This window comes from Roseobacter cerasinus (assembly GCF_009811755.1).
In the GTDB taxonomy this organism is placed as follows: domain Bacteria; phylum Pseudomonadota; class Alphaproteobacteria; order Rhodobacterales; family Rhodobacteraceae; genus Roseobacter; species Roseobacter cerasinus.
The window spans coordinates 1-115,343 of the sequence record NZ_BLIV01000008.1; the positions used below are offsets into that span (position 1 = coordinate 1).

The following is a 115,343-nucleotide window of genomic DNA, read 5'->3' on the forward strand; positions in this document are numbered from 1 at the left end:
GATCACGGCGCGTGCGTAACCCCAACAAGGCCACGGCCCGCGTGCCGATCAACAGGCCGGATACATATGAGCGACTTCCGAGAACATGCGAAGAAATCAATTGCGAACAGTAGCCGGTACATACATTGGGCCGCGTGCTCCTGCCTGTAGACGGGGAGTTGCACCGTGTCGGGGGCGCGTCGAGTGACGTTAGACGGCTCATTGAACCATGCCGTGTTGCAGGCCGGCAATGACGCCGCGGAGCTCGGCCAGCCCCTTGAGCCGCCCAATCGACGGATAGCCCGGCTGCGCCTTGCGCCCCAGATCATCCAGAATGTCTTGCCCGTGATCAGGGCGGAAGGGAATCGACCAGTCTGCACGGCCCTCTGCCTTGCGGCGGTTCTGTTCCCGCAGGGCAGCGGCGATGAGGGCGACCATGTCGGTGTCGCCGGCCAGGTGCTCGTCCTCGAAGAACGATCCACGAATATTGGCGGTTTCGCGTTTCACGTTCCGCAAGTGCAGGAAATGCACGCGCGACCCCCAACGCTCCATCATGCCTGGCAGGTCATTATCGGGCCGTGCGCCGAGCGAGCCAGAGCACAGGGTAATCCCGTTGGCGGACAGGTCGACGGTATTCAATACGGCGGCATATTGCGCCTCAGTGGACATGATGCGCGGCAGGCCCAGAAGTGGCACAGGCGGATCGTCGGGGTGACAGCACAGACGCAGACCCAAGTCCTCAGCCAGAGGAGTCACTTCGGACAGGAAGTCGATAAGGTGCGCGCGCAGCCGATCTTCGCTGATGCTGTTATATTCTGCGACATGCTGGCGCACCTCATTGAGGCTGAAGTTTTCAGCGGCACCGGGCAGACCGAAGACAACGGTCTTGGCCAGTTCAGTACGGCGGCCCTCGGCCATCTTGGCGAACCGCTCCTGTGCCGCTTCGCGCAGGGCGTCATCAAAGTCGTTTTCGGCCCCAGGACGGTGCAGGATGTGCAGATCGAAGGCAGCGAAATCGGTCAGGTCGAAACGCATGCAGGTCGCGCCATTGGGTCTCCGCCACGCCAGATCGGTGCGCGTCCAATCGAGCACCGGCATGAAGTTGTAGCAGATCACCTCGATCCCGGCCTCGGCCAGATGGCGCAGGCTGATCTTGTAATTCTCGATATGCGTGCGCCAGTCACCCTGCTGCTTCTTGATATCTTCGGACACGGGCAGGCTTTCGACCACGTCCCAAGCGATGCCGGAGGGCGTGCCGTCCGTCATCGTGGCAATTTCACGCTGGCGTTGCGCGATCTCTTCGCGCGTCCAGACGGCGCCGGTCGGCACGTGATGCAGGGCGGAAACGATGCCTTCAACCCCGGCTTGCAAGGTATCATCAATGGACACGAGGTCCATGGGACCGAACCAACGCCATGTCTGTTTCATGCTATTCCTCCCAGGTCGTCGGGGTCTTTCTATCACCTGACATCATTGCCGACTAGTATGGAAGTATGGCATCCTGCATCGGGGAGGACAGCGAATCATGACGGCCTATGGGATCATTTCCAGCGATCTGGATCCGGCGACCGCCATTGCGCCGCAGCTTTACGCGCGTCTGCGTGATGCCATCATCCGCAACCGATTTGCCCCCGGCGACCGCATTTCCGAAAGCGAAATCGCCCGCTCCTGCGACGTCAGCCGTCAACCCGTGCGCGAGGCTTTCATCAAGCTGGCCGGCGAAGGCTTGCTTGCCATTCTACCGCAGCGGGGTACGATCATCACCAAGATCAGCTACACCGCCGTGCTGGACGCGCGGTTTCTGCGCGAAGCGATCGAAGCCGATATCGTCGCGATTCTCGCCGCGACCCCGAACATACCCTTGATCGCGGAACTGCGCCGCCAATTGCAAGTGCAGGCCAACGTGGCGGACAGCCAGAGTTTCATCGAGCTCGACGAACGGTTTCACCGGACGCTGGCGGATGCGGCTGGCAAGCGCGGAACTTGGAGGCAGATCGAGGGGCTGAAATCCCAGATGGACCGCGTGCGGTTCCTGTCTCTGGGCCACTTCCCCGTGGCCAAGCTGATCGCTCAGCACACGGCCATCGTCGACCGGATCGAAGCCGGCGATACGAGCGGGGCCAATGCCGCCATTCGCGGACATCTGCGTGAAGTTCTATCGGATCTGCCGCAGATCCGCGCCGCCAACCCTGACTTTTTTGATCTACCGGACGGGGACATTCCTGAACCGGTCAACGCCCCAATCCAAGCATCCATCAAGGAGGAGAACTGAGATGTCGTTCAAATGGAAAGTTGCAGCCGCTGCGGTCACCGCCGTTTCGCTGCTGGCCGGATCGGCCTTCGCACAAGACATGACCCTGAAATTGGGCCACCTCGCCAACGAAGAAAACCCGTGGCACCTGGCATCGGTGAAGTTCGGCGAGGAACTGTCGGCGCTGACCGATGGCCGCATCGCCGTCGAAGTCTTCCCGAACGAAAGCCTCGGCAAGGAAATCGACCTGATCAACGGCATGCAGCTTGGGACGGTCGACATGACCATCACCGGTGAATCTCTGCAGAACTGGGCGCCCAAGGCCGCGCTGCTGGCTGTGCCTTACGCGTTCAAGACGATCGAGGACATGGACGCCTTTGCCTCCGGCCCGGTCGGTGACGAGATCAAGAGCCAGGTCATCGAAAAGGTTCAGATCCGCCCGATCGCCTACTTCGCGCGTGGCGCGCGCAACCTGACCTCGAACCGCCCGATCACATCGCCCGCCGATCTGAACGGCCTCAAGATGCGCGTTCCGAACGTGCCGCTGTTCGTGGACGTGTGGAAATCGCTTGGTGCGAACCCGGGCCCAATGGCGTTCTCCGAGGTCTTCACCTCACTTCAGAACGGTACGATCGAGGCGCAGGAAAACCCGCTGGCGCTGATCAAGTCCGCCTCATTCAACGAGGTCCAGAGCCACGTCAACCTGACCAGCCATGTGCGGTCGTGGATCTATCTGACGATTGCGGAATCCACCTGGAACAAGCTGTCCGAGGACGATCAGGCCGCCGTCACGGAAGCTGCCGCCCGCGCGCAGGCCTATGAGCGTGAACTGTTCGAGGCGTCGCTGGCCGCTGATCGCGCCGATCTCGAAGGCAAAGGCATGACCTTCGTCGACGTGGACTCCGCTGCCTTCCAGGCGGCTGCAAAGGACGCCGTTCTGGCCAACGTCAACGACGAGATAAAGCCGATCGTCGAAGATCTGTTCTCGAACTGATCTTTCTGCTCTCCGGCACCATCTATCCCCGGTGCCGGAGGTTTTCCATCCAAGGATCCGAGAATGCGTCTCGCCGAAACGATCATGCAGGTTCTGACCCGAACCGCCCAATGGGGCACCGGTCTGTCTTTCGCCGTGTTGATCGCGTCGGTTCTCATTCAGGTGACGGGGCGAACCACCGGTTTTGCCCCAGTCTGGACAGAGGAACTGACCCGCTATGCTTTGCTATTCAGCGTCGCGTTTGGCGCAGGGCTGGCGTTTCGGTCCGGTGATCTGGTGAACGTCGATGTCGTTTGTGAATCTCTTCCGGGCCGGTTGCCCTGGGTCCTGAGGTTGGTTTCGGCCATCGCGACCTGCGGTCTGGCGGTGTATCTGCTGCCGCACGCGTGGCGCTATGTGTCGATTGGCAAGATGCAGACTTCGCCCGCACTTGGCGTGCGGATGGATGTCATCCACCTGACCGTCTGGCTGCTGTTGCTGTTGCTCGCGGTTTTCGCGGGCCTACGCGTGCTGGGCATGCTGAGCGGTGCCGAAGATGGCAAACCGGTCAAGCCCGAGGAGGACTGACCCGTGGAAGTCGCTGTTCTGTTTTCCGTCTTTGTCGGCGGGCTGATCGTTGGCGTGCCGGTGGCCGTGACCTTGGGGCTGGCGTCGCTGGCCTATTTGCTCCTGGCAGGCATTCCGCCTGTCGTCATGCCGCAAAAGATGTATGCGGGCATGGACGTCTTTGTGTTGCTGTCGATCCCTGGATTCATTTTGGCTGGGAACCTGATGAACCAAGGGGGAATAACAGGCCGCATCATCCGCTTTGCCAACGCGCTGGTCGGGTGGATCAAGGGAGGGCTGGGCCTGACCAACATCGCCGCCTCCATGCTGTTCGGGGGCATCACTGGCACCGCGGTGGCCGATGCGGCCAGCATCGGCGGCGTGATGATCCCCGGCATGAAGAAGGCGGGCTATCCGGCGGATTTCAGCGCCGCCGTGACAGCGGCGAGTTCGACCGTCGGGCCGATCATCCCGCCTTCGGTGCCGATGATCATCGTCGGCGCGCTGTCAGGCATCTCCGTTGGGCAGATGTTTCTTGCTGGTGCCATTCCCGGCATCCTGATGGGCGTCGCGATGATGGTCACCGCCTACGTGATTTCAGCCCGCCGCAATTTTCCACGTCAGGAATGGCAGGGTTCGGGAGAGGTCGCGCGCAGCTTCTTGGGCGCGTTCTGGGCTTTGGCTATGACGTTTCTGATCATTTACGGGCTGCTGTCCGGCCTCGCCACCCCGACCGAGACTGCCGTAGTTGCCAGCGTTTACGCGTTCGTCGTCGGTGCCTTCATCTATCGCGAGCTGCCGATCCGCAAACTGCCGGCCATTGTGGTCCAGAGCGCGACTTCGGCGGCAGGTATCCTCGCGCTGGTGGGCTTGGCAAATGTGTTCGGCTGGATCTTGGTGTCCGAGCGCATCCCGCAGGCCATCGCGGATGGGGTGCTTCAGATCACCCACAACAAGTTCGTCGTGATCCTGCTGATCAATCTGCTGCTGCTCGTCGTTGGCATGTTTATGGAAACCATCGCCGCGCTGATCATTCTGTTCGTGCCCTTGTTGTCTCTGGCGCAAGCCGTGGGGATCGAGCCATTGCACTTCGCCACCTTTGCCGTGCTGAACCTGATGATCGGCCTAACCACACCGCCCGTCGGCGTTTGTCTGTTCGTCTGTGCGGGCATAGCGCGGTTGCCGCTGACACCCGTCGTTGTCGCGATCCTGCCGTTCCTGCTGACCAATATCGCCGTTTTGCTGGCCGTGTGCTACATTCCGGCGCTGGCCACGTGGCTACCTTCCCTCCTGATGAAGTGAGGTCCCTTACGTGAACGCGTGTCTGAAGCCTGCATGGTCAGAATGACCTGCGCCGTGCTGCGAGATGCGTTTCAAAGCATTGGTTGAACCTCGGAAACATGACCGTCGAGAAACGAGCAGAACGAAGGTTGAGAGCTGGAAATTTATTGACAGAAAATCCGCTGAACGTGAGTTCTTCAGTACCCCGATTTCGCGCTCGCAGTGAACGGCCGGTTTTACGGGCTGCAGGGCAGAGACGGACGAGCACGATGAATGTCTCTTATGGGCCTATTGTTTTGAAAAACTCGAAAATTCAGCCCCCTGACTTTTTCGCCAAATGCCGATGTATCAGAGAAGTGGGCCCTGTTTCTGCAGAGAAGGTCACTAACCCTCTTCACATCGCCAAAGTAGTGTTTTGGCCGACCCCTTGGCCAAATTTTCCGACAGGCTCTCTATGGGCAGCTTTTTCTCCCATTTTAGGCAAAATCAGAGTTTTTCAACACAATCGGCCGTTTGTAGGATTTGCATGTCTTCGCGCGTCCTTGCAGCATGTGAACATACTGCGGAGGTGATCAAATGATCTATGCAATCACGATCTATGGGGAGCCAGGTGTCTTTGAAGCGTTGCCGAAGGAGCGCCAGGACGAAGTGATGACGGGCCATGGCGCTCTACAAGAGGCCCTTAAGGCCAGGGGGGAGTTTGTGTCGATGAAACTGATGCCGCCGACGTCTGCCGTGATGGTTGAACCGGCCAAGATCGAAGGCGCCGCGCCGTTAATCACCGACGGCCCTTTCGCTGACACCAAAGAGAACTTTCTGGGCTTTTACGCCGCCGACTTCAAAAATCTTGATGAGGCACTGAAATATGCCAAGATGATCTCCTCCCCAATTGCACGGCTTGAGGTGCGGCCTGTTGCCTGGGCCGGGGGGGCTATTTCGTCGGAATAAGACATGTCGGACTGGCTAGAAGCGACATTCGCCCAACAACGCCCGCGCGCTATCGCTGCGCTCACGCGGGTGTTTCGCGACATCGACACCGCGGAGGAGGCATTTGCCGATGCTTGCCTGAAGGCGCTGACGGTCTGGTCGCAAGACGGGGCCCCGCGCGATCCTTTGGCGTGGCTGCTGACCACCGCACGAAACGCGGGTCTTGACCAGTTGCGCAAATCGCAACGCCGCGCGGCAATTCTGTCGCGCCATACCGAGGCGTTTCAGCCGATGCCTGCCGAAACGCCTGACCCGGACGAGATGCGTGACGATGTTCTGCGGCTTCTGTTCATTTGCTGCCATCCGGAACTTGATCGCCGCGATCAAATCGCCATTGCCCTACGTATAGTGGTGGGATTGAGCGTCGAGGAGATTGCCAGCGGCTTTCTTGTGAAGCCCAAGACAATGGAACAACGCATCACCCGTGCCAAGAAAAAGATCACAAGCAATCCAGTTGCCTTTGAAACGCCCAACCCTGCAGAGCGGGGTGCGCGTTTGGGCGAAGTGTCCTTGATGATCTACCTGATGTTCAACGAAGGTTGGTCGACCTCCGCCGGGCCCGCGCAGATGAGACTGACGTTGTGTGAAGAGGCGATCCGCCTGTCCCGCCTTCTTGTGGTCCTCTTCCCCGCGATGGGAGAACAGGCAGCCTTGCTTGCGTTTTTATTGCTTCAGCACGCGAGACGGCGTGCGCGGATGGATGCGGATGGCAAGCTCGTTGCGCTCGATGATCAGGACCGAAGTCTGTGGGATCGCGCCAACACTTCGGAAGCGACAGTTCTTCTGCAAAAGGCAGAGCGGATCGGGCATCGCGGTCCCTATGTTATCCAAGCGGCGATTGCAGCGGCCCATGCACGTGCGGGCTCTCCCACCGAAACCGATTGGGCATTTATTGAAAGCCACTACGCGGCGCTTTACGCGTTACAGCCGACCGCAGTCGTGCGGCTCAACCAGATTGCAGCGCAAGCGAAACTATACGGGCCGCACCATGCTCTGAAGGCGATGGAGGGCCTTGCGGACGATCTGGCGACCTATCGCTGGTATCACGCGATGCGGGCTGGGCTTTTGCAAGACATAGGCGATCACAAGGCGGCCATAGCGGCATTTGAAACTGTATTGAGCCTGTCCCCAACAACACCTGAACGGGCGGCAGTCGCCGAGAAAATCGACCTGAGTAAAAAAGAATTGGGCGACATGTAGGGATACCTGCATCTCATGCGTCCTTGGATCAGACCCGCACGGGGCGGGCGCAACCAAGGGAGAGACCCATGAGTATTCTTGAAATGACCACTGTCGGCAATTCCGGTTGGATCGGACATTCCGGCCCGGATCAAGTCAAAGCCAAAGCCTTTTATCAGGATGTGCTGGGCTGGACGATCAATGACATGCCGATGCAGGACGGATCCAGTTATTCAGCGGCCGTGATCGGCGAAACTGCGATTGGTGGCTTTTCCCCGATGCCCGAAGACACTGGCAGTTGGACGGTCTATTTCACCGTGGCTGATGTAGATGCAAGTGTGGCAACTGCGACAGCGAAAGGAGCCAGCGTGATCCAGCCGGCGATGGACATTCCGGGGGTTGGACGTATGGCCACGCTGACGGACCCACAAGGCGCGCGGTTTGCTCTGATCACGTATGAAAGCATGGCGTCCTAGGCGCCGCGCGAAGGGAGGGATCAGATGGAACAGCTTCCCCAAATCACGCTGGCTGTGATGGCAGTGCTTGTTCTGATGAGCATTCCAATGGCTATTTCCGTTGGTGTGCGTCGGGCCAAAACAGGGATCTTACTGCTGCATGGCGAGGATGAAGACCTGCTGCGCTTGATGCGGGCGCATGGGAACTTCATCGAATATGTCCCGCTTGCCATTCTGGCCCTCGCCGGGGCCGAGATTGGCGGGGCGCCCACATGGCTCGTAGCGGTTTGCGGCGGTGTATTGCTTCTTGCCCGCGTTATTCACTTTTTCGGATTGCGCGCGGCTGCTGACAGCAAAGGCCGACCAATCGGCGCAGGGCTGACAAACGCGACGATGCTGGTCCTTGCGCTTGCGATCCTCTGGCAATTGGGAACCGTCGTCTGATGCCTGTGGACGAGGTCCTTGCGGCCCGCATGCGCGACGCTTTGGCCGCGCATGCGGGTATATCTGAAAAACGGATGATGGGCGGGACGTGCTTCTTTTTGAGTGGCAACATGCTGAGTGGCGCGCGGCGTCACAAAGACGGGGTCGGGCGGTTCATGTTCCGGGTTGGCAAAGCGCAAGAAACCGCGGCGCTCCTCGATCCGACCGCCGAGGCAGTGATCCATGGTACGCGCAAACTGGGTGGGTTTGTCCGCGTGGATGAGGACGCGTGCGACGATGGTGCCTTGCAGCGATGGTTGCAGCTTTGCCTTGCACACGCTGCGGCTTTGCCTGCCAAGGATTGAAGGGAGGATAAGATGGCATCATTTGACAGCTTCCCACCGGAAGCCTTGAGCTTTCTGAGCGATCTGAAGGCCAACAACACGAAGAACTGGTTTGCGGCAAACAAGGCAACCTACGAAGATCACGTGAAAGAGCCAGGCAAGCAATTCGCTGATGCCATGGCGTTGGCTTTAGGTGAACTCACCGGCTGTGACCATAGCAGCAAGATATTTCGGATTCACCGCGACGTGCGTTTCTCAAAAGACAAAACGCCTTACAACGCACACTTGCATATAGCGTTTACGCCGCAGGGACAGCTGGGCCAACCCCCGATGTGGTTCTTTGGTCTGTCTCCCGATAAGCTATCCCTTGGTTGCGGCGTGTTTCAATATGACAAGGACGCACTGGTCGAATTCCGGTCTGCGATGGCTGGGCCGAAAGGGGCAGAATTAATCCAACTCACAACCGAACTGCGCGCGGCTGGCATTCGAATTGGAGGGCCAGACCTAAAACGCGTGCCGACCGGTTATGACAAAGACCATCCACATGCGGCAGCGCTGCGCCGAAAAGGCTTTGCCGCCTGGATTGATATGCCGGACCCTTCCTTTGCAATCGAACGAGACCTGGTGAAGCGAACCACCAAACTGCTCGAACAACTCATGCCGGTGTTTCGATTGCTATCTTAGGTTGCCTCGCGTCTATTTTCAGGCGCCGCGAAAGTCCGCCATGCTGGACAAGTATGTTTGATGTTTGATCGAAACCAGAAGGCGATCCAAATGGTCGAGATTGTTCTTTATGCATCAAGGGCATCACGCTCGCTGGCTGGGTACTGGATGCTGGAAGAGCTGTGCACTCCCTACACGGTCGTCGATGTCGATCTCCGACAACGCAAGCAATTGGAACCAGGGTTCCTCAAGATCAATCTTTCAGGCCGGGTGCCTGTGGTCTCCGTTGATGGTATGATCGTAAGCGAACGCCCGGCGATTTGTGCCTTGATTGTAGATCGATTTGGCTATGGCTCCCTAGCGCCCGCAATCGATCCAAGGATCGTGGCCCGTATCTCAAATGGCTGGTCTATGCGACGGCCGTCATTGATCCAGCAATCGCGTTGTGGGCGTCGAACCTTGATGCGACCCTTAAGCATACAACCTGGGATACTGCGCAACAGGCAGTCGACATACTTGGCAAAGCTCTGGAGGGGCAAACGTGGTTGCTGGGAGACCAGTTCACAGCGGCGCATGTCGCCATTGGGTCGGTCATTGTAATGGCTCGATTCAATGATTTTCTCCCGAAAAGCCAAATCGTGGACGACTACGTTGAAAGATTGAGGGAGCGCCCGGCTTTTCAGCAGGCTGAGAAACTTACCTGGCCACCAGAGCTTTTCCCGAACTGAGCGATCTGGCCTGCTGCCGGTTTGGCGTGCTGCCGGTTGCGTGGACGGCAACTTAAGCTTTCATAGCTCGCTCCTCGAATGTGATAGGGCTTAGATATCCGATGGTCGAGTGGCGACGCTTCGGGTTGTAGAAGCGTTCGATGTAGTCGAAGACATCTGCACGCGCCTGCTTTGTGGTTCTGTAGGTTTTGCGTTTGATCCGTTCTGTCTTCAGCGAAGAGAAGAAGCTTTCCATCGCTGCCTTGTCCCAGACATTTCCGGACCGGCTCATCGAACAGGTTATGCCATGATCTGCCATCAATCGCTGGAAAGGTTCGCTGGTGTATTGGCTACCCTGGTCGGAGTGATGCAGTAACTCTTTCGGTCGGCCCCTGCGCCAGATCGCCATGATCAAGGTATCCGTGACCATCTGGGAGGTCATCTGATCGCTCATGGATCAACCGACTACACGGCCCAAAACCTCCGCAAATTAGCCAGGATCTTTCCTGCACCGCAGCAAATGCGCAAAGCCTGATAAGAAAGGCGCTTTCGCGCCGATTTGGGCTCCACTTTCTGCGCCCGCAACACGTTGTTTTTCAAAAGAATCGGCGATAAAGCGGAAGTTCGCCGCAGATGCGAACCGCCATTAACGAAGATGAGAAGCCGAGGTTCAAAGGAAGAACCGCATTTTGATATTTGTCAATGGTCCGACAGCAACTTGCCACAAACAGGTTTCGGTAAATGCTGGGAGCTGGATCATGGGTCAAGCAAGCAAAATAGCTGTCGTCTATTTCTCAATGTCTGGACACTCGGAAAAGGCGGCTAAGGATTTGGCCAAAAATCTTGCCGCGGAACTCATAGCGATACATGCGCCGAAGTACAGACCCGGATTAACTGGCTACATTCGGGCAGGCCTCGATAGCCTGCGGCAGAAATGCGACCTGGCCCCTCAGACATTCACGACTTTAGCAGGCTATCGCTGCCTCGTCCTCTGCGGACCGGTCTGGACATCCTACCCCGCTACTCCCCTGCGCGCCTTATTGCGTTCAAAGATTGCTCTGCCCCAGTCGGTCAGTCTCTTTCTGACGTCGGGAGGGCATTCCCCCGCACAAAAGGCCTTTGACACCGCAGAAGCGGATTTGGGTCGCCCCCTGACAGCCACTGCAGTGCTGGCAAATACCGATGAAGACACAGAACGCGGCAGCGACATAACAAGTCAGTTTGCAAGCCAACTCAAGTGCCGTCAGGTTGCCGAATTGGAACCTGCCCAGTGAGCGCATCCACAGGCCTGAGCGGGAAAGCGGAACCGGCCTTGGCGAAAATCAGATCAAAACGAAGCGCAACGAGACCGTTTCGTTTTGGCCCATGCCCGGTTTAGCTCCAGCGGACTGAAGCTATGCGAACCCTATGCAGGAGCGGGAGAGCATCGTCGTGCCAGAACCGTATAGCAAAGATCGACCACTTGACCCGACTTGGCATTCAATGATCGGAAAGCTGAGCGGCGGCCTGTCTCCGGCGGCGCTGGCCACCGCGTACCTTGATTGGTCCCTGCATCTGATCGCCTCCCCCGACAAGCAGACCGAACTCATATGGGCACTGCTTTCGGATCCTGCGGGCGAAGACGCGGCGCTGGACCCGCGCTTCAAAGATGCCACATGGCAGGCCCAGCCTTACGCTACATTTGCTCAGCAGTTTCTCGCAGCGCAGCAATGGTGGGATCAGGCCACGCGAGGTCTGCCGGGTGTAGATCCAAAACACGAACGCATGGTGAATTTCATGGCGCGCCAGTGGCTTGATATGATGTCCCCGGCCAATTTCGCCGCGACCAACCCGCTGGTCGTCGCGCGATCAATCGCTGAGGGTGGAGAGAACCTGAGACGCGGCCTGCGCTACTGGCTCGAAGACTTCCACCGGTTGATATCGGGTCGCCCGCGCCGCGCCAGCACATTCGCCGTTGGTACAGATCTGGCGACGACGCCCGGGGATGTGGTCTTAAAAAATGACCTGATTGAGCTCATCCGCTATCACCCGACAACGGACAAACTGCACCCGGAACCCATCCTGATCGTCCCGGCTTGGATCATGAAGTACTATATTCTTGACCTGACGGCAGAGCGTTCCCTGGTGGCCTATCTCCGCGATCAGGGATTTGAAGTCTTCATAATATCTTGGAAAAACCCGGGTGCCTCCGATGCCCATCTGTCGATGCAGACCTATCTCGATCTTGGCCCCCGCGCGGCCCTGACGCATCTCAAACATGGCGGTGCGGAGCGTGTGCATGCGGTCGGCTACTGTCTTGGCGGCACGCTTTTGTCGATTGCGGCAGCGGCAGCGGCCCGGGATCAGGACAGCACCCTTCTCGACGGCTAGAAACCGCTGTGGCGCTGCCAAAGGCGGCATCAGCGGGCTGAGTTCATCTCTGGTGGGTTCAATGTCAACCTTCCAGAAGGTGCGGTTTGCATGCCAGAATGACCTGCGTATCCACCAAAAATCCGTTTTCGTGTCTGAGTTTATCTTGTGTGGCACTTCCAGCGAACTACCGCTTCCCGCCCGTGCCCGCCGAAGCTGCGCAATTCACTCGGCCCCTCAGTTCCCCCAAGACATTTGGCCTGAACTGAGCATGATGGTGACCCTTCTGCTTTGAGCACACCCCACTTGCTTTGAGCAGAGCCGGACGCGCTTCTCGCGGCCTCCCCATTGGTCGAGCGCAAAGACGATACGGACTGTCTCAAGTCAAACACGAAACGCGACAAGGGTGCACGGATGATCGCTGCTGCCAGAGCATCAGGCATGACCTCATGCATATTTTGTTAAGTTCCGTGCTCTATTCGTTGGCCGATTTAGCAACTGAACTGGGAAAGCTTCATGAAACACTCAACCAAATTCGTCGCTGCCGTGGCTATCGCCAGCTCTCAGGTGGCCTTTGCGGGCATGCCGAACTGGACAGTGACACAATGGGAACAGCCGTTCGATTTCGGCAGCGCGGCATCGCCAATGAACTATGAGGCGCTCGATCAAGCTTCAAAGAAGTGGAAGCTTTGCGTCGTTTTCCCCCACCTCAAGGATCCTTACTGGGTTGCGACAAACTATGGCGTCGTTAGCCACGCCGAGTCCATCGGCGTTTCGGTCGATCTGTTCGAAGCTGGTGGCTACGGTGAGTTGGAAGAACAGAAACGGTTGGTGAAAGACTGTGCGGCCAAGGGGTATGACGCCATTCTGCTGGGTACAGTGTCATATGACGCAATGACGTCCACCGTGGTTGAGGTGTCACAATCCGTTCCGGTGTTTGCGACCGTAAACGCCATCGAAGGCGATGGGATCAGCGGTATGGTGTCTGTCGACTGGACAGATATGGGGCGCGCAGCAGCAGATTACTTTGTGGAGAACTATCCCGCCGGTGGCGATGCACCAAGCGTTGCGTGGCTGCCCGGACCGGAAACCGCAGGGTGGGTTATCTTCACCGACAACGGGTTCCAGGAAGTCATGCAGAATTCTGCCGCCCAGATCGCCGACGTCTACTATGGCGACACAGGCGCGGATGTGCAGCGCGCCCTTGTGGAAGAGGCGCTCGACGCGAACCCCGACCTTGAATATATCGCGGGCAATGCTGTGGCGATTGAGGCCGCGATGGGCGTGCTGCGCCAGCGTGGTCTGACCGATCAGGTGAACCTGGTTGCCGATTACTTCACACCTGCCATGTATCGGGGCGTGCGCCGCGGCATCGTATCCAGCGCGCCCACAGACAGCGCAGCGCTACAGGGGGTCCTGTCCGTCGACCAGGCCGTGCGGCATCTGGAGGGGATGGAGTACCCGCGCCACTTTGGCCCGGTCATCTTCAGCGTGACAAAGCAAAACGCAGGCGACTTCCCGGTGAACGAATCGCTGGCACCCGCGGACTTCAGCCCAACGTTCAAGGTCGAATAGTCGATCGGTTCATTGGAACAGATCAGGCGCCGGCTCGCGGCGCCTGTTTAAAAAAGGTGAGAAAATGAAAAAGCTACGTTTGAGTATCCGAGCCGGTCTGCTTATCGCCTTTGCTGGTGTCACGGCCATGGTCGTTGTCTCCGCGGTGATGGGTTTCTTTGTGCTCAGGTCCATCATGGGGCATCAGTCCGTGATCAGTGAAGAGGCACTGCCAGCTTCGTTGACGGCCAATGCATTTTCGAACAGCGCCAGAGTTCTTGCGGAATTCGACGATCGGTTCGATAGGGCAAATACGCAAGCAGACATTTCAGCACTCACCGAAGAGTTCAGCGTGTCACAGGACGCCACACGCCAGCTTATCACCGAACTGAGGCTTTTTGTTCCCGATACGATGCTTGTGGATACCGCCGAAGCATTGGTCAACGAAATGGGCAGTGTGGTCACGTCGTTCATAGACGTGTCTTCCCAAAGGGTAGCGCTGACCGCCACTGTTCGTGAAACCGACGCGACGATCACTGAGAATGCGAACGAGCTGAACCGTCTGTCTGAGGCGCTGGTCTCCAATGCGCGGTCCACTGTGACGAACAGAATTTCGAGGCTCTATGACACGATTGAAGATCCTGATCTGATCGATGCAACCTACGACTCCATTGATCAGGTCCTGGATGTTGATCAGCCCTATGTTGCGCGGATGACCGATCTGCGCACATTCTCGCTCTTGCTGCGGCAGCATGCGCTGGGATTGATCAATGCGCCGGACCTGGCCGGTCTGGATGCCATTCAAACTATGGCAGAGGAAACCATCTCATCGGTCGAGCGCAGTATCGCAAATATTGACGATCCTGACCGCCGCTCGGCAGCAGAGACATATTTGTCAGCCATCATGCCACTCTTTGATAAAACTCAGGCGGAAAGCCTGCATGCAGCACGGGTGAGCCAGCTCGAACTGGCCTCCGGCCTCGCTGCGAAAAGAACGGAGCTTGCCGACGTTCAGGATCGCCTCGAGAAGACCGTGTCCGATATCGTGCAAGGCAGCAAGACCGAGATTACACAGGCGATTGCAACGGCGCGGCAAGGCGCTGTAACCGGCCGCCAAACGCTTGTTTCCATTGCGGTGGTCGCGGTCGTGCTTTCGTTGGGCATCGGCTATTTCTACATCAGTCAAAACATACTGCGCCGCCTGAACAGACTGCGCATGAGCACATCGGAGCTGGCGAATGGTGACTTGGATGTTGATATCCCGCCCGCCTCTCACGACGAGCTGGGCCAAATGGCGTCCGCTCTCAATGTGTTCCGTGACGGAATGAAGACGCAAAAACGTCTCGAACAGGAAGAGCGTCAGCGCCAGGAAGAGATGCGCAAACAGGAAGAAGAGGCGCGCCAACGGGAAGCTGCCGAACAGCAGCGCCGGCGGGATGAAGAAGAGCGCCAGCGTCAGCTTGAGGAAAAACAGCGGTTGGAGAAGGAGCAGCTGCAGGCCGAGCAGGAAGCGGAGCGCCAACGCTTCCAAGAACAGCAAAACATTGTGGTCAATGAATTGGCAACTGGCATGCAATGTCTGGCCGACGGCAATCTGACCTTCAGAATTGATCAGGAATTCCCGGAGTCATATGAGAAATTGCGCTTGGACTTTAACTCCGCAATGAGTTCGCTCGGAAGCCTTCTGCACGGCGTATCCGAAGTTGCCAGCGTTCTCGATGTGGGCGCGGACGAAATATCCAACGCTGCCCTGAACTTATCAAGCCGCACGGAACGTTCGGCAGCCAGCTTGGAAGAAACCGCAGCGGCGGTCTCGGAATTGAGCGCTTCCGTGCAGTCCGCCTCCGAAGGGGCAAATCAATGCTCTGAGTTTTCTTCAGGCGTCAAATCAAAGGCTGAAGAGAGCAGAAAGGTCGTTGAAGCAACGGTCTCCAATATGTCCGAGATCGAAAGGGCCGGACAGGAGATTGAGAATATCCTGAAGATGATCGACGATATCGCATTCCAAACAAATCTGCTTGCACTGAATGCGGGCGTTGAAGCGGCGCGCGCCGGAGATGCCGGTCGTGGGTTTTCCGTTGTAGCCTCGGAAGTCAGAGAGTTGGCTTTGCGCGCGGCAAATGCCGCTCAGGAGATCAACAGCATCATACAAGTCTCAAATTCAAAAATATCCGATGGGGTGGGGCTGGTGAATGCTGCGGGCGACGCTTTGCAGGAGATCATTGGCGACGTGGCAGAGATAACGACCAACATCCAAAGTATCGCGTCCTCGACCCAAGAGCAGGCCGCCGGTATCTTGGAGATAGATTCCGCCGTGTCGGATCAGGAAAACACTGTCCAGCAAAATGCGGCGATGACGGAAGAAACAACCGCCGCAAGCCGCAACATGGCCGACAAGGCAAAAGAGTTGCAGAGCTTGATCGCCCAGTTTGAGGTTCCGGAGCAAATCGTTGAAGAGACGGAGGCAACACGGGTTGCGTCTTGACGGAGACTGATGCCGGCGCGCGGCGTCAGATATCCGTACTTTCGGGACATCTAGGGTCGATTTTGCAAGGCAGATTTTCATCCCATCGTAACGACCATGGGGTGCAGATAAGACGGAACTGGAGAGAACAGGAAAGCCCGGTGGGGCTTTCTCCCCGAACAACGGGTGTCACCTGGCACATCAATGTAAAAATGCGGGGGGTTCGACGACTGTCAGGATGCGTATCTTGCGGCCCGTCGCCAGTTGGTCGTGCACGAAGTCCATCGCCCAAACATCATTTGGGTTCACGGCCTCTTTGCGGTCGTCGCGAAGCTTCGCCTTTACACGTCGTTTGGGTGTCTTGTTCCTGAGCTGCATACCCAACTCCTTGTAAACTCGGTAAGTCTTCTTGGCATTGATCTCCCAACCCTCCCGGCGCAGAAGCACATGGACGCGCCGATAACCAAACCGCACGCGCGGCTCACAAATCTCCTTGATCCGCTGCTCCAACGCGGCCTGGTCGCGCCGACGAAACTTGTACCGGTATGTCCGCGGATCGAACCGGATAAGCCCACAGGCCCTCCGGATAAACGAGGACGTTTTCAGGAGACACAGCACCTTTCGAAGGAGCAAACGAATGCGAAAGAGCCGTTTTGCCGAGGCACAGATGATCGGTATGATCAAAGAATAAGGTTCAAGCGTTTAGCGATTGAAATCGTAGCGCCAGACGACATCAGTCGAGCGTCCTCTAAGCTGGGCGTGTGGTCGCAGCCTTGCGCCTGAGGCGCGAAGTCGAGCGTGTTTGTCACATCTTTAGCCCTCATCGTCGTGCAGAACGTCCAGGCGATGAATCTGAGGTAGTAAAGTCGGATCTGCTACAGCTCGTTGGGGCACGCGGTTTTGTCTCTGAACTCATCGGCTGCCTACAGAACCACATTGGCCGGGCTGGTGATCGGCTCGCAGGACTTGAGGGTGCAGCAGGCCGAAGCCTCTGATACGAAATACTATTCAGTCTCAGGGCGCGGGCCGCTTGTCAGCCAAAGCTTTGGGGGCGGCCCCCTAAAGCCACGGGCGTCAGGGAGCGGCACACACAAATATCACCAACAGCGCTAAGTGCGTGTGACGTTTCATCAGGTGGCAATGTCGGGCACGTAGGTCCCACGATCCAGGAAAGATTTGAACACGATAACTGTCTCTGATGTGTCGATGCCGGGGATCTCATAGAGGCGCTCATATAGCTCTTCCATCTGGGCCGGTCCTTCTGTTCTGACCTTCAACAGAATGGAAAACTGGCCAGCGGTCGAATGGATTTCTTCGATCTCCGGCACTTTGACGAGCTGAGCAACCTGTTGCTGTTTCTGAGACCCATTGGTCTTCAACAGAACGAATGAAAGCAAGCTCCGACCGACTTTCTCAGGATCGATCATCAAACGATTCCCAAGAATGATCCCGGCGGCTTTTAACCTCTTAATTCGTTCGTGAACACCGGGCCCTGAGAGGCCAACCTGCTCCCCAAGTGCTGCGTTCGTTATATCCGCGTCTTTTTGTAAGATATTGATAATCTTACGATCTTTTTCGTCCATTGCCGACATGGCGAGAATCCCCGTAGCTGAGTTGACAATTTGTAAATCATTGCCATAATTTTATTACATTTAGTCAGCATAGTTTTGCTAGCACTTACAAAGTATCAGTGCAATGCTCGCATTGCTTACTTTTTACTTACGCCCCTCGTTTGGCTGTGCCGCGAAGTGATGCGTCATCGCTAAGAGACCACAAATGGAGGACACAATGAACGATCAAGTCGCCGGTGAGCTTGCAGCACAAGGCTATTCGTACATCGCTGCGCCAGATTTTGGTGTCCCGAATGCCACGGACAGCGACTTTGCAAGGCTGGCCGATGAGTGGAACAGGCTTGAGACAGACAACTACCTGCAGGAAAATGCGACGTTTCGGGAACGGCGATTTGGCAGGTTCGCTTATCAGCCCTCGACCCAGACCGTGGTGCAACTGAAGCATACGCCTTATTTTCAAGCAGCAGGGACCAACACCTATGCCGGGGGCATCCACAGAGTGGTTGCACCCCTGACGGAGCAGTTCGCCAAGGACCCCCTGCTGTCTGATTTGATCAAACAGGACTTCGACTGTTTTCCGACGCGATCCTTTGACAAGTCAGAGTGGTGGTATGTGGCCTGTCACCTGTTCCGCATCATTGGCCGCGATGGAGAAGAAGGTGAGCCCACACCTGAAGGCGTTCACCGAGACGACATCAACTATGGCGCCATGCACTTGATGGACCGGGTGAACGCGACCGGTGGTCTGTCACGTATCCACGCGGAAGATCATTCAATCGCTGCTGAGCTGTGCCTGAAAAACCGTCTCGATACGTTGTTTTGGGCGGATGAACAGGTCCTTCATTCCGTCACACCCATCAGACCAAGCGACACGCAACGATCTGCGGTCCGTGACATCCTGATCCTTGGCTACACGCATTCCCCCAACATCCTAGAAGAAGAAGGAACATCATAAAGTGTCCTCATCCGCTGAACCGACAGCCACATTCAAGAACTTCTCCGCGCTGGTCATAGCATGTCTCGTGATTGTCTATCTCGTCTGGGGATCGACATATCTGGCCATCGCACTTGTTCTGGAAACCATGCCCCCACTCCTGCAAACCAGTGCACGTTTTCTGGCAGCAGGGGTTGTCCTAATTGCGTTCCTCGCCATTCGGGGAACTCTTGTAATCCCGAGCTTGCGCCAATTGTTCAACTGCACTCTGGTTGGTGGCTCCATGCTGGGCCTGGGTGTCGGCGGAATTGCGATCGCAGAACAGACGATTTCCAGCGGCCTTGCATCTGTTGGGATCGCAACTGTTCCCATCTGGGCCGTTATCTTCTCGGGATTATTCGCGCGCCAATGGCCAAATAATTGGGAATGGCTTGGACTGTGCCTGGGTTTCGCAGGGGTCATCCTTCTGAACATGCAAAGTGGCTTCGGGGCGACGGGCTGGGGCGCGCTCATTATCGTAATGGCAGCCCTTTTCTGGTCCTTGGGTTCCGTCGCAAGCAAGTTGTTGTCATTGCCCGCAGGCCCATCCGCTTACGCCTTTGAAATGCTCATGGGAGGCCTTGCGATCGGTATCATTGGTTTAGCTGTCAACGAGAGCTTCACCGTCTTTCCGTCCATGCGGTCCCTTGGTGCCTGGCTCTTTCTGGTAGTAGGCGGGTCTCTGTTTGCATACTCCGCATACATGTACCTGCTGCAGACGGTCCGGACCTCGGTGGCGACAAGTTATGCGTTCATCACGCCTGTCGTGGCCATCCTGCTTGGCGTCTACTTCCTGGAAGAAACGCTGGACGCTTACTCCTTTGGAGCGATGGTCTGCGTCATCGCTGGCGTCTTGTGCATCTTCAGAGGCCGGGAAGAAGGCTGATCTGAGCACAAACAACAACAAAATATCTGGAATTGGGGACTTAACTCACACTAACGATCAAGGAAGTCTGATATGTTTCACGACGAGCGAGTTCTTTTCATTGGCGATGGATCAGGTTGGAGTTTTCTAGCAGCGACCCAGCTTAGACGGCTTTGCGGTCAGGTTGATGCCATCTTCTGGGACCATGGAACCCCCCGCCCAAAGGATCACCTGAATTGGAAAGGCGACTGGATCTTCACCTTTAAGGCTGACCTTGTTCTTCCAGAAACAGTGCTTTCAAAGGCAAGAAAGGGCGCAATAAACTTCCATCCTGCGCCCCCATCATATCGCGGCATCGGCGGGTATTACTTCGCCCTCGCGGACGGGTGCAAAACCTTCGGGGCAACCTGTCACCACATGGACGACAAGATCGACCACGGTGACATCATTGCCGTTGATCACTTTGCCGTCTTCGAAGACGAGACGCCGGCCAGTTTGACGGACCGCACCGCGCACGTCTGCCTGGGTCTCTTCTATCGAATGATCAACCAGATAGATCGAACGGGCCAAATTGTTCCGGAAGACAGAGAGACGTGGGGGGACCACCTCTACACGCGCAAGCAGCTCTCAAAACTCCACAAAGAACAACGTGCTGCCAAACAGCTCTCACTCGCTTAGGGAAAGGCTTTACCATATGAAAATCGTACTCGCGTATTCTGGCGGTCTGGACACTTCAATTGCGCTGTCATGGTTGCAAGATGCCTACGATGCTGAGGTTGTCGCATTCTGTGCCGACTTGGGCCAGAACGAAGATCTTTCCTTGGTCAGGCGGCGTGCTGAGAAGAATGGCGCGTCCGCGGTCTACATTGACGATCTTCGCGATGAATTTGTGTCTGACTTTGCCTTCCCAACACTGCGTGCGGCTGCTCTGTATGAACAGCGTTATCATATGGCGGCGTCTCTCGGGCGCCCTCTTATCGCCAAGCGTCTTGTTGAGATTGCTCACAGGGAAGGCGCTGATGCGGTCGCACATGGGGCAACGGGAAAGGGCAATGATCAGGTGCGCTTCTTCTCAAGCGTGACCGCCCTTGATCCGTCGCTGAAGGTCATCACCCCCTTGATGGAATGGGACCTCAAAACCAGGAGCCAGCAAATCGCATATGCAAAGGAGCGTGGTATTGAGCTGCCTCCCTTCAAAACAAGTCCCTACAGTCGGGACTCCAATCTTTGGGGGACCAGTGTGGAATGTGGCATCCTCGATGAAATCTCCGAGGCTCCGCCAAGCGATGCATATACCTTGACGGACGCACCAGGGAACCGGCCAGCTGAAGTCATTGAGATCGGCTTTGAGCAGTCCATTCCCACGCACATCAATGGCGAACGGATGACCTCTGCTGTTCTGGTTGAAAAGCTCAATGAGATTGGCGGCCGTCACGGAATTGGCCGCCTCGACATCATCGAGAACCGACTGGTCGGCTTCAAGGTACGCGGTGTCTACGAGTCACCAGCGGCTGAAATCCTGTTCCAGGCAAAGCGGGAGCTGGACGCGCTGGTTCACGAGCGGGACCTTCTGCATATGATCCCTTATCTGTCGCAGCAGTACAGCCAACTCGTTTATGACGGGAAGTGGTTTAGCCAAGCGCGAGACGCATTGGATAGCTTCTTCATATCCATCGGTGACCGCGTCACGGGTGTCGTGAAGCTCGAGCTGACATCCGGGCGCATTGCCGTTCTCTCCAGAGAGGCCAACCGATCTTTGTACAACTTGGATATCGCGTCATATGAATCTGAGTATGGCTTTGATCAGACAGCCGGTGTTGGGTTCGCCTATATCTGGTCAATGCAGGGACGTGTTGCAGCTCTGAACGATAAAGAGCGCAGATCGAACATGTCTCTTGCTTCTTAGGTGCATCCAATGTTGCAAAGCACAGAAAACGTGGATGGGATTTACCCATCCACGGGTGGATATGCACATTCGATGCTTATCGACGCCCCGTCTCGTTGGCTTGTCACAAGCGGAACCATGGGTCTTGATTGTGACTGGAACGCTCTGCCAACAATTGACGCGCAACTGGACGCAATCTGGACCAACATAGATGCGATACTGTCAGCGAATGCCTTCTCTCTGAGCGACATTGTTCATCTGAACTGTATGCTTGCAGATCCTTCCTATTCCAAAGCGAACGCAGCGGCGATCCGAAGCGCCTTGAACGGTCGTGCCGTGCCCCGCACCGTCTTCTGCGTCCAACTGCTCGACCAATCATGGTTGGCGGAAATCCAAGTCACAGCGGCACAGTGAGGGCTGTCTATGATCATTCAAAACCTGCACGACCTCCGAGGATCGCAAAGGTACACAAGCCGCCCGAATTGGGACTCGACGCGACTTATCGTTGCCGATGATCAAATGGGGTTTTCACTTCATGTCACGCGCATCTTTCCCGGCGAAACCGGCCTAACCGAGTACCCTGAACATGTTGAGGCTGCCTATTGCCTCTCGGGCCGTGCAACGCTGATCTATGACGATGGAGCAACACGCACCGAGATCGCTCCTGGCGTCGTCTATGCGCTGAACCAACACGATCCCCACAGAATGGTTGTGCATGAAGAGCTTAACCTCGTCTGTGTGTTTAATCCCCCTCTCGCTGGTTCTGAAAACGTCTCGGCCAGCGCCGCAAAGGAGGCTCGCTAATGATACACCCGCCAGAAATCCAGCCAGAGGACCGCCACAGAAATCCTCGACTCGGCTGCAATGCCTGCGGCTCACCGTGCCAGAAGACTGTTTCACAAAGGCGGCCAGTCGTCGTCAAAATCGGCGGCGACATTGCGTCTAACGACCAGGCACTCAGCTTCTTCACCCAACAAGTCTTGGAGCTAAAGGGACGCGGCAAAGCGGTTATCGTCGTTCATGGAGGCGGGCCATCGATCAACTTGGCGCTGCAGCGTGAAGGGATCGCGTACCAGTTTTCTCAGGGCAGTCGGATAACGACGGCCGATGTGATGAACGTCGTGCAGAGAACATTGCTTGGTGAGGTGAACCCACGTGTTGTTTCTGAGCTCAATCGCGCAAGGGTCCGCTCTGCCGGCATTTCGGGGCTGGACGGCCACTTCATCCCATGTGAGCAATCTGACCCTGTGTTGGGGTTTGTGGGCAGGCCGTCGCAGCTAGACCCAAGCATGTTGTCGGCACTGTTAGACAACAACATCACGCCCGTCGTCGCTCCAATTGGGGTCGACAAACAGGGGCGTGTCCACAATGTGAACGCAGACACTTTTGCTGGGTTCATCGCTGAAAAGCTGCAAGCATCAGCGCTTCTGATCTTGACCAACGTGAACGGTGTGATGACAAAATGTGGGACAACGCTGGAAAAGGTGTCCACCGAAGTCTTCGACAACCTCGTCAAAACAGGTTCCGTCAAAGGAGGAATGACGCCAAAGATACAAGCAGCCCTAAAAGCGTTCAGCCAAGGTGTGCCACGAGCTGTAATTGTTGACGGCCGCAAGGCCCGTTCTGCGGTTCGCGCGCTCGAAGGGTTTTCTGGCGTGGGAACGCATATCGCTGCTCCTTGAAACGACCCAATGCATCTGTCTCCCTGAGAGGCCGCCAGGGCCTCACAAACTGCCCGGCCGCGTGCCGGGCTTTTTTCACTGCGGATGCCCTGCATCCCTGTCGCCAGCCAAGCGATGATCCGTTGGCCGTAAATTGCCAGGGTACCTCCGCCGCCGCAGAGCGCGCATGTTGTCGATCTCAAGCGGTCCGTTTGCCTTTAAGGCGCAATACTTTGGATCAAAGTCTTGATCGGAGGGTTTTGGACCTCAATTCTGGAAGAGCGGGACGGTCGAGATCGACATCTTGGCGGACCCATTCTGTACGTCCCGCGCGTGCGCAATGTAGATCAGCGTCTGGTTGTCCTCATCCAGGATGCGTTTGACATTCAAAGACTTCCAGACAATCGACCTGCGCTCGGAGAAGACACTTTCGCCTTCATCCGACCGGTCGATATCGCCAACCAAGATGGGCCCGGTCTGGCGGCACGCAATAGAGGAGTTGAAGGGATCCGGGAGCTGACTTTGTCGTGGAAGGCGACAATCGAAAAATCCCCTCCCCTCCGATCGAAGGATGGTTATCCAGCCCCCTACGTCTTGGCCACTGATCGAGGTTTCTCCAATCTGGTTTCTGAGACCGGCGGACGCATGTTGAGCGCCAGATGCGGGTTGGTGTGATCTATACTGAGACCTGGCATGGCACGCTTCCGGACCTGAGCGTCCACAAGCCGCCAACTATCGCACGCTAGCTGCCTCGCGCCCTTCGCTGTGCAACGGCGAACGCCAGCGCTGACACCAGAATGATCCCTTGCAACGCGTCCTTGGTGTTGAAGTTCAGCCCCATCAGGTTCAGGCCGTTGGCGACCATTCCAAGAAACAAAACCCCGGCCACAGTCCCCAAAACATTCGGACGACCGCGCGGATGTAAGGCTGCGCCGATAAACACAGCTGCGATGGCGTCCAGCAGGTAGGAAAAACCAGACAGCGGTGTGAACATCCGGATGTTTGCCGCTGCGATCAAGCCGCCAACAGCGCACGTCATCGCCGCGAAGACAAAGCACCCGAACAGGATGCGATTGACGCGAATACCCGCCACAATGGCAGCGGGACGTTGCATGCCCATGGCATGGATACGTCGCCCCCAGATCGACCGCTCAAGCAGCAGGTAATAGATGACGACCAAAACAGCGGCGATCACAGCCTCGGTTGGGACGCCAAGGATATCGCCTTGCGCGATATTGCGGAACTCGGTTGGCATCCGGCGATAGGAAATCGGCCCCCCGCCATTGGTGAAAATGCGTTGTACGGATGACCCGATAAAGAAGGTGCTAAGCGTCGCCAGAAACGGGCTGATCCGTAAACCGACGACGAGGATTGCATTGAAAATCCCCACCAGTGATCCGCCGATCACGCCGGCACAGGCCGCGCTGAACCAGTCCAGGCCATAGGTGCTCATCGCGACGACGGCGAAAGCCGCGCCAAAATCCAGCGCGATGCCTATCGACAGATCAATGCCACCCGTCGCAACAATTAGGGTCAAACCAAGCGCCATGATCATGAGGATGGCCGAGCCTTCAACGATGTTCAAAAGGTTGCCACCTTGCAGGAACACGGGGTTCCAAAACGCGAAGAGCACAAAGAACGCGGCAAAGACGATCAGAAAGCCAAAGCGCAACAGAACATCGCGGAGGGTGTTCGCACGGGTCGTCATCTTATCGACCCCGCTGTGCCAAGGCAGAGAACGCGACAACCACAACAATCAAAGACCCTTTGATCAGCCCGGTCCAAAACACATTCACGCCAATTGATTTGAACCCGATGGAAATCGCGGCGACCAAGAGCGCACCCAGCACAGCCCCCCAAAGTGTCACAACCCGACGTGGTGAAAACGCGGCCCCGAGGAATGTGGCAAGGACCATTTCCAGCATCAGGTTGTCCTGCACCCCGGGGGAACTTCCAGAGCCCCGCGCCAGCAGGAAGAAACCGCACAAAAAGCCTGTGAACGCTGCGACGACAAAACTCTGTGCAACAAGGCGATTTGCGTCGATGCCCGAGATCTCGGCCGCATCCCGGCTGCCGCCTGCAGCCTGAAGGTTCAGACCCCAGCCCGTGCGATGGGCCGCAAAGAACAAGATCGCAACGATCAGCGCGACCAACAGAATACCGGCCGGAATGCCCGCAATCTCTTGTGCCCGCAGCGCGACGATCCAACTGTGATCCACATTGATGCGGCGGCTCACTGTGATCACGTTGTTCACGCCGACCACCGCAACAAACATGGCCAGGGTTGTCAAAAGCGGGGTCATCCCGATTTTTGTGATCAACACCGCGTTCGACAGGCCGACGACGATACACGCCGCCAGAGCCACCACAGCGCACAACGCCAGTGGCATGCCGGATGTCAGCATTTGTGCGGTGATCCCGGCAGACAAAACGGCGGTTGCCGGTATGGACAGGTCAATCCCGCCCGACACAACGTCATCCCCGCCCGCCATCACCACAACAGCCAGCCCCGCGCAAACCAATACGACGGGCAGGCTTTGCATCACGATCAACTCCAGACTCTGCAAGGTCAGGAAATTCGGCGCGTGCAGGCTGATGTAGGTGAGTACGAGACCAAAGATGACAAGCGGCAGATATCCCACAAGATCAGTGATCTTCAAAACAGAGGGCACCTCACCCCGCATGTGCCGCCCCCTGAACCGATGCCGCACCGGTGGTCGCGGCCACCAGATCATCAACCGAAGCGTCACTGGCACGAAGCTCATCAACGATCTTCCCGCGCATCATGACGATGATCCGGTCGCATATGCCTTGCAATTCAACGGGGTCCGAGGACGAAACGATCACCGACGCCCCTTTGCCTGCGAGATCCGCGATCAATTGATAAATCTCGGCTTTGGCCCCCACATCGACGCCAACCGTTGGCTCATCAAAAATGAAGACCTTTGCATCGGTGGCAAGCCACCGGGCCAGAACAACCTTTTGCTGGTTGCCGCCGCTCAGAAGCCGGGTGATCGCATCAGGATTGGGCGGGCGAATATCCAGCGCCGTGATATGGGACTCGGTTGCGGCCGCCGCGGCTTTGGCATCCACGAGCCCAGCCCTTGACGTGCGATCCAGCGTTGCGAGTGTCGCGTTTTCAGAGACCGACATTGGCAAAACCAGCCCGTCGTTCCTGCGGTCACGGGGGACAAGCACTACACCCTGCGCAACAGCCTTTGCCGCGGTGTTCAGATCAAGTGATCGACCCTCAAAGGAAACAGTGCCCGCCGTTCTCTTTCGTAGACCGTAGAGACAATCGGTCAGCTCCTCGCGGCCGGACCCGATCAAACCGGCGATCCCTAGGATTTCACCCCTGCCGGCTTCAAATGACACATCTGAAAACGCCCGGGCTGCCGCCAAACCACGAACTGATAAACCTGTATCCACGGACCGTTCTGTTCGTGCCGGGAACATGTCAGAGATCGCGCGACCGACCATCGCATAGATCAGCTCAGCGCTGCTGGCCGCAGTAATGTTGTCAAACACACCAACAGTCTCGCCTTGTCGGAACACGGTGACACGGTCACAGATATCGGTGATCTCAGACAGGTAGTGCGAGACATAGAGGATCGCGATACCTTGAGCCTTCAACTTGGCGATGGCCCCCATGACCAGATCGACCTCTTCAATCGCCAAAGGGGCTGTCGGCTCATCAAAGACGACGACCTGCGCTGCGCCGTCGATCAGCGCGCGCGCGACTTGCACCAGCTTGCGTTCAGCTGGACCAAGGTCACGGATCAGGCGGTTGCCGGATAGGGGAAGGCCAAGATTGTCCCGCAAAAACGCTTCTGCCCGGCGCCGCATCTCGCGTTTCGCAATCCCAAACCGTCCGCGCAGTTCCTGCCCCATAAAGACGGACTCTGTCACGGTAAAATGCGGCACAAGGTGCAGTTCCTGGTGAATGAAACGAATGCCGGCATCATGGACCGCGGCGGGAGTTGCGGGGTTCAGGCTTTGGCCGTTGATCATGATTGACCCCGCCTCCGGCTGATACACACCAGCGAGCACTTTGATCACGGTTGACTTGCCTGCACCGTTTTCACCGACCAGCCCATGGACCTCACCGGATTTCACCTCAAGCGAGGCTGAGTCCAAGGCGCGCACGCCCGGAAATTCTTTCACAATGTCTTTCAGCGAAACCGCGAAATCCGCCATTGGCCTGACCTCATGAAAAAAGGCGACGGAGGGTACCGCCGCCTTTCTGAAATTAAGTTCCCTTATTCAAGCGAACCATAGCCAAGCGCCTCATAAGCGGCGATGGCCTCGTCGCGACCATTGACCGGCACAACGTCCACATAGGTTTGTGGCAGAAGGGTTTCACCTGCAAAGTGGCGCGCCACGTTCATCGCCGAGGTCGCACCAATCAGGTTTGGCTGCTGTGCGACATTGGCCACAAAGGGAGATCCTTCTTCGGCCATAATCTCCAGCGTGTCCGGTCCACCATCCAGAGCGGTGACCAGCACGTCCGTACGCCCTGCCTCTTCAAGCGCCTGCACCACACCGATGGCGGGCTGGTCCCAGCAGCCGACATGGATCGCGTCGATTGCCCCTTCAGGATACTGGCTCAGCAGATCGAGTGTTTTCTTGCGCGCATCTTCAGGTGCATTTGCAAACTCTTCAGCCAGTTCAGGCTGAATGATCTCAATCCCTGGATAGTCCTCAAGCACGTATTTCCAAAGTCCCGCGCGAATGTCGCAGATGCGCAGGGCTTCTTGGAACGCATTGAAGACGGCAACCTTGCCTTCGCCACCAATCGCGTCCGCCATGTAGCGTCCGATTGTGGTACCCATGTAATAGTTGTCAGAGGTGGTATTGTTGATGGCATGCGGGCTGGGATGGTCCACGGTGAAAACTGGAATGCCTGCCGCCTTTAGCGCTTCGAACTTTGGCTCAACCGCGCCGTCGCCCAGAATCGAAATCACAGCATCCACGCCGTTGTTCAACAAAATGTCGTGGTTGTCGGCATGCACCTGATTGTCGCGTCCGCCGTCAACAGGAACCACCGTTCCGCCAAGGCTTTCGACGGTGCTCGTTGCGCCGTTAAACGCTTCTCGGTCCCAGAAGTGCTGCGTGCCCACCACAGCCACGCCGATGGTCTTGCCTTCAAGGCTCAGATGCCCGTCTGCAAAGACCGGCGAGGCCAATACAAGGCTGGTGCAAGCCAATACGGCTTTCACTGAAAAGTTCATTATGTTCCTCCCCTATGAACTGCGGCCTCCACCGCAACCGATAGGAAAAAGAAAACAAGTAATTTTACAATTGTCAATTTTTAAACCACATGTTTAATCACGCAGGAGGAACGCCGTGACTATGATCCGGCTTGCATTGGATAGTTTTTGACGATGTAGCTTAAGCCACGGTCCAGCATGTCGTGACTTGCCGGGTGCCCAATTGCCTGTGCAAGCGCATAGGAATGCACAAGCCGAGTGGCGGTGTGCAATTCCTGTGGGCCAGAGGCGACCGGGAGACCGTCAAAATCGAGCTGGCGTACTGCTTCGGCCAGCAGCCACGCACCATGTTCCGTTTGGTTCAGCCAAGAGCCAGCGGCATTTTTCGGGGCCTGGGCTCATCATCAACAGGCCAGCGGTTGCAGATACCGACCGTCGCCGCCAAAGCACAGGGCTCGGGCAGCATGCATGATCGCATTCCGATCCAAACCATGGTGGTGATAGAGATCTTCCACTTTCCCCGCCTGCCCGAAGTGTTCCACGCCGAGCGACTTTGTCCGGTGACCATAGACGCCACCAAGCCAGGACAGCGCAACTGGATGACCATCCGTGACAGTGACCAGACCTGCATCCCTCGGCAGCGCGGAGAGGAGCGTTTCCACCCGAGAACATGCGCCCACATCCCCGCGCTGCCGCGCACGCTCAGCCGCTTGCCAACCGGCGTTCAACCTATCGGCAGAGGTAACAGCAAGCACGCCAATGCCGCGCATCGTTTCAGAAAGGAGCCCGGCAGCTGCAATGGCTTCAGGCGCCACAACGCCCGTGTAGGCAATCGCGGCCCTTGATCCTGGCTCGGGGGGGCGCAGCCAATATCCACCATCAATGACCCCTGCCTCAAACTCCGCATCGATTGGGCGATCAATCTGCTCAAGCGGGACCGTAGACAACCGCAGGTAAACCGCACCACCACGCTCATCGCGGAGCCAGTTCTTCTCCTCCTGCGTGCCCGAGCCATCACGCTGCATGTAGTCAAAACCCCAATGCATGATCGTGGCGAGTTCGTCGGCAAAGGCTGGCTCGAATGTCGCCAGCCCGTCCTGAGCCATCCCGATCAGGGGTGTCGAAATCGATTGATGTGCCCCACCCTCATGGCTCAGCGACACACCGGACGGTGTGGCCGCCAACATGAAGCGCGCATCCTGATAGCAGGCATAGTTCAACGCATCGAGACCACGGCAGATGAAAGGATCGTATAAGGTGCCAACAGGCAGCAGGCGCGCGCCAAACAGCGAATGCGAGAGCCCGAGCGCACCCAGAAACGTGAAGAGGTTGTTTTCGGCGATTCCAAGCTCGACATGCCGCCCGGCCATATGCCGTTGCCACTTTTGGACAGAGGCAATCTGTTCTTCGCGGAACACATCGGTCCTCTCCGCCTTCGCAAAGAGACCCGTTTTGTTGATCCACGGCCCCAGATTGGTCGACACAGACACGTCTGGCGAGGTCGTCACAATCCGTTCAGCCAGGGCGGGCGCATCCTGCGCAATAGCGGCCAGGATCTGCCCGAACGCCTCTTGTGTCGAGAGCACAGGCTTGGCCCGCGGCGCGATCCGCTGATCCGCTTCGATGGCAGGAGCTGTGTAACGCCGCAGCCCACTTTGATTGAACGGAACCGCGCGCAGGAAATCTGACAGTTTCTTTTCCGGGAGATCCATTCCTGAGAAACGGTCCCACTCTGCCCCTTCGGCGATCCCATGCGCTTGGCGGAGCGTCTCGATCTGAGCGGCGGTCATGATGCCCGCGTGATTGTCTTTGTGCCCCGCAAGCGGCAGGCCATGCCCCTTCACGGTGTAACAGATAAAGCAGATCGGGCGGTCGTGTTCGACCGCATGCATTGTTGCGGCCAAAAGCGCCGCATCATGACCCGCAAGGTTGCCCATCAACTCACCAAGCGCCGCATCCTCATAGCTCGCAATCAATGCTAAAACGTCGTTGTTGCCAGCAAAATCGATCTCCAGCCGCGCCCGCCATGCGGCCCCGCCCTTGAAACAGAGCGCGGAGTAGAGCGCATTCTCGCACCCGTCGATCCAATCGCGCAGCTTTGCCCCGCCGGGTTGTTCGAACGCTGCCTGTAGCTTTGAGCCATACTTGAGCTCGATCACCTCCCAACCACATGCGGTGAAGATGTCGCGAAACCGGGCGTTCAGACCATCGCTGACGACACCATCAAGGGACTGACGGTTGTAATCGATAATCCACCAGCAGTTCCTGAGATCGTGTTTGGCGCCTTCCAGAAGCGCTTCATAGATATTGCCTTCGTCCAGTTCGGCATCCCCAACCAGCGCGATCATCCGCCCCTTTGCCCGGTCGAGCCAACCATGCGCCGCGAGGTAGTCCTGGGTCAGGCTCGCAAAAGCCGTCATCGCCACGCCCATGCCGACAGACCCGGTCGAAAAATCGACATCGTCCTGATCCTTGGTGCGTGACGGATAGGGTTGCGCGCCACCAAACGCCCGAAAGCCTTCCAACTGCTGGCGGGATTGGTTGCCAAGAAGATATTGGATCGCATGAAAAACCGGGCTCGCATGGGGCTTGACCGCCACCCGGTCCTCCGGACGCAAAACATCAAAATAGAGCGCATTCAGAATGGCATTCATCGAAGCAGACGAGGCCTGATGTCCGCCCACTTTGATCTGCCCTTTTGGGCGAATTGCATTGGCATGGTGAATCATCCATGTGGCCAACCAAAGGGTCTTCTTCTCCAAGGCGGCACGAATATCGGCGTTGGTTGCCATCTTAAGACCTCCTTAGAATTGCCGTGCCATCCGAGGAGAACACATGGGCCTGCTCGGGCGGTATTCGCAGACCAAATCTCTCGCCGGATCGTACAAGCGTATTGCCGTGGTTGCGGACGACGATTTCGCCAACACCTTCGACCTGTGCATAGATATTCGTATCCGACCCGAGGCGTTCCACGACGTCCGCGGATGCGACCAGATCCCCCTGCCCGTCCGCGACCAACTCCAAATGCTCAGGTCGGACCCCGAGGCTCGCGGCCTCCTTTGCATCCGGCACATTGGGCAGTGACACGACCGCGCCGTTTCGCAACTGCACACCGTTGTCTCGCCCTTCGACCGGCACGACGTTCATGGTGGGTGAGCCGATAAACTGGGCGACAAACCTGTTCGCCGGTCGCTCATAGAGGTCCATCGGGCTGCCAATCTGCTGGATATCGCCGTCATTCAGAACCACGATCCGGTCGGCCAGCGTCAGCGCCTCAACCTGATCGTGGGTCACGTAGATCATTGTGGCGCTCAAGCGGTGATGCATGCGCGCAATCTCAAGCCGCATCTCCACGCGCAGGGCCGCATCCAGATTTGAAAGCGGCTCGTCAAACAGAAACGCCTTGGGGTCGCGGATGATGGCCCGCCCCATGGCAACGCGCTGCCGTTGTCCACCGGAAAGCGCCTTGGGCAATCGGTCTGTCAGTGCGGAGAGACCAAGCGTTTCGGCCGCCTGCGCCACCCGGCTTTGCTTTTCCTCTACCGGATCTCGCCGGATTTCCATGGAGAAGCCCATGTTTCGGGCAACATCCATATGCGGGTAAAGCGCATAGGACTGAAACACCATCGCGATGTCCCGATCCCGTGGGCGCATGTCATTCATGCGCGCCCCGTCGATCAGGAAATCGCCTTCGGTGATCGGCTCAAGCCCCGCGATCATCCGCAAAAGCGTCGACTTTCCACAGCCCGACGGCCCCACCAGAACGATGAATTCCCCGTCGGCGATGTCCAGGTTTATGTCGCGAAGGACCTCCACCGTACCGTAGCGTTTGACAACACCTCTAAGTTCCATGCGCGCCATGATGCGGCCCCTATCCCTTGACCGCGCCGGACGTGAGGCCCTGCACGAGATACCGTTGAATGAAGATGAAGAAGAGACAACTGGGGATCAGGGCGAGCGATCCCGCCGCCATCATCTGTCCCCAATCGACCGAGAAACGGGACACGAAGGTCAGAAGACCCACGGGAAACGTCATGGACGCGTTGTCCGAGATCAGCATGAGCGCGAAGAGCAGCTCGGACCATGCGGCGGTGAAAACGAAGCCCAGTGTCGCTCCGAGGCCCGGAAGTGTCAGCGGCACGATCACCTTACGCAATGCCTGAAAACGGGTGCAGCCATCCATCATCGCGGCCTCTTCCAGATCCTTGGGGATCGCGTCGAAGAAGCTCTGCATCAGGAAGGTCGCGAAAGGAATGTTGAAGGCTGTGTATACCACGATGAGCGACGTCAGCGAGTTCAGCATGCCAAGCGAGGACACGATCTTGTAGATCGGCGCGATGATCATCAGAAGCGGGAACATCTGGGTGATCAGCATGATGGCCACGATGACCTTCTTGCCGCCAAAATCGAAGCGCGAAAACGCGTATCCCGCGCCTGCGGCAATCAGCGTTGTGACCGCCGCCGTTCCGAGTGAGACGTAGAGCGAATTGCCGAAGAACGCCATGAAGTCCGTTTGGAAGATCACGGTTCGAAAATTGTCGAGCGTGGTCGAGGATGGCCAGAGATCGGTGCCTTCGGTGAAGATCAGGCGGTCCGGCGTGATGGCGATTTTCACCAGCCAGTAGAGCGGGAAAAGCGCAAAGACCAGATAGCCTGACAGCGCCAGGTATTTCCCGACAGTCAGTATCGGATTTGAACGGGTGACGGACATGGGCGTCAGATCTTCACAAGTCTTTTGCGCAGCCAAAGCACAAAGACAGCATAGATGAGCAGGATGGCTAGAAGGGCCACGGCGATCGTCGATGCGAACCCGAAATCAAGGCGGCGGAAGGCGGTTGTGAAGATGTAGGTCGAGAGGATCTGGGTGGAGTTGGCAGGTCCACCGCCGGTCATCACAAAGATCAGATCCGCGAAATTGGCGATCCAGATCGTGCGCAGCATCACGGTGATGGCAATCATCGGCGCGAGAAAGGGCAAGGTGATCTTGGTGAAGGTTTGCCACGGCGAGGCGCCGTCAATCTCGGCCGCTTCATAAAGCTCACCGGGGATGGATTGCAGGGCGGCCAGTAGCGTGATCGCAAAAAACGGCACGCCGAACCAGATATTGGCCACAATCGGCCCCCAAAGGGCCGGGTCTGGGTCCCCCATGATGTTGTAGGGTTCATCGAGGATGCCAAGTGCCGCCATCCAGTGCGGCAGCGGTCCAATGGTCGGGTTGAAGAGCCAGGCCCAGGTCAGGGCGGACAGGAAGGTCGGCACGGCCCAGGGCAGGAACACCAGAGCCTGAAACAGCTTCTTGCCGAAGAAGTGGGTGTTCAAAAGCAGCGCAAGACCCAGGCCCAGAAAGAACTGGAACGAGACGGACCAGAACGTCCACCAGAAGGTGTTTTCCAAGGCGATCCAGAAGCGGCGGTCAGACCAGAGATCGACGTAATTCTCGAACCCCACCCAGCCGGTGGCAAAGGGGTTCAGGATCTCGATGGACTGAAAGGAATAGGAGATCCCGATGATCAGCGGGATCAGGATGATCGTGCCGATCAGCACAATCGCAGGCGACAGGTAGAGGAACGGCTCCACCATGTAGCGCCAGTAGAGCGAGCGGCCTGCCCGGGATGTCCCGGGCAGAGCATTGGTATCAGTGCGTGCGGTCACTGGGCGGACTGCCAGTTTGCGTAAGCATCGTTGAGGTACGCGGCCCATTGATCGGCCAGTTCCTGAGCGGTCAACTGACCCAGAAGCGCTTCCTGGCTGGTCTCAACCACCATGGTGCTTGCGAAGTAACCCCATTCTTCAAGATAGGTCGGCATGATCGTCGGCACGTATTCCTCGCCATTCAGGGTCTCGAACCAGCCCGCGAATTGATCGGTCTGGAAATAGGGATCTTGATCCGCGCCCTGGTGGATTGGGATCACACCAACTCGCTGTGCCCAGGTGGCGTTGGCCTCCGGGCTGGAGAGGGCTGCGACCAGGGCAAACGCCTCGTCCTCATGCTCGGTCGTGTTGAAGATCGACCAGCCCGCAAAGCCGATGGTCGGGAAGGCCTGACCTGAGGGGCCAACCGGCATCGGGATGACCGCAAAGTCCTCCGCATCCATCCTCTCCGCAATCGCGATCAGGGCGTCGGGGTCCTGATCGAGAAACGCGCATTGGCCGGAATAGAACCCCGCCACGATTTCGTTAAAGCCCCAATTCACGCTGTCACGCGGCGCGTGGCCGTTCTGATAAAGATCCAGGAGGAACTGGATGCCTTCCACCGAGCCCGGCTCGTTGATGCGGGATTGGCCATCTTCCGTGAAGAATTCATTGGTGCCGTTCATCGCCGCGGCCATCATGATCCAGCCATTGGTGCCACCGGGACCGCCGCGCAGGCAATAGCCGGAACGACCGTCCAGTTCGGACACCTTGGCAGCAGCGGCAGCAAACTCTTCCATCGTGCGTGGCGGCTCAGCCACGCCAGCCTCTTCCAGCAGGCTGCGATTGTAGAACATTGCGCGCAGATAGAAGCCGTAGGGGATCATGTTGAAGGCGCCCGACTGGCTGCCCATGTCGACGCTGCGTTGCGTCAGCGTTGCACCATGCTCCCACTCCGCAACATGGTTTGACAGATCGACGAGACGATCAGACCCCGCGTAGAGCGCGGCCCAGGTGTCGGGCATTTCCACCACATCAGGGATGTCACCGCCCGCCACCATCGTGGCCAGCGTCTCGAAGGCCTGACCCCAAGGCAGGCTGGTGATCTCAACTGTGACACCCTCATTGGCCGCTTCGAACTCTGTAACCAGCTGTTCCAGCGTCGCCGTGCGCTCCGGGCTTGTGATGACCTCGACCAGCCGCAGCGTCGTCTCAGCCTGCGCCGCACCCGCCATAAGCATTGCGGCGGCACTCGCGCTTGTAAGAATGCGTTTCATTAGCAACTCCCTTCTCTTCTTACGTGGTTCATGTTTGGACCCTCTTCTTCAGGTCAGGCTTGCGCTCAGAGCGGCTTGAAAGTCCGCCCAGAGATCTTCGGCGTTTTCCAATCCAAGGTTCAGGCGCACCAGGTTTGGAGACACACCAAAGGTCTGCATAGAGTTGTGCGCCCCGGCCTGGGCCAGCCCCACGCGGGCCGGCAGCAGCAGGCTTTCGAACCCCCCCCAGCTGACGCCAAGGCGGAAAAGTCTCAGGGCATCGGAGAACGCCGGAATATCAACGCTGTCGTCAAATTCGATGGACATCAGTCCGGATCGACCGCTCAGACCGGGCACCGTGTTGGCACCTGGACTGTTCACTTTGCGCACCTGCGGGACTTGGCCTAGTCGGTCCACGAAAAGGTCAGCCGTCGCTTTGTGCAGCATCATCCGCGCGTTCAGCGTCCGCAATCCTCTGGTCAAGAGAAACGCTTCGAACGGCGCGAGCTTCGCACCTAGCAAAGGAAGGGTCAGATCACGGATGCGGGCGATATGAGCACGGGAGGACACCACCACGCCCGCAACCGTGTCCGAATGGCCCGAAATATACTTCGAGGCCGAATGCAGCACGATGTCGATCCCCAGTGTGATGGGACGTTGAAACACCGGGCTGGCCCAGGAATTGTCGATCATCGTCAAAGTGCCGTGGCGCCTGGCGTGCTCCGCAACGCGCGGCAGGTTCAGCGGTGCAAAAACAACCGAACTGGGGCTTTCCAGGTAAGCAACGGCAACGCCGTCCAAGAGGTCGGGATCGCTCTCAAAAGCACTGGCCGAATGGTACTGGATCTCCACTCCCATCGGACGCAGAATCTGCTCGAAGAAGCGGTAGGTGTCGGGATAGACATGTTCGACACATGCGATGCGGTCGAACGGTTTGATGAACGCCAAAACAGTCGAGCTGATCGCCGCCATGCCGGAGGCGAAGCCAACAGCCGCATCCCCCTCTTCCGCCCCTGCCATCAGGCTTTCAAAGGCCGCAACGGTCGGGTTCTGGACGCGCGTGTAAAGGGCGGTGTCGCTCTCACCCGCCATCCGCGCCTCAAAGGCCGCGTAGCTGTCGAACGAAAAAAGGGAGGTTTGTACTATGGGCGGCGTAACGGCACCCCCCTCATCCGCCAGAACCGATGCCAGAAGCGTTGCAATGTCAGGTTTATCAATCATCGCCCTGCCCCATAACTTGCATCACCTCGCGGATCTCACCCTCCACTAGGGCGAGTATCTGCTCCATGAGCGCCGCGGCCTGTTCGACATCGCCGGCCACGACGGCATCGGCCATCGGCCCATGCAATGGGATCGACGCTTGGCCGAGATGCGCTCGGCCGAAGGGCGCCTCATAAATCTCATTGAAGCCTTGTTGAATCTGCTGGATGAGCTGACCAAACAAGGGGTTCCCACATGCGTCTTGGAGGGCCGCGTGGAACCGATAGTCCGCTGGCCTCCAGTCTTCCCCGGCCTCATAGACCGCCAAAAGCTCAGCGCAGCGCGCGATGATGATGCGCCGGTGTGTCTCATCGCAATTCTTTGCGGCAAGGCGGACCGTTTCAATCTCAAGCGGCCGGCGGACGGCGTGCGTCCGCAACAGGCTTTCTGCCTCCAGTTTCACCGTCACCGGAAGCTGGATTGCGTTCGAAGACACCTCCGCAGCCAGGCGTGTTCCGGCTTTCTTGTTCCGCGTGACGATCCCCATGTTTTGCCAGGATGTCAGCGCCTCACGCACCTTTGCACGGCTTATGCCAAGACCTTGGGCAATTTCGATCTCCGGTGGCAGACGGTCACCAACCTTGAGCTGATTGAGCTCGATCGCACGGGTCAGAGCATCAAGCACGTCTCGACTTGAGCATCCGCTCGACAAAGCTTCAAAAGCAAAGACCGGGGATCGTTCGGGCACACGCATTCCTTTTTGACAACAAGCAAGAATCAACGTGAACCAGCTTCCACATAATGTCCGACATAATCAAGTATAATGTCCGACATTATTACATGATAGATTTGCGGTTTGTTTCTCCCTCTGGGCTACCTGATGCCAAACCCTTGTTGTCACATAGGTTTACGAGCAGGTGTGCGGCTGCCCAATTGACCACCGCGTCGCCATACACCGCCACGTTGAGAGGAGAGTTAGATTGAGAGCTGACAGTCATCCACGGTTTAGCTTTAAAAGCATTGGGCTCATGCCAGATGTCGCTGTAAAGTATGAGAATGATGGGTACAGCTCGGCCTTGAAAATAAACAAAAATTTCAAGCCAGATATATCCGTCCGTTTTTGCGGCTCTGACGGGGCAAAGGGTGCGCTGATAATGTCGACCATTGATAGTGGACATCTTGAGGCAATCTGTGGCGGACAAGAAGGGTCAGAAGAAGCGGTTCTGGTCGGACGAGGAGAAGCAGTCGATTTCAGATCAGGCGCGGGTTCCCGGCATTTCTGTCGCGCAGGTTGGGCGTCGGTATTCGATGAACGCTAACTTGATCCACAAATGGCTGCGTGATCCACGTTTTGCGCCATCCTAGACCGAGCCGGGACATGATATTGAGGTCCCCGACTTTATCGAAGTTGCTGTCACTACACCTGATTTCCCGGTCATTGCCGACACCGGCACAGCAATTGCCGCTGGCGGTCTTTCAGCTAAGCGGGTGGACATAACGCTGTCGGATGGGCGACGCATTCTGATTGAAGGCTCAACATCGCTGATGGCGATTGTTGGCCTGGTTCAGGGTTTAACTGATTGATCCCGGTTCCAAGCAATACCCGTGTTTGGTTGGCCGCCGGGGTCACGGACATGCGACGTGGGTTCAATACGCTGGCTGCGCAAGCTGAGAAGCTCAAGGCGGAGTTGGCGGGCCACCGCAAGGCGCGTTTTGGGGCAAAGTCAGAGAGCATGGATCAGCTCGCTCTAAATCTGGTGGATGATATTGAGATTGGGACTGCGGCAGAAGAACAGAAGGCACAGTCGTCTACCGAGGCCAAACCCAAACGCCAGTATTCTCGCAAACCACTGCCCGATCATTTGGAGCGGCGCGAACAAGTTTTGTCACCGGGCGTACGTGCGGCGGAGTGTTGCGCCAGGTCGGCGAGGACATCACTGAAGAGCTGGAATACATCCCCGGTCGTTTTGTCGCAAACAGGATCGTCCGCCCCCGCATGGCCTGCAAGGACTGCGAGAGCTTCACCCAAGCTGATCTGCCTTCGCGACCGATTGAACGTGGTCGTCTTGGCCCTGGCCTGTTGGCGCACGTACTGGTCGGCAAATATTGCGATCACCTGCTGCGTGATCGGCAGTCCAAAATCTGCGCCCGAGATCAGGTAGACCTACATCGCTCGACACTCACCGATTGGGTAGACGCTGTACGGCATTGCTAGAACCCTTGGCGGATCACATCGGTACGTTGGTCAGGGATGGGCCCGCGCTGTTCTCAGATGACACGCCAGTCAAACTGCAAACCAAAACTAAATCAAAGAAGACCCAGACCCCGCGCCTCTGGAGCTACCTCCGCGATGAAAGGCCCTGGAGCGGCCAAGCCCCGCCTTGTGTGTGGTATCAGTTCAGCGTGGATCGCAAGGGCGAACACCCAGCGACGCATCTGAAAGGCTACACTGGCACCGTGCATGCCGACGGATTCACTGGCTTCAATGGCTTGTTCGGCGAGGGCAAGGCGCATGAACAGGCGTGCCTCGTGCATGTTTGCCGGAAATTTATCGATGAGTTCGAGCGTACCGGCTCAGAGATCGCCAAGGGGGCCATTTTACGGATCGCGCAACTCTATGCCGTCGAGAAGATGGCAAAGGGCAAACCCGCTGACGCGCGCGCTAAACTGCACATGGAACATGCCGAGGCGATCCGCTACGCCTTGGGCCGGTTGCCCGAAGCCCGCGCCTATTTGAGCGATGGCCACTTTTAGCCCGATAACGACATCTGTGAACGTTCCATTCGTCCCGTCGCCTTGGGCCGCAAAACTACCTCTTCATGGGATCGGTCGGCGGAGGCAAGGCCGCTGCCCCCGCATACACCCTGATCGAAACGGCTAAGATGAACGGTGTAGACCCCGAAGCTTGGCTGACCTGGGTCCTGGAGCGGTTGCCGCATCATAAGGTCAACCGCATTCATGAACTCATGCCATGGGTTTGGACGGAGTGAGCAGGTTGTCAAAGCGCGGGAACATGAACCTTTTGCTCTCCCTGGTCGCCTGCTTTGCAGCTGTCCAAGTCGGTGCTTTGGTCGTCTGCATCGGGATCATGACCCTCGATGACGGTCTGTTATCTGTACTGGAAGGGATCGCCGTCTGGGCAATCGCGCAACCTGTGATACTTCCAGTAGCGCTGCTGTCGTCCCCGATTGGCGCGTTAGTGCGAATGGTACTCGGCTTTGTGTTTGAGCAGCCCGCAAAGGTCGCAATGACTGTCCGGGTAGCCGTCGGCGTCATAGGCGCAGCCGCCTGGGGGCTAATCCTATTGATTGGTTCTCTCGCAGGGTTTTGCGGCGGCCTCACATGGTGGCGGATCGAAAAACCCTACTTGGATCGTCTCAATACAGGGGACCCGATGCCGCATAGTGACGCTTAAGCACTTACCGCCGCCATCGTAGCGCTACCCTTCATCATCTGGTTCATGCGCATGGGCACGAGCGCACCGATACGAACGCGAACCGGCAAGATGCGCGCCGAGCGATCACGCAACGCAACCTATCGCGATACAGACTGGATGACTGAGAGCGAAGCCGCAGATCTTTCCCGGGCGGCCATGCGCTTCGACATGATCTGCGAAGCAAATGAGATTGAACACCGACGGACCAAACCGAGCCATCCATGGACCAACGAGCAGGTCGAACGCATGAACCGAATGATCAAGGATGCGACGGTGAAAAGGTATCACTGCGACACCCACGAGCGTCTTCGCAGCCACCTCGCCGGCTTCCTGGATGCGTATAACTTTGCACGCCGCTTGAAGGCGCTGAGAGGTCTCACGCCCTACGAATACATCTGCAAAAACTGGACCGCAGAGCCAGATTGATTCATCCTAAACCCGATCCACCGGATGCCGGGACTGAACAACTAGTTATTCACGGATCGCCTGAACATCAGTAGGCTGGCAGTAAGTAACACAATCCCCAATGCCGCCATCCACAGAAATTCGGACCAAACGACGTTGATATTCGCGCCCTTAAACGCAATTGCCTGGCTCGCTGACATGTAGTGTCGGGACGGCAGTATCAGAGTTCCGGCTTGCAGCCACTCAGGTTGCCCTTCGACCGGCGTTTCACCGCCAGATAGCATCAGCATCGGTAGAATTGTGAGCATCACCAAGAGGGCGAATTGCGCCATGGAGCGTGCGACAGTAGCCAGAAAGACGCCCATCGCCGTGGCGGTGAAGAGAAACAATGCGGTGCCCAACAAGAAGAGCGAGGTCGATCCGGCGATGGTGATCCCAAGGGTTCCGCGCATCACAAAGACGAGCGACAGGGCGGTTGCAGCCAGAACGACCGCTGCATTGGCCCAGATCTTGGCAATCGCGATGTCGAAGGGTGTAAGCGGCATGGCGAGCAGATGTTCGATGGTGCCGTGTTCGCGTTCGCGGATCATAGCGGCCCCCGTCAGGATGGTGGTCAGCCACATGATCTGGCCGATCAAGGCGACGATGCCTGCAAACCGAACGGTATCACGGTTGGGGTTGAAGCCGCTGCGCATCGTGAGCGTGATGGGCGAGGGTTCGACCAGCTCGCGCCCCAAGGCGAAGCGCTGGATTTCCGCAGCTAGGATACTGGTGATATAACGAGCACCGATTCCAGCCTGTTCCATGGCGGTGGCATCGATCAGGACCTGAATCTCGGGTGTGCGCCCGGCACGGATGTCGCGTTCGAACCCAGGGGGGATCGCGACCACAAAGAGAAATCTCCCCGCGTCCATATGCGCAGGCCCCGACCCCGGTTCGATCTGCACCACGGGCTGGAACTCCGGCGGGAAGAACGAGGCGGCCATCGCGCGTGACAGGGGGGAATTGTCTTCATCTGCAAAGGCAATCGAGGCGTTGTTGACGGAGTTCGCGACCCCCGTCGCCTCCATGACCGGGGCGAGCGTGAAGGACCAGACCAGCAAGGCCATCATCACCCAGTCGCGGCGCAGGCTGACCATTTCCTTCAGACCCAGCCAGAAGATGCCTGAGATCCGCCGCATTCACTTCTCCTGTGCGCGCAGGGATAGCGCGGCGACGGCGGTCAGCACCGGTCCGAAACAGGCAAGCGCCAGCAGGTCGGGGCCAAGCGCCTCCCAGCTCAACCCCTTGGTGAAGGCACCGACATTGAGGTGCAGGAAGTAGGACGAGGGCCAGAGCGAACCGATTATCTGCGCCCCCCCTTCCAGCGTCGAGACCGGCTGCAAAAGGCCAGAGAACTGGATTGTCGGCACCACGGAGGCGATGGCGGTGGCAAAGGTGGCCGCGACCTGATTGGACGTCATTGTCGCAATAACCAACCCATAGGACGTGGTGGCCCAAACGTAGAGCAGCGCGCCGATGGCCAGTGGTGCGGGATTGCCCTTGAGCGGTACGTCGAAGACCACGACGGTCATGGCGGCCAGCAATAGAAAATTGGCAAAGGCAATCGCGATGTATGGCAGTTGTTTGCCGACGAGAAACTCGAGCCGCGTGGTAGGCGTGACGTAGAAATTTGTCACCGACCCCAGTTCCTTCTCGCGCGCAACGCTGACCGCCGTCAACACAGCCGGTAGCATGATGAGCAGGATCGCGGGCATCGCGGGGGCCATCGCGGCGATGCTCTCGAAACTCTGGTTGTACCGGTAGCGCGGTTCGATCCGGGCTACCTCCCGCTGCGCCTTTCCAGCCTCTCTTGCGAGCGTGTCGAGAAACGTCTGGTGCAACCCGTAGACGTAGCCCTCAACAGTTTCGCCCTTGAAGGGAATAGCGCCGTCGACCGTTGCGAGTACCTCTGTCGGCTCCCCGGCGCGCAGTTTGCGCCCGAAGTCGGGCGGCAGTTCCACCACTAGCGAGATCTCTCCCGCCGCCAGCTGTGTTTGGCCATCGGCAGCGCTGCGCAGGGGCGTGGTTGGGCTGAAATAGCGCGAGCCCGCGATTTCGGCGGTGTAGCTGCGGCTTTCGGGGCTTTGCGACAAGTCGAGCACGGCAAAGTCCAGGTCCTCGATGTCGAGTGTGATCCCGAAGCAGAAGACCAGCATCAGAATGGCCGAGCCGAGAAACGCGAAGGCGAGGCGTACCGGGTCCCGCAATATCTCGACCGTCTCGCGGCGGCCATAGGCGAGGGCCCGGGTGGCGCCGCCGCCGAAGCCGGCCTTTGTGGGCAGATCCTCCACCTGTGGTGCTGTCGCTGGTTCTGGGGGTTCTGCACGTTCCAGGATCGCGACGAAGGCGTCTTCGAGGGTGTTTGCCGCTTCGGCTGCCATCAACGCCTCCGGCGTGCCCTCTGCCAGAACCCGACCGGCGTGCATGAAGGACACCCGGTCGCAGCGCTCGGCCTCGCCCATGAAGTGGGTCGAGACGAAGATCGTCACGCTTTCGTCCAGCGAGAGTTCTTCCAGCAGAACCCAGAAGGTGTCGCGCGCTGCGGGATCGACCCCTGATGTCGGTTCATCGAGGATGAGAACGCGTGGCCGGTGAATGACCGCAACCGCAAGCGACAGGCGCTGCTTGAGACCAAGCGGCAGCGTCGCGGCCAGCGTGTCGCGATGCGCGGCCAGCCCGAAACGCTGGGTCAATTCGTCAATGCGCGCGGCCTGTTCGGGGATATCAAAGATGCGGGCGTGCAGCAGCAGGTTCTGATAAACCGTCAGCTCGCCATAGAGCGAAAACGCCTGGCTCATGTAGCCGATCTCACGATGCATATCGCGATCGCGCCCGTCGACCGGTTGGCCAAAGAGCAGCGCGTCTCCCGCGCTTGCGGGCAGCAGCCCGGTGAGCATTTTCATGGTCGTCGATTTGCCGCAGCCATTCGATCCGAGAAATCCGAAGATCTCGCCCCGGTTGATTGAGAAATCAACGCTGTCGACGGCGATAAAATCACCAAAGCGCCGGGTCAGCCTGCGGGCGATGATCACCGGGTCCGGCGCGATGCGCCGCCGCGCCTGACGCGCTGTCTGGATCGTCGGTCCGGTGCCGGCCCGAAGCTGGCGATAGGCGGTCTCGAGGTCTCTCTCGGTGCCCCTCAACTCCGCCGGGGCGCCCTGAAAGAGGATGCGGCCTGCATCCATGGCGACGATGCTGTCAAACCTCTCGGCCTCGTCCATATAGGCGGTGGAGACGATCACCGAGAGCGACCTGTTATCCCGCCGGATCGCGTCGATGAGCGACCAGAATTGCCGGCGGGACAGCGGGTCGACGCCGGTTGTCGGCTCGTCGAGCACCAGCAGCTTGGGGTCGTGGATCAGTGCGCAGCACAGTCCCAGCTTTTGCTTCATGCCGCCGGAGAGTTTGCCCATCAGCCGGTCGGCAAAGGGCGACAGCCCGGTTGCGGAAAGCAGGGCCGCAATGCGGATCTCGCGCTCCTGCTGGCCCTGACCGAAGAGGCGCGCGAAGAACTCCAGATTCTCGCGCACCGACAATTCCGCATAGAGGTTGCGCCCCAGACCCTGCGGCATGAAGGCGATGTCGGAGCAGACGCGGCGGCGATGCGCCGCATCGTCAATGGAGCCGCCCAGCACCTCGATGGAGCCCGACTGCAGCGCCTTGGCTCCGGTGATCAGCCCCAGAAGGGTCGATTTACCCACGCCGTCGGGCCCGATGAGCCCGATCAGGCGACCCGCGGGCAGGTCCAGCGACAGCGCATCGAGGGCGATGTGCTTGCGGTACTGATGCGTCACGCCTGAGACGCGGATCGCACCGGGGGGCTCTTCCCTGCTCATTCGAACAGCTCGGGCGGGATGCGCCGTTCAAGCGGTTCGGGCCAGGGCGCACCCCGGTCCATCTGGATGATCGCAACGCCGCGGACGCCGGTCTTCACATGTTCGATTCGCCCGGCGATCAGGTCTTCGGGGATGCGGACGCGCACACGAAAGACAAGCTGCTCGCGCTCGCTCATGGTTTCCACTTGCTTCGGCGTGAACTGCGCCTCTGGCGAGACGAATGTGACAGTGGAGGGGATCGCGAAGTCGGGCAGGGCGTCCAGCACGATGCGGGCCTCGGCGCCAATAGGCAGTAGCCCGGCCTCGCGCGCGGGCAGGAAGACCTCCATATAGACGTTTTCGAGGCTGAGCAGCGTCATGATCGGCCCGCCCGAGCCAACCACTTCGCCCGGTTCCGCAAGCCGGTAGAGCACGCGCCCCGCCATCGGCGCAAAGAGCGTGCTGTCCTCGATCTGTGATGCGATCCTGCGCACCTCGGCCTGGGCCGCCGCGATCTGGCTGTCCGCGGTTGCCACGCGGGCCTTGGCCGCTCCGAGAACCGCCTCGGCGACCTGATGGTCCGTCTCCCGATCCTCGAAAACGCTGGTTGAGATGTTGTCGCCCGCGAGCAGGGATCTGGCGCGCACGAACTCTTGCGCGGCGCGGCGCTCCTCGCTCTGGCGCTGCACCACGATGGCCTCGGCTTCGGCCTTGCTCTGGCGGGCCAGCGCAACCTCGGCCTTCGCACGGTCGAGCGCTGCGGAGAGTTCGTCGGTGTCCATCTTGACGAGAACATCGCCGGAGGCCACGAGACTGCCTTCGGAGGCCATAACCTGCGCCACGCGCCCCGCCAAGGTGGGTGCGATTTCCACCTCTTCGGCTTCGATCCTGCCATTTCCCTGAACGAAGCCCGGCGGCAACTCCTGCGGGTCGTCGGACAGGAAAAAGAAGGACGCGGCCCCGGCTACCAGCAAGGCTCCCGCGGCAAGCGTCGTGCGTGTGGATGGTTTCATGATCTGGCGCTCTGTCGTTGATCCCGTCTTGCACATAAACCCGACTCACTTGCGCCGCCTTGCGCTTGATCAAGTCGCGATCAATGTGAGCGCGGAGACAGATCTCGACGGTTTTTGACATTGGTCAATGCGCCGCGTCGCACCAGCGCCAATCTGCACCTGTGCTGCGGTGCCCGGTCACGGGACCGTTTCCCAATCAAAGTGGAGAAAACCATGGCGCAGTATCCTGTGACGCTGGACGTTCCTCCCGAGGTCGCCTCGTTTTTCGATCCCCAGACCAACACGGTCAGCCACGTGGTGATGGATCCGACCTCGCATGCCTGCGCTGTCATCGATCCGGTGATGGATATCGACTACGCGGCAGGCCGGATCAGTTATGACCACGCCGACGAGATCATCGCCTATATCAGGAAGTTCAAGCTGCAGCTGGAGTGGCTAATCGAGACGCATGTGCATGCCGATCACCTGTCAGCCGCGCCCTACATTCAGTCAGAACTCGGCGGCAAGATCGGGATTGGGGATCAGATCACCGTTGTGCAGGAGACTTTTGGCAAGGTGTTCAACGAAGGCACGGCGTTTCAGCGCGACGGCTCGCAGTTCGATCGCCTGTTCAAGGATGGCGACACGTATGAGGTTGGTGAAATGACCGCCTTCGCGATGCATACCCCGGGCCATACGCCGGCCTGCATGGTGCATGTCTTTGGCGACGCGGCCTTCGTGGGTGACACCCTGTTCATGCCGGACGCCGGGTCTGCGCGGGCCGATTTTCCGGGCGGAGATGCGGGCCAGCTCTACGATTCCATTCAGAAGGTTCTGGCGCTGCCCGACAAGATGCGGCTTTTCATGTGCCATGACTACGGCCCCGGCGGGCGCGACATCATGTGGGAGACGACCGTGGCGGAGGAAAAGGCCGAAAACATCCACGTCGGGCAGGGAAAGACCCGTGAGGAGTTCATAAAGTTCCGGCAGGCGCGCGATGCGCTCTTGGATATGCCAAAGCTGATCCTTCCGTCGCTTCAGGTGAACATGCGCGCGGGCGAAGTGCCGAAGACGGACGACGGAAAGCCGATGCTGAAGGTGCCGATCAACGCGATTTGAGTGGCGGTCTGGGCCCATGTCGCCCGGCCAGGGGCGCTGGCGCGGTGCCGCCTTTGCGGTCAGCGCGATGCGAAGGCGACAAGCCCGCCGACAAGCAAGGCGTTGACGAGTGCCACGGTCCACCAGATGCGTTTTTCCTGGGGTCTTTGCCAGAACCACTTAGTCATATTGAAACCTTTCGGACAGGATGCGGTCTGCAGAGACGGCGCAAGCCATGAGCACCTCTTCCACGCTGGTCATCATCCGCGGCGGGCCGCAGAGCACGAAAACCCAGGATGAGAGTCGATCGTCGCTGAAGACCCGGTCAAGAAGCGCTGAATCAACAACGCCGGTCAGCCCAGTCCAGCCCTCGGGTGGCTCCTGCAGGATGTGAAAGACCTGTGTTCCTTCGACGCCAGAAAGATCCGCGATCTCGTCTTCAAAGACGATCTGGTCGCGGGTGCGATTGGCGTAGATCAGAACCGCTTGGCGTGGATCGCCCGTCTGGACGAGGTCCCGCAAGATGCCCAGAAGCGGTGCGATGCCGACTCCTCCGGCGATCAGGGCGATGCCGGGTTCCGGGCGCCCGTCGACCGTCAGGGTGCCGTGCGGGCCATCGATATAGGAGCGGTCGCCCACTTTGACCTGATCGAAGTGAGAAGTGCAATCACCCAGCTCCTTGATGATGAAGCTCATGTCCGCACCTGAACTGGGTCCCGAACTGATCGAGAAGGGGTTCTCGTACAGCGAAAATGGTGAATGGCCTATGTTGAGCCAGACGAACTGGCCCGCCTTGTAGGCCAAACCGGCGTGCCCGTCGGGCGTGATCGTCAGGCCCCACTGGTGTGGTGCCAGGCGCGCAATCGCAGAGACCCGCCAGGGATGGCTGCGCTGATAGGCGGGCTTGAGTCCGTAGACAGCAATAAGTGAGAAGACGGCGAGGGCCGCCATGATACTCCACATCCAGACCATCCGTGGATCGGCGCTGTAGCGGCCCGCGCTCAGCGCGTGGTGCAGCAGCAGCGCCACAATCAGCAAGGCTCCAAGCCCGTGCAGCAGCCGCCATCGTTCGTATTTGTAGCCAAGCGCGTCGTGATTGATGGCGGCCAGCAGGAATGCGGGCAGAAGAACGAAGGCGAGAATGCCGGTGATCAGCGACGGGAAATCGCTCGTCAGTGTCAACTGCCGCGTTGGATCCCAGGGTCTGTCTGGACCCGGTAGCCAGTGATAGGCGAAGGGATGCAGCAGGGCAAAAGCCAGTGCCGTTCGCGCCATGAGCTGATGGAACCGGATCGTCCGGTCCAGCCCCAACCCGGACGAGACGGTCCGGAAGCGTTCCGAGAGGACGAACTGGACGAGGATCATGGCAAAGGCGACCAAACCCAGCCCGGAGGCGATTTCGTTGCTAAAGGAGCGCGGCGGCGTGTTCGACGCCCAGGAGAGCAGCAGAGGCAGCCCGGCGACCGCGAGATAGAGCAGGATCAGACCCATCCGCAAGCATTTGTGTTTCGAAGCAAGACGGAACCGACCACGCTGTTGCCATGCCACGGCTCACCGGTACGGTCCCCAGATCTTGGAGCACAGCTTCTTACGCAGCTTGAGGCACTGCAGTAAGCAATTGCCACAGGCGGGTACGACGGGCATGAGGACAGCATGGCACTGTCCAAGACCTATCCGATAAAGCGTCAAACCGCCGTCGACTACCACAGACGTGTCGAGCGGGTGATCGACCTCATCCGCGCAGACCCGGCGCGCCCGGTCTCGGTGCGCGAACTGGCCGCCCATGCCCCGTTTTCGAAGTTTCACTTTCACCGGGTCTTCAAAGCGATGACCGGCGAAACCATTGCGCAGTGCATTATCCGTTTGCGCCTCGAAGCTGCTACGCAGGCTCTGGCCTACCAGCCGAAGACGTCGCTCACCCAGATTGCCTTGGAGTGCGGATTCTCAGGCAGCGCACATTTCTCCAAGGCTTTTCGGAAGGTCTATGGCTGCACGCCCACGCAATTTCGCAAGGACCACCCAACCGGGTTCAGAATGCGCAGGATTGGCAAAGACAGGGACGAGACGGCCCCCTATGTCGAGGACATGAACGTGACCGTCGACATCAGACCGGTGCCTGAAAGGACCCTGGCCAGCCTGCGCCTCGTTGGCCCCTATACCCATACCGGAATCAGTTCCACCTATGCTGAGCTTGGCCAGTGGTACAGCTCTGCCGTGGGTGAGACCCTTCCCAACGAAGCGATCAGCATCACCTGGTCCGATCCGACCCTGGCTGAGCAGGAGACGCTGCGGCTGGATGCCTGCTATGAGGTGCCCGAGGGCACAGCGGTCTCAGGCAGAGTGGCTCTGCGTAAGCTGGGAGGTGGGCGGACCGCCTGCGTTGATGCATCTCTGGCCGTGTCAGACATGCATCTGATCGCTGGCCTGTGGGATTGGCTCTTTGCGCGGTGGTTACCACAGTCTGGCGCCGCACTGGCGGATGAACCGTCTTACGAGATCTACCGTAGGACCGAGGACCAGACAGGTTTCGATGTCACGCTCTGCCTTCCTTTGATTGACCCCAACGCGGACCTTGACCATGACTGACCCTCTCACTCTCTCCCCAATTGGCCATACCGACACGCAGGACGGTGGCTTTATAATCCAGCTGTGGCCGAACACGCGCCCCGGGCTGACCGGCCTGTCCGGGTTCAGCCATGCCATCGTCCTTTGGTGGGCGCATAACGCAGACAGCGCCGAGGCGCGCACGCGTTTGAGCATTCAATCCCCCTACACGGCCACCTCTGCCAACATCGGTGTCTTTGCGACGCGATCCGAAGCGCGGCCCAATCCAATCGGGATGTCCGTGATCTCAATCGCCGCCATCGATCCCGATGCAGGACGGGTAGACGCGCATTATTTCGACATGTTGCCCGGTACCCCGATTCTCGATCTGAAGCCTTACTTCCCGGCCTCAGATCGCGTGAGCGACGCGCGGGTGCCTGCACATTTCGACCACTGGCCGACGTCCCTAGAGGCCTCCGCCACGTTCGACTGGGACCGCGAATTCCGGCACTAAAAGGCGCGTGCCTAGAACTTCCCGGCCGAAGCGCCGCCGTCGATTGGGAAGACCGCGCCGGTGACATAGGCCGCCTGGCTGGAGAGCAGCCAGGCGACGATTTGCGACACGTCCTCGGGCCGACCGAGGCGGCGCATGGCGGTCACGCGGAGCTTCTGTTTCGTGCGCTCCGGGTCCTTCGCCAGCGCCTCTTCGGTGTTCATCCCACCTGAGATCGGGCCGGGGGCCACCACGTTGATGCGTATCTCCGGGTCGCGCGCGTTCTCAATGGCCGCCGCCTGGCTGAGACCAATTACGCCGAACTTGGAGGCAACGTAAGCGGGCTGCCCCGGCACCGCCGTGACTCCGGCGAGAGAGCTGTTGTTGACGATGGCACCGCCGCCGGTCTCGCGCATGGCGCGGATCTGCGCGCGCAGGCAATAGTAAACCCCGGTCAGATTGACATCTATCGCCTGACGCCAGACCGCTGGATCGCTCTGCGCCAGCGGGGCCACGGGCACGGTGATCCCGGCGTTGTTGAAGGCGGCATCAAGCCGGCCATGATCGGCCACGATCTGTGCAACCAGCGCCTCGGCGGCGCCGTCCTCGGCCACGTCACATTGCAGAAAGCGGACATCCAGCCCCTCGCCGGTCAGTGCCGTCTCCGCCTCGACGCCCGCGTCGGCCCGGCGGCCACAGATGATGACCTGATGGCCGTCCTGGGCCAGATGACGCGCGGTTGTCAGGCCCATGCCCTGGGTGCCGCCGGTGACAAGTGTAACAGGTGTGTGCGTGTTCATGATTTTCCAAACCTTATGAGAGAGCGGCCATGTCACCCTGTGGGGGGCGCAGATATTTGGGGTTCACACAGCAATAGACGCGGTCGAAGCCGGGATTGTACTTGTCCTTGAAGCACAGCCCGTCCCACCGGCATCGGTGCACATCGGCCTCGCGACCGGAGAGCTCTTTGCGAATGAGGTCATTGTCGGCCAGCAGTGCCCGCGCCATGGGGATGTAGTCGATGACGCCCTCCTCGATCAGGCGGCAGCCCTCGGTGAGGCTGCCGATGAACCCGGCATAGCCAACGGGCAGATCCGTCCGCGTGCGGAACGCCTTGACCTGCTCTGCTACCATGGCGCGCACCTCGGGCGTGTTGCTCGACATGGCGCCAAATGTGTCGGCGACGCAGAAGGACACCTCGAAGATATCTACCCCCGCTGCCTCAAGGGCCGGCAAAGCCGGGTAGATATCTTCGGGCAGCATGCCATCTGCGCCCAGCAGGTCATTGATCTGCAGTCGCAGCCCCAGCACCACGTCATCCCCAATGGCTGCGCGCACGGCGTCGACAACCTCGATAACACAGCGCGCCCGCTTCAGCGGGGTGCCGCCATAGCCGTCTGTGCGGTGGTTCGTTGCTTTGGACAAAAAGCTCGACAGCAGATAGCCGTTGGCCCCCTGCAACTGCACAAACCGCGCTCCGGCCTGACGTGCCCGGCGCGCCGCGGCGCTGAACTGGCCAATCACGGTCTGAATGTCCGAGCGGGTCATCTCGCGGAACTGGAAATCCGGGTCGAGTGTTTTCAGCGATGTGTTCGCGATGCCGCTTGGCGTCAAAAGCACATCGGTCGGCGTGCACATGGTCATGCCCTGCCCACCGTAATGCTGCAGCTGAACGCCGATGACCACATCGCGCGCGGCCCCCTCGCGCAACAGCGGCGCCAAAGCCTGCTCCTGCGCGTCGCTAAAGAGCTTCAGCGCACGGGGCAGCAGCGCGGTGTCCGGCGACACGGCGGCATTGGACAGGATGATCCCGCCTGCACCGCCGTCCATGATCCCACGATAAAAGGCCGTGAGATCCGGCGACATACAGCCGTCCTCTTCGGCCATATCAAGCCCCATGGAGGCCAGCACCACGCGGTTCTTGAAGGTGACACCGCGCACCGTCATCGGCTGCATGGCCCGGGTATAGCGCGCGTCATAAGGGGCTTGCGGAGCACTCATGCCGGAACCTCCAGGGTCGCATCCAGATGCGAGTAGTTCTTGATGGCCTCACACCATTTCCGCTTACCGTCGAGTGACATATCGAACATGTCGAGCTGCCCCCCTACACCCTCAGCCTCCACCGTCAGTGCACGGGGCTGTGCCTTGCCGTCGACATAACCGATGCCGTCGATGCAGATCACAAAGGTTAGCGGCGCATCGGCCTGCGGCTGCTTTGAAAAGACAATATCCATACCCGTTTCGGAGACTTTGCGCAGCTTGCCTTCGATGCGTTTGCCCGATGGGTCGTGGAACAGCACCGAGGGCGCAAACCCCTTGATCGGAACAAACCAGTCATCCGGCTCGGGCTTGGTGCTGCGCAGGCGTCGGAAGAGCTTCATAGTGATCGACAGCCCAACGATGTTGATGCAGGCCACGCGCTTGCCGCGCTGGTAAAACTCGGCCCGGCGCCCCTCAAAAGGCCCGGTGCGTGCCTCTTCCGGCACATCGACCGGATCGACCGACAGCATGACCGGATAATTGGCGTCGACGTAATCGTCGAATTCGCATGTCATCGACTTGATGGTGATGGTCACATCGCCGCGCTTGAATTGAGCCGAACGGTAGATCTGCGCGTACATCGCCTGCCGCGCCACCTCGATCAACATGATCCCGGGTACGTGTTCGTGATGTTTGCGGTAGAAGAAATAGTTCTTCAGATCGTTGATCATACAGAAGCTTTGCCGATCTGTGCGCAGGTTGCAGGGCAGACGGTCGGTGATCTTTGCCAACCGGCTGCGCGTGGCTGGACTGATCCGCGGCGTTTGGCCGGGCCGGAGGGCGGCCAGCTTTTCTTCCAGATGTTCGGGGATGAATTTGGCGTGCAGACGTAAGCCCCGGGACGCGACGGTGTAATAGTCCGCCACCCAGTCAAACCCCGGCTGCCCCGCAGCATCACGCGGAAGCACGGGTGGCACCGAAGTTCGCAGAAACACCCTTTGGCCATCGTGCAGCGCACCCGCCTCGTAATGCGCGTGTAACAGACTATGCTCCTCTGCGCTGAGGTCGAGCCGGGCCAGCGCATCGGGGTGCACCCAGGTCGGGATATCGCTGCGCATGTTGGAGACGAGGATATCGTCGTCATGGTCTTTGTGGATCAGCCGGGGCGGAACCGGGATATGTTCAAAAACGGACATAGTGGAACTCCTGACAGTCTGATTTGCGGATCAGGTCCCGATGCCAGTGGTCAACTGCGGGCAGCCCTTTTGGATCGACGACGGCAGACGTCGTCAGAGGGCGTGATCCAGGGGTGGAGATGATAGCCCGCGCCGGGGGCCCGGCGTAGGCCTTAGGATTTATGGCATGGGCTGCATCGCATCTTCGCTGGTGTCATCTGCCTCTTGCGACGATGCGGTTTTGCGGGCCATCAACTGCTCCTGATAGGTTTCCGCCCAAGCGATCGCATCTGCAATGATATCGACCGCTTTGATCAACGTGGCGTGGTCATGCTCCGGGCTCATGGACAGGCGGAACCGGGCCTTGCCGCGCGACACAACCGGATACTCCAGAATGGTGGTCACCAGACCCTCATGGAACGCCTTGGCGCAGGCCAGCCGGGCGACGTTTTCTGGCCCCACATGCAAGGACACGATGGGAGAAGGTGCGCCATAGACGGCGATGCCGTGATGGGCCGCGCGGTCCCGCGTAACCTCGATGTTCGACGCCAGCTTTGCCCGTCGTTCGTCGCCTTCCGGCCCGGCGGCAAGCTCCAGCCCGGTGCGTGCGACGGCGATCTGCATCGGAGACAGCGAGGTGGAGTAGGTGTAGGGTCCGGAAAAGCAGATGGCGGAGAACAAAACGCCCAGGTTTGATGTGGTCAAAAACCCGCCGTTGGTGGCAAAGGCCTTGGAAAAGGCCCCGACCACGATCAGATCAGGATCGCCAAGGATCCCTTGTGTGCCCAAGGTGCCGGTGCCGCGCGGCCCGGTGCAGCCAAGATCGTGGCAGATGTCGACCAGCAGCGCCGCCTTGCCGGCCTTGCAGATCGCAAGCAGCTCCTTGATGTCTGGCGCATCGCCATCCATCGAATAAAGCCCCTCGGTCACCACAAGCACGCCGGCCTTGGGCGCCTCCTTGCGGATGCGGGCAAGCCGTTCCGCCACCTCCGCATTGTCGAGGTGCTTGAATTTGATGACATTCTTGCAGGAGGCATTGGCGCCCTGTTTCAGGCTTTGGTGTGCATATTCGTCGATCAGGATGTAGTCATCGGGGCGCGCGATGGCAGCCACACCGCCGAAAGATGCGCCCCAACCGGTGGGAAACAACATGCCGTGGTCGTGCTGCATGTGCCGCGCCATCCAGGTCTCAAACGCACCGGAGTCCGGTGAATTCCCCAGGAGAGGGCCGGTGTTCACACTATGCAGCCGCTTGGTATCCAAAGCGGTCTGTGCGGCCGCCTTGAGCTTTGGGTGGTCAGACAAGCCCATATAGTCCACCGTCGAGAGGTTGATGCCGCTGAAATGCCGCCCCGCGAGGTCCCGCACGGTGGCTTGTGTCCCCGGATCGCCGACAACCTGTAGCCGGTGGCTGAAAACACCAGCCTGAAGCCGCCGCCGCAACCAGCCTTCAAGCCCCTGGAACCGGTCGAGGATATGGTCTGCGTTCGGGTTGAAATACCGCATCTGCCCTTTGTTCAACACACCATCAGCAGTCAGCAGGTCTGTGTTGGGGAATTTGTCTTCGAATTCATAAATGGATGGGTTCATTTGACTTCACTCCAGTTTTCGTCATCAAACATGACCGGTTTTCCGAGATCGATACGCTCCAGCAGATCGTGCAGGTCTATTCCGGCAAAGGCGCGCCTGTGAGATCGCGTTCCGACAATCAATTGCCCAGCATCCATTCGCTTTCGAATGATATCGGCAATCACCTGTTTCTTTTCCGCTGCCAATTCGAACGTCCTTTCCCAGCCTTTCAGAAAGCGCTGGATTTCCGCGCTGCTGCGGTCTTCGTTTTTCAAGAAACACCGGCGCGCGCGGCGCACTGCCCCGGAGGACAGGACCCGGCTGCGGGTGAAAAGCGGGGTTTGGATACCCAGGGCGTCGATTGCCTTGGGGTCATTCACATTCATCTCGTCCCGTGACAGCGTAAGTATGCGGTCAAACAGGCAATGCTCCAGATCGATGCAGGTCAGTGTGCCACTGTCCTTGCGCAGGAAGGTGTTCCTCGGGCGCCAATCGGCGTTGCTGATGATGTAGGCCGCCGCCGCATGGGCCCCGACCTCTTCGGCGATGGACGCATCGCAATCCCCGTCCCGCCACAGCTCGCCCTCGGCGGGAGATGTAAAGAGAATGGGCTCGCTGGTGTCGGTCAGGAAAGCGCGCGGAACGGTCACACCCAAAAGCGCCATCAGCTCATGCGCGGTCAGCTCCACATGCACGCTGCTCGGGTCGAGAAAGCGCTTGGCGTACCAGACCTGAGGCGCGCCGGTGTCGGAATGGCCGTACACACGGGCGACAACATTATACATGCCGAGGTCTTTGTCGTTGAGCTGATCGATCTTATCGACCGTGAACGTCCCGCGATCCGTCTCGACAGTCTGACCAGACCGCAGCAATGGCTCAGCGGACATCGATGTCCAAAGCAATTCACTGATATGGTTGACGGATTCCGCACGCGGCGCGGTCCCTATATGAATGGGCCGCATATGAAGGTTCAGCGGCCCGTCATAGTCATTTTTCGCGTCATCCCCGAAAAACATGCACTCCTGTGGTGTGACATCCAGCGCCTGACAGACGCCCATATAGGCCTCGGGCATGGGCTTGCGGTGGCCCGTGTCGCTGGACCAATGAATGACATCAAAGTATCGATCCAGCCCGAGATCGTAGAAGGGTTTCTTGAAGATCTGCGCCACATTCGACAGCACCGCCAGCTTCAATCCGCGCCGGTGCAGGAAGGCCAGCAAAGGCTCCACACCCCGGATGACTTCGGCCTGCGCCAAATGCGCGCTCAGCAAACCTTCTGTATGTGCAATCTCTTCCGGCGTGGCGTCGCGGCCCAGGATGGTTTCCAGAAAACCGGCTAGCGCGGCCCGATCATTGGCAAACTCAAGTGTCATGGACTGGCGCAGCGCCTCGGGCGAGATGCGGATGCCAAAATACCGCGCCAGCTTCCGCAACAACGGTCGGGTTTCGAGATTGATAAGCGTGCCGTAGACATCAAAAATAGCGACGCGCTTTTCCACCTGTGTATTCCGGGGTTGAACCCAGGGGGTTTTTACAAGCGTTTGTGTGTGCACCATCCTTCTATCCTCTCAGATTGGGTCTGATAAATTGATTTGGCTGATGGGAAATTGACCAGTGTATCTCATCAGAAATACCACTCCAGGCTGACAAATAGCTGATCGATATCGCGAGAATTGAAGAGGCCATCGCTCTGATCAGATGCATCGGCGTAGATGTATTCGAAAGACGCGCGCAAATTGTCGGAGATCCGCGAACTCACATTGAAGGAGCCGATGAAATCGCCATCGTCGGTATCAATGATGACCCCGAGTTCAATTTCGGTATCGAAGGTGTTGGACAGCCGAAATTGTGTTCCGAGGAATATGTCGTTTTCGAAAGCGACTGATGGATCGTCGCGGCGTGAATCATGATAGTATTCCGCAAAGAGCGAGGTTTCCGAAGGAATTCCAATGATATCGCCGATGATGTATTCGACGCCCAGAATGGCTGACCAATAGGTGCTGTCGCTGTCTGGCCAGACCTTCACGCCCTCGAATTTGTAGAGCAAAGGGCCAGTGGTGTACTGCGCCTCCGCCCCAATCTGCTCGCCCTGCACGTAATTGGGGATCAGGGTGTTCGTCGCCGTATCCACTTGGAATTCGGGTTGGCGCAGGGTCCCGTCAAAGGCAAAGATGCCATATTCCAGATTGCCCACACCCCCCGACAGGCGCAGGGCAAAATCGGTGTGATCCGCGCCATCGCTCGCTTCAAACGTGCTTCTGCTGTCGTCGACGGGCAAGCCGAGGCCCCAGGTTCGGCCTGTGGCGCCGAAATCCAGTTCTTCGAACCCCGGCAGAACAAAGGCCTCAACCGTCACCGACGGCGCAAAGTAGCGCACCGCGATCATGCGCTGACCCAGCCCCTGATCAAAGAACTGGTCGCGGATCTGGTCGCGCTGGTTGATCACATTTACGACGTTGCGCCCCTCGGCCACGCCCCAGAACACCAGGTCGTAGCCTGCGTCGATCTGCCAGTTTCCCCGCTGCCAGGTCAGCTTGGCGATTGTCGGGTCGATATAGCTGCCATCCAGACCATCCAGGTTGGTGCGACCATAAAGCCGCAGGTCATAAGACAGGCTGTCGGTCAACGCGCCGCCGGAGCGGATTTCACCGGTGAGACTGTAAATCTGACGCGGCTCTCCATCAAAGGTGAGGAAATTCCGCGCTTCGATCCCGACGAACCCATCAAGCGAAAAGGTGTCCGCACCTGCGGGCAGAGCCAGCGCAAGCGACAGGGCAGCCGCCGGGCGTATGATGCGGACAGAGGCCATCACGACACCCGCTGGAACCGGTTGGCGCTGAAGTTCGATTCAGCCGTGCCGGTGGCCGTGAAGGTAGAAAAGGAGATCTGGGTGGTGCTGCCCTTGGCGTGATCTGTCATCACCAGGAGATGCGGCCGCCAAATGGCCCCGCCGCCGTAGGATTTGTACCGGCTGAGCTGCAGCGTTTTCACATGCTCGCCCCGACGGTTGAAGTAATGGTTTTGCACCGGCTGATAGTGCGACGGGTCAAGATAGGAGCGCAGCGCGGCATAGCCTGTGCCCGAATATGTCGGGGCATAATCGACCTGGATCAGCGTCTTGCCTCCTACAGAGGCATTCGCCGCAGCGCTGAACTTGAATTTCTCCAGCTCGAAGGAGGATAGATCTTCATAGGCGAAATCGCTGCCCACGAACGCACCGCTGCGGTTGGAGGAGGAGATCCGCTTGACCCGGCCTACCGACGGCAGCAGCAGCCATTGCTGATCGTTCCCGTCAAGCGCCGAATGCGTCAGGACCGACACACCCCGCACGTCCGCCGGGCTGGAAAAGACGTTGATCACGCGGTTGCCCGAGTTGGACGTCTCCAGCACATATTGGCGCATTTTGCGTTCGGTGCTGCGGCCCCGAGCGGTGATGGTCATGGTCACATCGGCCATCGAATTTGTCAGGCCGCGCCGCATTTCGCGGCTCTTGCGCATGATGTCCTCGGGGTTGCTGGCCAGGGCGAACCGGGGAAGCGTGATTGCTGCGACACCAGTGGCCAGCAGGGTCCGGCGGGAAATCTTGGTAGACATGGTTTTTCCTTTCAACTTGGAGCTTTGGAAGCGTTGGGTCGGATCGTCATGATGAAGGTTTGGGGGTGGCGGACGGTGCCACCGTCGTCTCGGCCCAAGCGGCAGACTTGGGTTTGGCATCCTCTCGGCCCTCGTCCTTTGGAAGCAAGAGCGCCGGCAGGAAGGTCAGATCCACCACGAGGGCCACGAAGAGCACGGCGGCGGCGAGGATGCCAAAGACCTGATAGGGCGCGAAGGAGGCGAAGACCGACACGCCGAAGGCCACCATCAGCACCAGCGTGGTGGCACAGAGCGCCACACCAGTCTCGGCAAACACGCCTTCAAAGGCTTGCCGCGCGCTGAGACCCAGGCGCTTGAGGCGCTGGAATTCCGACAGGATATGCACGGTGTCATCGATGGCGATACCGAGCGTGATGCTCACCACAAGCACGGTGCCGACGTTCAGGTTTTCCTGCAGCAGCCACAGGCCCAGCCCCCCGATCAGCAGCGGGGTCATATTCGGCAAGAGGGCAATCGCAGCCAGCTTGAAGGATCTGAAGGCCATCCAAAGCAGGCCACTGATCAGCAGCAGGGCGATGCCGACGGAGGAGAGGAAGGAACCCACTACATAGCTTTCCTGCCGCTGGTAGAGCGCATATTTGCCCGTCACCGTCGCATCGAGGCCAAGCCGCGCGGCCTCTTCTTCGATCAGAGCGATCTCCTGCAGAGCTTGGGAGGAGCTGCTCACCCGCCACATCACGGTCAGCCGCAGAGCGTCGCTTTGCGTCGAGATGCGGTTGTCCACAGACAGACCAAGCGGCAGACCCATGGTGTAGAACAGAAGCTCTTGCGCGATGACGCTCTGGGTATCGGCCAGGCGGTATTCATTTTCGTCGCCATCGTTCAGCGCACGACGAGACGCTTTCAGAAAGTCGACGATGGAGAGCACCTGGACCACGTCCGAGCGCGCCTCGATCCACTGTTCAAGCGTGTCGACCCGCCGCAGAAAGTCAGGATCTTTGGCACAATCGGCACATCCAGCTTCGATCATGATCTCGATGTTGCGGGCTGAGCCGACGCCTGCGTCGATGGCTTCGACCCCATTGCGCAGCGGGTGGCCTTCGGTAAAGTAAGCCACCGGGTCCGCATCGATCTTCACTTGCGATCCGGCGAAGCTGCCTACTAGGATCAAGGCGGCAAACCCGGCAAGGATCGGCTTGCGATAGGCCGCCAGCCAGCGGACAAGGGTTTTGGTCCGCTCCGGCGCAAGGCGCATCGGCTCGCCTGCACGCGCCCCGCCGAACGGCAAGAGCAGCAGCAGCGGGCCGAGCAGCAGATAGGATAGCAGCCAGGCCAAGACGACCCCGGCAGATGCAGCCAGCCCCAGCTCGGCAATTGTCTTGATGTCGGAGACAGAGAAGCTGATGAACCCGATGGCTGTGGTCACCGTTGTGATCAGCGTAGGCTTTACGTTCTTGGTCAGCGCGTAGAGTGCTGCTTGCTTGCGGTCGGGTTGGTCTTTCTGAGCCAGGCGGTAGGTTACCAGAATGTGCAGGCAATCGGCGACGGCCACACCGATCATGATCTGCGGCAGCACCGTTGTGATCGACGTCATCTGCACGCCCAGCCAGCCCGCCAGCCCCAGCACCCCAAGCGCCGAGGTCACAATGACCACCATCGCATAGACCACACACCACACACTTCGCAGCACGGCAAAGATGATCAGCACGCAGGCCAGCAGCAGCAGCGGAATGATCTTGGCGTTGTCCGCCTCTGCGATCTCGGCGAAAGAGGCCACCAGCATGGGTGCTCCAACAAGGTGGAACGTGTGCCCAGTGCCTCTCTCTTCCGCTCGCGCGACCAGATCGCGCGCCGCAGCAACGACCTTGGCCGCATCGGGCGCGGTCTCACCACTGGGCCGCAACGTGCCGAACAGCAGCGCCATGGTGCCGTCAGGCGAAACCAGGTAGCCCGGCAGTGTTTCGTGCGACAGCGCGATCTCCTCGCGGTCGGTCAGAAAATCCGCGCTCAACTCTGCTGACGGCGCGATCAGCGGCTCGACAAGAATGTCATCACCCTCAGCGAAGGCCCGTTGATAGTTGGTGAGGGAATCCACGCGGATGACCTCGGGCAGCTGCCACATCTCGTCGGTCAGCGCATGCAGCAGCGCGATGGACGCGGGGTTGAACAGGCCCTCGGTGTTCTGCACGGCGATGATGATGGAATCGTCATTGCCGAAGGTGTCCTCGAAGCGGTCGAAATCCTGCAGCCAGGTGTCGCTTTCATGGAAGTATCCGGCATAGCTGAAATCGGCCTGAAGCCGCGCGAGGCCGGAGAACGCAAAGGCCATCACGAGCACCCCACAGAGCAGGGCAAGCCGCGGATAGGTCGCCAGCACCCTGGTCAGGGACCGGGCAAATCGCGGGTGCGCGTGCTGTTTCGGATCAAGCGGTGATGCAGACATCTTCTTCAATCTCCTTGGGTTTCACCCGGGTCAGCCAGTTGTCACGCAGGGCCCGTTTCAGGATTTTGCCGGAGGGGCCGAGGGGGAACTCCGCGACAAACCAGATTTCATTGGGATGTTTGTACTTCGCCAAAAGGCTGCGCACCGTGGTCTCGATCTGGGCGTGCGCCTGCGTGAGCGTGGCTCCATCATGCAGGATAACGGCAGCCAGAATACGCTCGCCCCGGACCGGGTCAGGCAGGCCCACAACCGCCACATCACGCACCCAAGCCGTCGTGCGGATCGCATCCTCCACCTCCAGCGGTACGATGTTGTAGCCGCTCTTGATGATCAGGTCTTTCTTGCGCCCGACGATAAAGCAGAACCCGTCCGCATCGATGTAGCCAAGATCGCCGGTGTGCAGCCAACCGTCCCGGAGGACCTGCGCGGTTTCATCCGGGCAGTTGAGGTAGCCAAGCATCATGTTGCCGCCGCGAAAGACCAGCTCTCCGACCACACCCGCCGGGCAAGGGCGGCCGGCGTTGTCGATCACGCGGCCTTGCATGCCCACATAGGGTTGCCCGACCGATCCGATCTTGCGCCGATTGGGGGGCGGGCCGTTGCTGGCCACGCTGACGGTTGTCTCGGTCAGCCCGTATCCTTCAAAGATCGTCGTGTTAAAGCGCCGCTCAAATTCCGACAACAGATCGCTGTTCATGGCGGCGCCACCTGTCAGGCAGACGTCGAGGACGGGAAAGGTCAGATCGGGCCGGGCCGCGCCTTGCTTCAGCAGAAAGTCATACATGGTCGGCACACCGGCGAACCAGTGGATGTCATCCCGCGCGAGGCTTGTCGCACAGGCCTCAGGGTCGAAGCGTGCATGCAGCACAACTGTCATCCGCCGTCTGATCGCCGTGCTGACCAGCGCATTGAGCGCGTAGGCGTGAAACAGCGGCAAGACGCAGAGGATACGGGTGCCCGGCGCGGGGTCGAAGGCTGTGCAGATCATATCGACCTGCGTCTGCAGGCCCCGATCCGAGATCATGACCCCTTTGGAGGGGCCGGTTGTCCCCGATGTGTAGAGCGTGAGCATATGTTGGTCGGGGTGGATGGGATTGCACACAGCGTCGCCGCCCGTGTCGCAGAAGCGGTCGAACGTCATATGCGGCCCGGCATAATCACCGACGACGATGATGTCCGGAGCCTCCGCCAGACCTGCGATCGCCTCCTCAACCACGTCAAGGAACTGCCCAGAGACAAAAAGCAGCTTCAGGGCACTGTCACGAATGATGTGGCGCGCCTCGCGCGGGGTCAGCAGAACGCTCATCGGCGTCACCACCCGGCCGTCAAAGAAAGCGCCATAGGTGACGTATAGAAACTCCGGTAGGTTCGGCAGCATGACCCCGACGGCCGCTTTGCGCGGCAAGGGCGCCGATTGCAGCGCGGCGGCGACCCGGCAGGCCCGGTCGTGAAAGTTGCGATAGCTGATGCCCTGCCCCTCGAATTCCAGGGCGATGGCATCAGGGCACTCCCGCGCCGCGCTCACCAGATCCCGGTAGATCGCCATCTCAAGCCACCGTCTCAAGCTGGGGGCGCTGGCGCTCTGCGGTCAATTGCGCGGCCTGATGCAGTGATGCGGCCTCGGGGATGTACTCGCGGATCGCTTTGTCTTGGGCTGCGGCAGAGACGCAGTTTTCCATCAGGAAGACCACGAAGGCGAAGAACTCTGCCGCGAAATCGCGATCCGCCGCCGGGTTGACCGATGTGCCGCTGTAAAAGAACCGCCCGTTCACGGAGCGCAGCCAGAAATAGAGCATCGCCCCCCCTTTCTGCGAGGCACTCATCCCGTGCAGACTCCTGATCCGAACCGGCCCGACCTGCGGGTCGAAGGGGAATTTTCCGACATTGCTCATGGTCAGCGGCCCGCCAACCCCGCCGCCGTCGACGCAGTGCAGATTGTACTTGTCGTAAGCCCGTTCGAGGTTGAAAAACCGATCAAAGACCTGGTGGAAGATCAAAGGCGATTTGGTATCGATCTCCGCTCGGGAAGCCTCCATGAAAGATCGGGCCAGCTCCCAGAAACTCGCCGACGGATCGCCGTTGAAAATGACCGGCGAGACGCCGGAAAACAGGCCCACGGACTCCTGCGCCCTGTCTCCACCCGGGATGAACCGGCGCAGGCTGAAATCCATAGGTACATAGTATTTCTCCTTCGGCCCGAAGGACGATTTGGAGAAATGCAGCATCGCGCATTGGATCGCGGCGGCATAGGCGCCGCCCACGGTCACACCCTGCGCGCGGCACGCAGCTGTGATCTTGTCAAAATTTGCCGGATCGCCATCGTGGAAGTGGCAGTCGGTTACCATCTGCGCGCCCTTTTTCAGACGCCCTGCAATGGGCAGCGTGCTCCACTCGGCAAAACGGGTGCGGGCGCGGATAAAGCTCTCGCGGTGGATCAACCCCACGATCTTTTCCAGCAGGTTGACTTTGGGTGCGCTGACCAGTGCCGCTTCGGTTGGGGGCAGATCAGGGCCAAGATCTTCGCCCGCGCAGTGCCGGGCAAAGTCGTGCAACAGCCGCATCAGCGATACGCCGTCAATCACCGCATGCTGCGCGTTCAGAATGACGTGGCCGCTTTCCGGCAACCAGGTCAAACGGAACATGTAACCCTCGGACAGATCAAAAAGGTGATTGACCTCGCGTTCCGCCACCTCTTCCCAGAAAGGCCGAGCCTCCGCGTCACGACCCTGCGCGGGGCGTTCCTCGCGGACGTGCAGCCGGGTCTGATCGGCGGGCTGGTATTCAAAGACCGGGCGCTTGTCGCGACCTTCAGGCCAGACGACGCGCGCCCGCAGCCCCGGATGGCGCTGTTGCAGCGCACTGGCGGCGTCAAACACCTGCGCAAAATCGAAAATGCCATCGATCTGCGCCACGATGATGTCAGAAATGCGGGTTTGCGCCATGACCAGTTCGAACCCCCGCAACGGGCGTGTGGGTGGCGTGGCTGTTGTGGTGTCGGTCTGCTGTAGCTTGGTCATGAGTGCCAATCCTCTCTCCCGGCGCCGCAAGGCACGCACGCCGGATATGCTCTGAGTTCCGTCAAATGTGGTTTGAAGAAGGGACAGCGCCGATGCAGTCTCGCCCTGGCCCGCGAGGGCCTTGGCATAGCCGTGCACAAACCGCGCCTTGGGGTAGCCGTAGGTCTCGGCGGTCTCATACGCCGTTTCGAAGTACCGTACCGCTGCCAGCGGATCGCCACCGCCCAAAAGCCGGGGCAGTCTGAGCTGCAAAAGCCCCGCGCAGTAATTCAGATACGCATGGGTCCCGTCCTGCGCGAGGGCGGCCTCCAGAAGGGTCTTATAATAGCCCAACTCGAACACCGCGCGATAAAGCGGCAAGTCCCCCACCCGGAAGCCCACCGCGCGCAGCTCCTGCAAATCGAGGTCAAAGTTAGTTTGCCGCAGAATGTTCTTGGCCGAGGTAATCTGCAGCACACGCGCGGCATCCTGGCGGGTGATCAGCTCCGCTCCTTGATCCAGCAGGTCTTCGAGGTCGTCATCGGCCCGTCGGGCCACTGCTGAGACTTCGGCAGAGACCTGCTGTGCGACCTCCTGGTCCGAGACTGTGCGAAAGGCGGTGCTATGGATCCACCCCCGGACCTCGTCACAGATCCGGCGCGCGACCTCCTGTGGGTCCGCGCCTGCAAATCGCTGGCTGCGTGGGTCGATGGGGGCGCCAAAAACGATGCTGCCGGTTTCACCCGCTTTGAACCGCAGGCTTCCCTTGGGCAAAACATTGGCAAAGTTGCGCACGGTGACCGGCAGGATTGGAACCCCGAGATCAACCGCGAGGTTGAACGCCCCGTACCGGAAGGGGTGCAGCATCGTTCCGTCAGACCGTGTGCCCTCAGGGTAGATCACCACCGCCTCGCCCCGCTGCAACAGGGCCGTCATACGCGCATAGGTGTCAGCCTTGGCGGCCGGATCAATCGGAACCGCGCCGCCCGCAACCTGCAGGAAGGCGACAAGCGGATTTGTCAGCGCCTTTATGTTGGTGGGGATCCGCACCTTGCGCCCGGTGAGCTTCCAGACCAGCGCGGTGATCGCAAAGCCATCGAAATAGCTTTGGTGGTTGGGCACAATGATCACCGGGCCGGTCCTTGGGATGTGCTCCGACCCCGCGAAATACTTCAGATGCGTTTCAAGCTTTCGGTCGAGGTAGGACAGGAGCATGCGAAAGACGGCTGCATGCGCCTGCCGTATGATGCGGCTCTCATTGCCAACATCCGGGATCGAAGAGGGGGCCAACATCACGTCGGCTCAGACCGGTTCGAGGTCGAACTGACCGACGTATTTGCAAAGATCGTCGATGGTCACATAGGTGATCCCGAATTTCTTCGCCATCTCAAGCAGCTCTGGGCGCCGCGCCATTTCGCCATCCTCTCGGATCACTTCGACGATGACCGCGGCATGATGCTGCAATCCGGCCAGACGGCAGAGCTCCACGCCCGCCTCCGTGTGACCCCGCCGCGCCTTGAGATACCCCGGCCGCGCAACCAGCGGGAACATGTGACCCGGCGCCTGCAAATCGGTGGCCTTATAGGTGTCGCTGACCACGACCTCGATGGTCTTGGCCCGGTCCCAGGCCGAAATGCCGGTGGTCACCCCATGAGCGGGCGTTGCATCCACGCTGGCGGTAAAGGCCGTGCCAAGGTGATCACCGTTACGCTCCACCATTGGGGTCAGCCCCTTCTGCCGCGCGATCTCGTCCGAGACCGACAGGCAGACCAGCCCCTTACCTTCGGTGATCATGAAATTGATCGCCTCAGGCGTGGCGTGTTCTGCGGCGATGACAAGATCGCCCTCGTTTTCGCGATCCTCGTCATCGGAAACGAGTAGGAATTTGCCTTCTTTGAACTCTCTGACAGCCTTTTCGATCAGCTGCGTTCGATCTAGCGATAAAACATCAAGCACCGACGTATTCCTTTGAGGTTGTTGCTACGAATAGCTGCAGCATGAAGAGCGACATGCTGCGAAAACATCCCCATTCCGGCGGTGTCGGTTACGGTTCATACAATTGTGGGATTGAATCGCTCTAAAGCACCCAAGGACGGTTGGCATTCGAGAAGATCAACAGGTATAAAAATACTAATTTCTACTTATGATAGAAGAATCATGCCATTGTGTCAGACACATTAAACAAGACGCTCGACCGGATCGTTGAGGCAAACGCGACAGCGGATGCCATCCGGATCGTTCAGGACAACTACGCGCATGACTTCACCACCTTTCATCTGCTGGCGAATCCGGCAGAGAAGCTGGACAACCCTTTCGTGCGCACGACCTATCCAGACGCCTGGGTCACGCATTACCTACTGAACAACTATGCTGTGGTCGATCCGGTGGTTGAACGCGCGCTTTCTGAGGGCGAATCCTTCGGCTGGCACGAGTTGCCCCCCTCCCCCAAGGCGCAGGGCATGCTGAAAGCGGCGGAGCAATACGGCGTTGGTCAATCCGGCTACAGCTTTGTCTATCAGGACAGTCGCGGCAGGCGGGGCCTGTTCAGCCTGAATTCCCGCATGCCAAGGCGGGAGTGGATCGGATATATCGAACCGCTGGTCGATGATTTCGAGACGATGTTGCCGATCCTGCAGGCCAAGGCTGTTTCGGAAGCAGCAGCAGAAAGCCACGACGCACCGCAGCTTACCCGCCGGGAATGTGAGTGCCTGCGGCTGTCGTCCGAGGGCAAATCCTACTCGGAAATCGCCATTATCCTGTCTTTGTCAGAACATACGGTGCGCAGCTATCTCAAGCTCGCACGGATCAAGCTGGATTGTGTGACGCTGGCGCAGGCGGTGGCAAAGGCGGTTCGGATGCGGATCATCTGATACCAGGCCTCAGCGGCGCCGCGCCCGCCGTCTGAGGGTAAGGAGGGCGGCCAACCGCGCTTCGGCCTGCGGCCCGTCGATGCGGCAGGCCTGCTCAAAACAAGTGGCCCCAAGCTCTGGCGCGCCCGCATCTTCGTGGATCAAACAGAGCGCCACTTGCGCCTCTAAGGCTAACAATGGTGGAAAGTCAGTAGAGGAAGCTGATATTTCAAACGCCCGAAGAAATTCATGGGCTTGCGCATGATCAGAGTCGCCAGGACCCAGCCGCGCCCAGGCCAGCCCATTGATCAGCTGGATTTTCAGAGCAGTGGACTGATCCGCCCGGTGCAACGCGTCTCGCGCGATCTGCAAAGCATTTCGGCGATAAAGTAGGTCATTCACAGCCAATCCGGCGTCGGTTTGCACAATGATCAGAAGAGCGGCTTTGCAGCCCAAAAGCAAACCGTCCGGGCCTATATCGCTAAGCTGTTTCTCGACAATACCAAGACACCGCTCGGCCTCGCGCACGCCATTGAGGTGGGCCTGCAAAAAGAGGTCGAGCGGATCGGGTTCGGATAAGGACATAATTATAACCCGCCCTTTTCGAGGGGCGGGCCTTTCAGGTTAGCCGCTCAATGCCATGTTGGGCACCGCAGCAGGGGTATAGGTCGGAAGTCGTTGGAAGGTTTTGGGCAGGGTGACGACGGGCAGATCGATGCCGATGCTTCGCCGCATCTTTGCCAGCACCTGCATCGACACTTCGAAGGAGGCACAGCAGACCGGGCGCGCGCCATAACCGTCGGCCTTGCCATGCATGACATAATCAAGCCCGGCCCGGCGGTAGACCCGGCTCATCGCAGGCTCGAAATTCGAAACCATCCGACGCGCCCCAAGCGCCAGACAAACCTCGCAGAGCGCCAGAAACAAAAAATTGAACCCCGCCCCAGGTGCCAGCGTCGGAAAGTCACGCGCGATCAGATCGTCATCGATGCACATCCGTGTCCCTTCAAGAATGTCATCGCCAATCAGTTCCGGCGCGTGGTTGTGGGTGGCGCCAAAGACGTCATATAGCAATGTCGGAGCAGTGGTCGGCAAAAGCCGGATCAGACCGTAAAGCGTGCGGCGATCCGGGCTGCACCACATGAGATACTGCACTTTGTCATTGTCATATTCGTCGAATTCCATGTTGCCGGTGATCGGCACGTCCCAGCCGAGCTGGTCGTGGAACACCTTCTTGCGAAGGCGAAAGGCAGCCTTGAGAAGCGGAAGGTTGTGAGCAAAGTCTTGAGATTGTATCAAAGTAAACATTGGGTGGCTCCTTGTTGTCACCCAATCTGAAACAGCAAATAATTCAGTCGATTAGTCCCTCATTGCGACTGGCACTTAAGCCGTGCACGATTGAGGGTATGGCCAAATTCACCGATTTGAAGTAGCGCTTTCTGCATCGCAGCAAGCAGCGCGTATTTTCGCCGCCGGGCGTTTGGTGCCAACGACTTCCGGGACAGATGCGCCTGCCAACGCAGACCAGCTTAGGCTGTATCGGCGCAGACGAATCGACCCACGGCGCTCTCCCACTCCAACGTGACCCGCAGCCGCGCAGAAATCCGCTCATGACCACGCGATGACCTGAAGTGCCATCGACCCGCGCGCCCTGCTGTCTTCTGACCCGGGTTGCCGAGACACCCTGTTGGAAACGCACCCAAGGCTCGTTACAGTCCTTATCAGATGTGAACCCAGGGAGGGGGCAAACATGACCAAACACGTCATTCTGGCCGCGGTGCTCGGTCTTTTGAGTGGCCCCATCTGGGCTGAGACCAAGGCCGAGGATACCGGCGCAGGGGTCGAAGTGGACATGGCAGCGGCCGAAAAGATCTTCCGCAAGTCGTGTCGTGCCTGTCACGGCAACAAGGCGCAAGGTGCGGCAAGCTATCCGAAACTCTCGGACAAGGATCCCGCCTATATTGCGGAAAAGCTTGAGATCTATCGCTCGGGGGAGCGGATCGGGCCAAACTCGATCCTGATGATCCAGCATGCGAAGAAGCTGTCCGACGAGGATATTTCAAACCTCTCGGTCTATGTCGCCACGGCGTTTGACTAGGACCTGTATCCGTCAGTCATTTTGAGCCTCTCACGTCTGACGCGATTTACGGAGCGCATTGGCAGTTGCGGCAAGCTGGTGTGATTTTCCAGCTGCCTGTCGCGCCCTTTTCAGAGATCCAACCTCTCCCGGCACCGTCAAACCGCCTGCGCGTCCCATAAATTAGAAACAGGCACCGCGGCCAGTCGCTCTCCGAACGGAACAACATCGGCGCCATCATAGAGCACCGCCCCAAACGCAAACCGGTCGCCACATGCGTCTGCCAAAGTCTTCAAGCCTTTGAAATCCGACGCGCGAACGGTGGCGGATGCCTTGACCTCGATGCCCGCAATCGCGCCATCGTCTCGTTCCAGAACAATGTCCACCTCGCGCATCTCCTGGTCCCGGTAGTGATAGGGCGCGAGACGCAAATCCGTCCCGGTCATCAGCTTGCGCACCTCCGAGAACACAAAGCTCTCCAGCAGCACCCCTGCCAAGTCTCTGTTTTTCCGGACCTTCTCGAATGTCAGCCCACGCGTCGCCGCGAGAAGCGCTGTGTCCAGAAAATGCAGCTTGGCGGTTTTCGTGATCCGCTTGATGGCGTTGGTGTACCACGGCTGAAGCGTCGAGATCAAAAAGACCTGTTCCAGCAGCCCGACATAGCGTTGGCCTGTCTTGTGGCTCACGTTGATGCTCGAGCCAAACTGCGAATAATTCACCAATTGACCTGAATGTTCCGCAAGAAACCGGACGAATTTTGGCAGCTCGGTCAACTTCTCGACCTCCGCAATGTCCCTCAGATCACGGGTCAGCACCGACGTCAGATAAGAGCGCGCCCAATCCCGCCGACGCCGCTCGCCCCCGCGCGACAGCGCCTCCGGAAACCCGCCCTGCAGAATAATGTCGAGAAGCTCATCGCCCAAAACCGGGGCCTGGGGCGCGCGCAGGTGCCCCTCAAAGAGCTGGTTCAAAAATGTCGGCTGCACGCCCGCAAGCTCGGCACGGGCAAGCGGCAACATGGGCAGCGTCTCGATACGCCCGGCCAGGCTGTCTGCGACTTTCGGCAATGTCAGCACATTGGCTGATCCGGTCAGCAGGAACCGCCCGGGGCGATAGTCCTCGTCGATGGATTTCTTGATCGCCAAAAGCAGATCCGGCGCCCGTTGAACCTCGTCGATGGTGGCAATGTCCAGACCGCGGATGAACCCGGCGGGATCGGCGCGTGCAGCGTCCAGGACTGTCTGGTCGTCCAGGGTGATATAGCGACGCGCCTCGCCGCCCACGGTCTGCACCAGGGTTGTTTTGCCCGCGCGCCGTGGCCCCACAACCAAAACCACCGGTGTGTCGCTAAGTGCCTCGCGCAGACGGGGGTCAAGAAGGCGTGGGTACATGGTCCGATACGGCCCGGAATTTGAACATCTAGCTTCCGGTAATTGGAAATCAGGTACCTGTCAATTGGAAGTGAGATCTCAGGCGCCACTGTACCCTGATTAATCGCATTATATGGATTGGATGCTTTTTTGGGCGGTTTTTGTACCCTCAATTACGACATATCCATAGGGTGCCACATCAGCGCATGACATAGCTTTCATGCTTCCAGATCGCATCGGCTCGGGCCAGAAGCGCTTGACGATTTGCCGGGAGCCCAAGTTCCGAGATGGCCTGTCGCGCTGCGGTTAGTGCGTTCTCTGATGCTTTTGGTCGTCTGGGGTGACCTGATATGGTTGGTATCCGCAGCCTGTTTTAGAGCCATGGCACCGCGAGCGACGCGGATACGCAGCCTGTCCGAGATACTATCGTCCGAATGTTTCGCAACAAGGACCTGACCGCAAGTTTCGCATGTCAGTGACCAAGCAAAGCGCCAGTGCCGTAAGATCACGCTGGGCGTTTGGGCCATACACTTCGTACAGACCTGGAAGTCATCGTCCGATATGAAGATGCATCGTATCTGGAAGGATCATGGTGAAACGGGCTTGGCAAGCGCCGCAACCAGAACCGACCAGCGCCGTGCGCGAAACACTTGCCATAGCGCAAGGCGTTCCCTTTGGTGTCGTGGGCGCCAACTTCAGTGCTGCTTTCAAATAAGAACTCTCAAGCGCGCGCGATGTTCAGACGATTGCCATCGCTATCAAATAGGTGGACGCCGTCGCGTGGGAGATCGACGCTGATCTGTCGATGCCCGTTCTGATCCAAACGGACGGACGAGGCGATGAGCATCCTGGTTCCGGCGACAGAAACGTCGAGAATCGTCCGGTCACCGGTACATTCCGATCGCACAACATTTGCCGGATATGCACCGTCGCCGACGTTTTTGTGTACGATGATGTCTTCGGGGCGGATGCCAAGCGTTACCGGGCCGTCATGCGAGATATCCATGGGCAGCGCGACGCTAAGCTCACCTGCAACAAAAGAGGCGATCGATCCTCCGACAATGTGACCTTCGACAAGATTGATTGGCGGCGAGCCGACAAAACTCCCCACAAATGTGTTCGAAGGCCTGTCGTAAAGCTCAAGAGGTGTGGCGAACTGCTCGATGCGACCGTCGTTCATCAGCATGATGCGGTCTGCCATCGTCATTGCTTCGACCTGATCATGTGTGACGTAGATCGCCGTTGTGCCGAGTTCTTGTTGCAAGGTGCGAATATCAGAGCGCATCTGGACCCGGAGCTTGGCGTCAAGATTTGACAATGGCTCAGCGCCACAAAGCCCGCCCCGTCGATATAGGCCGCCTCCTCCAGCTCTCGTGGGATTTCGCGGAAGAAGGATGCAAGCAGCCACAGCGCCATCGGCAGATGCAAGGTTGTGTAGGCAAAGATCACCGCGAGGTAGTCATTGGCGAGGCCGACCGAACGCGCCATCTCGTACCACGCGCCCGCCAGCGACACCGCAGGGATCAGGTTGAAGGCCATTGACCAGACCAGAAAGGCGTTCACGACCGACATGGGCCAGCGCATCCGAAAGAGGGAATAGCCCGCAAAAAAGCCGATCACCATCACAAGCGCCGTGCTTGTGGTCGTGACGATCAGGCTGTTGGCAAAATTTCGGAAGTAGTCCGACGTGCGATCAAACAGCACTTCTTCGTAGTTTAGCATCGTAGGCGTGAAGGCAACCTCCCCCATCAGAGGGGAAATCTGTGTCTTGAGGGACGACAGCGCGATATAGACGAAGGGGCCCAGGGTCATCAGGACCGCAAAGAGCAGCAGGCCGTGCGAAACGGCGGTCCCCCAGCGAAAGCGTGACGGTTGGCGTACCCGGGGCCTCATTGCTCTTTGACCTTCCCGCTTCCTGCCGTCATTGCGATGACAATGATGAGTGAAACGACAGCAATGACCGTCACCGACAGCGCAGAGCCATAGCCTGTCTGATCCTGAAGGAAAAACCGCTGGTAGATGGTGAAGCTGACCACTTCGGTCGCGGTGCCGGGGCCGCCGGAGGTGAGCAGGAAGACCTCATCGAAGACCTTGAAGGCGATCACCGCCCGGAAAAGGAATGTCATCATCAGCGCAGGGATCAGCAGCGGAAAGGTCACATAGCGGAACCTTTGCCATTCCGTGGCGCCATCCACCTTCGCCGCCTCCGTGACGTCCCGAGGCAGGGACTCGACCGCCGCCAGCAGCAGCAGGAAGGAAAACGGTGTCCAATGCCAGATATCCACGACGATGACAGCCGCCAAGGCGGTGCTCGTCGAGCCGAGCCAATCGTGGCCCGGAAACCCCACAGCCTGCAGCAGCAAGTTGATGATACCAAATTCGGCATTGTACATCAGCCGCCAGATGGCGCCGATGACGATGCCGGGGATCAGGATCGGAAGGATCAAGAGGGCGCGGTAAAACCGGCTTTTGTACCCTATGCGCGCGCAGGCCAACGCGAGAACCAGGCCCAGCACGACCTGCGCTGTCGTGGCGACGATCACCAGGATTGTCGTGTTCACGATGCCAGCCCGGAACAGCGGATCGCCCGGGATCCTCGCATAGTTCTCCAGCCCCACAAAAGCCATCTGTTTGCGGCCCTCCAGCCAGGAGACCTCAAAGAAACTGGTGAAGACGAGGTTCGCCACCGGCAGCACCGCAAGCGCTGCAAAGATCAAAACAGAGGGCGCGAGAGAGAGATATCGCGCGACGGGGCTCAGCGTGAGCATTTCAGACGTCCTTTCCCAACCGCAGTTGCGGCAGGCTCCGTTATCAATCTGACAGAGCGGCTTGGCTACACTTCAGAGGTCTGCATCCTGATGCTTGGGGCAAACTGGACAGGGCGCGCCGTGATGATCGCGCCCTGTCCGTGGTTCTGACGCGTTCATTCCAAATCCGGCAGGCGACCCGTTTCGTAACCGGCGCCGGCGAGAATCTCTTCAAGATCGGCCGCCATGGAGTTCAGCGCCTCCGTTACAGACATCTCTCCCGCAACGGCGGCATTCAGACCCAGTTCCATGACAGCGGCAAGTTCGGCCCCCTCCAGGATGGCCCACATCGCCCCCGCCAGGGGAAGCCCCTCGCGCATGGCCCGCATATAGCGGTTCTCCGGTTTTTCGGCGAAATCCGACTCGTAGGCGGCCGCACTCACAGGCGCGCCGCCCAATTCCGCATAGGCGATCTGCGTTTCAGGCTTTTGGAACCATGACAAGAACGCAAGGGCCGCCGCCTTGTGATCATCCGGCAGGTTCTTTGGAATGCCGCCAAGCCAGTGCCCCAGTGAGGGGGTGGAGGTGAAGCCTTCAGCCGCAGGCAGGATGGCATAGCCCACCTTGCCGATGACCGCTGATTTGTTGGGATCATCCATTTGCGCCCAGGCCGCCGCAGGCAGAACAGTATGCGCCACCTTTCCTGTCACCAGAAGCTGGATCAGATCACCCTGGGCGAGGTTCGCCGTGTTCTCCGGGCCAAGCTCATTGGCCATCCGAACATAGGTCTCCAGCGCGGTGCGGCCCTCTTCACTATTGATCGTGACGAAATAGTCACCGCCCGCCACGTCTCTGAAATAGGACCCGCCATAGCCCTCGATGAAAGGGAAAAAATCCCAGGTGATGGACACTGTGCCGCGACCTGCACGCTGCGCGACATCCAGGACGCCTTCTTTCTCCTGGAGCATCGCCGCATTGGCTTCCCAATCGGCAAAGGTTTGGGGGACATCCAGCCCGTGCTTGTCGTAGAGATCCTTACGGTAAAACATCAAGGTGATGTTGGGGTTTATGGGAACGGTCAGCAGCTCTCCGGTTTCTTTTCCGATGGCGCCACTCGCGCTGTCAAACCAAGGCGTACCGCCGAACTCATAGACCTGGTCGTTCAGCTCAAAGCCGGGATCGATGTTCTTCAAGGGCTCCAGAAACCCTCCAACATACATCTCGGGGTAGAAAATCCCGTTGATAGTCAGAAGATCATACTCACTTTCGTCAGACCGCACGGCATTGCGCTGTTTTTCGAGACTGCCGGCATAGGGGTTGACGTCGAGATTGATCTCATTCCCGGTCTATTCTTCATAAAGATCAGCAACGGCGGCAAACCCTGCCAGCCAGGGCGATTGGTTGATGACGACATTGATGGGCACCTGATCCGCAGCAAGGACTGTCGTCCCAAACGCTGCGAGAAAGGTCGCACCGATCATAGATGTCTTGAGTTTTGTCAAAGTCATTTCGTGGCCCTCTCCTCCAACGGGTCTCGCCAATCTCACATGTGGTGAAAACTTCAGAAAAGCTTCTTTTCTTTTGATTTACACACCCTTTGGGAATACCTTTCCGGCGCGGGAGGATGGGCACATGTCGTCTGCAAAACGATACGGGCATTTCGTTGCCGTCTTCGAGCACGGGTCACTTCTCAAGGCGTCAGAGGCGATCAACCTAAGCCAACCCGCGCTGTCAAAGAGCATTCGCGCTTTGGAGGATGAATACGGTGTCACCCTGTTCGACCGTCAGCCGCGCGGCGTGACGCCCACGGCGTTCGGGCGCGCTCTGGAACGTCATGCCAGACGGATTCTCCTGGACATCGAGCAATCACGACAGGATCTCTCCGCGATCGCGTCGGGCGCGGCAGGTCGCCTGAGGATTGGCGTGGGGCAGGCCCTGGTGGAGGTTGTCGAACAGGCACTGAGCGAGCTGGAGAACGACTATCCGCAGATTGAGACGCTCTTGATGACCGACTATGCCGAAGGTCTGACCGCCGCGCTTTTGGAGAACCGGATCGACCTGATGTTTGGGATGACAAACCGTCTTGAAACGGATGACAACTTTCAGACCGTCGTCCTCGCAACCGACCGGATCGTCGGACTGTGTAATGCCGATCATGAATTTGCCGGGCGCAAAGTCACGCTGCCCGAGCTTGTGGGCACGGCTTGGGTGGTGCCAGAACGTGGCGAAATCGTCCGCAGTGCGCTTGAGGCGTTTTTGCTGGTCAATCGGCAGGCGCTGCCACGCTACAGGATGATCACCAACATCCCGTCCGTGGTGGGGCGCTATGTCCGTGACTATGGCGTTCTCAGCCTGCTGCCTGAAAGAAGTCTCAGCAGCTACCGCCACTACGATCTTGCAACGTTTGACATCAAAGGCTTCGAGTATATCCGCAAGATCGGCACAGTACAGCGCGCGGGCGTCTACCATAGTGAAGCCCTACGCGCGTTCGCGGCGGCGTTGACGCGCGTGCTGGATGGCTTGGAGACCAATCCGTAGATCTTAGAGCAAAGGTCAAAGGCGGGTGCCGGGCCTGAGGGAGCAACCCGAAAGCTCGTCGATGGGCGGACGCCTTGTCCACCGCCCGGACATTGTCCGTGACGGAGACAAAACGCGCACCGGGCCATGATTCTAAGAGGGTCCGAATGTGGCTCTCAACAGTCGAGATGCCGACGGCGGAGGGTTGCCGCATGCATGGCCTGTGAGCCAGGGCACATTCTACAAGTTCAAATCGAAGTATGGCGGTATGGAAGTGTCGGACGGTCTCCATTGATTGCACCATTGGTTCGAGCAACAATGGCGACAAGTTACGGGCGTTGGAGGACGAGAACGCGCAGCTCAAACGCCTTCTGGCGGATCAGATGTTGGACAACGTCGTTCTGAAGGGTTTGCTGGGAAAGAGCTGACGCCATCAACAGACCAACGGAATTCGGTGCTCCGCACGATACGGGGTCATAATATCTCACGATGTGCCCTCAAGCAAATTGCATCCATTGCCCGGCAGTCGAAACACAGTTTCGATGAGTGGGGTGCAGTACACCAAGGTAACCCACTGAAATTGATGAAGACTATACCTGGCAATACCCACCTGTCATCGACGCGAGGTTTGCCCTGGGACTCCGGAAAGCAGCGCGCGAGATGCGCCATTTACGCATCAGATAGCTAGAAGGGATCAGACATGTTTCCCCCTCGTTCTTGAGCCTTGCAGCGCGTCATCTGTCCGAAATTAATGAACCCTGAGCCTAAAAAGGGCTGTCCGATGCCAGGATTTTTGGTGCCACTTGAGACATGAACGAATTGAGAGTTTGGTTTGTCTGGTTTGATTGATTGTGCGGCGGATTTGCGGTGAAACAAACGCCGGGTTTCGATGGTGTTCTGTTTGATCCTTTCCATTGACCGGGTATTGATTGCGAAGCAACCAATGAGAGGGACGCTGTCTCAGAATGGTTCAGCCGCGCCCGAATTGGACATCAGCCGGGGTCAGGTTTGGAGGCTCTCATGATAGCGCTTGTGGTTGTCGTGGTCGGCGAAAGCGTCGAGCTGTCGCCTTGGATCGCCAGGCAAGTGGTGGTTTTCCGGCACGGCGCGGTTTTTGAGCGTGTGGTGCCGACGTTGGATGGCCCCCCGGATTTGTGGGTGATACGGGGCACCGTGGACATGATCCACCTGCCGATCTTCCAGCCAATCCGCTAGAGTCGCCGAGATGTAACTGGCGCCGTTGTCCGGGTAGCAGGCGCGGCTTGTGCAGAACCGCACCTGATCACAACCCGAAACCCACGGCGCCAGGTCGAGCGCATCGGGCACATCTTCCGCCTTCACCGTTTTCACACCGGCCTGTGCAAAAAGCCTCACAATATTCTTATTCTGTTAACCCACTGGTAAGCTTTTCCGCGCATTCCAGAAGGTGGGTGAATGGCTCTTATGTGAGCCGAGAGTGGTATGGGTCATGAGTAGCAAGTCGGATCAGTCCGCGGCGCTGGGTACAGCGCGTGCAAAAGCCAATCAGGCAGAGCAGAAAAGCCGGGAGGCAAATGCCTCTCAGCCGATTGATGGTGCCGGAGAGCACGCGGAGGCGACATCCGGCTCCGCAGGCTTTCTTGGCGGGCTGGCGATTTTCCAGGTAGGTGGTGAACCGTCCCTGTACTCGCCCGAAGCGGTTGCAGCGTTCGCCCCGCCGGGTGCACCAGATGTTAGGCTGAGCGCCGCCTCGATCTCGGCCAAAGGCCCTCATGGCGCATTTGTCGACGTCGGCCCGCCGATGGATCAGGCCTTCATCTCGGTGCCGCCGCCGAGCGATGCGATTTCGCAGTCCGAACTGGATCCTGCGCAGATCCGCGATGTTGTTTCCGGGCCGCGGGATGCAGATCCGAGCTTTGTGCCCGGTCCGGCGGCGCCGTTTGCCATGCCCGAGGCTGGTGCGGATACGCCTGCGACAGACGGTGCGGCCAGCGGTGGCGTGGGATCGGGCTCTCCCGGCGACCTGGGGCTCAACTCGAACAATGGAGGGTCTGGCGCTGCCCCGGCACCTTCAGGAGCGCTCACAGTGACCTACACAGGCGATGGTGAAGGAACCGTCGACAATGGGGTCTCACTTGTCGCCTTCGACAACACAACTACCTGGACGCTCACCGAGTTTGATGATGCTGTCTTTGGGCGTCTGGACAGCTTGGGTCTCACCGTCGACGCGGAAGGTGGCGATGATACGCTGGAAGGCGGTAGCGGGGCCGATGACTTGCGCGGCGGTGCCGGCGCGGACACCTTCAGGGTTTTCGACAATTTCAGTGACGACACGCTGACGGGCGGCGAGGGCGGCACGGATGACGACGTGGTGGATCTTGCCCAGCTGTCCGGCCCGGTGACGGCGACCTACACCGGCGATGAGGCGGGCACGATCACTGATGGCGCCGACACGATCACCTTCGCAGAGATCGAGCGGCTGGAACTGACATCAGGCGCCGACAGCGTCGATGGCACGGCGGACAGCGCGGGGCTCAACATTTTGTCCGGCGATGGCAATGACACGATCAGAGGCGGATCTGGCGGTGACACGGTCTCCGGCGGCGCGGGCGACGACAGCCTCTTGGGCGGCGCCGGAGCCGACAGCCTCTCGGGGGGGGATGATGGTGACACGTTCATTGTCGCGGACGGATTTGGCAATGACACGATTGTCGGCGGTGAAGGCGCGGGCGTTGGCACCGATGACGACGTGGTCGACCTCTCCGGGCTGACCGGTCCTGTGACCGTCACCTACACCGGCGATGAGGCGGGTACGATCACCGATGGCAGCGATACGATCACCTTCTCTGAGGTCGAACGGCTCGTTCTGTCCGATCAATCGGATCGCGTGGATGCGACAGCGGATGGCGTCGGCATCGATGTCGATGTGGGGGATGGGGACAACACGGTCCTTGGCGGCAGCGGAGATGACAGCGTTCTGGGCGGGCTGGGCAACGATTCCGTCGATAGCGGCAGCGGCAACGATACGATTGATGCAGGTCAGGGTGCCAATACGATTGACGGCGGCCTTGGCAGCGACTCGATTTCAACGGGCGACGGAGATGACTCAATTCTCGGCGGCGGTGGGGCTGATACGATCTCGGCCGCAGATGGCAATGACACCATCGACGGCGGGTCTGGTGCGGACAGCGTCATCGGCGGCGATGGGAACGATCTCATCGACGGCGGCGACGGGAATGACACGCTGCTGGGCGGCGACGGTCAGGACACCTTGTCTGGCGGCAGCGACAATGACTCGATCAGCGGCGGGCTTGGCGCGGACAGCCTGTCAGGCGGCGCAGGCACCGATACGATCTCTGGCAACGACGGCGATGACACGCTTCGGGGCGGTGCGGGCGACGACCGCCTGAGCGGTGACGCGGGCAGCGACACCTTCATCGCTGAAGACGGTTTTGGCAATGACACCGTGGTTGGCGGCGAAGGTGGCACCGACAGGGACGAGATTGATCTGTCAAGCGTGACCGGCCCCGTGACAGTCACCTATACCGGTGACGAAGCGGGCACGATCACCGATGGTTCGGACGTGATCACCTTCTCCGAAGTCGAAGAACTGACGCTGACGGATCAGGCGGATGTGGTCAACGCGGGCACAGGTGCGGCGGCGATCAACGTGGATGGGGGCGCGGGTGACGATACGCTCGCGGCAGGCAGCGGCAACGACACGCTGTCGGGCGGCGCGGGCAGTGACACCTTCATCATCGACGGCAATGAGACGGATGGCCCGGGCACGATCACAGTCAGTGGTGGTACAGGCAGCGGTGTGGACACGCTCGACGGGGTCGCGCTGACGAATTTTACCTGGGTCAGCGGGCCAACAGATGACGGCTCCGGCAATTTGAGCGGGTCGTTCACGTTTGAGAATGCCGCTGGTGACACCGTCACGGTGAATTTCTCAGGCATCGAAACCCTGGGCAGTTCCTTTCCTGACGGCGTGGTGGACGGCACGGCGGGCAATGACGCGATGTCGCTGGGGTTCATTGATGCGGACAATGACCGGATCACCACCGGAGATGACACCATTGATGGTGGCGCGGGTGCTGACACGATTTCTGGCGGAGCTGGGGATGACAGCATCCGTGGCGGTGACGATGCGGATACCTTCCTCGTTCAGGACGGCGGGGGGGACGACACGATCGTGGGCGGCGAAGGCGGCACGGACGCCGATGAGATCGACCTCACCTCGGTCACCGGCCCGGTCACGGTTACCTACACTGGCGATGAGGCCGGCACGATAACCGGTGGCGCGGACACGATCACCTTCTCAGAGATCGAGCGGCTCAGCCTCACGGATCAGGCGGACAGAGTTGACGCCTCTGCGGATACGGCGGGTGTCGATGTTGATGCGGGTGCGGGCAGCGACACTCTCATTGGCGGCTCTGGCAACGACACGCTGAGCGGTGGGTCGTCCAACGACGGGGATACCATTTCTGGCGGAGCAGGCGATGACCTGATCACCGATACCGGCGGCGCCGGGAGCGACGACAGTCTGGATGGTGGCACCGGCAATGACACGATCAATGCGGGTGACGGTGCGGACACGCTGACCGGCGGGGCAGGCAATGACAGCATCGACGGTGGCGCGGGAAATGCGGACATCGCCATCTATGATGGCGATCTGTCGGATTTCACCATCACCTATGACAGCGGCACGGATACCTTTACCATCACCGACACCGATCTTGCGGACGGCCTGGACGAAGGGGCCGATACTGTCACCGGGGTGGAGAACTTCATCTTCGACGGCACCGCCTACACAAAGGACCAGATCGAGGCCTATGCCGACGGTTCGGCGCCGACAGCGGTCAGCTTTGCCAGTGGCGGCTCGGTCAATGAGACGGTTGCCGATGGCGGCACAATTGCGACGGCCTACGACCCCTCGGGCAGCACCGTGGGCGTGCTTCAGACCACGGATGCGAGCGGCGCGGGGGATGCTCACAGCTATTCGTTGGTCGCCGATCCTTCCGGGAATTTTGAGATTGTCGGCAATGAGATCCGCGTGCGCTCCGGCCAGACCATCGACTTCGAGACCGACACGAGCTTCACCGTCACGGTTCGCACCACGGATATCAGCGGCAACACCCATGACCAGGTTCTGACGATCAACGTCAATGACTTCGAGGGCAGCTATACCGTGGCAGGCGCCGCCGAGAATGTCGTGGGCACCTCGGAAGAGGACGTGATCACCGGCGGTGCAGGAAACGACACGATCTCCGGCGGTCTTGGTGCGGATACACTTGATGCCGGGGCCGGTGATGACCGCATCACGGTTGCCAACGACGGCGCGGGCAATGTTATTTCGGGTGGCACCGGCGACGACACACTCGATTTCAACAGCTCCACCCATGGGGCGACGGTGACCTTCAGCGGCGACAACGCTGGCAGCTTCTCGTCGGCAGACGGCTCGGCCGGGACGTTCTCGGACATTGGCAACATCGAAGGCACCGACCTCGCTGACTCGATCAATGCATCGACGGACACAGATGGCGGAACGTTCCTTTTGGGGGACGGAAACGATACGATCATAGGCGGTACCGGCGCGGACTCCATTGAGGGGAATGGCGGGAACGATTCCATCGCGGGCGGCGGCGGCAATGACACGCTCCGCGGCAATGACGGCGACGACACAGTGTTCGGAGGCAACGGGGCCGATCTTCTTTATGGCGGCGCAGACAACGACAGCCTGTTCGGCGGTGCCGACAATGACACAATCTATGGAGATGGCGGCAACGATTCCATCGACGCGGGCACCGGCGCTGACGTTGTCGTCGGCGGTACGGGCAATGATACGCTCGACGGCGGTGCGGGCGACGATTCGCTGGATGGGGGCGCCGACGCGGACACACTGACGGGCGGCACCGGCAACGACACGCTGCTCAGCGGGGCCGGGTCTGATCTGCTCGATGGCGGTGACGACGCGGACAGGTTTGTTGTCTCTGATGGCTTCGGGGCAGATACCATCATCGGTGGCGAAGGCGGCACGGACGATGATGTGATTGACCAATCGGGCCTCACCGGACCGGGGACTGTGACCTATACCGGCGATGAGGCGGGCACGATCACGGACGGCACTGACACGATCACCTTCTCACAGGTGGAACGTCTGGTCTTGACCGATCAGGCAGATAGCGTCGATGCGACAGCCGACACTGCGGGCGTCACCATTGATGCGGGCGCAGGGGATGACACTCTGACCGGGGGTGCCGGTGCAGACAACCTGACAGGTGGCGACGGCGCGGACCGCATCGCCCTCCAAGACGGCTTCGGCAATGATACCATCACCGGCGGCGAAGGTGGCACGGATGACGATGTCATTGATCTCTCGGCGCTGACGGGTGCGGCCACAGTGACCTATACCGGTGCTGAGGCGGGCACGATCACCGATGGGGTCGATACGATCACCTTCTCGGAGATCGAGCGGCTGGTCCTGACGGATCAGGCCGATGTTGTGGATGCGACAGCTGACACCGCCGGGGTCAGCATCGACGGGGGCGCTGGCGATGACACCATTGAAGGCGGCGATGGGGCCGACAGCATCTCGTCGGGCGCTGGCGATGACAGGGTGTTTGTGCACGGTGCAAACGATACCATCGATCTGGGTGCCGGCGATGATCGGGTCGAGGTGGACAGCGATGATGGTGCGGGCCTGGTTCTGACCGGCGGCACCGGCAATGATACCCTCGATATCGATACGGGCATCAATGGGGTGGACGTGACCTTTACGGGCGCGAACACGGGGAATTTCATCTCCGCAGATGGCGCGTCGGGCACGTTCAGCGAGTTCAGCGATATCTGGGGGTCGCAGGGCGACGACAGTATCGACGCCCAGCTTGATACAGACGGTCTTACCGCGCGCCTCGGCGGCGGGGCGGATACGGTGATCGGCAGCGGTGCAGCCGATGAATTTGACGGCGATGCAGGCAATGACTCGCTGATTGGCGGGGCGGGTGCCGATACGCTCATCGGGTCTTTCGGCGACGACACCCTGGACGGCGGCACCGGTGACGACAGCCTCACCGGGGAAGAGGATGACGACGTTCTGCGCGGCGGCGCGGGGTCTGACACCCTGAGAGGGGGGGCCGGAAATGACAGCCTGGACGGCGGAGACGATGACGACAGCTTCGTGGTCGAAGACGGCTTTGGCAGTGACATCATTGTCGGCGGCGAAGGCGGAACCGACAATGATGTCATTGACCTTTCTGCGCTGACCGGTCCGGTGACCGTGACCTACAGCGGCATCGAAGCGGGTACGATCACCACCGGCAGCGATACTATCACCTTCTCGCAGATTGAGCGCCTCATCCTCAGTGACAGCGCCGATTTCATCGACACCAACCGGTTCAAATCGGCAAGCGTCTTCGAGCTGGGGGGCGGCAACGACACCATGGAAGATGTCGAGGGCAATGCCACGATTTTCGGCGGTGCCGGAGATGACCTCATTGATGTGGACCAGGACAACAACTTTGTCGATGCTGGCACCGGGAACGACACCATAAGAGCAGGCAACGGAACGGATACGCTTGATGGCGGTCTGGGCGACGATCTTCTCATTCTCGATACCAACGATGGGGTGAACAATCAGCTGTCGGGCGGCGGTGGGACCGACACGCTGGTTCTTTCGAACAACGGCGCCGATGCAATTAACGTCACTTTCAGCGGCGACAATGCGGGCAGCTTCACATCGACCGGCGGCGTCTCGGGGACCTTTGATGCGTTTGAGGCCGTGGCTGGCACGGACAACGATGACGTGATCGATGCGAGCCTCGATAGTTCGGGCCTGGTCCTGTTCGGCGAGGGAGGACATGACACAATCACCGGGGGCGCCGGGGACGACTTGGTGTATGGAGGCGGCGGCGTCAACAACGACGACGCGGACGACCGCATCTTTACCGGAGCGGGGAACGACACAATCATCATCGGCGACAACACCACTTTGTCAGATGACTATATTGATGCTGGCGCCGGGGACGACCTCATTCAGTCCGAAAGCTCGCGTGACACGATCTTCGGCGGCGCGGGCAACGATACGATCTACAGTGGCCGGGGCGAAGACAGCGTAGATGGCGGCGATGGGAACGACTTCATCGTTGACGAGGGCGGTTTTGGCGGAACTGACACGTTGCTCGGTGGCGCCGGCGATGACACCATTGACGGTGGTATAGACCGTGACCAAATTTTTGGTGGGGACGGGTCTGATACCTTCATTGTTGGTGCGGGTGACGGCAATGATACCATTGATGGCGGCTCCGGCGGTGGTTGGACGGATGTGATTGCTCTTGAGGGTATGGGCGCGGGCTCGCAGATCGCAGCGGATACCTACGATGGCGACGGATGGACGCTGGTTCTCGATGGAGGGCACAGCATCAACTCGGTCAACGCGGGGGATCTTGAGCTGTCGAGTGACGCATCTGGTGTCATTACCTTTGACGCGGGCGGGTCGATCACCTTTGCCGATATCGAACGCGTGAGCTGGTAGTTGTCTAAACTTATGGGAATTTTAAGACAAAGCCTCTAGGCAGTGAGACCTTGGAGAGGCATGATGGGCGACGCTTCGGTACTCAAGACTGCGCGATGGAACCCTGCAATTGTGCTGGGGTCTTTCCTTGCGAATCTGCTGGCGCTTGCCCTTCCGCTCGCGCTGCTTCAGATCTACGACCGCGTCATTCCAAACGCAGCTTATGAAACTCTGTTTGTCCTGGCGGCAATGGTGATGGTCGCTCTTTTGGTGGATGCGGCACTGCGCCTCGCGCGGGCCCGGCTCTTGGCGTTCTTTGCGGCTGATTTCGAAGTCTACTCATATCAGCGCGCGCTGTGGGCGCTGGTCATGGAAGATCCCACGCAACGCAAACGTGCGGATCACGGAACGCTGATGACCCGGATGGCCGCGATCGACCGCCTTCGCGGCTTCAGCGGCAACAGTGCCACCGCGGCCTTGCTCGATTTGCCCTTCGCGCTTCTGTTTCTTGTGGTGATTGCAGTGCTCGCTCCTGCGGTTGCCGTTGTCGTGGCGGCCATGCTGGCTTTGACTTTCATTGGCCTCACATTCCTGAGGCGGCGCATCGACAGGGCCCGGCAGCGCCGCATCGACCTTGAAGCGCGGCGCTACAGTTTCTTCAGTGAAGTTCTTGCGAACATCATGCCGGTGCGCGCGCTCGGGATCACCGATCTGATGAGCCGACGACAGGAACGATTGCTGGAAAGATCCGCGAGCCAAACGCGTGTTTTGACCGCAGATGTTCATCTGGCGCAGGGTCTCGCCGCTGCAGTTGGAAATCTGACCCCCTTGGTGACCGCGGCCATCGCGGGTTTTCTCGTTCTCGACGGCCAGGCAAGCATGGGTGTGCTGGCGGCCGCTGTGGTGTTGAGCGGGCGCATTGTGCAACCGGTCCTGCGGCTGGAAGGCTTCATGGCAGAGCTCGACAATGTGCGGCAGGCCGAGGAAGACCTCAAGAGCCTGACGCAGGCGCCGCTGAAGCAAAACGGATCACGCCCGCTGGACCGGGTTGAAAGTCTTGAGCTGCGGGATGTCAGCACCTCACCTGATCCGGACCTGGGCCTCGGGCTGAACGGGGTCACCCTATCTTTGAAGCCCGGCGATTGCCTCTTGTTGCGCAGCGACAGCCCGGTCCAGCTGATTGCCGCAGAGCGGTTGTTTTTGGGAGAGGCCTCTCTTCTTGAAGGGCAGATCATGGTGAACGGAACGGATCTTGCGGAGTACGACCTCCGGGATCGTCAGCGCCGCATTCGCATCCTGCCCGAAGAGGCGCAGCTGCTGGCCGGGACACTGTTTGACAACATCTGCGCGTTCGAAGCCGAGCGCTATGGCTCAAGAGCGTTGGAGCTGGCGCAGGAGCTCGGTCTGCAAAAGATCATGCGCCAGAACCCGAAGGGCGTTCTGGCAAAGGTGCAACCGGAAAGCACCGATATTCCTCAATCGGCCAAACGCATCGCCAGCAACATTTCGGGGCTCGTCACCCGACCGGATGTGATCGTCTTTCGCGCAGCCTATACCGGGCTCGATCACGATGCGGACAAGCGCATGCTGAACTGGTTCAGTCAGAACGCCGCCAAGCACATCCTGATCATGACGACGAACCGGCCCTCCTACGCGAAGCTCGCGACCAAAACCCTTGACCTTGCGGAGGTCACATCCGCCCCTGCCCCGGTATAGGCCTTTGGACAGTCGCAAAGACACAACCTCCACCATAGAACGGCCACTGGTCTTGACGGTGGCACAGCGGGTCTATCCGGGCGAGGCCGCAGGCGCGGGAACCCCGGGTGTTCTGGTGCTTACGCATGCGGATCGCATCGACGTGGGCCGAATGCGCACCACGCCTGCGCGCACGCGGCCGGGTCGGCTGGTCCTGGACGCAGCCAGTCGGGTCTTCCCGATGTGGGATTACGATCTGATCCTAGATGGTCTCATCGCAGGCAAGATTTCGGGACGTCCGATGAGCGGCCAGGACGCGCATCTGCTGGTGGATGTGTTGCGATCCATCGGCTGGACGCCGAGCGCGCGCCAGCTTGCCGGGGCAATGCCTTACTTGATTGATCGGTTGGTCATGCGGGACATGCGCAGCCTGATCGGCAATCTGGGGTTTAGATGCCTGAAACGTCGGTTGCAGGGCCGCCAGCTCAAGGAATACGAAAACGCCGTAACGCTGGTCGAGCTTGACGGTCACCTCTGGCGGATCGATCAATCCGACGGTGTCGCGCACGGCCTTGTCCGTCCCGCAGCTCATGGGCAGGAGGACCAGCGCCGGCAGATTTGGCCCTTCAGATCCTACGACATCCTGTTCTGCGCGCAGTCCGATCCTGTGGTCGAGCGAGACGTTCTCTCAAAGCATCAAGGTTTCAGTGCTGATTTGTTCGCCAGTTTTTCCGCGGAGGGGCGCCTGCTTGTTGTGTTGACGCTTCTGACCGGCGCGTTGACCGTGCTGTTTTCACTGGCGGTCATGTTCCTGTTCAATCTTGTTGTCAGCGGCCAGCAACCATCGGTGATTCTTGCTGTTCTTGTCGGCGTCAGCGCCATGTTTCTCGTCGATTATGGCTTCCGCTTCATCCGATCCCGCACACTCGGTCAAATCGCGAGCAAAACCGAGCATAAACTCGGCACCGCCCTGTTCGACAAGCTGATGCGATTGCCACGCAAGATGATCGATCAGGCGCCCATCAGCGAGCAGACGATGCGCTTGCGCGAATTGGAGGGGGTGCGCGATCTCTTTGCCAGCCCATTTGCATCCGTTCTGCTTGAAACGCCGGTCACTCTGATTTTGATCGGAGTGATTGCGGCGTTTTCGGTTGAGCTTGCCCTTTTGCTCATCGGGGCGCTTCTCTTCTTCCTGGCGCTTGGACTGTGCGTGTTGCCGGCCGTTGTTCGACGCACCGCGGATCTCTCGGCGGCACGCCGGGTGCTCCTGCAGGTTCAAGTGGAAGCCATCGAGAAGGGTGACCTGCTGTCCCGCAACGGGCTTGCCTGGCCCTGGAAGGAAAAGGCGCACCGCGTGGCTTCGGTGGCGGTGCGATCTCGCTTTCGCCTGGCCCGCGCGACCGCGGTTTTGGAAACCATCTCCTACCTATGCGTGCCCGTTTCAGTGGCAAGCATCATGTTCATCGGCGCGCTTCAGGTGACGTCTGGCAGCTTATCCGGCGGGGCGCTGATTGCGGTCACGATGCTGACGTGGCGCGCGTTGGCGCCCGTTCAGCAGGGCCTTCTTCTGATGCCAAAAGTGAAGGATCTCTTGCGGCTCTTCCGTCAAATCGACACCATGATGCGCTTTCCAAGCCAGGAAGTCATTCCGGACATCGGAAAACCGAATACGGAACCACAGCTGCTGCGCGCGTCGAACATCGTCTTGCGCAGCGCGTCGAGCAAGCTGCCCGCCTTTGCAGGTGTGTCTTTGAACGTGCCGCCGGGGATGCTGGTCAGCGTCAGCGGCGCATCAGGGTCCGGAAAATCTGCGCTCCTGGGTGTGCTTGCGGGTCAAATTCCGCCGCAAGCAGGAAGTGTCTGGTTGGGTTCCAGCTGCCTGACCGAATTGCCAAGCTCTCTTTTGGGCCGCCGGATTGTGTTCGTACCACCGCGCACGCCGCTGATCTACGGAACGCTGGCGCAAAATCTGCGGTTTGCCGATCCGCTTGCGAACGACTCCGCAATCACAAATGTGCTTCGGGAAGTGGGTTTGGGTGATTTGATCGAAAACCTGCCAGAGGGGATCCACGACCGCATTGATCCGGTCAGCAACAAGGCCTTGCTGAGCGGCGGCGTCCGAATGGCGGTTGCCGTGGCCCAGGGCCTGCTGATGTCACCTGCGGTGCTCATGATCGACGAAGCGGCGGAAGATATCGAGCCGGGCATAGAAGCCGCCGTCTTTGCCGCGGTTCATCGGCGACGCGGACGCATGACAACGCTGCTTGTCACGCATCGCCCAAGTATCATCCGGAGGTCTGATGGCCTCATCGAAGTTGTGAACCGCAATGTGGTTTTCCATAACTTCGCCGAGCGACGGAATGTGGCTGTATGACGGATCGGGATGATAAAAGGACGCAGGGGCTGCCGCCGACCAAGCAGGCGTCGGCCGATCGCCCGGGCTCGACGCCAGGACCGGCGGAGACGGTCGATTACTACGGGATGGAATTGGCCGACGTCGGCAACAGCAGAACGGCCCAATGGACGGTGTGGCTGTGCGGAATGCTGGTGGCGTTCTTTCTGGTGTGGGCCTCACTTGTGGAAGTTGAGGAAAAAGTATCCGGCCTGGGCGTCATTGAGCTTCAGGGCAATATTGAACGGATCGAACATCCAGACGGCGGCCTCGTTCGGTCGCTGCACACGCAAATCGATGCTTTGCTGCCCCCCGATGCGGTCATCCTGGAGTTCGACACCGCGCATATAGAACGGGAAGTGCGATCCCTTGACGCGCGGATAGACACTTTGGAAAACGAACGTCTGCGCGTCAGCTTCCTGATGCAGGCGGAACATGCGACACCCGCGGGACAGAAGATAGAGGGTGATACCGCATCCGAAGCGTTCTGGAATGAGCAAGCTTTCCTGGCAGCACAGCTTGACGTTCTTGATGCCGAAGCGTCCCGGCTGGAACAGCAGGCAAGCAGCCTCGACGACCGTACAGACCTGCTGCTTGAGGAGCAGACAATCGTTCTGGATCAACTGAATCGATACTCACGCGCTGCGGCGAGCGGTGTGGTTCGTCTGACGGACAAGGAAAGACTTGAACGGGAGTCCATTCAGCTCCGCAGTCTCATTGCCGAAACCAGAGGGCGCATCACAGACCTGAGAGTGGCGCAAAAGCAAGTTGATCGCCGCAAGCTCGAACTTCTGGCGCAAAGCCGTCGGGATGCCGCTGTGCGCCTGACAAAGGTGGAAGAGGAGCTCATTTCTTTGAAGGCTGCCGCCGCAGACGCAAAGGCGCGCATCGAACGCGCGACGGTCCGCACCCGCACAGGAGGCAAAGTACAGCGTCTTGAGGTCCTGCAGTCCAACGAGGTCTTCGCCCCGAACGAACTCATTGCTGAGATTGTCCCGACAGCCAGCTCCTACCGCGCGGTGGTGAATATCTCGGCCGATCAAATCAGTTCAATCCGCCCTGGACTGGAGGCCAGCCTGAAGGTGCTGAGCTATGATTTTACGCGCTTCGGCGATATTGCTGCCAAGGTGACGCAGGTTTCCCCCACGAGCTTCGCGGACGAACAGGGTGAAATCGTCTATCGCGTTACGATTGACCTGACGGCAAGGTCTTTTGGTACGGGCGGGGCCGTCGAACTGCGCCCGGGCATGACCGTCATGGCGGATATTCTGACCGGTGGGCGTTCTGTGCTGAGCTACCTGCTCAATCCCGTGCGGCGCATCCAAGATCAGGCGCTGACGGAAGCATAGCCGGTGTCGCGAAAGCGGTCATGGACGCATGAGACCGAACAAGTGACTCTCGGTCCGCACCCTCAAACGCCGAGGCCATACAGTTAGTGATGGTCAAAAATGAACTCGTGAAACTTTGCCAGTATCCCTTCCGCGCTGACTGCCAGTATCGGGATCAGGAACTGTGGAGCTGGCCGGTCAACTAGGACCGTCACACCGACCACGGCCAGAGAGGTGAGTCCTACCGCTAAAAGAACCAAGGCAAGCGACAATACGTTGATCAAGAATCTATTAATTGGCGCAAAGAAAACCGCAGCATTTGACGTCGACTGAGTTTTTTTGTCGGACAGCCACTTCAAGCCAAATTCCCTGAGCTCCCGAATAGCCGTGAAAAACAAAGCAAAAAGAACTGAAGCGACGACGACATAAGCCATCTTGGAAGTCAGCTTTGACATAAATTTCAGTGTCTTTTCGCTGGTGCTCTTTTCCTTGTAGATGTCTGCCTCAAACGCTTCGACGCCGAAGGTATCGTAGTAATGCGCGGCCTGAAGCAAGGCTTCCGGGCCAGTAATTGCGCCAATGGGTGACACGTGCCAGTCGCCGGTCCCACGTGCGGTTGAGCCGACCATCACAATGGCATTCGCCAGTTGGGCGCTGGGAACACGGATGGGGTTGGCGACCGCGTTGTCCAGACCGTCAAGGTCATCTTTCTGCTGCAATACCAGCCAGTCTGGCCCGACATAGGCGAAGAGCGGGTCTTCGAGCAAAAGGCCGCCCGTCTCGTGACTGCGCGACCGCCAACCCGAAAAAATCGGAAGCCGAAAATGGACCACCATCCCGTAGTTGTTGGTCTCGCGACCCGCAGGCTCGCCTGCCTTCTTGCCTTCGACTTTCGCAATCTTGTTCTGGACGTCATTCAGGAGGGAAAATTCTACAGCTTCTGGCCGGGTTGACGTTTCTCGTTGGGCGGGCTCGGGGAGCACGCTCAGCGGGAAGGTTTCGGCAATTTGGTCACGCAGGGCGCGTTGCGCCGCCCTGCGTTGCTCTGCAGAACAGTTTGCCGCCACATGGTCACGCGCCGTGCCGCCACAGCGCGCCGCTGCGAGATGGAGTGCGGCAACTAAGCTTGCATCGGGCTGATGTTTGCTCACGTCGGTCGTTTTGAAGAACAACCTACCCATTCGCAAAGCGTTGTCGCCCACCCTGGGATCGTCAAGCAGACGGAAGTTTGCACGATAGACAAGCCGAGGCCCCGGACAGACCGACATGTTCAACTCGGGCCAGGGCGGCACATCCATGGTCAGGCCATTGTCAAGTCGAAGGCTCTGATCAGGTATGATCAAAGGCACCGGGCTCGCACACATGATCTTTCTTAACCTGTCCAGACTTGCGCTGTCTGCCGCATCAAGATTGGAGAATGTATCTGACGGGGGAACAGCAAACAATTCCGGCGGAAGGATCATATCGAGTATGACGGCTGCAGGCAGACGGCTTGGCTCCTCGTCGCTTTGCACAATGGCGGTCAGGATATCGGCGACATAATCGACAGGGGCTTCCAATGCGCCATGACAATTTGTCGGGTCCGGCTTTTCGGTATATGCGGCCCAGTCCCCGCACACCTTCGCGTCAAAATCAAGGAGCGCAAAACGCGACCCCTCATGATCCGCATCGGTCAAACGAAAAAGCGTTTTTGTTTCATTGACAATCCTCGCGCCCATGTCTCTTCCGAAGGTTTCAATCCTTTGGACACTGGAAAAATTTGCGGCGGCAACCGTGAGCACAACAGCTACAAAAATACCCGTCAAAAGGGCGTGAAGAAACTCGTCCTTGAACTTTTTGCCCAAGGTCATCGGTTCTTTGTGCGCACTCACTCTACTGTTGGCGCTGTCAGAGCTTTGCGGAACATGAAATCAGAGAGCGCGTCGCTCCGGGCACTATCGTGAAGAAGCGAAAGTGCCTGAAGCCGCCATTCCGGCGCCGCCTTTACGTACATCCACACGGCGTGGTCTCCGAACGACAGATCGCCATCACCCTGTGTTGGTGTCGGTGGTGACCCAGCGGGCACGATCAGAACACGACGTGGTTCTCCACGTTTGCCGGAGTTCGTTTCCACGTTCAGAAACAGTTCATCGCCTGCTTCAAGGGACGGAAGATCGAGCGTCACGCTCCCGCTGGCTGACAAGGACGACTGTACAAGCTCCGCCCCGCTGGCCGCATCCTGCAAAATCACCTTACCCGGAACGACATCCCAGGACACCGCGATTGCCTTGGCATCAGCGCTCAGGCGATACTGAAGATCAGGCAGTCCGCGCCAGACCGGTGTCGCGTCGGGATCAACCCCGTTCTCTCCGCTCTTTTTTGGACTGAGCGTCACGAGGTTTTGCGGCATTTTGGGATAGGGATCATTCCCAAGAACGATACGCATCAATTCGATCATCCAGCCAACGCTGCCGGAGGCGGCACATTCACCCGCCACCTTATGCCTGGTTCCCTCGGAAAAGGTAAGAAAGCTGCGAGCATCGGTGGAATCCGTGTTTTTACTTGCATATACAGTCACTTCCACGCGAGCGCGGCCCTTGTCGCGCAATTCAAGGACATCGCCCGGGAAGAGCAGCATGCCGTTTTCAAGTGCGCGCGTTTCCGCGCCGTCCCGGATCACTTTGACTTTGTCTGATCCGCGAATATCAAGAGCGACTTCCGTTGGCCTGCATGCATGAGCCCAGGCAAGCCCAGAAAATGACGTCAGAAGAAGGGCTGAAAAAACGCCTGTTCGGAGGGCTGAAAGAACCGTCATATCATGTCTCCTCATGCTCAACGATCGGGAATACTCTGAGGGGGCCGTCACCATTGCGGAATGTCGGGGTCTGCGCCCCTTCGCCCAGCAAATCTGGCATCTGCCGTAGGACGTGCGACCCAAGCGTGAGTGCATCCACAGTTCGAAGGTCCGTGCGGCCCTGAAGGGCTTCCAATAGCACGTGCGCCAGAGCACCATTGTCAGAGCCGTCAACCAAATCCTGAGCTTGCTCGTCTTCCTCAGACGCCATCAGAAAATAGCTCTGGAGCGTATGTGCGAAATTGCCAATTCTGTCGGTATCGAAACCATCAGCGTAGCAAGTATCGATTATCAACATGAGGTTTTGCGATTTTATCGACGCGATCGCATTCGTGAGTTCATCGCCTCCCAACCCTTGATCAAAAAGCGTTTCAAACGATGTCACGTCGTAGGACGCAAAGGTATAACTACCGTCTGAGGCAATCTCTCCATGACCGGAGAGGTATATGATCACGCCATCATTTCCGTCGGCCTCGGCGGCTATATCTCCAATTTCGCGCAATATCCTTTGTTTCGTCGCCTCCTCGTTCACAAGTGTCCGGGGCTGACGCACTTCTCCGTAGTCGAAAGAAGGTTTTCCGTAGATTGCTTCGCCAACCTCTCGGGCATCATTGTCTGCGGCCAGAAGCATCAATCCATCCGCAGCGTATTCTGCGATGCCGACAGATAAAATATGGAGTGTCTGATTGGTCAATTCAATAGGAAGGGTCAGGATCGGTAGCCTGACTGTTTCGTAGTGATCGCCCGGCGAAAATGCTCTGAGCTCAAAGGCGTTTTCGCCACCGACAAGTTCAAGCGGGACAAGATACTCTGTGCCATTGTCAACGGAGCGGATGTCAAGATCCGCAGCGACAAAGCTGCCCGCTATGCGCCCGTTTCTGTACAATCCAAGTCGCGCGATGGGCGCGGCACCTGCTGGCGCAAATAGCACAACCGTCGCCGCATCCGAAGTGGTCCAGTCGACAGCGGACAAGTCCGTCGGGCGCAAGCCGGAGGAGATGTCAAGGCAGTTGCCTTCAGATGCGCCTGGGCAGATCTGAGCCGGACGCGCCCCGATCCATTCGTAGCTCGCAAGTTCATTGCTCAGCGCGTGATCCGAACCGACGCGCGCCCAGATCTCGGGCGTGTCAAGCGTGCGAGCGACTTCGGTTTGTCGGTAAAACTGATCGTACATCGCCTCCATCGGAATCCAACCCGATGCAAAGTCTACGGGTTCGCCCGTGGTTGTGTAGCGCACGCGATTGATTGCATAACCGCCCAAATCTGCCCCGCCCAAAGCCGAATGCGCAAATGCCCCATCAGGACGCCAGGCCGCCCAAACGCCTGTTTGGGACGTGCCTTCGACAAAAAGCGAGAGGATCTCAACGAGGGGGCTGTCTGCGCGCAACGAATACCATCGCAACGTCCCGTCGCCGAGCGCGGCCACGGCAAGTTCCTGTTCTTCAAGCATGATAACCGAAAACGCGCCCGCCGGGATTGGTCGATGGGCCAGCACATGTCCGCTTGCATCCACAAGGCTGAGTGAGAAATCTGCGCCGATCAGGGCGACGTCTCGTGTGTCAGAAACATCAACGCTCAATTTACGCTCACCGTGGCCGAAGGGCATGAACCCATCGCGATCGAGGATGGGATTACCGTTTACGGTGATCTGACGGTCGGTAAATCCAGCGAGGCGCAGACCGTCACGGCTGTCGCGCGGTCCCCTCGCACCCGGCCCGCCAGATGCGTTTGTGAGCATCATACGGCCCACGTCGAAGCGATAGTGCTGCGTGTGCCCGGCCACATCGGTTGCGACAAAGGTGACAATCTTCCCGTCGCCCGATGTGGACAAACCGCCGTCTTGACCTATTTTCCGGAAATCAAGTTTCCTTGCATCGGCGCGGTACGCAAGGGTGACGACAGGGGCGCGGCTCTGCGTATGTGACACGTCGCTTGGCAAGAGCCGCCCCCAAGAGGGAAACGAAGATGCGAAAAGAACGCCGCCGTCACTGAGCCCATGCAGATGCGTGATACTGTCTGTCGCGACCGGAAGGGCAAATCCGGCACCCGCGCCGTTCTTCCAGGCAACGACAACGTTCTGATCCCCCAGCTTGGCCGTTCCACCTGCATAGAGCACGCTTTCGCCGGCTGCTGTGTTCTGGGCCCATGAGACAATGTTCAAAGAACCCGCCCCAGCAACGAGGTTGTTGCCAGTCAGCCTGCGCACGCGCTTGCCAGACGGCAATGCAAAGACTTCAACTGTAGATGATTCCTTAAACCCGATCGCTATTTCATCCCCCGCCGGATTTACTGCGGCGGAGAACGGAACCTGATCGCCCGTTCTGATTTGCGCTATTGCTGTTGTATCGCCCGACGCCGGATCAATGCTAAGCAATTCGACCAGCCCGTCTTCGGAAACGGTGACGAGCCGCCCATCAGCGGTGAAATCAGCCCATGAGTAAAGCGCTTCGCGTCGCTGGACAGAAAGAACCGAAAAAACCGCATCATAAATGATGAGTTCGTCGCCCGCCACTGCTGCAATCAATCGATTGACGGGGTCAAATGCAATGTCGGTGACCGTCAGATCCGTTCCTCCTGTGACGTAGGGGATACTGACGGTGCTTGTGTTGCTGATAAAGAAACTGCTGGCGGCATTCGAAAAGAACTCGGTTGGTTTCGCGGCCATGAGCACAAAGCCACTGGGTGTCACATCAACCGCTGTGATTTCGCCGGCGCGGCCACTGTCTGCCGGAAGATGCGATGTCGCAAGCAACTCGCCACTTTCGAGGTCCCAATAGCGCGCCGCTCGATCCAAACCGACCGTAACGACAATTTCATTCTCTTCAAAAACCGCAAGGCGGGTTATTGAAGACGCATGATGCGACAGATCCAGTTTGAATATGCTGTGCCTCTCCTGCGCTGCGCCCCAATCCGGCAGGGCACAGCAAATCGCAAATAGAAATAGAACAAACCTGATCATTGTACCTCCGGGATAATTCCAGCGCCCGCCAGCCTTTCCCTCAGGCGTAAAGCGTTCGGACCCGATCAATGATCCAGTTGAGAGAGATAATAAACGCAGATCCAGCTGAGGCCGTTTTTACATTCGAGACACGACGTTCAGACTGCCGATAAGACGTCTGGCTGGATTGCAATGACCGTTCGGCCTTGCTTACCTCCGCGCGCTCCGAACTTGTTGTCGCCTCGCTGCGCGCTTTTCGAGTTGCAAGCCGGAAATTGTCACGCCGCTTGTCAACCTTGCCGAGCACATTCTCCGCCAGCGACAGGTCGGCAGCCATCTGCTTGCGAAGCGCCTGCATCTCGGTTCTGGCCTCATCCCTCGGAATGCTCCCACCGGCCGATTGGCGCAGGACACGCGCGCGCGCAGCGCGGCAATCGTATACGCGGTCCAGGGCTGTGGCCGTCTGGGCGAGGTTCTTCGCATCCAGATCAAGTGCTGCAGAAATCTTCTGGACTGTGCCAATGAAGTTGTTCTGAAGCAGGCGGTCCAGAGGGTTCAGGCCCACAGAAGAAAGAGCGCCGGAAAGTCCGCTTTGTTCAAACTGGAATCCAAGGTTGGCAGCTTGAGCTGTACGCGCGGACGCCCTGAAGGCACTTTGTTCTTGCGAGCATGCATTACTACCGCCACCACCCGGGAATCCCTGGGGCAGCTGCACCGTTGACGGATCGCAGGCCCCAAGAAAAATAGCCGCAGCTGTACAAAGACCAACAGGTCGCCACAAATTTTTGTATTTTCTAATTTCAGAAGTCATACCGTCCCCGCGTTTTCCCTAATTGAGCCTACCGAGCCAGGCCCCAAACACCAAATATTTTTTTGCTTTCTTTGATCGCCAGATGCAATTCTGTGCAGAGTGGTCTTTTTGCTATCGAATCCTATCGGATGTGAGCGTCCATTGGACAGGCTAGGGTAATTCCCCTTTTTGGAAGGGCGCGTTAGTGGAAACTAAATTCCTTTCCGTTTCTTTATTGAGGCCTTTCTCCCGATGCCGATGTCTGGCCTTTTGTTTTTGTATGACGAGACCGTGTCCGCCATTGACCCCAGGACACTGCTTGAGTGAGCCAGCGGGCCGCATGGTCCTGCACCTGGTCGATGCTGGTGCAGAGCGGCTTGGCGTTCTGCGCAAGGGACATCCGGCCAAGTGCGCCCGATTGCACGTCTGCGCCCGCGTCGCAGCTGGCCCAGATCAGCAGCAGCCAGGAGATGCCGCAACCTTTGGTCTTGCAGGTTCGCGCGTAATCCTCAGCACCAATCGGATCAGACCTTTCCGCGGGCGGCTGTCGGTTGGCTTATTCCGAGTGCAGATATCGGGTGCGGCGATCAGCTCCAGCGCAATTGCCTGCAGGCGTATCGCCCCTACGTCCCCGCCAGAGCGTCCTCATGTGCGCTGCGGACATGCATCAGCGGAGTAAAGTCGTGACCACCCAGAGTTCAATTGAGCTGAAAGACCTGATCCTCAAGACCGATATCGGCACATATGGGCCGGGTGATGTGGTGCCTGATCACCATGTGCTCGACCTGACGCTGGCAATTGCGCCGACGCTGGTGCTGATCGAGGGCGACAGTATGGCGCAGGTCTTCGACTACGACGATCTGGTCGCCGACATCAGACATCTGGCAGGTCAGGGCCATCGCGACACGCAGGAGTGGCTTGTCACCCAGATTGCCCAGCTCTGCGCACGCTATACCGCCATTGACGCCGCCGAGATCTATCTGCGCAAGGTCCCGGTTGGTGACGGCACAGGCACTCTGGGTGTCCGTCTCGCCGTTGACCGGGCAGATCTTGCCCGGCTCGCCAAGGCTCCGTGACCTCCTACCATTGCACGCTAAGTCCCGCGTCACCCGACCCCATCAGACCGGAGCACTGACATGACCGAATTTGCATTGCTGCTGACAGCCCTTTTGTTCGGAGGAATGACGTTCTTCAGCTTTGGTTTCGCACCTGTCCTGTTCAAACAACTGCCCATGGCCCAGGTGCGCCCGCTGCTGCGTGGCACATTTCCCTATTACTATCTGGCTATTATCCTGCTGTCCGCCATCTGCGCGCTGGTGGCCTTGGGCGTGTCCGGGCTTGCGGCGGGTCTTCTGGGGCTGATCTGTCTCGCGACGATCTATGCGCGGCAGGTGCTCATGCCGCAGATTAACGCCGCAACCGATCGGGAGGATCAGACCCTGTTCAAACGCCTGCATGGTCTTTCCGTGGTCATCCAACTCATCCAGATCGGTTTGGCCGGTTGGGCTGTGCTCCTGTTCAGCTGAACGGGCATCCCCGCGACCATCAGCGGCCTTTGCCCCGCCACGCCAAGGATTGTGCGTTCAAGGAACTAAGGTCCGCCTCCCCCTTGATGATCGCCTGGCACAGTGCAACGGCCCTGCGCGCCTGATCGCTGGTGAGGTTTTTGTAGGCCGGTCGCGCCAGATGATCGTACCAGACGCCACCACAGATGGCGTCAAGAACAATGCGTTGAAAGCAGTGATCTTCCCGGACGGGCCAGTCAGGCCGCGACGACCGCGCGAGGCGCGGCATCTCTTCGCGCGTCAGGCGAAGATACTCTGCCGCAAGCGCTTCGGTTGTCGTGGAAGAGGGCTGTGTCATCACTGAACTCCGTCGTTGCGCGCGCCTGAACCGCGCTTTTCGCTGTCCTGGGGCCTCTCGCAACAGTGAGGTGCCTGCACGCCCCCTGCCCCGGTCTGCTGGCAGATGACCCGGAAAACCCCGCCGCGATGAGATCGAACCAACGAAACCGGCGGGCTGCGGGGGGCTCTGTGGCGATCCTGTTTGGTCAGGATATGCTGGCGCAGGCCAAGGTCCGAGCGCGGACCGCCTGTCCTAACTCAAGGATGCCAGTATCGCAGTGGCAAGCTCATCGGAGTTGAACGGTTTGGTCAGGACAGTCGATTGTCTGACTTCATCTGTCCCCTCATGGACGCCCGCATACCCTGTAATGACAATCACGGCGACCTTGCGATCCAGAAGCGCTCTGGCGATTGTGAGGCTGTTTTCGCCTTTGCCGAGGTTGAGATCGAGCAGCGCGATATCCGGTGTTTCGTGGTCGATATCAGCCCAGGCCTCCTGCAGGGACAGCGCGGTGCTGATGTCTTGAAATCCAAGTCCCCGCAATTGCATGGCGATACCCTCCGCAATCAGCAGGGTGTCTTCAAGGACGAAAACGGACTTGCTTGCAACATCTTCCGGAATCAGCGGCATCTTTGCATCTCATATGTTACGGTGGGTGTTCGCCATCACGCGGCCCCGCAGGCTTAAGCGATGGCGCCCCCTATTGCCAGTGGGCAAGCAGGAGATCGCCACCCAGGTCCGCCTCGGCACTGATCACGGCGGCGGCGTCTGGCCGCCAGCGCCCCTTGGGTATGATGGCCGCCCACCTCCAGGCGTCGCCATGGCTGATAGGCCCGTCAATGTCTCCCAGAATGTCCGGGTTGGTGCTCCATCGACCGCGTCGTGTTTTTTGGAGGCGACTTTAAGGTTTGTTTGCGCATTCCTAGTCGGGTTGTTGCGGCTTTGGTATGGTGACAACTGGTGCGGTGTTATGTCGGCGTTTGATCAGGATGGGCTGCATGAGACCTTCGCCGAGACCCTGCCCGGAGCGGCGTTCTTTTTCGAGATCGATGCCGCGCAGACCGAAAAGATCCGCTTTCTCAATTCAGGGTGCGAACAGATCTGGGCGGTCTCCGCCAAAACGCTCTCCATCTGGGAAGCACGGTTTCGCATCACCGATGCGCGCGGTGCTCAGAAATACCTGCTGAGCCGGGGCAGACCGACACGCCTGCCGAATGGGGGCAGGCCCTGATGGATGCCGACACCGCCCTGACCGCTGGCAAATCGATGGGGCGTAACCAAACCGTTCTGTTTCATGAGGATATGCGCCGCTCCGCCGTGCAAAGCGCCAAGATCGCCGCCCGGATCAAGATGGGCATCACCGACGGCGCGTTTGAGCCGTTTTTCCAACCTCAGATCGGGTTTCCCGGGGCTACGCTTGTGGGTCTGGAGGCGCTCGCGCGCTGGAAACAACCCGATGGCAGCCACGCCCCGGCCGAGTCCTTCATCGAGGTCGCAAATGAAACCGGGCTGATCACGGAGATCGACAAGGCGATATTTGGGGCGCAATCTCGATATGCGCGCCACCCTGACCCGCCGCGGCATTGCGAACCCAAGGGTCTCGCTCAACCTGTCGAGCGCGCAACTTGGCAATGAGACCGTGGTTGAATGGCTGTTGGATGAGCGTTTTATGCGCAACGTCTCAGCCACGCAGGTCAATATCGAGGTGCTTGAATCGACCCTGCTGGATGAGCGCGTTGATCGGATTGGCCAGAACATCATGGCCCTCTCCAATGCCGGTTTCCGCATCGAATTGGATGACTTTGGCACCGGCCACACAGCACTCGCGAGCCTGACCCGCTTTCCGGTGCATCAGATCAAGGTGGACCGCAGCCTCGTCAACGGCGTCGATCAGGACTCCAGGAAACGCGCCATCGCAGGGGGGCTTTACCTTGTGTGCAGGAAGCTGGGAATCGAGGCGATCGCAGAGGGCGTCGAAACCGCGGCGGAACTGAATGCCCTGCAGGAGTTCGGCTTCACGAACTTCCAGGGTTACCATTTCGCCCGCCCCAGCCCGAACAGCGGTTGCTGGACTGGTTGGATGCCCGCGACAGGCACGCGGGCTGAGAACGGCATAGGCCACGCCGATAACCCTGCCCTGCCCCCCACCACGTCTGCTTTGCCGCTTGGGCTTGGATGGCTGCTATCCCCCAACCGGCGGCGCAGTTTGAAACCGGCTGACCCGGGCGCTCCGACAGATCCATGGCGCCACATGCGCTGCATCCAAAAGTCCGGTCACCCGGCTGCCATTGACGCTCTGTCATATGCGAAAAAGATTGTGTGATGCGCGTCCGCACGGCACAAGATGAACAAAGCTGTCGAAAGAGATCTCCATGTCCGAGAAGAACTATCTGGAAGACGAGCTGGAAAAACTGATCCTGTCGGATCCGGAGATCTGGCGTTTCATTCGCGAAACCTCCCTGGATGGGGTCTGGTATTGGGATCTGGAAAACCCCGCGCAGGAGTATATGAGCCCGGAGTTCTGGCGGGTCTTCGGCTTCGATCCGGCCGAGAAAGAGCATCTGGCGTCCGAATGGCAAGATCTCATTTTTCCAGCGGATCTGGAGCTTGCCAAGGATAATCTGACAGCGCATCTGCAAGACCCCGATCATCCCTATGACCAGATCGTGAGATACCTCAGGTCAGATGGGCAAACCGCCTGGGTGCGCTGCCGTGGCGTTGCCATTCGCGACAAGACCGGCAAACCCATCCGCCTGTTGGGTGCGCATAATGACATCACGGCGCTGAAACGAAGCGAACGCATGGCGCGGGACACAAGCGATCTTCTGACATCGATCATGGATACCGCCAGCAGCGCGATCATCGGCCTGACAGCCGACGGTCAGATCGCCTCGATCAACTCTTCGGGGCGGCATTTCCTGGGGGGGCTCAGCGCCGATCTTCCCATGCCCTGGCCCGAAGACATCAGTTTCCTCGAAGCGTTAACGTTGCACCCGCTCGAAGCCTCCAAGAACCCGATTCTGCGAAGCCTGGCTGGCGCCGCGCTGAAGGGCGAGGTGTTTTTGATGACCCGCACCTCCGGCGATGACCCCAGATATGTGCGCGTCTCCAGTGCGCAGATGGCCCAGACAGACCCGACCTTGCATTCCGTGATCATCCTGGACGATGTCTCAGACCAGGAAAAACACCGCCAACAGGTGGAGCGGACAAGTCGGCTTGATGCGCTTGGTCAGCTGACCGGCGGCATTGCGCATGATTTCAACAATCTGCTCGCCACCGTCCAATATGCGCTGGAACTGACCCGCACGGCGACAGACCCCGATTTGCGGGACAGCTATTTTGAGACGGCCTCGAAATCGGTCGAACGGGGGGCCGCTTTGACCAAGCGGCTGATGGCCTTCGCCAAGCAGCAGCCCGGCATCGCCAAATCGCAAGCGGTCCAGGCGATCATCGACGAGTTCGAGGATCTGGCGCACCCCGCCATTGAAGCCAGCATCGCCATGCAGTTTCAGACCACGGATCCCGACCTCTGGGTCTATTGTGACACCGCGCAATTGCTGAATGCCCTGCTGAACCTCGTGCTGAATGCGCGCGATGCGATCATCCGGTCTGGCACCGGCTCAAAGATCAGCGTGCGGGTCCGGAGCGTCAATGAAATCACCGCCGACGCCACGCTCCGACAGGAGCATCCCGGGACCCACATCGCAAAAGGCCTTCACGCCGAGCAATTTGCCGATCAGGAGCGCCGCGACAACTCCGCCTATCGCTATGTCGAGTTTGCCGTCACGGACAACGGCCCCGGCATGTCCGAGGAGGTGAAGCGGCGGGCCATTGATCCCTTTTTCACAACGAAGAACACCAACTCCGGCACCGGGCTTGGGTTGTCGATGGTCTATGGCTTTGTGCAACAGTCGAATGGTGAGCTGCGCATTTATTCGGAACGGGGACAGGGTACGACCATTCGTCTGCTATTGCCGCGCGGCACGATGTTCGGCAAGCGCGAAAAACCCGTTGAAAGGCCGCCCGAACAACGCGGAAACGGCGAACGTATCCTCATCGTCGAAGATGAGCCAAGCCTGCTTGTGATCATGCAGGAGCTGATCCAGTCATTGGGCTATACCACCCAAACCGCACGGTCGGGGAACGAGGCTCTGGACCTGATCCAACAGGGTGAGGCGTTCGACGTCATGATCACGGATATCGTCATGCCGGGTGGTCTCGGTGGTTTCGATCTGGCCAAGCAGGTCAGGCAGATAAGGCCGGATCTGCCGATCATCTACATGTCGGGCTACTCCGGCTATTCCGAAGGTGACATGAGCGATGTCGTGGCGCCCATGCTGCAAAAGCCCTGCCCGCCAGCAGAGCTGGCCGAGGCGATTGGCACCGTGCTGTCCAAAACACCCTGAGCCGGTGAGACCACAGGGGTAGCGGATGCTGCGGCCCCGTTTTCATGCCGCATCTGCATCTTTTCAGGAGAGGGCCAACCGGGCCCTGGGCACAGTTCTAAACATCTGCCCGGACGGCATCAGACAGGGGCCGCCCCGGTCTTCAGGGCGCTGTCTGGTCTGAGGACGTCGCACAGAAACATCCTCAGACGTGAGGCGATGAAGCGGCGGCCCTGACGCCAATCAACGGGCAGCGCCAGGCAAAACTTACCCAAACCTGACCCCTGTTCAGATGAAGGCCGAAACCGCCAATGCGGGACCAAGCGGCCTTTCTGTACTCGTCCAAGAAAGGCCGCTTTTCTATTAGGCGCGCTCAGCGATCAGGCGGGGCAATTGCATTGCCACTAGGTCCCGTTCAAAGCGCGATGCGGAAGCGGGCAAAACCGTCCGGGCCCTCGCCCGCTTCTTCGATGTCGACGTCAACCTGATCCAGATAAGCGCTGGCTGCGGGCCCTGTGTCGAAGAGCACTGTCGTGCCTTCCATCGGAGCGAAGGACCAGTTGCTGTCCGCACGCGGGCTGATCGTTCCTTTTTCGACGATGTAGCGCACGATCACATCGCGGTTGGTGTCTGGTCCTTCAAAGACTGTCGTCTCGCCACTGGCACCGGGGAAGCTGCCACCGCCGCCCGCCCGATAGTTGTTTGTGGCAATGATGAACTCCGCCTCCAGATCCAGCGGCGCGCCCTTGTAGGTCAAGTTGACGATACGGTTTGCAGTCTCGTCCAGCAACACGCCCTTTGGATCATATTTTGAGGGCTGCGACAGATCGATCTGGTACTCGACACCGTCAATCACATCGAAGTTGTAGCTTGGAAAGGCAGGGTTCAGCAGCACCACGTCTTGCGCTCCGGGCGAGACTTGATTGAAGATTCCCGCCGAGCGTTCCAGCCAATCCTTGACCTGTTGTCCTGTGACCCGCACGGCGCGCGCGGTGTTTGGATAGAGATAGAGGTCAGAGACGTTCTTGATCGCCACGTCACCCTTTGGAACATCAGTGAAGTACTCTGGTCCGCCCCTGCCGCCAGCCTTGAAGGGAGCGGCCGCCGAGAGAATGGGCAGGCCTTCATGCTCCGTCCCCCGCATCATCTGCTCAATGTACCAGAGCTGCGCAATGGAGACGATCTGAACCGAGGGGTCGTCTGCGACCAGAGCAAAGTAGCTGTGCAGCGGGGCGTCGGTTTTACCCACGGCCCGGCGCACATAGGCCAGCGTCTCATCGTGCTCGGTCTGCACCGACGCCAGGACCTTCCCGTCGCTTTCAACCAGAGCTGTCGTGGACCTGTCTTCGTTGCGTTTTGAGATGGGCCGCGCTTCGGACACAGCGGACACAACACGCCATTCATTGCCATCTTTTTCGATCAGCAAATCAATCAGGCCCATATGGCTGCCCCAGAAACCGCCCATTGTCGCAGGCGTACCCATCAATGTGCCTGCATCCACATCCGCGCCAGCAAACTCCGCATAACCCGGCGACGGGAACACAAGGTGACTGTGCCCTGTCAGAATGGCATCCACACCGTCTAGCCCAGCCAGCGGCACGGCAGCGTTTTCCATCCCGTCGCTGGCAGTCGCAGCGCCGATGCCGGAATGCGACAGCACCACGATGATGTCTGCGCCGCGCTCTTTCATCTGCGGGATATAGGCCTTGGCCGTCTCAAGGATATCACGTGCCTGTACTTTGCCTTCGAGGTGTCGGCGGTCCCAGTTCATGACCTGTGGTGGAGTGAAGCCGATCAGGCCGACTTTGATCGGTTGTTCAGCACCAGATCCATCTGTGACTGTGTGATCGAGGATGACATAAGGCGGGATCAGGGTCTTGTCCTTTGTTGGGTCGCTGCCGAGTTCCAGGGCAACGTTGGCATTGACCACCGGGAAGTCAGCCCCTGCCAGGGATTTCATCAGGAAATCGAGGCCATAGTTGAACTCATGATTGCCCAGGGTCGAGGCATCAAAGCCAAGCGTGTTCATCGCCTCGATGATCGGGTGCATGTCCCCGTCTTTCATGCCGCGCTCATAGGCGATGTAGTCGCCCATCGGGTTCCCTTGCAAAAAGTCACCATTGTCGATCAGCAGCGAATTTGACGCTTCTTCACGGATGGCCTGGATCAGCGAGGCTGTGCGGGCCAGGCCCACGGTGTCCCGGGGCCTGTCGGCATAGTAGTCATAGGGGAACACGTGAACGTGCAGGTCAGTGGTTTCCATGATGCGCAAATGAGCCTGGTTGGCGGCTGCACTGGCGGAAAACGGATGCAGGGCAATAAACCCAGCAGTGCCGGCAAGAAAGCTGCGGCGGTCGAGCGTTAAGGACATGATCAGGGGTCTCCACTGTTGATCTGATTTGTCTAACCATGCGTGTGTGACCAGTATGTGTCACCCCCAAGATCGTAAATTCACCACGTGTCTCTTGGCCGCACATCCCGATGTATGGCTATTGCGCTGCGTCCCCTGGCTGGAGTTTTCGAAATCAAATCCAGACAGCCGAGACCTCCACTGCGGTCATTCAAGAAACTTGCCGCACCGGTCAACTAGGGCGCGCCACCCGCTTTCGCCGTTGGCGGCACAAACGACAGTATATTGGTGCCCGAGGGCGGGTATTCGGCTTTGATCGAGAAAATTCACAAGGTTGGCAGCGCCAGCGGGTGACCGGTCCTGGTCAGCGTGCCGCTCCGGCACTGCCGCGCCAGCGCGGGTCCGTTCAGAGCCTAAAACTACCAGAGAATTGTTGGCCTAAGTGCAGCCAGAACATATGATCCTCGCATGGAGCAACTTAGCCTTCGCCGAGCCACTTTGGATGACCAACATGCTGTGAGCGTTGTCAGCCGACGAGCCTATGAACCGGCCTATTTTCCACTAATTGGAGCACTGCCGCGACCGGCTACCGAAGACTATGAGCCATGGATACGAGATGGGTTGGTCTGGGTCTGTGAGGCGAAAAACTCTGTTGTGGGCGCTCTAATCATCAAGAAACATGCCGATTTCTGGATGATTTGGAGTCTAGCAGTTGACCCAACACGACAGGGACAAGGCATCGGAATGTGGTTGATTGAACAGACTAAACAGATAGCGCGCTTGAACAGCGTTCGTACACTTCGACTTCACACCAACTCAAAAATGGCGAGCAACTTGGCGCTCTATCAGAGGGCTGGCTTTTACCAAACTGAAATCGTTCCGCATCCAAGTCGCGTGGACCACGAACTTGTTTACATGCAATTCGACGTTGAAGAGCCAAACAGCGGCTAAGTCCGCGACCCGTTAATTGCCGCCGCCATCCTCGCTGCGTGATGAACGAATGGCTGCTTCCTCTGCCGCCGCGCGGCGTTATCAACCAAGCACGTGCAGCGATTTTCACGCTGTGCGCGCGCGGCATTAGTTCAAGACGTCCGCTAAGGGCTCAAGAGCCAGCCTTTGCGTCGATATGCATGCCGGGCAGCTTTTTCCGGATTTCAGATATCTCAGTCAGTTGGTGACCTTGCGTTTGGCATCAGTCGAGACCTCTGCGTGCCGCTGCGACCCTGGCCATGGCCTGCAACCCAGCGACATGGGGGCACGGCCAGCAACGCCATGTTCCAGATCATGATGCGACACTCCTTAAATTGCGACAGAACGAGATGTTGAATGTCGCAGGTTTATTGTATACTTTTGCATACAGAAAAACCGGCCCCGGTTCCCGGCGGGCCGATCCGATCATTGGCAAATTCAAAAAACTGGGTGCTGCATGAGCCTCTACGCTGACTATCTGAACGAGATTGAAACCCGCAAGGCGGACGGTCTGAACCCCAAACCGATTGATGACGGTGCGCTGCTGCGCGAGATCATCGCGCAGATCAAGCAGGCCGACCATCCCCACCGGGCTGACTCCCTGCAATATCTCATCTACAACACCCTGCCCGGCACGACGAGCGCGGCCGCAGACAAGGCGCAGTTCCTCAAGGAGATCATCCTGGGCGATGTGGCCGTCGACGAGATCACCCCCGCCTTCGCCTTCGAGCTGCTCTCGCATATGAAGGGCGGCCCGTCGGTCGAGGTGCTGCTTGATATCGCTCTGGGCGATCACGCGGAGCTTGCGGCGCAGGCGGCGGCTGTGCTCAAGACCCAGGTCTTTCTTTATGAGGCCGACACCACCCGCCTGAAAGGCGCCTATGATGCGGGCAATGCGGTGGCGGCGGATATTCTCCAAAGCTACGCCAAAGCGGAATTCTTCACCAAACTGCCCGAGATCGACGAAGAGATCGAGGTCGTCACCTATATCGCCGCTGAGGGCGATATCTCCACCGACCTTCTGTCGCCCGGCAATCAGGCGCATTCGCGCTCTGACCGTGAGTTGCACGGCAAATGCATGATGTCCGAGACCGCTCAGAAAGAGATCGAGGCGCTCAAGCTGCAGCATCCGGGCAAACGCGTGATGCTGATCGCCGAAAAAGGCACCATGGGTGTGGGCTCCTCTCGTATGTCTGGCGTGAACAACGTCGCCCTTTGGACCGGCAAACAGGCCAGCCCCTATGTGCCCTTCGTCAACATCGCGCCGGTTGTGGCGGGCACCAATGGCATCTCGCCGATCTTCCTGACCACCGTGGGCGTGACTGGTGGCATCGGGGTTGATCTGAAGAACTGGGTGAAAAAACTCGATGAAGACGGCAAGCCGATCCTCAACAACGACGGCAACCCGATCCTGGAACAGCGCTATTCGGTTGAAACCGGCACTGTTCTGAAGATCAACACCAAGACCAAGAAGCTCTACAGCGCGGATGGTGGTGAAGAGCTGGTGGATATGTCCAGCTCCTTCACGCCCCAGAAAATGGAGTTCATGAAGGCCGGCGGCTCTTACGCCATTGTCTTTGGCAAGATGCTGCAGACCTTCGCCTGCGAGGCGCTTGGCGTGCCGTTGAAATCCGCCTTTGCCCCGTCGAAAGAGATCAGCCATGAGGGTCAGGGCCTGACGGCGGTCGAGAAGATCTTCAACGCCAACGCGCGGGGTACAACGCCCGGCAAGGTGCTGCACGCAGGCTCGGATGTTCGGGTCAAGGTCAATATCGTGGGCAGCCAGGACACCACCGGCCTGATGACCAGTCAGGAGCTGGAGGCGATGGCCGCAACCGTGCTCTCGCCCAGTGTCGATGGTGCCTATCAGTCCGGCTGTCACACGGCGTCTGTCTGGGATCAGAAGGCGCAGGCCAACACGCCGCGCCTGATGGCTTTCATGCATAAATTCGGCCTGATCACCGCGCGCGACCCCAAGGGCGTCTACCATGCGATGACTGATGTGATTCACAAGGTGCTGAACGATATGACCGTGGATGACTGGGCCATCATCATCGGCGGCGACAGCCACACGCGCATGTCCAAGGGCGTGGCTTTTGGGGCTGACTCCGGCACTGTGGCTTTGGCGCTGGCCACCGGTGAGGCAACCATGCCAATCCCGGAATCGGTCAAGGTCACCTTCAAGGGTGCAATGGCGCCGCATATGGATTTCCGCGATGTGGTGCACGCCACCCAGGCGCAGATGCTCGCGCAGCACGGCGACAACGTCTTCCAGGGCCGCATCATCGAGGTGCACATCGGCACGCTGCTGGCGGATCAGGCCTTCACCTTCACCGACTGGACAGCAGAGATGAAGGCCAAGGCGTCGATCTGTATCTCCAATGACGACACGCTGATCGAATCGCTGGAAATCGCCAAAGCGCGCATCGAGATCATGATCGACAAGGGCATGGACAACGACGTGCAGATGCTGCGCGGTCTGATCGACATCGCCGACAAACGCATCGCCGAGATCCGCTCGGGCGAAAAGCCCGCCCTGTCACCGGATGAAAACGCCAAGTACTTTGCCGAAGTGGTCGTCGACCTTGACGAGATCGTCGAGCCAATGATCGCCGATCCGGATGTGCACAATGTCGATGTGTCCAAGCGCTACACCCATGACACCATCCGCCCGATTTCCTTCTACCAGGCGGAAAAGAAGGTGGATCTGGGCTTTGTCGGCTCCTGCATGGTGCATAAGGGTGACATCAAGATCGTCGCGCAAATGCTGCGCAACCTCGAAGCGGCGCATGGGAAGGTGGAGTTCCAGGCGCCGCTGGTGGTGGCCGCGCCCACCTACAACATCATCGATGAGCTGAAGGAAGAGGGCGACTGGGAGATCCTGCAGAAATACTGCGGGTTCGAATTCGACGATGCCGCCCCGAAAAACACCGCACGGACGGAGTATGAAAACATCCTCTATCTCGAACGTCCGGGCTGCAACCTCTGCATGGGCAATCAGGAAAAAGCGGCCAAGGGCGATACGGTGCTGGCCACCTCGACCCGGCTGTTCCAAGGGCGGGTCGTTGCCGATTCCGCGACGAAAAAAGGCGAGTCGCTCCTCGGCTCCACTCCCGTCGTTGTCCTGTCGGCCATTCTTGGCCGCACGCCCACGCTGGAGGAGTACAAGATCGCTGTCGAGGGGATAAACCTGACGAAATTCGCGCCGCCCCAACAGACCCCGATGGGCGCGGGGTCCCTACACTTCTAGGCTCAGTGATATCGCCCCGCCATCCAACGGGCGCGGCTGACGTTGCATAGCGTCACGAGACCTAGACACCAACACAGGCCCTGCCCCCTTGGGGCAGGCAGACCTGTTGCCCGACCGAAGCTGATACGCGGTAACGCGAAGGGCTCGGTCATCTACATGGCGGGTGTTGCAGCCATCGCCTTCGACGGCATGCAGAGCCTCGATTGGCCGCTATGTGCAGTGGCGCACCATTGCGCTGGGATCGCATCAGCATCTGTTTAATGTGCCCAAATCACGGCACCTCTTGCTCAGTTGTGCAGTCTCCTGTGCCACCTATTCCCCCTTGGCGCGGGCAATCTTTTGCGGGCACCACATCGGGTGTTGAACATGCAGTCAGAGCGATCAGCGCAACGAGCGCGATTGTCTTACGGATCATCTGAATTGACCTTTCGATCTCGGTCATCGAAAAAATATCCACCAGCGCGGAACCGGTGAGGCCCATCTTCGCTGGCTGGGAACTCTTGGGCCATTGTGTCCATCTCCTCCAGTGTCTGTCTCATGCGAGACCTGAAGTGCTGGTCGAGCTGCGTTACTGCGTTGACGGATAGGCCTTCGTAGTGAACACCCATGTCGTAGTTCTTGGCCGCGTCCACAACGTTCGAAACTGCCGTTTCCAGATGGTCACCAACATTGTCCGCCAGATACGCCAATTGGTCATCCGAGCCTGCGGCGGGTTGATAGCTGCGCGCATTGAGGCTGACCTTTTCGCCGGTTTCGCTGACGGTGCCGGTCTCAATTAAAATGTCCAGAAATGTGCGTGGATGGACATCTTTTCGAATGCAGCGCGCGAGGCTGGTAAAGCTGCCATCCCCGCCTTGTATCGGGATTCCTTTGGGATCATAGGCCGGGTCATTCCACCAAAGCGCGATGATTTCCGCCAAGGGTTGGCGCTTGGATTGGGTCGGAACGTCTTCGCCTCGCAACTTCGCAATGTCGCGTCGCTGTAGGCCGGTTTTGATGCTGATCTTGCTGTCTGTCGCGGTCCCGTGGTCAAGGCGCTCAGCGGCTTCAATGTAGGCATAGCGTAAGCGACGCTCCACGACCGGAAACAACCATCCCTTTTGTACGGCCAGTCGCGCCAGCGGGCGCAAAATGGGGTCAAGACAATGCATATGTGTATTTTGCACATTTTTCTTGATTGCGCAACAGATGTATGAGATGTGCAATTTACACATTTATATCTGAACCCAGTCTGATGAAACGGAAGAATCTCATGAAACTCCTCGCGACGGCATGTCTCCTCGTGCTTCTTGGCGCCTGTTCTGCTCCACACTTCGTCGGTGACGCCCGGCCAGTCCCGGTCACCTCTACAACGCCTGATCATTTTGAATTTCCCGCCCGCTTTGCCGTAGCGCGGCTTGTCTATGGAAGGGCCCAGACGGCAGGCCCAGAGGAGGCAGCCCCGTGGAGCGATTTGGCAAATCGCTCGAAGACTCTGGGCAGCTTTACCCCCCTGACACGCAAACTGCCCAACACCCGATATTCCCAAACCAAGGACTTGGTCGAAGCCGCGCGTGAGCAACGATTTAACTACGTGCTTTTGGTTCGTATGTATCCGTCAACCGGAGCGGCTGATGTTATGCTTTTGCACGCGGGATCGGGCGGGGTTATGGCCACTGCCACGGCTGTATCACCTTCAGGCGGTCAACGCGGGTTTTGGGGCGGTCAGATCCGCAACCCGGCCCGATTGGAGCGCGCTACATTGAAAATCGCAAAGGCGGCCATGCCTTTGGTCGAGGACACGCTGCGTGGCGCCACCATGCGCCAATAAGGAGCGCGCGAGGCGTGGCGTGGTCCACGACGCAGCCGCAGGTCTTACCCCTTGGCATTCCGGTGCAATCGGGTCACTCTGTGGTCTGTAGACGCGCCGCCAGCCGCCATGCCTCTGAGGTCCTCGCCAGCGCGCAGTTTGCGGACCACCCCAGAATGCTCTCTGACCTTGCTTCTGAAACCCTTTGCCGTGCTCCCTGAAAGGACCCCCGATGTTCATCGCCATGAATCGCTTTACCGTCGCAAAAGAAAACGAAGAGGCGTTTGAAGCGCTCTGGCTCGGGCGCGACAGCCACCTCAAGACCATGGACGGGTTTGTCGAGTTCCACATGCTCAAGGGGCCCGAGGCGCAGGATGGCACACGGCTATATGCATCCCATACCGTCTGGTCGTCTGAAGACACCTTCCGCGCCTGGACCCGATCAGATGCGTTTCGTGCGGCCCATAAGGACGCGGGCAGCACCGCGACGTTGCACCAGGGCGCGCCCACATTTGAAGGGTTCTCCGTGATCCAGGAAATCGCTGCCGACTAGCACCAGACGGCGGAGCGTGGACACTACACGTGCCGTCTGACTGCCACAGATCAAAGGGCCCTGTGGCCCTTTGTGCGCATTGTGCCTCAGCTGTTCAGGACCGCGATATCTAGATACCCCTTGCGCGAATCCCATGTCTCGGGCAATAGTCACGGAAAAAGGCGGTCAAACGGTCAAAACCGTGATCCGAACGAGGCAGTCAGCAGAGGGTCCCACGCAGATGGACGGCGTTCAGGCTCAAGATGATCTCAATTCCGTCATTCGGCAACATGCCGAATGGCTGGCATCGCAGTTGCATGCGCAACGCGAAAGCCTGTTTCCGCCGGATGCGGCCAAGGCCATGCGCAAATTCACCAGCGGCGAGGCGGCCACGCTTCTCGGCGTCGGTGACAGCTATCTGCGAAAGCTGCATCTGGACGGTCGCGGCCCGACGCCTGAGATGACGGCAGGCAATCGCCGGCTCTATTCGGCGGCTGATATTCAGTCTCTACGCCGCACATTAGAGACAACCGCGCGGCGTCCGGGAGAGTATCTGCCAGGTCGCCGCGACGGCGACAGCATGCAGATCATCGGCGTGATGAACTTTAAGGGCGGGTCCGGCAAAACGACGACAGCGGCGCATCTTGCGCAGCGTCTGGCGCTCAAGGGCTACCGGGTGCTGGCCATCGACCTCGACCCGCAGGCGTCGCTGTCGGCGCTGCATGGGGTCCAGCCGGAATATGACCTGCCTGATGGCGGCACGCTCTATGATGCGATCCGTTATGAAGAGGCCTCGCCCATTCGTGATGTGATCCGCCCCACCTATATTCCCGGTCTTGATCTGATCCCCGGCAATCTCGAGCTGATGGAGTTCGAGCATGAAACGCCGCGCGCACTGGCCTCCGGGGCTGCGGGGCTGTTTTTCTTCCGGGTCCGGCAGGCGTTGGCACAGGTCGAAGACGACTATGACGTGGTGGTGATCGACTGCCCGCCGCAGCTTGGGTTTCTCACCATGTCGGCACTCTCCGCGGCGACGGGGGTGCTTGTCACCATTCACCCCGAAATGCTCGACGTGATGTCGATGTCGCAGTTCCTGCGGATGACCGCGGATCTGATGGATGTGATTGCTGAGAGCGGCGCGGATATGAAGCACGACTGGATGCGCTACCTGCTGACCCGCTACGAGCCCGCCGACGCGCCGCAGAACCGGGTCGTGGCGTTCTTGCGCACCATGTACGGCGATCATGTGCTGAACGCGCCGATGTTGAAATCAACCGCCATCTCTGATGCGGGCCTGACGAAGCAGACGCTTTATGAGGTCGAACGCTCCGCCTTCACCCGCGCCACCTATGACCGCGCGATGGAGAGCCTGAACGCGGTGAATGATGAAATTGCGGCTCTGATACAGGCCACTTGGGGGCGCACATGAGCAACAATCGCAAAAAACGCCTCTCCATGCTCGACACACTGGCCGCGACGCAGGCCCCTGCCCCGTCAGGTTCGATGATGGCGACCAATCGGGCCCTGCGCTCGGCCCGCGATGCGGTGGATGCGCATCATGTCTGGGATCTGGACCCGTGGTGCATTGACGATCTGCGCCCCGAAGACCGGCTGGATGCGGGTGATGTGGCTGATCTGCGCGACGCGATTGAGGTGAACGGCCAGACGGTGCCCATCCTCGTGCGCCGCAGCCCTGACAACCCGGACAGGTACTTGCTTGTCTACGGGCGCCGTCGGCTTGAGGCGATCCGCCAGTCTGACAAGGTCGACAAGGTCCGCGCGCTGGTCGCTACGCTGGATGACACGGCGGCTGTTCGGGCGCAGATTTCCGAGAACATGGCGCGGCGTGACCTCAGCTACATCGAGAAAGCGCTCTTTGCGCGGGCTTTGATCGACAGCGGGTTTGGCACCCAATCGCATGTGGCCGAGGTTCTGACCGTCAGCAAATCAGCGATCTCCATGGCGCTGGCGGTGGTGGATATGGTCAGCGTGGATCTGGCCCGCGCCATAGGCCCCGCGCCCGGTGTTGGTCGTCCGCGCTGGGACGCGCTCAGTCGCGCCATTGAGACCTCTGGCGTCGACACCGCCCATTTGATCCCCATTGCGCAGGATGCGCATGACAAGGCGGCTGTGGCGGCGGTCAGCGACCCGACCGTCCTGCCCGCTGATCCATCGGTCGCGGCCTTTGAGGCTGTGGCGGCGGAGCTGGACAGACATCAGGCCGCATCCCCGGCGCAGAAACCTGCCAAAGCCTTGAAAAGCCGGACAATTCAGGCAGGCGAGCGGCGCATCGCCACGGTCCGGCGGGCCGGGTCTGGCGGTGTGCGGCTGGATGTGGACGCAGGTAATTTCGCGGACTGGCTGGAGCGCAACGCCGACGCCGTCCTTCAAGAGCTTCACACGCGCTGGCAAACGCGCGGCGAAGAGTAAGGCAAGAGCAGCAACCAAGGAGGCACGCCAGACAGGCAAAAAAAAGGTCCCGCAAAGCGGTGGCGCCCTACGAGACCCTTGTTTCTAGCACCTACAAGGTACGATTTTGCGCCCTGCCCTGCAAGTCCCAAGTGATTCGCAGGACCGGATAATTTGTGCCTGCGTGAAAAATACTATGACCTATGTTCCAGTCACACCGTTCTGCGGGACGGTGAACAAGGCCGTTTTGGCCAATGCCAGCCGGGTCGAGGCCGCAGACACTCTGCCCCGCGCTGACAAATGGGAGGTCCTGCGCGAGCTTGGCATCGCGGGCCCGAAACTTGGCGTGACGGATCGGCAATTGACCGTGCTGCAGGCGCTGATCAGCTTCTATCCCGAGACCAAACTGGGGGCCGAAGGTGTCTCTACGGTGGTGTTTCCCTCCAATACGTCGATCTGTGAGCGGCTGAACGGCATGCCTTGTTCGACCATGCGCCGGCATCTGTCAGGTCTGGTCCAGGCCGGTCTGATCTTGCGGCGCGACAGCCCCAATGGCAAGCGCTACAGCACCCGTGCGGGGGATCGGTTTGGCTTTGATCTGGCCCCCCTCGCCCTTCGCTTTGCGGAGATCTGCGCGGTGGCAGAGGCTGTCCGCGCCGAACGGGACCGTGTGACCCGCCTGCGCCAGGCCGTGAGCCTGATGCGCCGTGATCTTGATGCTCTGGCCGCCTATGGGGCAGAGACACGACCCGATCTGGGTGTGTGGGATGCCTTCGATGACCTTGCGCGCCTAACGGCCCGCAATCTACGACGGACACTTTCGGAAGCCGATCTGGAGGCGGTGTCGGTACATTTGCAAGAGGCTCTTGACGACGCGCGGTCCCATCTGGAATCGAACTATACGAGCACCAGTGATGTTAAAACTGAGCAGCACTATCAGAATTCAAACACACATCTCTCTGTTCTTGAACCTTGCTTAGAAAAAGCAGGGGGCGAAGACACCAACGTCGAGATACATGAAGACCGCTTGCCCAATGTGCCGCTGGGATTGTGTCTGGCAGTCTGTCTGGAAATCAAAGCCTATGCGAGCGGCCCAATCCGCCATTGGCATAACCTTGTCAGAGCGGCTGACGTTGTCCGGCCGATGATGGGAATTTCACCGTCGGCATGGGCTGAGGCGGTGGAAGCCATGGGCCCAGAAGAGGCCGCTGTGGTGGTCGCTGCGATGCTCGAACGGTTTGATGACATCAAGTCTCCGGGCGGTTATCTCAGACATCTGTCACGCAAGGCGGCTGAGGGGCAGTTTTCCTGCGGGCCGATGGTGATGGCCTTGATGCGACGTGAGGCGGCGTGAGAGTTCACAGCTGTGAACCTGCTGTTGACCGGGCTGTGCTCAAGGATGTTCACAGCTGTGAACTCAGTGCACCCTGCCCCGCTACAGCCGTGATGTGCGGATGCCCGCACGACGACACCCATCGAGACCACGTGGTCTGTCATCGGACCCACCGTCGCCGTAGCGCCGGGTTGATCTCGATCCGAAACAGGCGGGGCACAGCTCTTTACTTCTTCCGTTGGGATGGTATCGTTTTTGCTGATTGCGCGCCCCACTCCCCATTTGGCAGGCCCCGCGCACCCAAGGGGCATAAGGTGGGGAACGCATGCAAAAGGGTCTTCTTTCAGGTTTTGTTGGTATTATTCTGGCGTCCGGGTCTGCACAGGCGCAGGACGCGCCGTTTGAGTTGCAGCCGGTGATTGTCGGTACGGCGTTGCGCGACGACCGGGATATCCGTGACACACCCGTCGCCACTTCGGTCATTTCAGGGGAAGACCTCGACCGGCGACAGGCCGACACTTACGAAGAGCTGATCGGTGACATTCCCGGTGTCGTGATCGAAGGCGGGCCGCGGGGCATCTCGCAGGAGCCGAATATTCGCGGGTTTCAGGATGAGCAGGTGGTTCTGCGCTTCGACGGCGGGCGGTTGAACTTCAATCAGGCGCATCGGGGCCGGTTTTTCTTTGACCCGGATATCGTGCAACGGATCGAGGTTGTGCGCGGGGGCGGATCGACCCTGTTTGGGTCGGGTGCGATTGGGGGCGTGATCGCGGTTGAGACCAAAGACGCAGCTGACCTGCTGCAGCCTGGCCAGACCACCGGTGCCCGGCTGCGGTTTGGCGGGTCCGACAATGGGGATGTCCTGAGCCCAAGTGCCACGGTCTATGGCGATTGGGGGCGGTTTGACGCGCTGGCCTTTGTGGGCACCCGACAGTTTGGAACATCACTTGAGGATGGTGATGGCAACGACATCCTGCGCTCGGAGATCGACAGCGTGAATGGGCTGGTCAAGTTTGGGTTCGAGCCAAATGCCGAACACCGGTTTGAGCTGAACCTGGCGTATTATGATGACGAAGGGGTCACGCCGCCCAATTCCAATGCGGCCTCTGATCCGGATGAGGATGTGGCGCGGGAGGCCGAGATTTTCACCGGCCGGCTGTCCTGGGACTGGGCGCCAGAGAGGTCTGATCTGATTGACCTTTCGGTGCTCTTTTACGGCAATCTGCTCAACATCAGCGAAGATCGCTTGGTTGATGGCCGTCGGGACCGGACCGAATACGATACCTTCGGGCTGGAGGTGGTGAACCGCTCAAGTCTTGACGTGGGAGTGCCGGTCGACCTTGTCTATGGGTTCGAGGCGGTACAGGACACACAGACGGGCACGCGGGATGGGGCGCCGCGCACGCAGTTTCCGGACGCCGAGGCAGAGACTTTCGGGCTGTTC

94 protein-coding genes and 7 pseudogenes (1 of these 101 running past the window's edge) are annotated in these 115,343 nt (G+C 59.1%); 51 read left to right on the forward strand and 50 right to left on the reverse strand.

Annotation, left to right across the window (positions count from 1 at the left end):
* Window positions 1-198 precede the first annotated feature (198 nt).
* Window positions 199-1,407, reverse strand: a complete 1,209-nt coding sequence (gene uxuA / locus So717_RS18105) for a mannonate dehydratase (RefSeq protein WP_159979975.1) — start codon at window positions 1,405-1,407, stop codon at window positions 199-201.
* A gap of 97 nt (window positions 1,408-1,504) precedes the next feature.
* Between uxuA and So717_RS18110 the strand changes: the two genes are divergently transcribed.
* The 12 genes and pseudogenes from So717_RS18110 (at window position 1,505) to So717_RS22685 (ending at window position 9,830) form a co-directional block, all read left to right on the forward strand.
* On the forward strand, window positions 1,505-2,251 hold the full coding sequence (locus So717_RS18110) for a GntR family transcriptional regulator (protein WP_159979977.1): 747 nt from the start codon (window positions 1,505-1,507) through the stop codon (window positions 2,249-2,251).
* Window position 2,252: 1 nt separating this feature from the next.
* Complete coding sequence (locus tag So717_RS18115; protein WP_159979979.1) at window positions 2,253-3,224, forward strand: TRAP transporter substrate-binding protein; 972 nt, start codon at window positions 2,253-2,255, stop codon at window positions 3,222-3,224.
* A 63-nt stretch (window positions 3,225-3,287) separates the two neighbouring features.
* Entirely contained in the window at window positions 3,288-3,791 is a 504-nt protein-coding gene (locus So717_RS18120) for a TRAP transporter small permease (protein ID WP_159979981.1), read from the forward strand.
* A 3-nt stretch (window positions 3,792-3,794) separates the two neighbouring features.
* Window positions 3,795-5,072, forward strand: a complete 1,278-nt coding sequence (locus tag So717_RS18125; protein ID WP_159979983.1) for a TRAP transporter large permease — start codon at window positions 3,795-3,797, stop codon at window positions 5,070-5,072.
* A 555-nt stretch (window positions 5,073-5,627) separates the two neighbouring features.
* Window positions 5,628-5,999, forward strand: coding sequence for a YciI family protein (locus tag So717_RS18130; protein WP_159979985.1), 372 nt, complete (start codon window positions 5,628-5,630; stop codon window positions 5,997-5,999).
* A gap of 3 nt (window positions 6,000-6,002) precedes the next feature.
* Complete coding sequence (locus So717_RS18135) at window positions 6,003-7,238, forward strand: RNA polymerase sigma factor (protein WP_159979987.1); 1,236 nt, start codon at window positions 6,003-6,005, stop codon at window positions 7,236-7,238.
* A gap of 68 nt (window positions 7,239-7,306) precedes the next feature.
* Entirely contained in the window at window positions 7,307-7,693 is a 387-nt protein-coding gene (locus So717_RS18140; protein ID WP_159979989.1) for a VOC family protein, read from the forward strand.
* Window positions 7,694-7,717: 24 nt separating this feature from the next.
* Window positions 7,718-8,116 carry an MAPEG family protein gene (locus So717_RS18145; protein ID WP_159979991.1) on the forward strand — a complete coding sequence of 133 codons (399 nt, stop codon included), beginning with the start codon at window positions 7,718-7,720 and terminating at the stop codon, window positions 8,114-8,116.
* The gene (locus So717_RS18150) at window positions 8,116-8,460 is read left to right on the forward strand and encodes a TfoX/Sxy family protein (protein ID WP_159979993.1); all 345 of its coding nucleotides are present in this window, start codon (window positions 8,116-8,118) and stop codon (window positions 8,458-8,460) included. Before So717_RS18145 ends, So717_RS18150 begins: the two co-directional genes overlap by 1 nt.
* Window positions 8,461-8,472: 12 nt before the next feature.
* Complete coding sequence (locus So717_RS18155) at window positions 8,473-9,123, forward strand: DUF2461 domain-containing protein (RefSeq protein ID WP_159979995.1); 651 nt, start codon at window positions 8,473-8,475, stop codon at window positions 9,121-9,123.
* Between the two features lie 90 nt (window positions 9,124-9,213).
* Window positions 9,214-9,417, forward strand: a pseudogene (locus So717_RS22680) (thioredoxin domain-containing protein); the annotation flags it as partial.
* A gap of 128 nt (window positions 9,418-9,545) precedes the next feature.
* Complete coding sequence (locus So717_RS22685) at window positions 9,546-9,830, forward strand: glutathione S-transferase C-terminal domain-containing protein (RefSeq protein ID WP_368854961.1); 285 nt, start codon at window positions 9,546-9,548, stop codon at window positions 9,828-9,830.
* Between the two features lie 52 nt (window positions 9,831-9,882).
* Here So717_RS22685 and So717_RS18165 read toward each other — a convergent pair.
* Window positions 9,883-10,266 (reverse strand): annotated as a pseudogene (locus So717_RS18165) (IS3 family transposase); the annotation flags it as partial.
* A 301-nt stretch (window positions 10,267-10,567) separates the two neighbouring features.
* On the opposite strand from So717_RS18165, the gene So717_RS18170 reads away from it, so the two are divergent.
* The 4 genes from So717_RS18170 to So717_RS18185 all read left to right on the forward strand — a co-directional run bounded on the left by So717_RS18170 (window position 10,568) and on the right by So717_RS18185 (window position 16,197).
* Window positions 10,568-11,083, forward strand: a complete 516-nt coding sequence (locus tag So717_RS18170; RefSeq protein WP_159979999.1) for a flavodoxin family protein — start codon at window positions 10,568-10,570, stop codon at window positions 11,081-11,083.
* 133 nt (window positions 11,084-11,216) lie between these two features.
* Window positions 11,217-12,179 (forward strand): PHA/PHB synthase family protein, encoded by a 963-nt coding sequence (locus So717_RS18175; protein ID WP_275113683.1) that lies wholly within the window; start codon window positions 11,217-11,219, stop codon window positions 12,177-12,179.
* 495 nt (window positions 12,180-12,674) lie between these two features.
* A complete protein-coding gene (gene torT, locus So717_RS18180; protein ID WP_159980001.1) occupies window positions 12,675-13,733 on the forward strand; it encodes a TMAO reductase system periplasmic protein TorT in 1,059 nt (352 codons plus the stop codon).
* Between the two features lie 64 nt (window positions 13,734-13,797).
* Window positions 13,798-16,197, forward strand: a complete 2,400-nt coding sequence (locus So717_RS18185; protein ID WP_159980003.1) for a methyl-accepting chemotaxis protein — start codon at window positions 13,798-13,800, stop codon at window positions 16,195-16,197.
* A 201-nt stretch (window positions 16,198-16,398) separates the two neighbouring features.
* On the opposite strand, the pseudogene So717_RS18190 reads toward So717_RS18185, so the two are convergent.
* Together So717_RS18190 and So717_RS18195 are read right to left on the reverse strand one after the other, a co-directional pair.
* Window positions 16,399-16,764 (reverse strand): annotated as a pseudogene (locus So717_RS18190) (IS3 family transposase); the annotation flags it as partial.
* A gap of 542 nt (window positions 16,765-17,306) precedes the next feature.
* The gene (locus So717_RS18195) at window positions 17,307-17,768 is read right to left on the reverse strand and encodes an Lrp/AsnC family transcriptional regulator (protein WP_159980005.1); all 462 of its coding nucleotides are present in this window, start codon (window positions 17,766-17,768) and stop codon (window positions 17,307-17,309) included.
* 196 nt (window positions 17,769-17,964) lie between these two features.
* On the opposite strand from So717_RS18195, the gene So717_RS18200 reads away from it, so the two are divergent.
* The 7 genes from So717_RS18200 (at window position 17,965) to argB (ending at window position 23,152) form a co-directional block, all read left to right on the forward strand.
* The gene (locus So717_RS18200) at window positions 17,965-18,702 is read left to right on the forward strand and encodes a 2OG-Fe dioxygenase family protein (RefSeq protein ID WP_159980007.1); all 738 of its coding nucleotides are present in this window, start codon (window positions 17,965-17,967) and stop codon (window positions 18,700-18,702) included.
* A gap of 67 nt (window positions 18,703-18,769) precedes the next feature.
* Entirely contained in the window at window positions 18,770-19,606 is an 837-nt protein-coding gene (locus So717_RS18205) for an EamA family transporter (protein WP_159980009.1), read from the forward strand.
* A gap of 72 nt (window positions 19,607-19,678) precedes the next feature.
* Window positions 19,679-20,263 carry a formyltransferase family protein gene (locus tag So717_RS18210; RefSeq protein WP_159980011.1) on the forward strand — a complete coding sequence of 195 codons (585 nt, stop codon included), beginning with the start codon at window positions 19,679-19,681 and terminating at the stop codon, window positions 20,261-20,263.
* Between the two features lie 16 nt (window positions 20,264-20,279).
* Complete coding sequence (locus So717_RS18215; protein WP_159980013.1) at window positions 20,280-21,491, forward strand: argininosuccinate synthase; 1,212 nt, start codon at window positions 20,280-20,282, stop codon at window positions 21,489-21,491.
* A 9-nt stretch (window positions 21,492-21,500) separates the two neighbouring features.
* A complete protein-coding gene (locus So717_RS18220) occupies window positions 21,501-21,884 on the forward strand; it encodes a RidA family protein (protein WP_159980015.1) in 384 nt (127 codons plus the stop codon).
* Between the two features lie 9 nt (window positions 21,885-21,893).
* Window positions 21,894-22,274 (forward strand): ectoine synthase, encoded by a 381-nt coding sequence (locus So717_RS18225; protein WP_159980017.1) that lies wholly within the window; start codon window positions 21,894-21,896, stop codon window positions 22,272-22,274.
* Window positions 22,274-23,152, forward strand: coding sequence for an acetylglutamate kinase (gene argB, locus So717_RS18230; protein ID WP_159980019.1), 879 nt, complete (start codon window positions 22,274-22,276; stop codon window positions 23,150-23,152). Before So717_RS18225 ends, argB begins: the two co-directional genes overlap by 1 nt.
* A gap of 246 nt (window positions 23,153-23,398) precedes the next feature.
* On the opposite strand, the gene So717_RS22770 is transcribed toward argB, so the two are convergent.
* From So717_RS22770 to So717_RS18300, 14 genes are all read right to left on the reverse strand, one after another.
* A complete protein-coding gene (locus tag So717_RS22770; RefSeq protein WP_438810676.1) occupies window positions 23,399-23,863 on the reverse strand; it encodes a CreA family protein in 465 nt (154 codons plus the stop codon).
* Window positions 23,864-23,873: 10 nt separating this feature from the next.
* Entirely contained in the window at window positions 23,874-24,839 is a 966-nt protein-coding gene (locus So717_RS18240) for an ABC transporter permease (RefSeq protein WP_159980021.1), read from the reverse strand.
* A gap of 1 nt (window position 24,840) precedes the next feature.
* Window positions 24,841-25,791, reverse strand: a complete 951-nt coding sequence (locus tag So717_RS18245; RefSeq protein ID WP_202981921.1) for an ABC transporter permease — start codon at window positions 25,789-25,791, stop codon at window positions 24,841-24,843.
* 13 nt (window positions 25,792-25,804) lie between these two features.
* Window positions 25,805-27,328 carry a sugar ABC transporter ATP-binding protein gene (locus So717_RS18250; RefSeq protein ID WP_159980025.1) on the reverse strand — a complete coding sequence of 508 codons (1,524 nt, stop codon included), beginning with the start codon at window positions 27,326-27,328 and terminating at the stop codon, window positions 25,805-25,807.
* 62 nt (window positions 27,329-27,390) lie between these two features.
* Window positions 27,391-28,362 (reverse strand): sugar ABC transporter substrate-binding protein, encoded by a 972-nt coding sequence (locus So717_RS18255; RefSeq protein ID WP_159980027.1) that lies wholly within the window; start codon window positions 28,360-28,362, stop codon window positions 27,391-27,393.
* 119 nt (window positions 28,363-28,481) lie between these two features.
* On the reverse strand, window positions 28,482-28,706 hold the full coding sequence (locus So717_RS22690; protein ID WP_159980218.1) for an AGE family epimerase/isomerase: 225 nt from the start codon (window positions 28,704-28,706) through the stop codon (window positions 28,482-28,484).
* Window positions 28,707-28,745: 39 nt separating this feature from the next.
* Complete coding sequence (locus tag So717_RS18265) at window positions 28,746-31,133, reverse strand: thiamine pyrophosphate-binding protein (RefSeq protein WP_159980029.1); 2,388 nt, start codon at window positions 31,131-31,133, stop codon at window positions 28,746-28,748.
* Window position 31,134: 1 nt separating this feature from the next.
* A complete protein-coding gene (locus So717_RS18270; protein WP_159980031.1) occupies window positions 31,135-32,202 on the reverse strand; it encodes an ABC transporter ATP-binding protein in 1,068 nt (355 codons plus the stop codon).
* Window positions 32,203-32,212: 10 nt separating this feature from the next.
* Window positions 32,213-33,052 (reverse strand): carbohydrate ABC transporter permease, encoded by an 840-nt coding sequence (locus tag So717_RS18275; protein WP_159980033.1) that lies wholly within the window; start codon window positions 33,050-33,052, stop codon window positions 32,213-32,215.
* A 5-nt stretch (window positions 33,053-33,057) separates the two neighbouring features.
* Window positions 33,058-33,993 (reverse strand): carbohydrate ABC transporter permease, encoded by a 936-nt coding sequence (locus tag So717_RS18280; protein WP_202981922.1) that lies wholly within the window; start codon window positions 33,991-33,993, stop codon window positions 33,058-33,060.
* Entirely contained in the window at window positions 33,990-35,249 is a 1,260-nt protein-coding gene (locus So717_RS18285; RefSeq protein ID WP_159980035.1) for an ABC transporter substrate-binding protein, read from the reverse strand. The genes So717_RS18280 and So717_RS18285 overlap by 4 nt, the downstream gene beginning before the upstream one ends.
* A 48-nt stretch (window positions 35,250-35,297) precedes the next feature.
* Window positions 35,298-36,449, reverse strand: a complete 1,152-nt coding sequence (locus tag So717_RS18290) for a PLP-dependent transferase (protein WP_159980037.1) — start codon at window positions 36,447-36,449, stop codon at window positions 35,298-35,300.
* Window positions 36,442-37,113, reverse strand: a complete 672-nt coding sequence (locus tag So717_RS18295) for a FadR/GntR family transcriptional regulator (protein ID WP_238841059.1) — start codon at window positions 37,111-37,113, stop codon at window positions 36,442-36,444. Before So717_RS18295 ends, So717_RS18290 begins: the two co-directional genes overlap by 8 nt.
* 151 nt (window positions 37,114-37,264) lie before the next feature.
* Entirely contained in the window at window positions 37,265-37,606 is a 342-nt protein-coding gene (locus tag So717_RS18300; protein WP_159980041.1) for a hypothetical protein, read from the reverse strand.
* A gap of 435 nt (window positions 37,607-38,041) precedes the next feature.
* Here So717_RS18300 and tnpC point away from each other — a divergent pair.
* The 3 genes and pseudogenes from tnpC to So717_RS18320 form a co-directional block, all read left to right on the forward strand.
* Window positions 38,042-39,418, forward strand: a pseudogene (tnpC, locus tag So717_RS22775) (IS66 family transposase).
* Window positions 39,419-39,441: 23 nt separating this feature from the next.
* Window positions 39,442-39,843 (forward strand): hypothetical protein, encoded by a 402-nt coding sequence (locus So717_RS18315; RefSeq protein WP_159980043.1) that lies wholly within the window; start codon window positions 39,442-39,444, stop codon window positions 39,841-39,843.
* 204 nt (window positions 39,844-40,047) lie between these two features.
* Window positions 40,048-40,290 (forward strand): annotated as a pseudogene (locus So717_RS18320) (integrase core domain-containing protein); the annotation flags it as partial.
* Between the two features lie 41 nt (window positions 40,291-40,331).
* Here So717_RS18320 and So717_RS18325 read toward each other — a convergent pair.
* The 3 genes from So717_RS18325 to So717_RS18335 are packed head-to-tail and all read right to left on the reverse strand — an operon-like array spanning window position 40,332 to window position 45,139.
* On the reverse strand, window positions 40,332-41,450 hold the full coding sequence (locus So717_RS18325; RefSeq protein ID WP_159980045.1) for an ABC transporter permease: 1,119 nt from the start codon (window positions 41,448-41,450) through the stop codon (window positions 40,332-40,334).
* Window positions 41,451-44,147 carry a ribosome-associated ATPase/putative transporter RbbA gene (rbbA, locus tag So717_RS18330; RefSeq protein ID WP_159980047.1) on the reverse strand — a complete coding sequence of 899 codons (2,697 nt, stop codon included), beginning with the start codon at window positions 44,145-44,147 and terminating at the stop codon, window positions 41,451-41,453.
* A complete protein-coding gene (locus tag So717_RS18335) occupies window positions 44,144-45,139 on the reverse strand; it encodes an HlyD family secretion protein (protein WP_159980049.1) in 996 nt (331 codons plus the stop codon). Before So717_RS18335 ends, rbbA begins: the two co-directional genes overlap by 4 nt.
* A 213-nt stretch (window positions 45,140-45,352) precedes the next feature.
* Here So717_RS18335 and So717_RS18340 point away from each other — a divergent pair, with 213 nt between their 5' ends.
* A complete protein-coding gene (locus tag So717_RS18340) occupies window positions 45,353-46,237 on the forward strand; it encodes an MBL fold metallo-hydrolase (protein WP_159980051.1) in 885 nt (294 codons plus the stop codon).
* 159 nt (window positions 46,238-46,396) lie between these two features.
* Here So717_RS18340 and So717_RS18345 read toward each other — a convergent pair whose 3' ends face one another.
* The gene (locus tag So717_RS18345) at window positions 46,397-47,707 is read right to left on the reverse strand and encodes a ferredoxin reductase family protein (RefSeq protein ID WP_159980053.1); all 1,311 of its coding nucleotides are present in this window, start codon (window positions 47,705-47,707) and stop codon (window positions 46,397-46,399) included.
* Between the two features lie 162 nt (window positions 47,708-47,869).
* Here So717_RS18345 and So717_RS18350 point away from each other — a divergent pair, with 162 nt between their 5' ends.
* Window positions 47,870-48,802, forward strand: coding sequence for an AraC family transcriptional regulator (locus tag So717_RS18350; RefSeq protein WP_159980055.1), 933 nt, complete (start codon window positions 47,870-47,872; stop codon window positions 48,800-48,802).
* Window positions 48,795-49,274: a TrmO family methyltransferase domain-containing protein gene (locus So717_RS18355; RefSeq protein ID WP_159980057.1), complete on the forward strand. Its 480-nt coding sequence runs from the start codon at window positions 48,795-48,797 to the stop codon at window positions 49,272-49,274. Before So717_RS18350 ends, So717_RS18355 begins: the two co-directional genes overlap by 8 nt.
* An 11-nt stretch (window positions 49,275-49,285) precedes the next feature.
* Here the strand turns inward: So717_RS18355 and So717_RS18360 are convergent, their stop codons facing one another.
* From So717_RS18360 to ribB, 11 genes are all read right to left on the reverse strand, one after another.
* Window positions 49,286-50,053: an SDR family NAD(P)-dependent oxidoreductase gene (locus So717_RS18360; RefSeq protein ID WP_159980059.1), complete on the reverse strand. Its 768-nt coding sequence runs from the start codon at window positions 50,051-50,053 to the stop codon at window positions 49,286-49,288.
* Between the two features lie 13 nt (window positions 50,054-50,066).
* Window positions 50,067-51,254 carry an oxidoreductase gene (locus So717_RS18365; RefSeq protein WP_159980061.1) on the reverse strand — a complete coding sequence of 396 codons (1,188 nt, stop codon included), beginning with the start codon at window positions 51,252-51,254 and terminating at the stop codon, window positions 50,067-50,069.
* Complete coding sequence (locus tag So717_RS18370; protein WP_159980063.1) at window positions 51,251-52,429, reverse strand: AfsA-related hotdog domain-containing protein; 1,179 nt, start codon at window positions 52,427-52,429, stop codon at window positions 51,251-51,253. The genes So717_RS18365 and So717_RS18370 overlap by 4 nt, the downstream gene beginning before the upstream one ends.
* A 159-nt stretch (window positions 52,430-52,588) precedes the next feature.
* Window positions 52,589-53,998, reverse strand: coding sequence for an aminotransferase class I/II-fold pyridoxal phosphate-dependent enzyme (locus So717_RS18375; RefSeq protein ID WP_159980064.1), 1,410 nt, complete (start codon window positions 53,996-53,998; stop codon window positions 52,589-52,591).
* Window positions 53,995-55,476, reverse strand: a complete 1,482-nt coding sequence (locus tag So717_RS18380) for an HAD family hydrolase (protein WP_159980065.1) — start codon at window positions 55,474-55,476, stop codon at window positions 53,995-53,997. The genes So717_RS18375 and So717_RS18380 overlap by 4 nt, the downstream gene beginning before the upstream one ends.
* A gap of 125 nt (window positions 55,477-55,601) precedes the next feature.
* Window positions 55,602-56,786 (reverse strand): hypothetical protein, encoded by a 1,185-nt coding sequence (locus So717_RS18385; protein WP_159980066.1) that lies wholly within the window; start codon window positions 56,784-56,786, stop codon window positions 55,602-55,604.
* Complete coding sequence (locus So717_RS18390; RefSeq protein WP_159980067.1) at window positions 56,786-57,571, reverse strand: outer membrane lipoprotein-sorting protein; 786 nt, start codon at window positions 57,569-57,571, stop codon at window positions 56,786-56,788. Before So717_RS18390 ends, So717_RS18385 begins: the two co-directional genes overlap by 1 nt.
* Window positions 57,572-57,617: 46 nt before the next feature.
* On the reverse strand, window positions 57,618-60,014 hold the full coding sequence (locus tag So717_RS18395) for an efflux RND transporter permease subunit (RefSeq protein WP_159980068.1): 2,397 nt from the start codon (window positions 60,012-60,014) through the stop codon (window positions 57,618-57,620).
* On the reverse strand, window positions 59,995-61,560 hold the full coding sequence (locus So717_RS18400; protein ID WP_159980069.1) for a class I adenylate-forming enzyme family protein: 1,566 nt from the start codon (window positions 61,558-61,560) through the stop codon (window positions 59,995-59,997). The genes So717_RS18395 and So717_RS18400 overlap by 20 nt, the downstream gene beginning before the upstream one ends.
* A gap of 1 nt (window position 61,561) precedes the next feature.
* Window positions 61,562-64,303, reverse strand: a complete 2,742-nt coding sequence (locus tag So717_RS18405) for a 1-acyl-sn-glycerol-3-phosphate acyltransferase (RefSeq protein WP_159980070.1) — start codon at window positions 64,301-64,303, stop codon at window positions 61,562-61,564.
* 9 nt (window positions 64,304-64,312) lie between these two features.
* On the reverse strand, window positions 64,313-64,966 hold the full coding sequence (gene ribB, locus So717_RS18410; RefSeq protein ID WP_159980071.1) for a 3,4-dihydroxy-2-butanone-4-phosphate synthase: 654 nt from the start codon (window positions 64,964-64,966) through the stop codon (window positions 64,313-64,315).
* Window positions 64,967-65,175: 209 nt separating this feature from the next.
* On the opposite strand from ribB, the gene So717_RS18415 reads away from it, so the two are divergent.
* Window positions 65,176-65,880 (forward strand): helix-turn-helix transcriptional regulator, encoded by a 705-nt coding sequence (locus So717_RS18415; protein WP_159980073.1) that lies wholly within the window; start codon window positions 65,176-65,178, stop codon window positions 65,878-65,880.
* 9 nt (window positions 65,881-65,889) lie between these two features.
* On the opposite strand, the gene So717_RS18420 is transcribed toward So717_RS18415, so the two are convergent.
* Together So717_RS18420 and So717_RS18425 are read right to left on the reverse strand one after the other, a co-directional pair.
* Complete coding sequence (locus So717_RS18420; RefSeq protein WP_159980075.1) at window positions 65,890-66,444, reverse strand: hypothetical protein; 555 nt, start codon at window positions 66,442-66,444, stop codon at window positions 65,890-65,892.
* A 39-nt stretch (window positions 66,445-66,483) separates the two neighbouring features.
* Complete coding sequence (locus tag So717_RS18425) at window positions 66,484-67,167, reverse strand: acyl-homoserine-lactone synthase (protein WP_159980077.1); 684 nt, start codon at window positions 67,165-67,167, stop codon at window positions 66,484-66,486.
* Between the two features lie 442 nt (window positions 67,168-67,609).
* Between So717_RS18425 and So717_RS18430 the strand changes: the two genes are divergently transcribed.
* Window positions 67,610-67,957: a c-type cytochrome gene (locus So717_RS18430; RefSeq protein WP_159980079.1), complete on the forward strand. Its 348-nt coding sequence runs from the start codon at window positions 67,610-67,612 to the stop codon at window positions 67,955-67,957.
* A 137-nt stretch (window positions 67,958-68,094) separates the two neighbouring features.
* On the opposite strand, the gene So717_RS18435 is transcribed toward So717_RS18430, so the two are convergent.
* The 6 genes from So717_RS18435 to So717_RS22585 all read right to left on the reverse strand — a co-directional run bounded on the left by So717_RS18435 (window position 68,095) and on the right by So717_RS22585 (window position 73,534).
* On the reverse strand, window positions 68,095-69,327 hold the full coding sequence (locus So717_RS18435; protein ID WP_159980081.1) for an ATP-binding protein: 1,233 nt from the start codon (window positions 69,325-69,327) through the stop codon (window positions 68,095-68,097).
* 700 nt (window positions 69,328-70,027) lie between these two features.
* Window positions 70,028-70,513 carry a TOBE domain-containing protein gene (locus So717_RS22575; RefSeq protein WP_159980083.1) on the reverse strand — a complete coding sequence of 162 codons (486 nt, stop codon included), beginning with the start codon at window positions 70,511-70,513 and terminating at the stop codon, window positions 70,028-70,030.
* A complete protein-coding gene (locus So717_RS22580) occupies window positions 70,510-71,118 on the reverse strand; it encodes a carbohydrate ABC transporter permease (protein WP_159980085.1) in 609 nt (202 codons plus the stop codon). Before So717_RS22580 ends, So717_RS22575 begins: the two co-directional genes overlap by 4 nt.
* A 77-nt stretch (window positions 71,119-71,195) precedes the next feature.
* Window positions 71,196-72,074: a carbohydrate ABC transporter permease gene (locus tag So717_RS18450; RefSeq protein WP_159980087.1), complete on the reverse strand. Its 879-nt coding sequence runs from the start codon at window positions 72,072-72,074 to the stop codon at window positions 71,196-71,198.
* Window positions 72,075-72,229: 155 nt separating this feature from the next.
* Window positions 72,230-73,387, reverse strand: a complete 1,158-nt coding sequence (locus So717_RS18455) for an extracellular solute-binding protein (protein WP_159980222.1) — start codon at window positions 73,385-73,387, stop codon at window positions 72,230-72,232.
* A gap of 12 nt (window positions 73,388-73,399) precedes the next feature.
* The gene (locus So717_RS22585) at window positions 73,400-73,534 is read right to left on the reverse strand and encodes a hypothetical protein (RefSeq protein ID WP_275113685.1); all 135 of its coding nucleotides are present in this window, start codon (window positions 73,532-73,534) and stop codon (window positions 73,400-73,402) included.
* Window positions 73,535-73,685: 151 nt separating this feature from the next.
* On the opposite strand from So717_RS22585, the gene So717_RS18460 reads away from it, so the two are divergent.
* Together So717_RS18460 and So717_RS22405 are read left to right on the forward strand one after the other, a co-directional pair.
* The gene (locus So717_RS18460; RefSeq protein WP_159980089.1) at window positions 73,686-74,591 is read left to right on the forward strand and encodes a LysR family transcriptional regulator; all 906 of its coding nucleotides are present in this window, start codon (window positions 73,686-73,688) and stop codon (window positions 74,589-74,591) included.
* 167 nt (window positions 74,592-74,758) lie between these two features.
* Window positions 74,759-75,060, forward strand: a pseudogene (locus tag So717_RS22405) (transposase); the annotation flags it as partial.
* A 362-nt stretch (window positions 75,061-75,422) separates the two neighbouring features.
* Here So717_RS22405 and So717_RS22780 read toward each other — a convergent pair.
* Window positions 75,423-75,914, reverse strand: a pseudogene (locus tag So717_RS22780) (integrase core domain-containing protein); the annotation flags it as partial.
* Between the two features lie 124 nt (window positions 75,915-76,038).
* On the opposite strand from So717_RS22780, the gene So717_RS18475 reads away from it, so the two are divergent.
* From So717_RS18475 to So717_RS18490, 4 genes are read left to right on the forward strand one after another with little or no spacing between them, the layout of a single operon-like run.
* Complete coding sequence (locus tag So717_RS18475) at window positions 76,039-83,082, forward strand: calcium-binding protein (protein ID WP_159980093.1); 7,044 nt, start codon at window positions 76,039-76,041, stop codon at window positions 83,080-83,082.
* A gap of 60 nt (window positions 83,083-83,142) precedes the next feature.
* Window positions 83,143-84,777 carry an ABC transporter transmembrane domain-containing protein gene (locus So717_RS18480; RefSeq protein ID WP_238841063.1) on the forward strand — a complete coding sequence of 545 codons (1,635 nt, stop codon included), beginning with the start codon at window positions 83,143-83,145 and terminating at the stop codon, window positions 84,775-84,777.
* A 4-nt stretch (window positions 84,778-84,781) separates the two neighbouring features.
* A complete protein-coding gene (locus tag So717_RS18485) occupies window positions 84,782-87,130 on the forward strand; it encodes an ATP-binding cassette domain-containing protein (protein WP_159980097.1) in 2,349 nt (782 codons plus the stop codon).
* On the forward strand, window positions 87,127-88,497 hold the full coding sequence (locus So717_RS18490; RefSeq protein WP_159980099.1) for a beta-barrel domain-containing protein: 1,371 nt from the start codon (window positions 87,127-87,129) through the stop codon (window positions 88,495-88,497). The genes So717_RS18485 and So717_RS18490 overlap by 4 nt, the downstream gene beginning before the upstream one ends.
* Window positions 88,498-88,580: 83 nt before the next feature.
* Here So717_RS18490 and So717_RS18495 read toward each other — a convergent pair whose 3' ends face one another.
* From So717_RS18495 to So717_RS18510, 4 genes are read right to left on the reverse strand one after another with little or no spacing between them, the layout of a single operon-like run.
* The gene (locus So717_RS18495) at window positions 88,581-90,347 is read right to left on the reverse strand and encodes a CHASE2 domain-containing protein (RefSeq protein WP_159980101.1); all 1,767 of its coding nucleotides are present in this window, start codon (window positions 90,345-90,347) and stop codon (window positions 88,581-88,583) included.
* Window positions 90,344-91,270 carry a hypothetical protein gene (locus So717_RS18500; protein WP_159980103.1) on the reverse strand — a complete coding sequence of 309 codons (927 nt, stop codon included), beginning with the start codon at window positions 91,268-91,270 and terminating at the stop codon, window positions 90,344-90,346. The genes So717_RS18495 and So717_RS18500 overlap by 4 nt, the downstream gene beginning before the upstream one ends.
* Before the next feature lies 1 nt (window position 91,271).
* Entirely contained in the window at window positions 91,272-94,268 is a 2,997-nt protein-coding gene (locus So717_RS18505) for a caspase family protein (RefSeq protein ID WP_159980105.1), read from the reverse strand.
* A gap of 40 nt (window positions 94,269-94,308) precedes the next feature.
* Window positions 94,309-95,058 (reverse strand): hypothetical protein, encoded by a 750-nt coding sequence (locus tag So717_RS18510; RefSeq protein ID WP_159980107.1) that lies wholly within the window; start codon window positions 95,056-95,058, stop codon window positions 94,309-94,311.
* A gap of 662 nt (window positions 95,059-95,720) precedes the next feature.
* Between So717_RS18510 and So717_RS18515 the strand changes: the two genes are divergently transcribed.
* Window positions 95,721-96,113, forward strand: a complete 393-nt coding sequence (locus tag So717_RS18515; protein ID WP_159980109.1) for a dihydroneopterin aldolase — start codon at window positions 95,721-95,723, stop codon at window positions 96,111-96,113.
* Window positions 96,114-96,173: 60 nt separating this feature from the next.
* Window positions 96,174-96,563, forward strand: coding sequence for a DUF4149 domain-containing protein (locus So717_RS18520; RefSeq protein ID WP_159980110.1), 390 nt, complete (start codon window positions 96,174-96,176; stop codon window positions 96,561-96,563).
* A gap of 19 nt (window positions 96,564-96,582) precedes the next feature.
* Here the strand turns inward: So717_RS18520 and So717_RS18525 are convergent, their stop codons facing one another.
* Window positions 96,583-96,900 carry a hypothetical protein gene (locus So717_RS18525; RefSeq protein ID WP_159980112.1) on the reverse strand — a complete coding sequence of 106 codons (318 nt, stop codon included), beginning with the start codon at window positions 96,898-96,900 and terminating at the stop codon, window positions 96,583-96,585.
* A 234-nt stretch (window positions 96,901-97,134) separates the two neighbouring features.
* Window positions 97,135-97,512, reverse strand: a complete 378-nt coding sequence (locus tag So717_RS18530; RefSeq protein ID WP_159980113.1) for a response regulator — start codon at window positions 97,510-97,512, stop codon at window positions 97,135-97,137.
* 340 nt (window positions 97,513-97,852) lie between these two features.
* Between So717_RS18530 and So717_RS18535 the strand changes: the two genes are divergently transcribed.
* Genes So717_RS18535 through So717_RS18550 form a run of 4 tightly spaced genes read left to right on the forward strand, consistent with a single transcriptional unit; the run spans window position 97,853 to window position 101,288 of the window.
* On the forward strand, window positions 97,853-98,113 hold the full coding sequence (locus So717_RS18535) for a hypothetical protein (RefSeq protein WP_159980114.1): 261 nt from the start codon (window positions 97,853-97,855) through the stop codon (window positions 98,111-98,113).
* On the forward strand, window positions 98,113-98,517 hold the full coding sequence (locus So717_RS22590; protein ID WP_159980115.1) for an EAL domain-containing protein: 405 nt from the start codon (window positions 98,113-98,115) through the stop codon (window positions 98,515-98,517). The genes So717_RS18535 and So717_RS22590 overlap by 1 nt, the downstream gene beginning before the upstream one ends.
* The gene (locus So717_RS18545; protein WP_159980116.1) at window positions 98,438-99,205 is read left to right on the forward strand and encodes an EAL domain-containing protein; all 768 of its coding nucleotides are present in this window, start codon (window positions 98,438-98,440) and stop codon (window positions 99,203-99,205) included. The genes So717_RS22590 and So717_RS18545 overlap by 80 nt, the downstream gene beginning before the upstream one ends.
* Before the next feature lie 49 nt (window positions 99,206-99,254).
* Complete coding sequence (locus So717_RS18550) at window positions 99,255-101,288, forward strand: hybrid sensor histidine kinase/response regulator (RefSeq protein ID WP_159980117.1); 2,034 nt, start codon at window positions 99,255-99,257, stop codon at window positions 101,286-101,288.
* Between the two features lie 394 nt (window positions 101,289-101,682).
* On the opposite strand, the gene So717_RS18555 is transcribed toward So717_RS18550, so the two are convergent.
* Window positions 101,683-103,638, reverse strand: a complete 1,956-nt coding sequence (locus So717_RS18555) for a bifunctional 2',3'-cyclic-nucleotide 2'-phosphodiesterase/3'-nucleotidase (protein WP_159980118.1) — start codon at window positions 103,636-103,638, stop codon at window positions 101,683-101,685.
* Between the two features lie 447 nt (window positions 103,639-104,085).
* Here So717_RS18555 and So717_RS18560 point away from each other — a divergent pair, with 447 nt between their 5' ends.
* The gene (locus tag So717_RS18560; RefSeq protein WP_159980119.1) at window positions 104,086-104,568 is read left to right on the forward strand and encodes a GNAT family N-acetyltransferase; all 483 of its coding nucleotides are present in this window, start codon (window positions 104,086-104,088) and stop codon (window positions 104,566-104,568) included.
* Between the two features lie 475 nt (window positions 104,569-105,043).
* Window positions 105,044-107,836: a bifunctional aconitate hydratase 2/2-methylisocitrate dehydratase gene (locus tag So717_RS18565; RefSeq protein ID WP_159980120.1), complete on the forward strand. Its 2,793-nt coding sequence runs from the start codon at window positions 105,044-105,046 to the stop codon at window positions 107,834-107,836.
* 404 nt (window positions 107,837-108,240) lie between these two features.
* Here the strand turns inward: So717_RS18565 and So717_RS18570 are convergent, their stop codons facing one another.
* Window positions 108,241-108,966, reverse strand: a complete 726-nt coding sequence (locus tag So717_RS18570) for a DUF6502 family protein (RefSeq protein WP_159980122.1) — start codon at window positions 108,964-108,966, stop codon at window positions 108,241-108,243.
* A 518-nt stretch (window positions 108,967-109,484) separates the two neighbouring features.
* On the opposite strand from So717_RS18570, the gene So717_RS22430 reads away from it, so the two are divergent.
* The 6 genes from So717_RS22430 to So717_RS18600 all read left to right on the forward strand — a co-directional run.
* A complete protein-coding gene (locus So717_RS22430; RefSeq protein WP_238841065.1) occupies window positions 109,485-109,646 on the forward strand; it encodes a hypothetical protein in 162 nt (53 codons plus the stop codon).
* Window positions 109,647-109,857: 211 nt separating this feature from the next.
* The gene (hmuQ, locus tag So717_RS18580; RefSeq protein WP_159980126.1) at window positions 109,858-110,178 is read left to right on the forward strand and encodes a heme-degrading protein HmuQ; all 321 of its coding nucleotides are present in this window, start codon (window positions 109,858-109,860) and stop codon (window positions 110,176-110,178) included.
* A 220-nt stretch (window positions 110,179-110,398) separates the two neighbouring features.
* Window positions 110,399-111,586, forward strand: a complete 1,188-nt coding sequence (gene repA / locus So717_RS18585) for a plasmid partitioning protein RepA (RefSeq protein ID WP_159980128.1) — start codon at window positions 110,399-110,401, stop codon at window positions 111,584-111,586.
* Window positions 111,583-112,587 carry a plasmid partitioning protein RepB gene (gene repB / locus So717_RS18590; RefSeq protein WP_159980130.1) on the forward strand — a complete coding sequence of 335 codons (1,005 nt, stop codon included), beginning with the start codon at window positions 111,583-111,585 and terminating at the stop codon, window positions 112,585-112,587. Before repA ends, repB begins: the two co-directional genes overlap by 4 nt.
* A gap of 175 nt (window positions 112,588-112,762) precedes the next feature.
* The gene (gene repC / locus So717_RS18595; protein ID WP_159980132.1) at window positions 112,763-113,920 is read left to right on the forward strand and encodes a plasmid replication protein RepC; all 1,158 of its coding nucleotides are present in this window, start codon (window positions 112,763-112,765) and stop codon (window positions 113,918-113,920) included.
* A 304-nt stretch (window positions 113,921-114,224) separates the two neighbouring features.
* Window positions 114,225-115,343: the 5' portion of a TonB-dependent hemoglobin/transferrin/lactoferrin family receptor gene (locus So717_RS18600; RefSeq protein ID WP_159980134.1), read on the forward strand. 921 nt of this gene lie beyond the right edge of the window; the window shows 1,119 of its 2,040 coding nt (coding positions 1-1,119); its start codon is at window positions 114,225-114,227; the stop codon falls past the right edge of the window.

What these genes read in the sequence shown, in the direction of transcription:
- So717_RS18565 (WP_159980120.1), top strand. Translation starts at nt 105,044, where the DNA reads ATGAGCCTCTACGCTGACTATCTGAACGAGATTGAAACCCGCAAGGCG.
- So717_RS18185 (WP_159980003.1), top strand. Translation starts at nt 13,798, where the DNA reads ATGAAAAAGCTACGTTTGAGTATCCGAGCCGGTCTGCTTATCGCCTTT.
- So717_RS18370 (WP_159980063.1), bottom strand. Translation starts at nt 52,429, where the DNA reads ATGTCCGTTTTTGAACATATCCCGGTTCCGCCCCGGCTGATCCACAAA.
- So717_RS18480 (WP_238841063.1), top strand. Translation starts at nt 83,143, where the DNA reads ATGATGGGCGACGCTTCGGTACTCAAGACTGCGCGATGGAACCCTGCA.
- So717_RS18505 (WP_159980105.1), bottom strand. Translation starts at nt 94,268, where the DNA reads ATGATCAGGTTTGTTCTATTTCTATTTGCGATTTGCTGTGCCCTGCCG.
- So717_RS18335 (WP_159980049.1), bottom strand. Translation starts at nt 45,139, where the DNA reads ATGAAACCATCCACACGCACGACGCTTGCCGCGGGAGCCTTGCTGGTA.
- So717_RS18115 (WP_159979979.1), top strand. Translation starts at nt 2,253, where the DNA reads ATGTCGTTCAAATGGAAAGTTGCAGCCGCTGCGGTCACCGCCGTTTCG.
- So717_RS18525 (WP_159980112.1), bottom strand. Translation starts at nt 96,900, where the DNA reads ATGACACAGCCCTCTTCCACGACAACCGAAGCGCTTGCGGCAGAGTAT.
- So717_RS18520 (WP_159980110.1), top strand. Translation starts at nt 96,174, where the DNA reads ATGACCGAATTTGCATTGCTGCTGACAGCCCTTTTGTTCGGAGGAATG.
- So717_RS18195 (WP_159980005.1), bottom strand. Translation starts at nt 17,768, where the DNA reads ATGTCGGCAATGGACGAAAAAGATCGTAAGATTATCAATATCTTACAA.
- So717_RS18530 (WP_159980113.1), bottom strand. Translation starts at nt 97,512, where the DNA reads ATGCCGCTGATTCCGGAAGATGTTGCAAGCAAGTCCGTTTTCGTCCTT.
- So717_RS18435 (WP_159980081.1), bottom strand. Translation starts at nt 69,327, where the DNA reads ATGTACCCACGCCTTCTTGACCCCCGTCTGCGCGAGGCACTTAGCGAC.
- So717_RS18130 (WP_159979985.1), top strand. Translation starts at nt 5,628, where the DNA reads ATGATCTATGCAATCACGATCTATGGGGAGCCAGGTGTCTTTGAAGCG.
- So717_RS18385 (WP_159980066.1), bottom strand. Translation starts at nt 56,786, where the DNA reads ATGGCCTCTGTCCGCATCATACGCCCGGCGGCTGCCCTGTCGCTTGCG.
- repB (WP_159980130.1), top strand. Translation starts at nt 111,583, where the DNA reads ATGAGCAACAATCGCAAAAAACGCCTCTCCATGCTCGACACACTGGCC.
- So717_RS18255 (WP_159980027.1), bottom strand. Translation starts at nt 28,362, where the DNA reads ATGAACTTTTCAGTGAAAGCCGTATTGGCTTGCACCAGCCTTGTATTG.
- argB (WP_159980019.1), top strand. Translation starts at nt 22,274, where the DNA reads ATGATACACCCGCCAGAAATCCAGCCAGAGGACCGCCACAGAAATCCT.
- So717_RS18200 (WP_159980007.1), top strand. Translation starts at nt 17,965, where the DNA reads ATGAACGATCAAGTCGCCGGTGAGCTTGCAGCACAAGGCTATTCGTAC.
- So717_RS18210 (WP_159980011.1), top strand. Translation starts at nt 19,679, where the DNA reads ATGTTTCACGACGAGCGAGTTCTTTTCATTGGCGATGGATCAGGTTGG.
- So717_RS22585 (WP_275113685.1), bottom strand. Translation starts at nt 73,534, where the DNA reads ATGATCGGTGCGACCTTTCTCGCAGCGTTTGGGACGACAGTCCTTGCT.
- uxuA (WP_159979975.1), bottom strand. Translation starts at nt 1,407, where the DNA reads ATGAAACAGACATGGCGTTGGTTCGGTCCCATGGACCTCGTGTCCATT.
- So717_RS18545 (WP_159980116.1), top strand. Translation starts at nt 98,438, where the DNA reads ATGCGCGCCACCCTGACCCGCCGCGGCATTGCGAACCCAAGGGTCTCG.
- So717_RS18405 (WP_159980070.1), bottom strand. Translation starts at nt 64,303, where the DNA reads ATGTTGGCCCCCTCTTCGATCCCGGATGTTGGCAATGAGAGCCGCATC.
- So717_RS18375 (WP_159980064.1), bottom strand. Translation starts at nt 53,998, where the DNA reads ATGAACCCATCCATTTATGAATTCGAAGACAAATTCCCCAACACAGAC.
- So717_RS18390 (WP_159980067.1), bottom strand. Translation starts at nt 57,571, where the DNA reads ATGTCTACCAAGATTTCCCGCCGGACCCTGCTGGCCACTGGTGTCGCA.
- So717_RS18500 (WP_159980103.1), bottom strand. Translation starts at nt 91,270, where the DNA reads ATGACGGTTCTTTCAGCCCTCCGAACAGGCGTTTTTTCAGCCCTTCTT.
- So717_RS18430 (WP_159980079.1), top strand. Translation starts at nt 67,610, where the DNA reads ATGACCAAACACGTCATTCTGGCCGCGGTGCTCGGTCTTTTGAGTGGC.
- So717_RS18220 (WP_159980015.1), top strand. Translation starts at nt 21,501, where the DNA reads ATGTTGCAAAGCACAGAAAACGTGGATGGGATTTACCCATCCACGGGT.
- So717_RS18215 (WP_159980013.1), top strand. Translation starts at nt 20,280, where the DNA reads ATGAAAATCGTACTCGCGTATTCTGGCGGTCTGGACACTTCAATTGCG.
- So717_RS18490 (WP_159980099.1), top strand. Translation starts at nt 87,127, where the DNA reads ATGACGGATCGGGATGATAAAAGGACGCAGGGGCTGCCGCCGACCAAG.
- So717_RS22575 (WP_159980083.1), bottom strand. Translation starts at nt 70,513, where the DNA reads ATGACGATGGCAGACCGCATCATGCTGATGAACGACGGTCGCATCGAG.
- So717_RS18175 (WP_275113683.1), top strand. Translation starts at nt 11,217, where the DNA reads ATGCAGGAGCGGGAGAGCATCGTCGTGCCAGAACCGTATAGCAAAGAT.
- So717_RS18365 (WP_159980061.1), bottom strand. Translation starts at nt 51,254, where the DNA reads ATGAGTGCTCCGCAAGCCCCTTATGACGCGCGCTATACCCGGGCCATG.
- So717_RS18145 (WP_159979991.1), top strand. Translation starts at nt 7,718, where the DNA reads ATGGAACAGCTTCCCCAAATCACGCTGGCTGTGATGGCAGTGCTTGTT.
- So717_RS18510 (WP_159980107.1), bottom strand. Translation starts at nt 95,058, where the DNA reads ATGACTTCTGAAATTAGAAAATACAAAAATTTGTGGCGACCTGTTGGT.
- hmuQ (WP_159980126.1), top strand. Translation starts at nt 109,858, where the DNA reads ATGTTCATCGCCATGAATCGCTTTACCGTCGCAAAAGAAAACGAAGAG.
- So717_RS18275 (WP_159980033.1), bottom strand. Translation starts at nt 33,052, where the DNA reads ATGTCCGTCACCCGTTCAAATCCGATACTGACTGTCGGGAAATACCTG.
- So717_RS18355 (WP_159980057.1), top strand. Translation starts at nt 48,795, where the DNA reads ATGACTGACCCTCTCACTCTCTCCCCAATTGGCCATACCGACACGCAG.
- So717_RS18425 (WP_159980077.1), bottom strand. Translation starts at nt 67,167, where the DNA reads ATGTTTACTTTGATACAATCTCAAGACTTTGCTCACAACCTTCCGCTT.
- So717_RS18400 (WP_159980069.1), bottom strand. Translation starts at nt 61,560, where the DNA reads ATGGCGATCTACCGGGATCTGGTGAGCGCGGCGCGGGAGTGCCCTGAT.
- So717_RS18300 (WP_159980041.1), bottom strand. Translation starts at nt 37,606, where the DNA reads ATGTCCACTATCAATGGTCGACATTATCAGCGCACCCTTTGCCCCGTC.
- So717_RS18350 (WP_159980055.1), top strand. Translation starts at nt 47,870, where the DNA reads ATGGCACTGTCCAAGACCTATCCGATAAAGCGTCAAACCGCCGTCGAC.
- So717_RS18560 (WP_159980119.1), top strand. Translation starts at nt 104,086, where the DNA reads ATGGAGCAACTTAGCCTTCGCCGAGCCACTTTGGATGACCAACATGCT.
- So717_RS22590 (WP_159980115.1), top strand. Translation starts at nt 98,113, where the DNA reads ATGGATGCCGACACCGCCCTGACCGCTGGCAAATCGATGGGGCGTAAC.
- So717_RS18345 (WP_159980053.1), bottom strand. Translation starts at nt 47,707, where the DNA reads ATGGGTCTGATCCTGCTCTATCTCGCGGTCGCCGGGCTGCCTCTGCTG.
- So717_RS18395 (WP_159980068.1), bottom strand. Translation starts at nt 60,014, where the DNA reads ATGTCTGCATCACCGCTTGATCCGAAACAGCACGCGCACCCGCGATTT.
- torT (WP_159980001.1), top strand. Translation starts at nt 12,675, where the DNA reads ATGAAACACTCAACCAAATTCGTCGCTGCCGTGGCTATCGCCAGCTCT.
- So717_RS22430 (WP_238841065.1), top strand. Translation starts at nt 109,485, where the DNA reads ATGGCCACTGCCACGGCTGTATCACCTTCAGGCGGTCAACGCGGGTTT.
- repC (WP_159980132.1), top strand. Translation starts at nt 112,763, where the DNA reads ATGACCTATGTTCCAGTCACACCGTTCTGCGGGACGGTGAACAAGGCC.
- So717_RS18270 (WP_159980031.1), bottom strand. Translation starts at nt 32,202, where the DNA reads ATGGCGCGCATGGAACTTAGAGGTGTTGTCAAACGCTACGGTACGGTG.
- So717_RS18475 (WP_159980093.1), top strand. Translation starts at nt 76,039, where the DNA reads ATGAGTAGCAAGTCGGATCAGTCCGCGGCGCTGGGTACAGCGCGTGCA.
- So717_RS18120 (WP_159979981.1), top strand. Translation starts at nt 3,288, where the DNA reads ATGCGTCTCGCCGAAACGATCATGCAGGTTCTGACCCGAACCGCCCAA.
- So717_RS18110 (WP_159979977.1), top strand. Translation starts at nt 1,505, where the DNA reads ATGACGGCCTATGGGATCATTTCCAGCGATCTGGATCCGGCGACCGCC.
- So717_RS18285 (WP_159980035.1), bottom strand. Translation starts at nt 35,249, where the DNA reads ATGAAACGCATTCTTACAAGCGCGAGTGCCGCCGCAATGCTTATGGCG.
- rbbA (WP_159980047.1), bottom strand. Translation starts at nt 44,147, where the DNA reads ATGAGCAGGGAAGAGCCCCCCGGTGCGATCCGCGTCTCAGGCGTGACG.
- So717_RS18225 (WP_159980017.1), top strand. Translation starts at nt 21,894, where the DNA reads ATGATCATTCAAAACCTGCACGACCTCCGAGGATCGCAAAGGTACACA.
- So717_RS18250 (WP_159980025.1), bottom strand. Translation starts at nt 27,328, where the DNA reads ATGGCGGATTTCGCGGTTTCGCTGAAAGACATTGTGAAAGAATTTCCG.
- So717_RS18150 (WP_159979993.1), top strand. Translation starts at nt 8,116, where the DNA reads ATGCCTGTGGACGAGGTCCTTGCGGCCCGCATGCGCGACGCTTTGGCC.
- So717_RS18340 (WP_159980051.1), top strand. Translation starts at nt 45,353, where the DNA reads ATGGCGCAGTATCCTGTGACGCTGGACGTTCCTCCCGAGGTCGCCTCG.
- So717_RS18170 (WP_159979999.1), top strand. Translation starts at nt 10,568, where the DNA reads ATGGGTCAAGCAAGCAAAATAGCTGTCGTCTATTTCTCAATGTCTGGA.
- So717_RS18555 (WP_159980118.1), bottom strand. Translation starts at nt 103,638, where the DNA reads ATGTCCTTAACGCTCGACCGCCGCAGCTTTCTTGCCGGCACTGCTGGG.
- So717_RS18135 (WP_159979987.1), top strand. Translation starts at nt 6,003, where the DNA reads ATGTCGGACTGGCTAGAAGCGACATTCGCCCAACAACGCCCGCGCGCT.
- So717_RS18265 (WP_159980029.1), bottom strand. Translation starts at nt 31,133, where the DNA reads ATGGCAACCAACGCCGATATTCGTGCCGCCTTGGAGAAGAAGACCCTT.
- So717_RS18325 (WP_159980045.1), bottom strand. Translation starts at nt 41,450, where the DNA reads ATGCGGCGGATCTCAGGCATCTTCTGGCTGGGTCTGAAGGAAATGGTC.
- So717_RS18140 (WP_159979989.1), top strand. Translation starts at nt 7,307, where the DNA reads ATGAGTATTCTTGAAATGACCACTGTCGGCAATTCCGGTTGGATCGGA.
- So717_RS18535 (WP_159980114.1), top strand. Translation starts at nt 97,853, where the DNA reads ATGTCGGCGTTTGATCAGGATGGGCTGCATGAGACCTTCGCCGAGACC.
- So717_RS18155 (WP_159979995.1), top strand. Translation starts at nt 8,473, where the DNA reads ATGGCATCATTTGACAGCTTCCCACCGGAAGCCTTGAGCTTTCTGAGC.
- So717_RS18315 (WP_159980043.1), top strand. Translation starts at nt 39,442, where the DNA reads ATGAACCTTTTGCTCTCCCTGGTCGCCTGCTTTGCAGCTGTCCAAGTC.
- So717_RS18420 (WP_159980075.1), bottom strand. Translation starts at nt 66,444, where the DNA reads ATGTCCTTATCCGAACCCGATCCGCTCGACCTCTTTTTGCAGGCCCAC.
- So717_RS18290 (WP_159980037.1), bottom strand. Translation starts at nt 36,449, where the DNA reads ATGATTGATAAACCTGACATTGCAACGCTTCTGGCATCGGTTCTGGCG.
- So717_RS18550 (WP_159980117.1), top strand. Translation starts at nt 99,255, where the DNA reads ATGTCCGAGAAGAACTATCTGGAAGACGAGCTGGAAAAACTGATCCTG.
- So717_RS22580 (WP_159980085.1), bottom strand. Translation starts at nt 71,118, where the DNA reads ATGACCCTGGGCCCCTTCGTCTATATCGCGCTGTCGTCCCTCAAGACA.
- So717_RS18240 (WP_159980021.1), bottom strand. Translation starts at nt 24,839, where the DNA reads ATGACGACCCGTGCGAACACCCTCCGCGATGTTCTGTTGCGCTTTGGC.
- repA (WP_159980128.1), top strand. Translation starts at nt 110,399, where the DNA reads ATGGACGGCGTTCAGGCTCAAGATGATCTCAATTCCGTCATTCGGCAA.
- So717_RS18460 (WP_159980089.1), top strand. Translation starts at nt 73,686, where the DNA reads ATGTCGTCTGCAAAACGATACGGGCATTTCGTTGCCGTCTTCGAGCAC.
- So717_RS18450 (WP_159980087.1), bottom strand. Translation starts at nt 72,074, where the DNA reads ATGCTCACGCTGAGCCCCGTCGCGCGATATCTCTCTCTCGCGCCCTCT.
- So717_RS18360 (WP_159980059.1), bottom strand. Translation starts at nt 50,053, where the DNA reads ATGAACACGCACACACCTGTTACACTTGTCACCGGCGGCACCCAGGGC.